Origin of the sequence: Paenibacillus segetis (genome assembly GCF_014639155.1) — a bacterium.
GTDB classification, from domain to species: Bacteria; Bacillota; Bacilli; order Paenibacillales; family Paenibacillaceae; genus Fontibacillus; species Fontibacillus segetis.
Genome location: NZ_BMFT01000002.1, coordinates 230686 through 346028, shown reverse-complemented (window position 1 = coordinate 346028; position 115343 = coordinate 230686). Strand labels below are relative to the sequence as shown.

98 protein-coding genes and 2 riboswitches (2 of these 100 only partly in view) are annotated in these 115343 nt (G+C 42.5%); of the genes, 32 read left to right on the top strand and 66 right to left on the bottom strand.

The genetic code is table 11. The annotated features are described in order from the left end of the window. The 19 genes from IEW05_RS17730 to IEW05_RS17640 all read right to left on the bottom strand — a co-directional run. Positions 1–156 carry the beginning of an ABC transporter permease gene (locus tag IEW05_RS17730; RefSeq protein ID WP_188541184.1) on the bottom strand. It extends 735 nt beyond the left edge of the window, so 156 of the gene's 891 nt are visible here — the first part of the coding sequence; its start codon is at positions 154–156; its stop codon lies beyond the left edge, outside the window. Positions 157–246: 90 nt separating this feature from the next. Beyond that, on the bottom strand, positions 247–1980 hold the full coding sequence (locus IEW05_RS17725) for an extracellular solute-binding protein (RefSeq protein WP_188541183.1): 1734 nt from the start codon (positions 1978–1980) through the stop codon (positions 247–249). Positions 1981–2104: 124 nt separating this feature from the next. After that, positions 2105–3445 carry a helix-turn-helix domain-containing protein gene (locus IEW05_RS17720; RefSeq protein ID WP_188541182.1) on the bottom strand — a complete coding sequence of 447 codons (1341 nt, stop codon included), beginning with the start codon at positions 3443–3445 and terminating at the stop codon, positions 2105–2107. A 1-nt stretch (position 3446) separates the two neighbouring features. Beyond that, positions 3447–5186, bottom strand: coding sequence for a sensor histidine kinase (locus tag IEW05_RS17715; protein WP_188541181.1), 1740 nt, complete (start codon positions 5184–5186; stop codon positions 3447–3449). Positions 5187–5313: 127 nt separating this feature from the next. Continuing rightward, on the bottom strand, positions 5314–6147 hold the full coding sequence (locus IEW05_RS17710) for an MBL fold metallo-hydrolase (RefSeq protein ID WP_229753542.1): 834 nt from the start codon (positions 6145–6147) through the stop codon (positions 5314–5316). 207 nt (positions 6148–6354) lie between these two features. Next, positions 6355–8376 (bottom strand): chemotaxis protein CheA, encoded by a 2022-nt coding sequence (locus IEW05_RS17705; RefSeq protein WP_188541179.1) that lies wholly within the window; start codon positions 8374–8376, stop codon positions 6355–6357. A gap of 7 nt (positions 8377–8383) precedes the next feature. Further along, positions 8384–8809, bottom strand: coding sequence for a chemotaxis protein CheW (locus IEW05_RS17700; RefSeq protein ID WP_308420440.1), 426 nt, complete (start codon positions 8807–8809; stop codon positions 8384–8386). 32 nt (positions 8810–8841) lie between these two features. Further along, on the bottom strand, positions 8842–10440 hold the full coding sequence (locus IEW05_RS17695) for a methyl-accepting chemotaxis protein (protein ID WP_188541177.1): 1599 nt from the start codon (positions 10438–10440) through the stop codon (positions 8842–8844). Between the two features lie 402 nt (positions 10441–10842). Next, positions 10843–11496 carry a response regulator transcription factor gene (locus IEW05_RS17690; protein ID WP_188541176.1) on the bottom strand — a complete coding sequence of 218 codons (654 nt, stop codon included), beginning with the start codon at positions 11494–11496 and terminating at the stop codon, positions 10843–10845. A 24-nt stretch (positions 11497–11520) separates the two neighbouring features. Beyond that, a complete protein-coding gene (locus IEW05_RS17685) occupies positions 11521–13317 on the bottom strand; it encodes a response regulator (protein WP_188541175.1) in 1797 nt (598 codons plus the stop codon). Positions 13318–13634: 317 nt separating this feature from the next. Further along, positions 13635–14447 (bottom strand): MerR family transcriptional regulator, encoded by an 813-nt coding sequence (locus tag IEW05_RS17680; RefSeq protein WP_188541174.1) that lies wholly within the window; start codon positions 14445–14447, stop codon positions 13635–13637. Between the two features lie 131 nt (positions 14448–14578). Then, a complete protein-coding gene (locus IEW05_RS17675; protein ID WP_188541173.1) occupies positions 14579–15598 on the bottom strand; it encodes an extracellular solute-binding protein in 1020 nt (339 codons plus the stop codon). Positions 15599–15708: 110 nt separating this feature from the next. Further along, positions 15709–16788 carry an ABC transporter ATP-binding protein gene (locus tag IEW05_RS17670; RefSeq protein ID WP_188541172.1) on the bottom strand — a complete coding sequence of 360 codons (1080 nt, stop codon included), beginning with the start codon at positions 16786–16788 and terminating at the stop codon, positions 15709–15711. A 24-nt stretch (positions 16789–16812) separates the two neighbouring features. After that, entirely contained in the window at positions 16813–18471 is a 1659-nt protein-coding gene (locus IEW05_RS17665; protein ID WP_188541171.1) for an ABC transporter permease, read from the bottom strand. 90 nt (positions 18472–18561) lie between these two features. Continuing rightward, positions 18562–19599 (bottom strand): ABC transporter substrate-binding protein, encoded by a 1038-nt coding sequence (locus tag IEW05_RS17660; RefSeq protein WP_188541170.1) that lies wholly within the window; start codon positions 19597–19599, stop codon positions 18562–18564. 22 nt (positions 19600–19621) lie between these two features. Continuing rightward, positions 19622–20410, bottom strand: coding sequence for a DUF3919 family protein (locus IEW05_RS17655; RefSeq protein ID WP_188541169.1), 789 nt, complete (start codon positions 20408–20410; stop codon positions 19622–19624). Between the two features lie 61 nt (positions 20411–20471). Beyond that, the gene (locus tag IEW05_RS17650; protein WP_188541168.1) at positions 20472–21887 is read right to left on the bottom strand and encodes a sensor histidine kinase; all 1416 of its coding nucleotides are present in this window, start codon (positions 21885–21887) and stop codon (positions 20472–20474) included. Between the two features lie 3 nt (positions 21888–21890). Beyond that, positions 21891–22559: a response regulator transcription factor gene (locus tag IEW05_RS17645; protein ID WP_188541167.1), complete on the bottom strand. Its 669-nt coding sequence runs from the start codon at positions 22557–22559 to the stop codon at positions 21891–21893. A 231-nt stretch (positions 22560–22790) separates the two neighbouring features. After that, entirely contained in the window at positions 22791–24938 is a 2148-nt protein-coding gene (locus tag IEW05_RS17640) for a M28 family peptidase (protein ID WP_188541166.1), read from the bottom strand. Positions 24939–25488: 550 nt separating this feature from the next. Here IEW05_RS17640 and IEW05_RS17635 point away from each other — a divergent pair. Further along, entirely contained in the window at positions 25489–26175 is a 687-nt protein-coding gene (locus tag IEW05_RS17635; protein WP_188541165.1) for a DUF559 domain-containing protein, read from the top strand. 302 nt (positions 26176–26477) lie between these two features. On the opposite strand, the gene IEW05_RS17630 is transcribed toward IEW05_RS17635, so the two are convergent. Next, a complete protein-coding gene (locus tag IEW05_RS17630) occupies positions 26478–27236 on the bottom strand; it encodes an AAC(3) family N-acetyltransferase (RefSeq protein ID WP_188541164.1) in 759 nt (252 codons plus the stop codon). Between the two features lie 187 nt (positions 27237–27423). Between IEW05_RS17630 and IEW05_RS17625 the strand changes: the two genes are divergently transcribed. Beyond that, positions 27424–27756: a heme oxygenase gene (locus IEW05_RS17625; protein WP_188541163.1), complete on the top strand. Its 333-nt coding sequence runs from the start codon at positions 27424–27426 to the stop codon at positions 27754–27756. A 73-nt stretch (positions 27757–27829) separates the two neighbouring features. Here the strand turns inward: IEW05_RS17625 and IEW05_RS17620 are convergent, their stop codons facing one another. Continuing rightward, entirely contained in the window at positions 27830–29242 is a 1413-nt protein-coding gene (locus IEW05_RS17620; RefSeq protein WP_188541478.1) for a hypothetical protein, read from the bottom strand. Between the two features lie 119 nt (positions 29243–29361). Continuing rightward, a complete protein-coding gene (locus tag IEW05_RS17615; protein ID WP_229753472.1) occupies positions 29362–30624 on the bottom strand; it encodes an acyltransferase family protein in 1263 nt (420 codons plus the stop codon). A gap of 215 nt (positions 30625–30839) precedes the next feature. On the opposite strand from IEW05_RS17615, the gene IEW05_RS17610 reads away from it, so the two are divergent. After that, positions 30840–31427: a GNAT family N-acetyltransferase gene (locus tag IEW05_RS17610; RefSeq protein ID WP_188541477.1), complete on the top strand. Its 588-nt coding sequence runs from the start codon at positions 30840–30842 to the stop codon at positions 31425–31427. Between the two features lie 51 nt (positions 31428–31478). Here IEW05_RS17610 and IEW05_RS17605 read toward each other — a convergent pair whose 3' ends face one another. Then, entirely contained in the window at positions 31479–31793 is a 315-nt protein-coding gene (locus tag IEW05_RS17605; protein WP_188541161.1) for a DMT family transporter, read from the bottom strand. Next, positions 31793–32140 (bottom strand): DMT family transporter, encoded by a 348-nt coding sequence (locus IEW05_RS17600; protein WP_188541160.1) that lies wholly within the window; start codon positions 32138–32140, stop codon positions 31793–31795. The genes IEW05_RS17605 and IEW05_RS17600 overlap by 1 nt, the downstream gene beginning before the upstream one ends. A gap of 74 nt (positions 32141–32214) precedes the next feature. After that, a riboswitch (guanidine-I (ykkC/yxkD leader) is annotated at positions 32215–32319 on the bottom strand. A 141-nt stretch (positions 32320–32460) separates the two neighbouring features. On the opposite strand from IEW05_RS17600, the gene IEW05_RS17595 reads away from it, so the two are divergent. Continuing rightward, entirely contained in the window at positions 32461–33681 is a 1221-nt protein-coding gene (locus tag IEW05_RS17595) for a GNAT family N-acetyltransferase (protein ID WP_188541159.1), read from the top strand. 8 nt (positions 33682–33689) lie between these two features. Here the strand turns inward: IEW05_RS17595 and IEW05_RS17590 are convergent, their stop codons facing one another. The 9 genes from IEW05_RS17590 to IEW05_RS17550 all read right to left on the bottom strand — a co-directional run bounded on the left by IEW05_RS17590 (position 33690) and on the right by IEW05_RS17550 (position 45761). After that, entirely contained in the window at positions 33690–34391 is a 702-nt protein-coding gene (locus tag IEW05_RS17590) for a histidine phosphatase family protein (RefSeq protein WP_188541158.1), read from the bottom strand. A 114-nt stretch (positions 34392–34505) separates the two neighbouring features. After that, complete coding sequence (locus IEW05_RS17585) at positions 34506–34862, bottom strand: nucleotide excision repair endonuclease (RefSeq protein WP_188541157.1); 357 nt, start codon at positions 34860–34862, stop codon at positions 34506–34508. Positions 34863–34960: 98 nt separating this feature from the next. Continuing rightward, on the bottom strand, positions 34961–35908 hold the full coding sequence (locus IEW05_RS17580) for an EamA family transporter (protein WP_188541156.1): 948 nt from the start codon (positions 35906–35908) through the stop codon (positions 34961–34963). Between the two features lie 89 nt (positions 35909–35997). After that, a riboswitch (purine riboswitch) is annotated at positions 35998–36109 on the bottom strand. Between the two features lie 104 nt (positions 36110–36213). Further along, a complete protein-coding gene (locus tag IEW05_RS17575) occupies positions 36214–37977 on the bottom strand; it encodes a polysaccharide deacetylase family protein (protein ID WP_188541155.1) in 1764 nt (587 codons plus the stop codon). A gap of 32 nt (positions 37978–38009) precedes the next feature. Continuing rightward, positions 38010–39878 carry a glycosyltransferase family 2 protein gene (locus tag IEW05_RS17570; RefSeq protein WP_188541154.1) on the bottom strand — a complete coding sequence of 623 codons (1869 nt, stop codon included), beginning with the start codon at positions 39876–39878 and terminating at the stop codon, positions 38010–38012. 24 nt (positions 39879–39902) lie between these two features. After that, positions 39903–41240 carry a nucleotide sugar dehydrogenase gene (locus IEW05_RS17565; protein ID WP_188541153.1) on the bottom strand — a complete coding sequence of 446 codons (1338 nt, stop codon included), beginning with the start codon at positions 41238–41240 and terminating at the stop codon, positions 39903–39905. A gap of 18 nt (positions 41241–41258) precedes the next feature. After that, a complete protein-coding gene (locus IEW05_RS17560) occupies positions 41259–42719 on the bottom strand; it encodes a polysaccharide deacetylase family protein (RefSeq protein ID WP_229753470.1) in 1461 nt (486 codons plus the stop codon). Between the two features lie 420 nt (positions 42720–43139). Beyond that, entirely contained in the window at positions 43140–44828 is a 1689-nt protein-coding gene (locus IEW05_RS17555; RefSeq protein ID WP_188541152.1) for a M20/M25/M40 family metallo-hydrolase, read from the bottom strand. A gap of 216 nt (positions 44829–45044) precedes the next feature. After that, a complete protein-coding gene (locus tag IEW05_RS17550) occupies positions 45045–45761 on the bottom strand; it encodes a hypothetical protein (RefSeq protein WP_188541151.1) in 717 nt (238 codons plus the stop codon). Between the two features lie 255 nt (positions 45762–46016). On the opposite strand from IEW05_RS17550, the gene IEW05_RS17545 reads away from it, so the two are divergent. From IEW05_RS17545 to IEW05_RS17525, 5 genes are all read left to right on the top strand, one after another. Then, on the top strand, positions 46017–46397 hold the full coding sequence (locus tag IEW05_RS17545; RefSeq protein ID WP_188541150.1) for an SET domain-containing protein: 381 nt from the start codon (positions 46017–46019) through the stop codon (positions 46395–46397). A gap of 289 nt (positions 46398–46686) precedes the next feature. After that, positions 46687–47334 carry a response regulator transcription factor gene (locus tag IEW05_RS17540; RefSeq protein ID WP_188541149.1) on the top strand — a complete coding sequence of 216 codons (648 nt, stop codon included), beginning with the start codon at positions 46687–46689 and terminating at the stop codon, positions 47332–47334. Next, the gene (locus IEW05_RS17535) at positions 47327–48715 is read left to right on the top strand and encodes a sensor histidine kinase (protein WP_188541148.1); all 1389 of its coding nucleotides are present in this window, start codon (positions 47327–47329) and stop codon (positions 48713–48715) included. The genes IEW05_RS17540 and IEW05_RS17535 overlap by 8 nt, the downstream gene beginning before the upstream one ends. 103 nt (positions 48716–48818) lie before the next feature. Next, the gene (locus tag IEW05_RS17530; protein WP_188541147.1) at positions 48819–50576 is read left to right on the top strand and encodes a sulfatase family protein; all 1758 of its coding nucleotides are present in this window, start codon (positions 48819–48821) and stop codon (positions 50574–50576) included. Positions 50577–50726: 150 nt separating this feature from the next. Continuing rightward, positions 50727–51815 (top strand): VanZ family protein, encoded by a 1089-nt coding sequence (locus IEW05_RS17525; RefSeq protein WP_188541475.1) that lies wholly within the window; start codon positions 50727–50729, stop codon positions 51813–51815. Positions 51816–51860: 45 nt separating this feature from the next. Here the strand turns inward: IEW05_RS17525 and IEW05_RS17520 are convergent, their stop codons facing one another. From IEW05_RS17520 to IEW05_RS17505, 4 genes are all read right to left on the bottom strand, one after another. Continuing rightward, complete coding sequence (locus IEW05_RS17520; protein WP_188541146.1) at positions 51861–52868, bottom strand: FecCD family ABC transporter permease; 1008 nt, start codon at positions 52866–52868, stop codon at positions 51861–51863. Next, positions 52865–53875, bottom strand: a complete 1011-nt coding sequence (locus IEW05_RS17515; RefSeq protein ID WP_188541145.1) for a FecCD family ABC transporter permease — start codon at positions 53873–53875, stop codon at positions 52865–52867. Before IEW05_RS17515 ends, IEW05_RS17520 begins: the two co-directional genes overlap by 4 nt. 91 nt (positions 53876–53966) lie before the next feature. After that, on the bottom strand, positions 53967–54911 hold the full coding sequence (locus IEW05_RS17510) for an iron-hydroxamate ABC transporter substrate-binding protein (RefSeq protein ID WP_188541144.1): 945 nt from the start codon (positions 54909–54911) through the stop codon (positions 53967–53969). Next, complete coding sequence (locus IEW05_RS17505) at positions 54862–55707, bottom strand: ABC transporter ATP-binding protein (protein WP_188541143.1); 846 nt, start codon at positions 55705–55707, stop codon at positions 54862–54864. Before IEW05_RS17505 ends, IEW05_RS17510 begins: the two co-directional genes overlap by 50 nt. Positions 55708–55892: 185 nt before the next feature. Between IEW05_RS17505 and IEW05_RS17500 the strand changes: the two genes are divergently transcribed. Next, a complete protein-coding gene (locus IEW05_RS17500) occupies positions 55893–56951 on the top strand; it encodes an NAD(P)/FAD-dependent oxidoreductase (RefSeq protein WP_188541142.1) in 1059 nt (352 codons plus the stop codon). A gap of 17 nt (positions 56952–56968) precedes the next feature. On the opposite strand, the gene IEW05_RS17495 is transcribed toward IEW05_RS17500, so the two are convergent. Further along, positions 56969–58585, bottom strand: coding sequence for a helix-turn-helix domain-containing protein (locus IEW05_RS17495; protein ID WP_188541141.1), 1617 nt, complete (start codon positions 58583–58585; stop codon positions 56969–56971). 138 nt (positions 58586–58723) lie between these two features. On the opposite strand from IEW05_RS17495, the gene IEW05_RS17490 reads away from it, so the two are divergent. Further along, positions 58724–59950, top strand: a complete 1227-nt coding sequence (locus tag IEW05_RS17490; protein ID WP_188541140.1) for an outer membrane protein assembly factor BamB family protein — start codon at positions 58724–58726, stop codon at positions 59948–59950. A 31-nt stretch (positions 59951–59981) separates the two neighbouring features. Beyond that, positions 59982–60857: an alpha/beta hydrolase gene (locus tag IEW05_RS17485; protein ID WP_188541139.1), complete on the top strand. Its 876-nt coding sequence runs from the start codon at positions 59982–59984 to the stop codon at positions 60855–60857. Between the two features lie 88 nt (positions 60858–60945). On the opposite strand, the gene IEW05_RS17480 is transcribed toward IEW05_RS17485, so the two are convergent. From IEW05_RS17480 to ytaF, 3 genes are all read right to left on the bottom strand, one after another. Further along, positions 60946–61980, bottom strand: coding sequence for a C40 family peptidase (locus tag IEW05_RS17480; protein WP_188541138.1), 1035 nt, complete (start codon positions 61978–61980; stop codon positions 60946–60948). 71 nt (positions 61981–62051) lie between these two features. After that, the gene (locus IEW05_RS17475) at positions 62052–62825 is read right to left on the bottom strand and encodes a helix-turn-helix domain-containing protein (RefSeq protein WP_188541137.1); all 774 of its coding nucleotides are present in this window, start codon (positions 62823–62825) and stop codon (positions 62052–62054) included. 445 nt (positions 62826–63270) lie between these two features. Continuing rightward, positions 63271–63912, bottom strand: coding sequence for a sporulation membrane protein YtaF (ytaF, locus tag IEW05_RS17470; RefSeq protein WP_188541136.1), 642 nt, complete (start codon positions 63910–63912; stop codon positions 63271–63273). A 143-nt stretch (positions 63913–64055) separates the two neighbouring features. Here ytaF and IEW05_RS17465 point away from each other — a divergent pair, with 143 nt between their 5' ends. Beyond that, the gene (locus tag IEW05_RS17465) at positions 64056–64706 is read left to right on the top strand and encodes a DUF1232 domain-containing protein (RefSeq protein WP_188541135.1); all 651 of its coding nucleotides are present in this window, start codon (positions 64056–64058) and stop codon (positions 64704–64706) included. On the opposite strand, the gene IEW05_RS17460 is transcribed toward IEW05_RS17465, so the two are convergent. After that, the gene (locus IEW05_RS17460) at positions 64688–65572 is read right to left on the bottom strand and encodes a LysR family transcriptional regulator (protein ID WP_188541134.1); all 885 of its coding nucleotides are present in this window, start codon (positions 65570–65572) and stop codon (positions 64688–64690) included. The two genes, IEW05_RS17465 and IEW05_RS17460, sit on opposite strands and share 19 nt — an antisense overlap. Positions 65573–65742: 170 nt before the next feature. On the opposite strand from IEW05_RS17460, the gene IEW05_RS17455 reads away from it, so the two are divergent. From IEW05_RS17455 to IEW05_RS17445, 3 genes are all read left to right on the top strand, one after another. Next, entirely contained in the window at positions 65743–66747 is a 1005-nt protein-coding gene (locus tag IEW05_RS17455; protein ID WP_188541133.1) for a DMT family transporter, read from the top strand. A 148-nt stretch (positions 66748–66895) separates the two neighbouring features. Then, a complete protein-coding gene (locus IEW05_RS17450) occupies positions 66896–68269 on the top strand; it encodes a hypothetical protein (RefSeq protein WP_188541132.1) in 1374 nt (457 codons plus the stop codon). Positions 68270–68391: 122 nt separating this feature from the next. Further along, positions 68392–69486: a PdaC/SigV domain-containing protein gene (locus IEW05_RS17445; protein WP_188541131.1), complete on the top strand. Its 1095-nt coding sequence runs from the start codon at positions 68392–68394 to the stop codon at positions 69484–69486. A gap of 111 nt (positions 69487–69597) precedes the next feature. On the opposite strand, the gene IEW05_RS17440 is transcribed toward IEW05_RS17445, so the two are convergent. Continuing rightward, on the bottom strand, positions 69598–70575 hold the full coding sequence (locus IEW05_RS17440) for a ring-cleaving dioxygenase (protein ID WP_188541130.1): 978 nt from the start codon (positions 70573–70575) through the stop codon (positions 69598–69600). A gap of 213 nt (positions 70576–70788) precedes the next feature. Between IEW05_RS17440 and IEW05_RS17435 the strand changes: the two genes are divergently transcribed. The 7 genes from IEW05_RS17435 (at position 70789) to IEW05_RS17405 (ending at position 78096) form a co-directional block, all read left to right on the top strand. Beyond that, a complete protein-coding gene (locus tag IEW05_RS17435) occupies positions 70789–71244 on the top strand; it encodes a MarR family winged helix-turn-helix transcriptional regulator (RefSeq protein WP_188541129.1) in 456 nt (151 codons plus the stop codon). A 57-nt stretch (positions 71245–71301) separates the two neighbouring features. Then, entirely contained in the window at positions 71302–72399 is a 1098-nt protein-coding gene (locus tag IEW05_RS17430) for a saccharopine dehydrogenase family protein (RefSeq protein ID WP_229753468.1), read from the top strand. Positions 72400–72472: 73 nt separating this feature from the next. Beyond that, entirely contained in the window at positions 72473–73168 is a 696-nt protein-coding gene (locus tag IEW05_RS17425) for a response regulator transcription factor (protein WP_188541128.1), read from the top strand. After that, positions 73161–74165 carry a sensor histidine kinase gene (locus tag IEW05_RS17420; RefSeq protein ID WP_188541127.1) on the top strand — a complete coding sequence of 335 codons (1005 nt, stop codon included), beginning with the start codon at positions 73161–73163 and terminating at the stop codon, positions 74163–74165. Before IEW05_RS17425 ends, IEW05_RS17420 begins: the two co-directional genes overlap by 8 nt. A gap of 105 nt (positions 74166–74270) precedes the next feature. After that, entirely contained in the window at positions 74271–75032 is a 762-nt protein-coding gene (locus IEW05_RS17415) for an ABC transporter ATP-binding protein (RefSeq protein WP_188541126.1), read from the top strand. Beyond that, a complete protein-coding gene (locus IEW05_RS17410) occupies positions 75022–76968 on the top strand; it encodes an ABC transporter permease (RefSeq protein WP_188541125.1) in 1947 nt (648 codons plus the stop codon). Before IEW05_RS17415 ends, IEW05_RS17410 begins: the two co-directional genes overlap by 11 nt. A gap of 99 nt (positions 76969–77067) precedes the next feature. Next, positions 77068–78096 (top strand): CdaR family transcriptional regulator, encoded by a 1029-nt coding sequence (locus IEW05_RS17405; RefSeq protein WP_188541124.1) that lies wholly within the window; start codon positions 77068–77070, stop codon positions 78094–78096. Positions 78097–78140: 44 nt separating this feature from the next. Here IEW05_RS17405 and IEW05_RS17400 read toward each other — a convergent pair whose 3' ends face one another. The 3 genes from IEW05_RS17400 to IEW05_RS17390 all read right to left on the bottom strand — a co-directional run bounded on the left by IEW05_RS17400 (position 78141) and on the right by IEW05_RS17390 (position 81385). After that, complete coding sequence (locus tag IEW05_RS17400) at positions 78141–79283, bottom strand: glycerate kinase family protein (protein WP_188541123.1); 1143 nt, start codon at positions 79281–79283, stop codon at positions 78141–78143. A gap of 45 nt (positions 79284–79328) precedes the next feature. Continuing rightward, complete coding sequence (locus IEW05_RS17395; protein WP_188541122.1) at positions 79329–80621, bottom strand: GntP family permease; 1293 nt, start codon at positions 80619–80621, stop codon at positions 79329–79331. 176 nt (positions 80622–80797) lie between these two features. Next, positions 80798–81385 carry an NAD(P)H-dependent oxidoreductase gene (locus tag IEW05_RS17390; protein ID WP_188541121.1) on the bottom strand — a complete coding sequence of 196 codons (588 nt, stop codon included), beginning with the start codon at positions 81383–81385 and terminating at the stop codon, positions 80798–80800. Positions 81386–81505: 120 nt separating this feature from the next. On the opposite strand from IEW05_RS17390, the gene IEW05_RS17385 reads away from it, so the two are divergent. Continuing rightward, positions 81506–81934 (top strand): MarR family winged helix-turn-helix transcriptional regulator, encoded by a 429-nt coding sequence (locus IEW05_RS17385; protein WP_188541120.1) that lies wholly within the window; start codon positions 81506–81508, stop codon positions 81932–81934. On the opposite strand, the gene IEW05_RS17380 is transcribed toward IEW05_RS17385, so the two are convergent. Further along, entirely contained in the window at positions 81931–82815 is an 885-nt protein-coding gene (locus IEW05_RS17380; protein WP_188541119.1) for a TolB family protein, read from the bottom strand. The two genes, IEW05_RS17385 and IEW05_RS17380, sit on opposite strands and share 4 nt — an antisense overlap. 26 nt (positions 82816–82841) lie before the next feature. Further along, complete coding sequence (locus tag IEW05_RS26115; protein WP_373285843.1) at positions 82842–82958, bottom strand: sensor histidine kinase; 117 nt, start codon at positions 82956–82958, stop codon at positions 82842–82844. Between the two features lie 116 nt (positions 82959–83074). Here IEW05_RS26115 and IEW05_RS17375 point away from each other — a divergent pair, with 116 nt between their 5' ends. Next, positions 83075–83530: a GNAT family N-acetyltransferase gene (locus IEW05_RS17375; protein WP_188541118.1), complete on the top strand. Its 456-nt coding sequence runs from the start codon at positions 83075–83077 to the stop codon at positions 83528–83530. Positions 83531–83638: 108 nt separating this feature from the next. On the opposite strand, the gene IEW05_RS17370 is transcribed toward IEW05_RS17375, so the two are convergent. From IEW05_RS17370 to IEW05_RS17340, 7 genes are all read right to left on the bottom strand, one after another. Continuing rightward, a complete protein-coding gene (locus IEW05_RS17370; protein ID WP_188541117.1) occupies positions 83639–86347 on the bottom strand; it encodes a hypothetical protein in 2709 nt (902 codons plus the stop codon). 134 nt (positions 86348–86481) lie between these two features. Next, positions 86482–88011: an extracellular solute-binding protein gene (locus IEW05_RS17365; RefSeq protein WP_188541116.1), complete on the bottom strand. Its 1530-nt coding sequence runs from the start codon at positions 88009–88011 to the stop codon at positions 86482–86484. 90 nt (positions 88012–88101) lie between these two features. Further along, complete coding sequence (locus tag IEW05_RS17360) at positions 88102–88986, bottom strand: carbohydrate ABC transporter permease (protein WP_188541115.1); 885 nt, start codon at positions 88984–88986, stop codon at positions 88102–88104. Positions 88987–89015: 29 nt separating this feature from the next. Further along, positions 89016–89945, bottom strand: coding sequence for an ABC transporter permease (locus tag IEW05_RS17355; protein WP_188541114.1), 930 nt, complete (start codon positions 89943–89945; stop codon positions 89016–89018). Between the two features lie 253 nt (positions 89946–90198). Then, on the bottom strand, positions 90199–92472 hold the full coding sequence (locus IEW05_RS17350) for a helix-turn-helix domain-containing protein (RefSeq protein ID WP_188541113.1): 2274 nt from the start codon (positions 92470–92472) through the stop codon (positions 90199–90201). A gap of 150 nt (positions 92473–92622) precedes the next feature. After that, positions 92623–95769 carry an alpha-mannosidase gene (locus IEW05_RS17345; protein WP_188541112.1) on the bottom strand — a complete coding sequence of 1049 codons (3147 nt, stop codon included), beginning with the start codon at positions 95767–95769 and terminating at the stop codon, positions 92623–92625. A gap of 51 nt (positions 95770–95820) precedes the next feature. Then, entirely contained in the window at positions 95821–96777 is a 957-nt protein-coding gene (locus tag IEW05_RS17340; protein ID WP_188541111.1) for an MTP-1 family protein, read from the bottom strand. Between the two features lie 225 nt (positions 96778–97002). Here IEW05_RS17340 and IEW05_RS17335 point away from each other — a divergent pair, with 225 nt between their 5' ends. Beyond that, a complete protein-coding gene (locus IEW05_RS17335) occupies positions 97003–97866 on the top strand; it encodes a helix-turn-helix domain-containing protein (protein WP_188541110.1) in 864 nt (287 codons plus the stop codon). Positions 97867–97920: 54 nt separating this feature from the next. Here IEW05_RS17335 and IEW05_RS17330 read toward each other — a convergent pair whose 3' ends face one another. After that, the gene (locus IEW05_RS17330) at positions 97921–98811 is read right to left on the bottom strand and encodes a LysR family transcriptional regulator (RefSeq protein WP_188541109.1); all 891 of its coding nucleotides are present in this window, start codon (positions 98809–98811) and stop codon (positions 97921–97923) included. 115 nt (positions 98812–98926) lie between these two features. On the opposite strand from IEW05_RS17330, the gene IEW05_RS17325 reads away from it, so the two are divergent. From IEW05_RS17325 to IEW05_RS17315, 3 genes are all read left to right on the top strand, one after another. Continuing rightward, on the top strand, positions 98927–100117 hold the full coding sequence (locus IEW05_RS17325) for a coenzyme F420-0:L-glutamate ligase (RefSeq protein ID WP_188541108.1): 1191 nt from the start codon (positions 98927–98929) through the stop codon (positions 100115–100117). Positions 100118–100291: 174 nt separating this feature from the next. After that, on the top strand, positions 100292–100603 hold the full coding sequence (locus IEW05_RS17320) for an ArsR/SmtB family transcription factor (RefSeq protein WP_188541107.1): 312 nt from the start codon (positions 100292–100294) through the stop codon (positions 100601–100603). Positions 100604–100685: 82 nt separating this feature from the next. After that, positions 100686–101861, top strand: coding sequence for an MFS transporter (locus tag IEW05_RS17315; RefSeq protein ID WP_188541106.1), 1176 nt, complete (start codon positions 100686–100688; stop codon positions 101859–101861). A 344-nt stretch (positions 101862–102205) separates the two neighbouring features. On the opposite strand, the gene IEW05_RS17310 is transcribed toward IEW05_RS17315, so the two are convergent. The 3 genes from IEW05_RS17310 to IEW05_RS17300 form a co-directional block, all read right to left on the bottom strand. Next, positions 102206–102886 carry a YdeI/OmpD-associated family protein gene (locus tag IEW05_RS17310; RefSeq protein ID WP_188541105.1) on the bottom strand — a complete coding sequence of 227 codons (681 nt, stop codon included), beginning with the start codon at positions 102884–102886 and terminating at the stop codon, positions 102206–102208. 1 nt (position 102887) lies between these two features. Continuing rightward, positions 102888–103229: a zinc ribbon domain-containing protein YjdM gene (locus tag IEW05_RS17305; RefSeq protein WP_188541104.1), complete on the bottom strand. Its 342-nt coding sequence runs from the start codon at positions 103227–103229 to the stop codon at positions 102888–102890. 98 nt (positions 103230–103327) lie between these two features. Further along, the gene (locus IEW05_RS17300) at positions 103328–103885 is read right to left on the bottom strand and encodes a DUF6199 family natural product biosynthesis protein (protein ID WP_188541103.1); all 558 of its coding nucleotides are present in this window, start codon (positions 103883–103885) and stop codon (positions 103328–103330) included. Positions 103886–104107: 222 nt separating this feature from the next. Here IEW05_RS17300 and guaC point away from each other — a divergent pair, with 222 nt between their 5' ends. The 3 genes from guaC (at position 104108) to IEW05_RS17285 (ending at position 108230) form a co-directional block, all read left to right on the top strand. After that, positions 104108–105091 carry a GMP reductase gene (guaC, locus tag IEW05_RS17295; RefSeq protein ID WP_188541102.1) on the top strand — a complete coding sequence of 328 codons (984 nt, stop codon included), beginning with the start codon at positions 104108–104110 and terminating at the stop codon, positions 105089–105091. A gap of 191 nt (positions 105092–105282) precedes the next feature. Continuing rightward, positions 105283–106104 carry a MerR family transcriptional regulator gene (locus IEW05_RS17290; RefSeq protein WP_188541101.1) on the top strand — a complete coding sequence of 274 codons (822 nt, stop codon included), beginning with the start codon at positions 105283–105285 and terminating at the stop codon, positions 106102–106104. Positions 106105–106283: 179 nt separating this feature from the next. Beyond that, entirely contained in the window at positions 106284–108230 is a 1947-nt protein-coding gene (locus tag IEW05_RS17285) for an FAD-dependent oxidoreductase (RefSeq protein WP_188541100.1), read from the top strand. A gap of 84 nt (positions 108231–108314) precedes the next feature. Here the strand turns inward: IEW05_RS17285 and IEW05_RS17280 are convergent, their stop codons facing one another. The 7 genes from IEW05_RS17280 to IEW05_RS17250 form a co-directional block, all read right to left on the bottom strand. After that, positions 108315–108848, bottom strand: coding sequence for a GNAT family N-acetyltransferase (locus IEW05_RS17280; RefSeq protein WP_188541099.1), 534 nt, complete (start codon positions 108846–108848; stop codon positions 108315–108317). Between the two features lie 32 nt (positions 108849–108880). After that, positions 108881–109900 carry a phosphotransferase enzyme family protein gene (locus tag IEW05_RS17275; protein WP_188541098.1) on the bottom strand — a complete coding sequence of 340 codons (1020 nt, stop codon included), beginning with the start codon at positions 109898–109900 and terminating at the stop codon, positions 108881–108883. A 197-nt stretch (positions 109901–110097) separates the two neighbouring features. Further along, positions 110098–111066, bottom strand: a complete 969-nt coding sequence (locus IEW05_RS17270; protein ID WP_188541097.1) for a metal-dependent hydrolase — start codon at positions 111064–111066, stop codon at positions 110098–110100. A 23-nt stretch (positions 111067–111089) separates the two neighbouring features. Beyond that, a complete protein-coding gene (locus IEW05_RS17265; protein WP_188541096.1) occupies positions 111090–112439 on the bottom strand; it encodes a UDP-glucose dehydrogenase family protein in 1350 nt (449 codons plus the stop codon). Beyond that, the gene (locus tag IEW05_RS17260; RefSeq protein ID WP_188541095.1) at positions 112436–113611 is read right to left on the bottom strand and encodes a glycosyltransferase family 4 protein; all 1176 of its coding nucleotides are present in this window, start codon (positions 113609–113611) and stop codon (positions 112436–112438) included. The genes IEW05_RS17265 and IEW05_RS17260 overlap by 4 nt, the downstream gene beginning before the upstream one ends. 179 nt (positions 113612–113790) lie before the next feature. Continuing rightward, the gene (locus IEW05_RS17255) at positions 113791–114057 is read right to left on the bottom strand and encodes a CD3324 family protein (protein WP_188541094.1); all 267 of its coding nucleotides are present in this window, start codon (positions 114055–114057) and stop codon (positions 113791–113793) included. Positions 114058–114438: 381 nt separating this feature from the next. Then, positions 114439–115343, bottom strand: the 3' portion of a protein-coding gene (locus IEW05_RS17250) for an aldo/keto reductase (RefSeq protein ID WP_188541093.1). The gene runs 70 nt beyond the window's last position; the window shows 905 of its 975 coding nt (coding positions 71–975); the start codon falls outside the window, past its right edge; its stop codon occupies positions 114439–114441.

Below are 115343 nucleotides of genomic sequence, written 5' to 3'. Positions count from 1 at the left end.
TCCGACAAAGTCGGATTTAAAGAACCCGGATAAAGGCTCAAATTGTTGAAACGCCATAACAAGACCGGCCATTGGACCGTAAGCATAGATCAAAGTAACAATAACACCCGGTATTAACATGATATGAAGCGGAAATTCTTTCTTCAGTGATTTCACAGATGACCCTCCTCACCAACTTGCTCATTTTAAAAACGGGAGGTGCGCCAGTTTACCCGACTCACCTCACCCGTTTACTGCTCCTATGAATTATTTCGTAGCTTCCGTGCTATACCATTCATTGACCTCGTCAATAATTTTATTACCGCCAAGTGCCTTCCAGCTATCAACGAATTTATCGAAATCATCAACAGAGCTGCCCATGACAATCTTGGTGAAGGACTCTTGCATCAACTTATCTAGCTGACCGCCCTTTTCCACTATCGTTGCTGTAGGAAGTCCATAGAATTCGTTGTACACAAATTGTTGATTTTCTTTTATTTGCCGTGTTAATCCCCAGCCACCGTCTTTCGCAACTCGGCTAAAGTATGAACCCCAGTTTATGCCTTTGGTAGCGTTGGATGTGTCACCTGCTAGGTATTCTGTTGTCGCTTTAAACGAATCATAAACATTCTTATAATTTGCATCTTCTACTGTAATTTCAGTCTGATTGGCATCGAGCGCTTTGTTCACTTCGGTGTAAATCGTTTCAATATCAGCAGGGTTGGCAATCCGTGGGTTAAACCAGTTGTATACATAGCCATCTGCTGCTTTGTTCTTATCCTTGTATTTCTTACTACCAACTTCGATGTAGAAATTGAGCATCTTAATCGCTGCTTCTGGGTTCTTCGCCTTTTTGTTCACGACGAAAATTTTATTACTGCGGATTTTTGGCACGAGTGATTTAGCCGGACCATCGATCCCTGGAAGTTGAAGGGCGATCCATTCTGCCTTCGGATCTTTGTCTACGCTGGAGTTAAGTGGCCAGTTTGGATACCACCATTCACCGTAGGAAATACCCACTTTACCTGCAACCAGATCTTCTACCGCTTTATTCTCATCTTTCAGTGCGAACTCTTTATCAATAATTCCATCTTTATACCACGATTGTAGCTTCCCAAGTGCAGTCTTCACTTCAGGCTGAATTAATCCTGGGATTAACTTACCATCATCACCTTTAATCCAAGCGGATTGGTTATCACCAACGGAAGGATATGCACCGAATCCGTTAAAGAAACCTCTGACATCAAATCCCCAGAAGAACAGGTTCTTTTGCAAGGCTATACCGTAAGTGTCATTCTTACCGTTCTGATCTGGGTCATTGTGCGTAAATGCTTGTGCAACTTTCTCAAGCTCATCGATCGTCTTCGGTGCCTGCAAGCCTAGATTATTCAGCCAATCTTGACGTACCCATAATATCTGTGTAGATAAGAAAGGATCTTCAAAGGCAGGGATACCTAATTGCTTACCATCCTCACTGAACGTTTTCATCGCGAATCCACCGTCGGACTCCATATAAGCCTTAAGTGCCGGAGATGCATATTGGGCATAAGCCTCTGTCAGGTCAGCGAGCATGCCTTGTTTTTTGAGTTTCTCGTAATTCTTCTGGTCAACTTCTATCACATCTGGTAGATCTCCGGATGCCATAGCAAGTGAGAATTTCTGCTCATACTGGGCAGAAGGAACTGTCCATTTGTATTTCACTTCAATGTTCATCATCTCTTTGAGATCTTTCAGGTAGGCATTTTGTTCTGGTGTAATTCCACTTGGAGTTCTTGGATCTTCCGGTGGATTAAAGGCAAGCACTTCCGTAACAGTGACAGTTTCTGGATATTTCCCTAGTGGATCTGGAGCTGTGGCAGTATTTGTGGCACTGTTCGTTGGTTCCTCTTTCGGCGTGGATGGTGCATTCGCATTTTCATTCCCTTTGCTTCCACATGCTGACAATAATGAAAGAATCATTGTTACTGCCAACATCATTTTCCACGGTCTCATTTTTTTCATTTGAACGCTTTCCCCCTTTGTATGCTGCAATTCATGTCATTAACTGTGTTTCTAGTTATTATTCTAGGGTCACGGGAATGCGCTTACAATTTCGTTTTTTTTACATCACTTTCACTTTATTTACTCATTTTGAATTTCGATATTCCTGTGGAGAAAGGCCCATCTTACGTTTAAAGAATGTCGTAAAGTAGGAGGGAGACTCAAAACCGACCCGGATTGCGATTTCATTTAATTTCAAAGTTGTATTCTCCATCAGTTGAATAGCGACTTGGAGTTTCGTCGATTGGATATACTCTAATAAATTTTGACCGGTTATCTGTTTATAATAGCGAGATAAATAAGATGGATTTAAATGCACCTCTTCGGCAATCGAGGTAAGCGATATATCTCCAGATAGATTCTCCTGTACAAAATGGTGGATTTGTTCGATGATGATCGTCTTGAAATCTTCCTGTTCGATTCCTCCAGCTTTATGCATCGTATCTTCAAGTTGACTTAGTTTCTCAAGGTCCAAGATCAGCATATGCTGCCCTAGTACAGCTCTCTTAACAATCATGGTACGCATAGCTTCAGCTTGGAGATGAATCGATTCCCAATGGTTAAGTAAATCGCCAGATATGCCGAATGATACGTTCGCTCCTAATAGCTCTTCACACTCATTCTGTACAAGCTCCAATATCCCCCTCATATAAGCAACGATCCCATGCCAATTCAAGCCTGGATCTGGATAGCCTCCACGAAAGCGATTCAGCAAACCTTCATCTGGTTGAAGCAACCAGATAAACACGCGATCATCATAACTGACTTCTTCACAGGCAATAGATGCAGGCAAGTGATCACGGAAAATGCGTCTAACAGATGGAGGAATCTTAAATTTAAAATCATCCAATCGATCCACGATGCCAACAAGAAAGAACGCAGGACGATCCAGCGCAATACCGAAATCCACATCTTTGTAACGTGGATCTTCCAGTAGAGAAGTGATGGACTCTCCGCCCAGTACCCGTTCCAGCAGCTCTCCCTTGAGAAAGGAATTAGCGATTTGATAGTGCATTTGCGCCTTTTCCAACTGGAGTCTACGCCGATTCTCTTCTTCTAGCTTGTCGACTGCCGTCTTCACCGCTTGGAAGATAGGCTCAATCCCTTCCGTTTTCAGAATGTAATTGTCCACATTTTTGCGGATCGCTTCGTATACATAATCAAATTCACTATACCCTGTAAGGAAAATCACTCGGCATAATGGCCAATAATAGAGAATTTCATCGACAAGCTGCAGGCCATTCTTCTGCGGCATGCGAATATCGCTAACCAAGATATCCAGTTTAGTTTTCTTAGCTATTTCAAGCGCTTCACTCGAGGAGTAAGCCTTCCGTATATCAAGCTCTAATTCTGAATTATCCTGGAACAGTTGAACTAGTCCATTCACAATCACAGGTTCGTCATCTACGATTAGTAATCTATACATGTTATACTTCCTCGCTCTCGTATTTAACTATAAGTTCTACCTTCAATCCCTCATACTTGCTACGGGAGACAAACAAGCCACTGCCTGGCCCGTATTTCAATTGAAGTCTGTTATTCACGTTAATTAATCCCGTCTTCTCAACTTGTTTCAGACCCATCGCGAGTTTCTTCTGCAGGTGCTCAATAGCCTCATCTTTCAGAAGCGTGCCGTTATCTTCAACCGTAATGCACACCATACCTTCCTCACATTCGGCACCAATATAGACAACCCCATGCTGGGTATCATCTTCGAACGCATGCTCAAATATGTTCTCAACGATCGGCTGAATAATCAGTCTCGGTACTAGAATCGTATTCGATAAGGAAGAAATTTCTTCATATTCGAAGGAGATACGATTTGAGAAACGAATACACTGAATCTCGCAATAATCAAGCGCATGCTGATACTCCTTAAAGAAAGGCACCTCGTCAGATCCACTTCTCGTGATGTATTGGTAGTAGCTTCCTAGCTTTTGTGATAGCTCAGCCGCACTGTCAGAATCGCCTACTTTACACATCATATAAATATTAAAGAAGCTGTTATAGAGAAAATGTGGGTTAATCTGTGACTGCAACTGCTTCAACTGTGAATGCTGCAAGGCAATTTTCTGTTCATAATTCTCCTCAATAGAGCGTTTAAGTCTGGAAGCCATGCGATTAAAGCTTTGAAATATATAGTGAAACTCATCTTTGGTCTTAGACTCAATGACTAAATCAAGATTATCCGTCTCTACCATACGAAATGTCTTAACTAATTTGGATAAGGGTCTATGAATCATTAAATTCACCGAATAAGCATAAAGTATCATCACCGCAATAGCGATAAGGAATGAGACATAGAGTAAGGTATTAAACTGATTTAATGGCCGTGTGATTTCATTCTGATTCACATACATGATCAAGGAAAGATTGAGGGAACTGATAAAGTTATGTGCAATAAAGTAACTTGTACCGTTTACCTTATTTATTTCCGGGACCTCTGAATTAAAATGCTCCTCTTTGGAGATTAACTTAAGAACTGCTGAAGATACTGTATGATCCTCTGTTGTAGATAACACATTCCCCATATCACTGCTCCCAAGAAATACTTCCGATTCTTGATATAAGGTTGCGATTTGACTTAGTGCCTCCAATAGTTTTTCTTTTGAGAGTTCAATATACGACCACAATTCTTCATTTCCCCCTGTTTCTATAAGGAAGATCGCATCACCATCCCTATAAAATGAAGGCTTCTGCTTCACGTTAAGTAACGAGGAAATTCTTTCATACTCCTCATTAGGTGTGGCCGTTACCCCCGTCTCACCAGAGATCGTCTTGCCTAGTGACTTAACATATACGCCAGCATTCACTACATAATCACTTGAGGAAATAATCCGATTTAGTAGATCTCTAGCATTATCGATAAGTTCTACCTCTTCATACTTCTCTATGCTTCCACCACGAAAACTAAGTTTCTGGACATTCTTATCTTCTTGAAGTTGTAATTGTTCATTACGGATGAAATAGATCTCTTTATCCAGTTGCTTGGAATAGAACGATGCTCCCGCTAAAGATGAATCCAAGATTGCATTTTTTGTAAACGACGTCCCCTTGTAATTCACCCAAATATTCATCGACATGAGCGGAATCAGAAAGACGATAAAGACGATAACAACTTTCTGATAGACGAACCATTTTACTTTTCCTGTAGCCAGTAGCTTCATTCCCTACCTCCATCTCTACTCAGTTCACAGAACTCTATGAAAAAAAACCCGTAAAGTAACCTTTTCTCCAAGGGAAGATTTACGGGTAATGACTATTCTCTTATTTATGGATAACACCAACATCACTTCATGTTAAGGAGACTTTCATCCCATCATAGGAAATAATAAAGCCCTCATCTGCCGTACGCTCAACTAAAGTATCGTGCAACTCCGCGCTGTAATGGGAGAAATGAGTGAGAATAAATGATGTTCTAGCGTCACAACTATTTTGCTCAAGCAATCTTTCTTTTACAATACGGCAACCGGATATCCCCATATGATAATCATATCGATCCTCTAGCCCATAGTTACAATCAAGACTAACTACGTCTAGGTGCTTACCACGGAGATAGTCAAAGGTTTCACCACTGAAGACACCGCTATCGTTGCCGTATAAGAATCTGGTATTGTTCTGCTCAAGTAGAAAGATAAAGCTACGTTCATCAGGCTTATGATGGGCTGGCAAAGCGGTTACCGTCACCTCTCCTAACGTGAAGGGAACAAAAGGCTGGATAACATGAAACTCGTAGAAGGGGTTTTCAATTGTATCGGTGCCATAATCATTGCGAATAGCTGATTTCATCGCCTGTTCGACCGCTTCATTTCCATAAATCTGCAGCCGTTTCCCGCTCTCTTGCAAATGACAATACCAATGTTCATGCCTCATCATCAGCTCCGCCGCCGCAAAATGATCTGTATGTGAATGAGTTACAATCAAATGATTAACTTTCCCTAAATCTAATTTATAGCGCAGCTTATTCATATACATGTCAGGTGAGAAATCCAGAAGTAAATCAGAATTAATAAGCGCTCCTGTACGAGCACGAATATTTTTCCCTCCAAGCTCCGTCGCTTGAATGCAACGATCACATTGGCAGAATAAGGCAGGATAACCCTCGCTTGCTCCAGTTCCTAAATACATAAGTTCCACGGTATCATCTCCCGGCATATTATGTGATAGCGCTTACCTGTATGCGTAAAATAAGAAATGTGTCGAAAGCTGACGACAAACGCTACATAACGAATAATGAGCGCAAATCCATTTTTCGTCAAGGACCTTCATTGGAAATTTCGCTCTTGATAGCACTAAGAAGTATCTCTAAATATAAAAGGGAGCCCATGGCTCCCCTTACATAACAGTTCTCCGAACAAGATGGTTAATAATCTCCGGTACCTCTAATATTAGAGCTACTTTTCCATCTCCTAATATAGTAGAACCGGCGATTCCATCAACTTTACCAATATAAGAACCTAGCGCCTTAATGACAATCTCTTGATTACCAAGCAGTTCGTCTACAGCTAAAGCCATTCTTTTTTCTGCTGATCCCACAATTACTAACTGAATATACTCTCGCCGTTGTTCACTTCTGACTATGTTGAAATTGTCATGCAGCCAGATGATCGGAATGATCTGATCACGTAGTAGAATAACGGACTGTCCTCGAACGGTGTGAATATCATGGTGGGGAATTCTCACAATCTCCGTGATGTTGTTCATCGGGATAATAAAAGTTTGATCATGTAGCTTCACTAGCAAACCAACGATAATCGCCAGCGTTAATGGAAGCTTGATCTGGAACCTCGTCCCTTGTCCCAAGGTTGTCTCTATATCAATCAAGCCGTTTAGCTTCTCGATATGGCTCCTAACGATGTCCATACCCACGCCGCGTCCAGATATATCGCTGACCTGACTAGCTGTCGAAAATCCCGGCCTAAAAATGAGATCAATCGCCTCTCGATCACTCAGCATCATCGCTTCTTCAGCAGAAATGATTCCCTTGTCTAGGGCTGACTTTACCATTTTGGCTGGATCAATCCCTGCACCATCATCTTCAACATAGATAGCGATCTGATTATCTTCATGAGCCGCTCGAATTGTAAGTGTCCCCTTGCGATTCTTACCGTTCATTTCTCTTTGCTCAGGTCGCTCGATGCCGTGGTCTGCCGCATTCCGAATCAAGTGAATGAGTGGATCTGATATTTCCTCAATTAAAGTCCGGTCTAATTCCGTGTCTTTTCCGTCTATAACCAGTTCAATATCTTTATCTAAATCACGGCTTAGATCACGAACCATGCGGGGAAAACGGTTAAACAGTTGCTCGATCGGAAGCATCCTTGCTTTCATAACACTTTCCTGTAAGTCACCTATAATACGTGTAAGATGATCCGATATTTGGCCAAGCTCATTCACCGAATCATCAGAGAATCTTCTTCTTTGTGTGCGCTCTACTTGGTGAATTCGCGTATGATCGATTACAAGCTCACCTACTAAATTCATGAGATGATCAAGCCGCTCTACGCTCACGCGAATCGTCTGTGACTTGGAGGTACCCTTCTGTACTTGTTCTTCATTTATGACTTTCTCAGGGACTTCCGTTTCTGCTTCGATTCTTCTACTAAGAGACTCTCTATCTATGGGTGGTAGGGGCTCTACCATTAAAGAGGTCACTTCGGTTAACGTGGATACGAGTTCTTCCAACCTCTGACTACTATGACTTCCTGTAAAAAGAAATTGGAATTCGTGAGCCTCATTACTTTGTTCAAAGGCCATATCTATGTCCGGAACAGAATGAAGAATCTCACCCCATGAGCTGATTCTTGAGTAAATCACATAGAACCGTGCTCCTTTTATGGTACAGTCGGCGGATAGTTGTAGTGTAATCCAATATACATTAAGCCCCTGATCCTCGGCATTCTGAACTTTTAACTCTGTTTCTAGTTTCAGTTTGGGCATTGAGATAGGTTCTGTTGCCACCGGTAATGTCCATGTTTGTGGCAGATGGCTAAAATTCTGAAGATCGCGTATCCTCTTCGATACATCTGTTATAGCTCCATCATCACGCAGAATATCTTCTTTCAATTCTCTCAAGCTATCCATCGATTTAAAAAGAAGATCAATGAGCGCAACCGTTATTCTAAGCGTCTTACTTCTTACCTGTTCCAACAGATGCTCCATCTCATGGGTTAATTGTTTCATTTCCTCATAACCCATTACTGCTGAAGACCCCTTCAAGGTATGAGCCGCCCGAAAAAGACTTTGAATAACCTGATCGGTTTCCCCTTCTTGCTCTAAGCTCAGGATAGCTCCGTCCATGATCTGTAGCTGCTCCTCTAGCTCCTCCAGAAAGACCTCTCTATATTCAGATATCACTCTTCGTTCACTCCTGTTCGCGAAGTAAGACTTCATTTAGCTTTAAGATAGCCACCATACCATTATCCGTTAGACCGATACCTACAAAATAATTCCCAGCTATACCACCTATACGCTCAGGAGGCGATTGAATATCATCGAATGTCGCAACTTTATTTACACGGTCTACGATAATTCCTACCGTATCCTCTTCATGGTGAACCACGATAATCCGCGTCGCCTTCGAATATTCTTTCTCTTCCAAATCAAACAAATTACGCAGACTAATGACGGGCACGATATTACCCCTAAGATTAATGACCCCTTTGACATAGGATCTAACATTAGGAATCTGGGTAATGTCCTGGATCTTAATAATTTCATAAATATCCTGAATCCCAATGGCATACTGCTCTTTATCAATACAAAATTCAATATATTGGACTTGCCCCATGATCTGCATAACCCCCTCCCATATCCTATCTGTTATTTAATTTTGAAAATAGAGACTGCACCGTTCAGATCCTCCGCTAGCTGTGCCAAGGATTGCGCCGTTGATGCTGTTTCTTGACTGCTTGCCGCCGCTTCTTCCGTAGCAGCGGATATGCTTTCGATCGAGGCCATTACCTCTGAAGATTGCGCGGCTTGTTCTTCACTTGCAGCGGCTATTTCCGTAACTTTATATGCCGTCTCGGTCACCATTGAGATGATACTATCAAACGCTTCACCGGTTCTTTGCGAGGCAAGCACCCCCTCTTCTACCGCTTTTACGCTTTGCTGCGTATTTTCTTGCATTCCTTTAATGATTTTCGTAATTTGCTTGGTTGCCTCGCCACTTCGCTCGGCTAGTTTCCGTACTTCATCGGCTACAACCGCAAACCCACGGCCCTGATCTCCTGCACGGGCTGCCTCAATAGCTGCATTCAAGGCAAGCAGATTCGTTTGTTCAGCAATATCATCGATAACTTCAATAATCTCACCGATTTTATTCGAATCCCCTACCAGTCGGAACATTTGCTCATTCACATGAGTCATCCCATCAATAGAGACCCGAACCACCTTACCCCCATCCTGTGCAATGCTCATCGTTCGATCGGACAGCTCTGATGCTTGTTCTGCGCCCCGAGCTACCGAATTAATGGCATGAGATAACTCCCCAAACAACTCGTTCATCGTTTGAGCTGCACTCGCTTGGCTCATACTCCCGCTTGCGATTTCTTCGGTGCTTGCAGATATTTGTTGTGAGGCCGCAGAGACCGTTTCCGCAGAGACCAATATTTCACCAACCGTTTGTCTTAGGTTAAGAACCATATCATTTACCGATTTAGCCAGTACTCCAACTTCATCTTTGGAATTAATTTCTGACGTCTCACTTAAATCACCCTGCGCTACTTTACCTACCAACTGTACTACTCGATTTAATGGTCTTGCGATAACTTGAGAGATGACATACCCTAGACCAACGCTGAGGACAAGCGCAACAAGAATGACAGCTATCGTAATTGTACGAGAGGACTTATATAGGTCACTTGCGTAAGCGCCCGAACCCTCTGCCTGCTTCATATTGACCTCAATCAAGCCTTGTAGAATGTTGGTCAAATCCGTCGTTGCCGTTTGTAGATCACTTTTACTTAAATAATCTGTGTATTCTTCATTATTTATGTTCGTATTGTTAATCTCTATTGCGTCATCCAAGCCAGTGGTATATCGTTGCCATACCGCAGAATAACCTTTCATAATTTCCAGTTCATCTGCTCTTAGGGCAGTGTTGGTGTATTTTTCAATAATAGTCTCAATTTGCTTAACGTTATCTAAAATCTTATTCTTATATTCGGTGCGCTCCGCATCTGTTTTCGCCCTTGAATTGATATCCCGAGTGTTAATTCGGTTCTGTAAAAATAGTTCATTCACTTCGCCCAGATAGGCAATAGGAGTTAGCCGGTTGTTATACATATCAACAATGGATTCATCCATTTTATTCAAATTGCTAATTCCATAAAATCCAACTCCGCACAATATAGCAGAGACAATAACAAATGCCGTAATTAGTTTGACCGTTGTCTTCATATTCGTAAACCACTTCATGTTTCAACACCCCATCCTCAATTTGTGTAATGCTTATGTAACCAAACTAGTAAATCTACGTTCTCCAATTTAGAGTCAGGACCTTACCACCCTAATGCACTAAAGCTAAATTTATGAATTCCCCCCCGTTTCTGTCAGATAGATGATTTGTGAAAGTGACATGCTCTTATGTAGTTCTGTAGCTCTATCTTCTTAGGACTTTATATCATTACAATTTTTAAGAATTAGGACCATCATAAACTGAGGGGAGACTTTGGTAACCGAAAAAAAATTGTGTGATCACGCAAAATTTATGCGACATCCCGCAACGTAAATCCACGCAGAAAAATCCCGAACACACCCAACGTGTACGGGATAGCACAATTTTTATTCGTTATTAAGCGTAAATGATGGTTAAGCTACTCATTGAATAAGGTCAGAATCTGTCAGAATCCCCAATTGCTTCGCCTTCATCACGGCTTCAATCCTTGATTTAACATTCAGCCTTTGAAATAACTTGGTAAGACAATATTCTAGTGAACGTTGACTCATCAATACATACTCTGCAATTTCTCGGTTACTCCTACCTTTGGTTATTTCTTTTAAAATGATATACTCCCGATTGCTAATCGTGGGGGTCTCTCCCTCCATACCATCTGAAATTTTAAGAGTTGTTCTCCTCAACTGTCTCACTAAGGAAGTCGGAAGAATAACTTCTCCCTTTAGAGCATAACGAATCGTCGTTATCAGCTGCTCCCTGCTCATCGTTTTGAGGATAAATCCATGTATGCCCGTTTCGATCATCAAGTTAAAGTGGTCATATATATCAAAGCCCGTGTAGATTAATATGATGGCGTCTGGGTGCATGGTTAGCACTTGTTTGGCCAATTCAATCCCATTATCATCTGCCATGTATAAATCTAATAACATAACATCAAATGTATTAGAGCTAACTAGCTCTAGGACTTCCTGCGCCGAATTTGCCAGACACACCTCCATATCTTCTTCTTGTTCGAGCATCACTCTGGTTCCTTCCATGACCGATGGATGATCGTCAGCCAACAGAATTTGAATCAAAACGCCACCACCTCTATCCGTGTATTATTCCGTATCAGACTTGGCGGGTATAGATATATAGATAGCAAGTCCATTATTCACAGAAGAAAAAAATTCTATTATCCCATCCATACTACGAACTCGTTCCCTCATACCGTATATACCCATACCTGTAAGCGACTCTTCCTTCCAATTTTGGCCCATACCAATTCCATTATCCTCATAGTCCAAACGTATTCGTTCTCCTTGACTGGATAATTGAATGTGAACCTCTGTTGCGGAAGAGTGTTTTGTAGCATTAGCTAAGAGTTCCTGTACAATACGATATAACCCAATGGTCATATTTTCGTGTAATGTATGCTTGAACTGCATTGCATTAAACCGAATACTGTAATCACTACGTAACTGTGTAAAATCAAATAAGGTCTTAAGCGAGGAAATAAGTCCTGCTTTTAATAGCATCGGTGGTCTTAGTTCATTACACGCAATCCTTATTTGATCAATAACATCCAGCAGACCTTCCGCAATTTGTCCAAGCTGCTGGTGAAGATCCTGAGGAATGTCCTGATCCGTTAAGAGTAGATCCAACTTGCGATATAATATGATCTGCTCTTGAAGTGCAGCATCATGTAAATCTTGAGAGAGACGTCTTCTCTCATTCTCAGATAAATTAAACAATAAGCGTAGAAGCCATGTTGGAGCAACCTGCCTCGGAATAGCGCGTTCTAACTCTGTCGTTATATCGCCAATTAATAAGAAGTTATCGAACAGCGTATTAACATACCGACTAGTGGTTTCCAACCAAACTTTCAAGGCTGGAGTTTTTAAAAAGTCGATTTCCTCATCAATACATAGCAAATAGCTCTTCCCTTTGACCTCACCGATCTTAAGAGAGCAACCCTTGTCATTTTCGATAACTTCACATATTTTATCGTCGTTATCCGTAGTCTCAATCAAACTGACCAATGTAACCTGCAATATGTCCTGTACTTCTTTCACAAACCGCTGTTCCAATTGACTCATCTTCATCACACCAACAAGATCACGGGAAAATTGGTCCAAGCTTCTCTGCAGACGAGAATACATGTCCTCGCTTTCCTGAATGGTTTGCTCTGTGAATATGCTATGATTCTTTTTCAATTGGGTAGGTTCCCTTAATTCACGAAAAAGTGAAATCGCAGCATTTACCCCATTATACGTAATGGTGTTAGCTATCACCTCAACATCAATCATTGACCCATCCGCACGTAATACCTTGTATTCAACACGCGGAGAAATCATATACTGCTCATAGAGACTCTTCATACGAGCCGCTGCTATTCCAGTATAATCTGGGTGAATCCAATCGAAAATAGGTCTTCCGATCAATTCGTTTAGGCTTGAAACCCCAAATAGATCAAGACCTGCAGGATTCACATATACAAATTTATAATCACTATGCAGAACAATCGCTTCCGATAACATAGCTCGGTTATTTCGATCCCTACGAAGCTGCATATAAATTCGTGCAACGACTTCCATAGGGTTATAAGGCTTGGCAATATAATCATCGGCTCCAATGGAGAAGTCCATTAGTTTCACACAATCGGTAGGTCCGGTCATTATCAGAATAATCGGTGTTTGTGAGAACATACGAATCTCTTTACATAATTCAATACCATCACGATCAGGCAGCAATGTATCAATGACAATAATATCAAATACCTGCTGTCCCACATAACAAAGTGCCTGCTCAGCAGTCCCGGCTTTAACTATGCTCTGAAATCCCTCTTTACTCAGTAAATCCTCAATACTCAATAATTCTCGATCGTCACCCACTAGTAAAATAGCTTCTGTCAGCATATCTAACTATCCTCTTCACTATATTCAAATGGAAACTCTTAGATTTAATACCTTTGAAGAAAGAAATTCGTAAATATTTATATCAAAAAAAAGATATGAGTTAAGTCACAAAATGATAAATAGTATTGTAATGATAGCACACCCATAACGAAATAGAGTAACCCACATTTTGTTATATTGGCTTTAGATCCCTTGAAATGCATTATTATGAAATAGATGCCGAATAGCATTATAGAAAACTTCACTCTATCTACGCAATAAAGCCCAGCAATGGACTAGACCACCGCTGGGCTTTACTGTTTATTCAAAATAACTTATTACTTCTTAACGGGAAAGCATACTTCTGTAACCCAGTGATCTGGATTGGGATCCATCGCAGGACTTACATGATAGATCGTGAACATTGGACCGTCAAATTCATATTGATTGTCCGTAATCCAGTTAGCTACCGAGATATTAACCTCTCTCAATAGGGCGTAACTCCCCTTTAACATAGAGGAGGCAACCGTGATTGGTGCGACCTTTTTGAACTTTACATACTCTGTATCCTTATAGTTACCCACAACAGAGAGCTGAATTTCGACATCTACATCGCTTTCTTTAAACCCCTCATCGTGAAATACCGCCAAGCTGTAACATGGATTGGCAACTTGCAGAGTGTCCCCTGCTTCCTGCTCCATCCTCGTCCATAACTGCCCTTCCTGATCATACGCAGGTATCACATCTCTAAGGCTCGCTACATATCTCTCCGGAATTTCTTTCAAGATGACCTCATAGTTCATCATTCCACAATCCTCCCCTAGTCTTTGAATCGTGTTCTGGAGGAGTGCCAGCTTTCTTTGCAGTGCCTCCTCCTCCTCTTGCATTTGAGCGTGCTGAATAACCAGGTGCTTCCGTAAACTCTCTGCATCATCATACTCCGTAAGAATCTGTCCGATCGCTGGAATTCCAAACCCTAGACCCTTCAGCACCTGTATTCTATGTGCAACGGTTAATTGCTCCGCACGATAATAACGGTACCCTGTAGAGTCATCTACATGGTCTGGAATGAGCAGGCCAAGCTCATTGTAATGTCGCAGCATTCGGATACTAATTCTCGATAGCTTTGAGAAATCTCCTATTCTAAACATAACAATCCTTTCTACCGGTAAATTTGAGCTCATCTATAGAATGAAGTATGACATAGTGAGAGAGTCAAGAGGTGCATGATAAATCACCTTCATCCGCAGAATGAAGGTGATTTATATTAAGTATATTAGCCCTAGTGTTCATTCACCTCCCGCCACTTTGCAAGCAATTCCTCCCGATGTTCAGCAGCGAGGTCGAATCGATACGACGTCAGCAATTTTTCCAGCTTAACTGAAGCTAACAAAGGATGAACCTTAATATTTGAAATTACAGGTAAAGAAAATGCCGAGTTCATGTAATCTGTTTGGGCATTCTTCGACAATACAAAGTCAACAAGCTTCTTCGCGGCAGCTTTGTTGTCTCCGCTTTTCAATATGGACACAGCTCCCACCTCCCAACCTGCCTGCGGAGGAATAGCGGAGTATATCGCGTAGCCAGAATTCGTAAATCGTAGCTGATCTCCCATAAAACTAACGACAGCAGCCACTTCCCCTACCGCAAGTCGCTGTGCGGAGCTGATTCCCGAGAAGGTGGTAGAGGAGCTTTGTAGCTTAAGCGCGTGCATAAGTGTTATGGCCTCATCCTCGCCTCGTTCCTGAGCGAGCGAGGCCAACACGGTATACCCCGTTCCAGAGGTTTCCGGATCAGGAATTTCTATTTTTCCCTTAAGCTCTGGGCGTAGCAGGTCTTCGTATCGTTCTGGTAATGGTAAAGAAGCGAGCAACGGGTCCTGCTCCCATACTTGCTTGTTCACACCAATCGCCAGCGCTCCCATATACATCCCCGTCCAATAGCCCGATTTGTCCTTGTATACTTCGGGAATCTGGTCACTCATACGCGATGAATACCGAATTAATTTCCCACTACTCTTCAATTGCTCATGAAGGTCAGCAGGACCGCCAAGGACAACATCAATCCCCGTCTTATTCATCGATAACAGATGATAACTAGCCTCTCCGCCTGACATCCGAATGACCTCGTACGGCACCCCGGTCTCCTTCTTAAATTTCTCTAATAGAATACGCGCCTCATCCTCTTGAAAAACAACGTATACTTTGAGCGGCTGATTGCTTTGCTGCCCGGGATAGAGCGATATAAGAGCAAGTACGACGGCCACCATAACCAATAAAATAATCATGCCTCTTTTTCTCAAGTTTGTACGTCTCCCCCCGTTGAATAAGTCCACAACCACTCATCCGATGTTTTAAACTACGCCAAAAAAGGAAAACGATTGTTTTCCTTTTTGGCTTCTATTCCACTACATTAATTGACCTTCTTGATGATATGGACTTTATCAGCCGTTGCATTCATGGGCACTATTCCCTCGAAGGTCTTCTGTCCAATATCATAAGCGTCGACGATCCATTCCTTACCGACTTCATCAACTAAGAAATATCGTTCTTTCTCCCCTAGAAACATGGATGATTTGATGATCCCTGTAACATTAAACTCGCCGAACTCAGGCTGATTTAAACGCAGGGATTCAGGTCTTACACTTAGTAGGACTTCTTCACCATCAACGAATTTCTCATCTGAAGCAATAGTAATCGTATCCCCGACTTGACCATAACGCACGGTCACCTTACCGCCTTCACTATGCACAACTATGGCCTCAGTAAAATTCGTCGTACCAATGAAATCTGCAACATATTGCGTGCGTGGTTCATAATAAATCTCATGTGGCGTACCGTACTGATCAATCGCACCTTTATTAAAGACGACAATTTGATCGGACATCGATAAAGCTTCTAGCTGGTCATGTGTGACGTAGATTACAGTTAAGCCTAGGTCCTGTTGGATCGTCCGTAGCTCAACACGCACCTCTTCACGTAATTTTGCATCTAAGTTACTGAGGGGCTCATCCAATAGAATAATGGGCGAGTTCATGACCAAAGCCCGAGCCATAGCTACACGTTGCTGTTGACCACCCGACATTTCATGCGGATAGCGTTCTTCAAGCCCGGTTAATTTAACCTGTGCCATAGCACCCTCAACCCGCTGCTGTACTTCCGCTTCAGGTGTTTTCTTAATATCTAGCCCATAGGCAATATTATCAAATACCGTCATATGCGGGAATAATGCATATTCCTGGAACACCATCGGTGTACCCCGCTTATATGGTGGTAGGTCATTTACAAGCTTCCCGTCAATCCATACCTCACCCTCATCAACAGAGTAGAAACCAGCGATGGATCTTAGCAATGTCGTCTTGCCGCAACCACTCGGCCCTAGAAAGGTAATGAACTTACCTCGTTCAATTTGCAGGTTAATATTCTTCAGGACGTGGTTATTACCAAATACTTTATTCACATTTTTCAAATCGAGTAGCACTTTGGAATCCATCCGTATTCACTCCCTTCTCTATCATTAGAAATCAAATATTTTGACTTTTGAGCGGAAGATCAGCTTGATTACTCCCAGCGTACCTAACGTTGCACCCATCAGCCCGACGGCCACAGCAGCTGCCCAGTAGTACGTTCCCGTTTCGGCGTAATTAAAGATCGATACAGCTGCAACAACCCATTTCGGCGTTATTAGGAAGATAATTGTACTTAAGGTATTCATATTTTTCATGAACGCATAGACAAAGTTTGCTACGACGGTTTTTTGCAACATTGGGAATACGATCGTTGTCAGCGTCTTACGGCTGTTCGCACCCAGGTTGGTTGCTGCTTCTTCAATCGATTTGTCCACTTGTTTGAAGGATGCGGTTAGACCGCGATACCCAACCGGCATCTGTTTGAGTAGCATGGCGATGACAATGAGCGCCGCAGATCCCTGCAAAACGATCGGACCCTTGCTGAAAGCGACAATAAGAGCAAGACCAACAAATGTCCCTGGAAGCGCAATTGGAAGAACCGCGCTGAAATCGAGTATTCTTTTACCCGGAAAAGGTTTGCGGACGACGATATAAGCGAGAACTAGAGCAAACGCCACCGCGAGTACGGCACTAATTAACGATAAGACTAAGCTGTTCAAGACGGCTGGACTGGATGAACTGAATACAACTTTCATAATATGATCCAGTGTGAACGTATTATCTCTACCGAAGTTTCTTGTAAAGGCAAATAGAATCGTAATCGCAAACATCGAGATAATGAACAACGAAATCAAGCTGTTAAACGTAAAGAGTAGTGCATCTGTCTTCTTGGATGTTGTGATCCGTTTCAACCCGGATACCGGTTTGCCCGTAATCGTGGAGTAGGAACCCTTAGATAGAATTTTATTCTGAACCCAGAATACAATTAGTGCGGGAATCACCAAGATAATCCCCATAACCGAAGCAAGTCCTGCCTCGTTATTAATGATTTCTCCGTAAATTTCAACAGCCAGAAGTGTATAGTTACCACCAATAAGCTTAGGATTTCCGAAATCCGCAAAGCAGTTAATGGCTACCAATAGAAATGCATTAATGACACCTGGAAGCGCAAGTTTGAACGTAATGGTACGGAACAGCTTAAAGCCTCTTGCTCCAAGATTCTGTGCTGCAATCTCCAAATTTGGAGATATCGACCGCAGCACGCCGGTTATGGTCATGTAAGCCAGAGGAAAGTAAGAAATCGTCTGAACGATCCACAAGCCCGGAAGCCCGTACAGATCAAGTTCGAAATTAAAGTTGGTATTTAACCATTGAGAGATCATACCACCACGACCGAACAAGAGTAGGAATGCCAAACCACTCATTACTGAAGGAGCTAGCAACGGGATAAAGGCAATAAATCTAAAAAACTTCTTGCCCCTGATATTGCTGTAATGAATAGCGTAAGCGTATATGAACCCGATTACGGTAGCCGTTAGCGCGGATAACGACGAACTGACCACTGTATTTAATAAAGCCTTACCGTAACGTGGCTTGCTAAAAAATGTTGCCCAATTATCGAAGCCTGATGTGAACACGACGACAATTAACGGATAGATGACAAACAAGATAAGGAAAGCAAAACTAGTTAATACAAGTACGAGTGACGATGGATCTTTGAAGAGCCTGTTGATCGACTCCCCAATGCCTTTTTTTTCTTTCATCATAGGGGGCGACTCCCACCTTTCTGCAATCTATTAAGGGGCATGAACATTTGGCCATTTAGTTATGGCTGCCATGCCCCTATAGCGGCTCTTTTATTTCAAATCCTTCAGTGCACTTTGCAGATCTTTACGTTGGGAAGCCGCTTTTAACAAATCATAAGCAGAGTTATACTTTGTTGTTTTGATATCAATACCACCATCTGGGATCGGTACAGATGCTTTGACGGACACCGCGTAAGCGGATTGTGTATACAACTGGCCTGGCTCATTTGTAAGCATATAATCCATTAACTTCTTCGCAGCTTCTGTATTTGGTCCGCCCTTCACAATGGACAAAGCGCCAACTTCAAATCCAGCGGCTTCAGGGACAACACTAACGATCGGATTGCCTTGGTATTTAATCTTCAACTGGTCGCCCAAGAAAGTCACTCCAATGGTATACTCGCCTTTGGCAGCCTTTTGAATCGGCTCAATACCGGACTTCGGTCTTTCCTTCAAGTTAGGCAACAACTGCTTGATGTAGTTCAACATCTCATCTTCACCCCATACTTGGGCTAGAGAAGCTACTGCTGTATAAGCGGTACCCGACGTTGCTGGATCGGACATACCGATCTCACCTTTGAATTTTGGATCAAGTAAGTCCTTGAAGGTCTCAGGATAAGGATCGCTACCGTACTTTTCTTTCCACCGCTCTTCGTTAACCCCGATTGCAATGGGGTTGAGATAGAATCCTGTCCAAAATCCATCCTTGTCTTTCAAACCATCAGGAATATCAGAAGCATTTGGTGAAACATAGGATTCTAGTGAACCTGCCTCTTTTAATACTTGGTGAGAGTCCGCTGGTCCACCCATGAGGAAATCTGCTTGCGGGTTTCCCATCTCGTTCTGTACACGAGATACGGCTTCACCACTTGGTAGTCGCAAAATATCATAATCAATGCCAGTCTCCGCTTTGAATTTATCTAGTATCTTACGAGCTTCTTCCTCTTGGAAGATGGAGTATACGGTGATTTTCTGTTTTTCTTTGCCACCGAATACTCCTGATTTGTACATAAAGAACCCCGCTACCAATACAACAACAATGACCGATAAAATAATGACTGAGCTACTGCTTTTTTTATTTCTCGCCATTTCTTAAACCATCCCTTCATGATCAATATGAGGCATCGTTTAATGTGAAATAGGCTCTTTGATTCGTCTCATCCAGCAGATCGTACACCACGATGTAAGCGCTATTATATCGATCCAAATGGATCCAGTGCTTCTTTGCTCTATAGTCACCCGTAAGTTGAATGACAAAATGAGCATCTGGCGGTTGTTGCAAGTCATTAAAATGGCTGAAATCAATAATACGCGTAGACGCCGTAATCTGTGAGGTTAATATCTTTCTCTCTTTTTGCGAGAGGGCTGTAAGAACACCTTCTTCAAGTGAGAACACGTCGTTTTTCTTGTTCTCCACCGCAGCTCCAATTGTTGATGTAGTTAAGATCTTATCAATGAGTGTGCTCTGCAGCTTACGAATATTAGCGCTCACATTAAGCGAATTGACCAACTCCTGACCGAACTGAAACGCATTCGTCTCAACCTGAAATGGAATATCCTCTTGATCCAGATAAGCCATTGTCCCCGTCAGCAGTAATCTTGGAACCTGCTTCCGTTCACGCTGCGTACCTGAAGTTAATAATCCTGAGAATGAAGATTTCAATTTCAGCAATTCCTTCGGATCCTCAATGGAGATGGTTCCTAGACCTGGATAGGTGATATCCACGCGCATCGGGACACCTGCAACACGATCGAGACGATCCTGCTGTGGAGGTACGATATACACCACGTCAACAGGAATGCGAAAGGTATACGCGCAAATGCCGATTAATACACTACCCACAATGACTTGTAACAAGATGAGGCGAAACCATGAAAGCCCTTTCTTATCCTCTGGCATCTACTTTAACCTCCACATATATCAGAAAAATTTTAGATTTGTATCACTTTTGTAACAGCGCTTACATGGGTTGATTTATAGGAAATTGTAGCTGGACTTCCGTCCCTTGGCCCTCTTTACTACGGATAGAGATACTCCCACCCTGAAGCTCCATAAACTGCTTACAGATAGGTAAACCCAGACCATGCGATTCATCCGAGATAATACGATCTTGCTTCTCCTCTGAAGGCAGAAATAACGTCTGTTGCTCCTGCTCAGATATCCCTTTGCCATTATCCATAATCCGAACTAATCCATAGTCTTCTTGTTCCATAAGTTCAATATGAAGTTGCGTGCATTCACTATGTTTGATGGCATTATCAATCACGTTGAACAGAACCTGCTGGGTGCGCTTTGGATCTAAATAAACGTTACAAGGTGAGATCTTCACCGTGGTTGCTATCGCTGATTTCTGAAGGGTTGGCTGAAGAATGCGTAAGCTATCCGTAATGATGGCTCCTAAATCGGCCTGTTCGAGCGTAATGCGCCAGGCTTCATCGCCCTTAAGTGACGTCTGAAGCAGATCTTCCACCATATTTAATAGACGTGTGCTCTCTTTACGAATGTAGATATTGCAGTCCTGTATATCTTCCATCCGGTTCATTCTCGCAATTAAATCCGAAAACCCGATAATGGATGTGAGTGGTGTTTTTAACTCATGGGTAATGTTGTCATAAAAAGCTTTCTGTTTGCCCTGTTCATAATGCAACATCTCGATATGATGTTGAAGAGCATCCGACATGTGGTTGAAGTCCTTTGCTAATTCACCCACTTCATCCTGACTATGGACCCCGATTTTTCTGCTGAAATCACCAACAGACACAAGCTTAAGTGCCTGCTGTAGTGCATGCAGAGGCCTCATCAAAAAGGATGAGAAAGAGTAGCTTGCAAGAAGTGAAAAGATTAAACAGCCAAGTGCTGCCCCGATGAACCACGAGCGCATCTGATGCAGCGTCTCTATATTCTCATGAAGGTCTAGCAAATAACGAAATCCCCCTACCATCTTCTCCTCATACCAGAAAGGTACCGAATATATTAAATATTGCGTCCCTTCTCCTGCTGTAATAACGGTAGTTGTCTTTCCTGTAAGCGCTGTCTTAATATCGTTGCGTTTGAGTAAATTTTCCTTATCACTGCTACTGCCGACAATGGTCTCATCTAACGCGAACAGTTGCACTTGGAAGTTACTATTGGAAGCAAGATGTGAGGCAATAAATGGGGCGTACTTACCTGAAAACAATTGATCTATGTTAATTTTCTGATCACTAACAATCTTCAACGCCTCAATACGGTGTAATGCAGAGTACTGACTTAAGGTCTGGGTATCGCGTTCGATCATGCTCTTATTGAGCGTATAATTGACGATAAAATACATCGCCGTTAGTAGCATGACAATGGTAACGGCATGCTGAATGAACATTTTATTACGCAGCCCCATACTCTATACCTCCAGCTTATAGCCTGTTCCATGAACGGTAGCGACAAGATGCTCATGGGGTTTCATTTTCTCCCGCAGGCGATTTACCATCATATCCACAGAGCGCGTATGCCCATAATAATCATATCCCCAGACTTGGTCGAGCAGATCTTCACGGGTAAATACCTTTTTAGGATTGGTACATAATAACCACATGAAATCAAACTCTTTACTTGTCATTTTGAGCTGTTGACCGGCTATTTTACAAGAACGCTCATTCTTGTCAATTTCAACAATTCCGATCCTGATGATATCGGGTGGCGAGGTTGTTACCTTCATCCGCCGCATCACAGCCTTAATGCGTTCGATTAATTCCCTAGTCTCAAAGGGCTTCGTTAGGTAATCATCTGCCCCCAGTTGAAAGCCTAGTATTTTGTCATTCATTTCATTCTTAGCGGTAAGTACAATAACTGGAATCGTCTTATACTGTTGCTGTAGTAACTGAAGTAGCTCGAATCCAGAACGGTCAGGCAACATTAGATCAAGTAATATCAGATGGGTCAGTCCGGCTTCAAGCTCAAGCAATCCCTCGGCTACAGTACCGACAGCCTTCGGCTGATATCCCTCGACCTCTAGACTTAATTTAAGCAGCATTTGGATGCTAGGATCGTCTTCAATAATTAATATATTCATACGTAACCCCCTTTTCCCTTCATGCTATTCTTCTATTAAGGACATAGAATATAACTAGTATTTTTATATTACTCTATATCATAACGGATAGTTCTATAGAAGCACATGGTACATTAATTTACATTATTTGTAGATCCCGTCACCTAGCCATAATATATGGATGCAAACAAATAAGAACCCCAGAATACCGGCACACTTTCAAGTGCCCATATCCTGGGGTTCTATTTCCGCTTACTCCGCTATGACTTGCAGCTTTCCTTCAATGGCTGTGATAGCCGCCACTTCTTGCTCTATCGTTGTTTTTAATAAACTCTTTTGGTTCTCTGCCGCTGTACGAAGTGCTCCAATTTCGGAATCCACTTTCGGGTCTTTCGCATCATATTTCTCTTGAAGGCTATTGATAACGTCATATAAATCTTCATGTCCAACAACCCTTGTATGTCCCCAGCTCAATCGATCTGCAGGTTGATCCAAGACTTGATTCGTAAAGAAATCAAAGGTTTCACGATCGAAACTGTAGGCATACCAGTTGTTGTCTACCAAGAACAGATCATTATCCAAAGCTGTTTTCACATCGCCTTTTTCAAGTGACTCTAGCGATTTGTTAATGGCTTCAAGGTTATTTTGCGCGTGCTCATGAGGGAAAATTTGCACATCCTCCCACGTTAATTTAACGAGACTTTCTTGGGCATCACGGTAAATTTCACGCAGCTTGTTATTAAACTCTTTATTCTCTTCAAGTAACTTTTTCGCTTGCTTATCATCGCCTGCAACAAGTGCAGCCTTATAGTCAGCATTGATCTTGTTAACCTTATCTGTCACTTTCTGTGCCGTAGCAATCGTGCGATCAATCGCTTCTAATAAAGGCTGGGGATCTGTGCCAGCAGCGATATCAGCATCAGAGTTGATCGTTTCCTTCATTGCTTTAAAACGTTCGGTGAAATCTAGCGGCATTACTGCCGTATTATCATAAGCCGCAACTAACATTCCGTATAGATTGTGATGGAACCGGAATGCCTTCTCGTTATAAGTTGATTCATTATCAAACTGGGAATGATAGTGCGTCTTCATGAAATCAGAATCTTGAAAATCATTACGGAGTGAAGGAATTCCACCCAATGAGTACGAGAAGTCGTCTGACCACGTACGCAAAGGAGAAACGACACTAATTCCGTCTTTATACACGCCCTCAACCGCAGGTACCCCTTTGGCAAATTCAGTTAAGAACTGATCTAATTCATACACGGATCTGATTTCATCGGCAGAGGTATGCTCAAAAGCTGGCAATTCAAAGTTGATATTTGCTACCGCTTTATCCTGCCATTCCGGACGAGCCTTGAACAGTTGATTATACGCTCCCGTTGACCAGTCGTATCTAGTATTGGAAATTCCCCATTCCTCAGCTGCCTGCGCAACGAATACAATGGTCTTCTCCGGCTGAAATCCACTGTCTATCAACCCTTTGGCAACGCCGGCCAATAAGCCAATTGCGGAGGAGTCATCTTGGAATCCATCGAAATAAGCATCATAATGCGCGCTGAGCAGAATGATGGAATCTTTATCCTTACCCGGGATTTCGCCAAAAATATTGTAGGATTTCACATCCTTCTCAACGACCGACTTCGCATCGAAGGTGACTTTCAACGTCTGTTGACCCGTCTCCTTCATCAGTGCGATCATGGCATCTGCATCTTTTCTGGAAATAGAGAACGCCGGAGCATCATCAGGCCCGCATATATCCTGGGCATTCAATGCCTCTGGATCAATCTCTCCATAGCCACCTTGTTGCGCAGCCAATACAGCTTTTGCACCTTTTAATGAAGCTTGATAAGCAGGGTAGTTAATCCACCACTCATCCCTCTGATTGATATCAATTAAGACTAACTTTCCCTTTACATCTAGGTTAGCCAGTTCTTGCTTTGTACCTTTCCCGGCATAAATAACTTCGAATGTCTCCGGGCCATCCGTTACAAAGTTAACCTGATATCCACCTAGCACTAATTCATGACTCTTATTATCTTTATCTACATAAGTTAGATCAGCTTTTTCAAACTCCCAGCCATCTACCTTAATTTCATCCTTGGTTACATTCTTTAATCCAATCTTCTTAAACTCACTGGCAAGCATCTCACCCGCAGCAAACTCTGCCTTGGAACCGCTTGGTCTGTACCCTAGTTTCTCGTTAGATTTAAAAGTCGTCAGCTTCTTCGTCAGTTCTAAAGAATAATTCGTGTCTACCTTCTCCAAATACTTTGAGGTACTCCATTGCTCCTTAGACGAAGCTTCCTCCTTAGATCCAGATCCAAACTTCGATACGAGAACATATCCTGCGATGAGTATGGCGATAATGACCACCACAAATGTAACCTTTTTTTTCAATTACTTGTCTCCTCCAATGTGTTTGTAATTTTGTCACAAATAGAAATATATCAGCATAATTCACCGATATCAATCAATATTTTCGTATATTCAGGAGAAAAGATAAGAAAATACCATGTTTTCTCTATTTTATTCTGCAATCTCTTATTTTCCTTGAAAACGCTCTCGGAGTGCCCAAGCTTTTTGTGGCGCTAGCTGTTTCAAACTCAACAACTCACTTTAACAGGAAAAACTCCCGCTAATTTGTCTGGCTACCCACTATTTTCCTTGTATAGCTGGAATTTCTCCTGTTAATTCAGCTAATTACCATTCATTTTAGTTTGAAGCTTCAAATTAGATGGAGAAATTCCAGTTAAGTTCTTACGCAGAATGATATATTCAATTTACATGGCGAAATTCCAGTTAATTTACTACATTCGAACTAGTGGCTAGTCATAAATAAGCGCATATCCTATAATAGGAACCAGAGACGAAGAACGTCCCGTTATCACTCCATGGAGTGGACGGGACGTTTTGTGTTTTTAGGCGCATATTAGGAGGGGGAGAACAAATGAGTGGGAGTTTTGTAGCTTTTGAAGAGATACATAACTCGTTTATGCAGAAACATCTAGCTAATCGAACAGGGGAGCGTCGCAGAAGACTGGAGCAAGGTCACCGCCATGCTGAATCCTTATTTCTACGTAATGTTTGGTGGCCACTTCGTGGCAATTTTCAAGATCTTCATCCTGAGTACGAAGTTCTCGACTGGCGAGGTAGGTCATACTTTGCTGACTTAGCTTGGATACCGGGATATGTGAAGCTTATTATTGAAATTAAGGGATATTCTACGCATGTAAGAGATATGGACCGTCATAAATATTGCAATGAACTGAACCGTGAGACGTTCCTCCATGCCATGGGATATAACGTCATTTCCTTCGCTTATGATGATGTGGAGCAGCAACCTGATCTGTGCATCACACTACTTCGTATGATATTAAGCAGATATCAACCAGCAACTCCCCCTATATCTCGGGCAATTCTAGCTGAGAAAGAAATCATCCGACTAGCTCTCCAGTTAGCAAGATGCATTAGGCCAAAAGATGTAGAGGATCACTTCTGCATCGACCACAAAACTGCAGTCCTTATGCTGAAGAGGTTATGCGAAAAAGGATGGCTACTGCCTTCGCCGCGTGGTAAAGGTAAGCGAATCGTCCAATACGAATTAACACACGACATCCTGCAATATCTTGATTAGCATAACTTGATTAGTCTACATATTGCCTACCTTTAAGCCTAACCTGATTAGCGGGAAATTCTCCCGTTAAATCCCTTACTACTCCTACTTTTAAATTACCTAACTGGAAATTCTCCTGTTAATTTAGCAAGAATGAAGCTCCTTTAGCAATCTGTGTTAAATTAACGGGAGTTATTCCCGTTAGAGTGACTTAACTGCCTGATTACTTTAATTAACTGGAGGATTTCCATTTAAATATGCGTAGCGTATATTGGCTGACCTATTTGAGGATCACCACCAAGCAATTGCATTCAGCTTAGAAATTAAGCTAAAGGTTCATTATCGGAAAATAAATCAGGATTCTTCCGCAGCATGTCTGACAGGATCTCCGTCATCTTTACCGTGTCACATACCCATACATTAGCATCGCCGAGTTGGCTTCTCTGGATCGCCCCTTGCTCCTCAAGCAATGATTCCACCTTCCAAAAGTGCTCCGACCAGGATAACCCATGATGCCGTCTAGATGGCACGGGTATTTCGGTACCATCACCAAGTACGGTAAATAACTCCTCATGACTATCGGTTAATCTGCCTGGAATGTCCAACCACTCCTCTATGCCATGAATAAAGGTATTCCTACGTAAGTCTACTCCTACTAATATAATAGTTGCTTGGCGATCAAGCAGCTTCCCCCAAGGTGATTCCCGGTGACATGGTGTATCACAACGTTCATTTCCTTCTACAAAGGATGCAGCATCCCGACCCAAAGCTGCTACGGAGTGAGTTGGGTGATAAGAACGTACTACTCCTGAACGCTTGCGAAATAATTCAGGCAAAATGCCTATGCACGAGGGCGAGGTTTCTACATAAAATCTAGGGTTCTCCGCGTTAATATAAGACCAAGTATGTGTGGGTAGGACAAGCAACCCATCCTGCATATACTCTGACAAGGCGTCCAGAACGGTATCCGCTCCCCCCTCGACCTCTCCAATGCTTTTGAAGGACGAATGCATAAGTAGCGTTCCCTTCTTGTCGATCTCAGCATGTTCAAGTTGCTCTATCAAACTATGTTTCGTATGCATGCGAATTCCTCCATGTTGTTTTCTCTTATGTTGTCATAGTAACACTTTTCCCCTTATAAAGGGATCGCTAAAGAGGCACAGTTTGCTTTTGATTATAAAAGGTTTAAAATTAAGAGAAAGATTCATAGTTACGCATAAGATCCGTTCCATCGATCCATATCCTATGAAGATTAAGGGGCTGTGTACAATGATCATCGTTACGAACAGAATTAAAGTTAAAAAAGGGATGGGTGCAGCCATGGCTCCCCGATTTACAGCACCAGGCCCTCTGGATTCTACGAAAGGGATCGTCAAAGTAGAGGTCTTGCTCACGCAGAACTTACCTGATTATGACGAACTAAGCGTCAATACGTATTGGGAATCACAAGAGGACTTCGCCGCTTGGAGAAATAGTGATGACTTTGCTCAAGCTCACAAACGTCCAGAACCCGGTTCTGAGGGAGCACATAAGGAATCACCTGTCTTGGGTAGTGAACTCATAACGTATGAAGTAGCGTCCACCAAAGAAATCGCAAAATAAGATAGGTCATTAAGAAAGGCTGCCATCTCTGGTAGCCTTTTATGTTGCTATATTTAGTTACTCCTAAGCAAAGCTAGACCAGAAACATAGCGACAATGGTCGTTACAATCAGGCCGAACAACACAGGTTTCAAATTGCGTCTAGCTAGCTCGAACGGACTTACACCGCAAATAGCCGCTGCTGGGATCAACGCCCATGGGATCAACGTTCCCCCACCGACCCAAATGGCAGCGATTTGCCCGAGTGCAGTTAAGGTAGCCACACTGGAATGCGTGGCAACGCCGAACAGTTGTGCGATGGACCCCGCAAGTGAGATACCTGAGAAACCGGAACCATCCAGACCCGTAATGGCTCCAGTAACGGTTGAAGTAACAGCTCCTACAGCACTATTTAGTGGAACGTTGCTGGCAAGCGCAACACCAAGGTCATTCACAATCCCGTGCGATGCCTCGGGAAGCACTTTGCCAAATAGATCAATAAATGCGGAGTCACCCAAGTAGAAGAAGGCGGCAATCGGAATAACGGGACCAAACACTTTAAATCCGAACACAAATCCATCAATCAGATACGAGGTTATCTTTTCCAAGCCTTGATTGCGATGTGCCAGCAATGTTACCGCTATTAAGATAATCACTGCCGTTCCGCCAACTAATGCTGTCGCATCCCCACCCTGTAGCTTGAGGATGAACATGGCCGCTACATCCACTGCGAACAGTAATGGAATGATAATCGCTAACCATTTTTTCACCCGGGGGTCCATCACTAAGCTGTCATCCTCATCATTACCTGAGGCCAAGGCGTCGCTTGTATTTTTAGTGGATACCAATCCATCTCTCCATGTCCCGTTCTTCATATCTCTGCGCATCATCCAAAATGCCGTAATCGTGGTTACTAACCCCATGATAATCACAAGGGGAACACTAGCCGTCATGACGCTGGTTACAGGAAGTCCGGCAGCATCTGCCGTTAATTTAGGGGCGCCTTGAATGATATAGTCACCAGACAGGGCAATCCCATGACCGAACAGATTCATCGCTACGGCTGCACCAAGTGCGGGCAAGCCGACTCGAAGTGCCACAGGCAACAACACAGCGCCAATTAGAGCAACCGCAGGTGAAGGCCAGAAGAAGAAGGAGGTCACCATCATAATAATACCGATTCCCCAAAAAGCCATCGCAGGCGTACGTAGGAAGCGTGTGAGTGGCGCCACCATCGTCTCATTAATACCCGTTCGAATCAAAACTCGACTCATCGCTACAATGATGGAAATAATCATAATCGTACCCATGAGCTCTTTGGTTGCATAAATAAATGAATTAAAAATTCCTGATATGGATCCACTAAGCGTCTCTGTTGCCAATAGGCCAAGTGCAAAAATCCCTACCACGCAAATCATGGTTGTGTCACGCCGTCGAATCAGCAGGATTAATATGAACACAATAAACGCGAGATACACCCAATGAATTGCAGTTAACTCAATTCCTATCATGATGTCTCACCCCTTCTCCCCTGTACCAAATGATGCTACAGATTATGCGGGAGCCTAGATAATGGTTCGACACCTGACAAGCTAGATACTATAAATTTGTAATGAGCTATGAGGCGTTAAGCTGTACGCGTCTCTTCCTGTAGATTCCTTGGCTTCCTAGGTTTCTCGTGATGACGTGACCAATCCATAATCGGTTTCTCCACGAAATAATAAGATGCCGTCGCCACAATATATGAGGCTACAACTACACCAAGCGAAATCCACGCCCAACGATCCAGCTGCACGACACCCATATGCTTAAAGTCCTTCGCCCAATACATACTAATTAGTGTTATGAATAAGGTGTGCCATAGGTACAGCCCAAAGGAAACCTTCGCCGTATATCGGAAAAATCTATTGTCTAAAAGGTTACCTACCCATCGGGAATAGGGGGCAGTCACTAAGAATAATGCCATCAATATCGTGAAATATGGGAAAAAGAATGGCTGATTCTGTAGGCTCCAATCAAACTCTGGAACATTACGAACTTGCCAAATGAACAGGATCGAGATGACCAAGCTACCTAGACTTAGTAGATCGAATAGACCTATTTTACGTAGATGATCTCTTCTACTCCCTGCCATTTGGAGCTTAGACACAATACCGGATGCAATGATTCCCACAGTGAAATGCCCAAAAAATCCAATCACATTATAATTGGGCATCCAATATTTTGCCCCGCCGATGAGCCCAAACTGCCAACCTCGCTGATCTTCATTTGGCGTGAACCAGTGATGTATCAGGTAGTTGCCACCCATAATGATCAGAAATACCGCGAGCCAGTATAATAATGCTAAGGTAAAAGAACGTTTTTTGCGGAAGAAGCAAAATAATCCGTACATGAACAGCGGCATCAGAATATAACTGAACACCTCAAAGCTAATCGACCAGAAGGGTCCAATCCATTCCGACGGGAAGAAAGTTACATAATGAAACCCTGCCGTGAACGTCAATCCAGTCAAGGTACGTATCCAAAAGTATTCATGAGGAAGAGCAAGTACAAATGTAAGGACAATACAAACGAAGAACGCAACATAATAACCCGGCATAATCCGCGCAGCTCTACGCATAATGTATTGTCTAATACTAGGGAATTCCCCGTCGTTTAGATATTTCCGCCAGAATGGTAACGCTAATAAAAATCCGCTTAATACAAAAAAGATACTAACGCCAACATTACCCATGAGCAGAAATGATTGCAGTTTTTGGACCCAAGTCTCTTGTTCGATCATCGCTAGTTTCTGCGTTAGATGATGACCAATGACAGCTAGACAAGCAATCGCCCGAAGCCCATCTGCTCCAATGATTCGATGCTCCTGTTGGTTAGTTGAATTACTCACTGAATACCCCTCCAAATCGATCATATTCACTTTTAAGTTCATTTTTGGGTGCAAAGGGCATTTTAGTAATTTCTTCTAGTTGATTTATAGCATATCTACCCTTTCAATGATAGAATACATTTCAACTATTTATGATGGAAATAATTCTGAATTGTTCCAATGAACACTCAGTTAGCGTCATATTAAGCCCAGGGGGGTATACCGTGCATAACAATATAAAGTCGAACGCAACAAACAACCTATTTACGATTGAGTGCCAAGATATTATTTTACGAGAATATAGAATTGAGGATTTGGACGAATTATTTGCTCTGACACAGCAACCTGAGATCATTGAGTTTTTACCTGATTGGAATGCACCCAGAGAACAACGGTTAGACTGGCTGATTAACTACGAATTAGAAGAAAATAAGAGATTCTTACAAGCGGTAGCTGATGGAGGTAACATAGAGCAACTCATTCTACGGTTAGGAATCATATCTAAGGAGACAGGTGAGTTTATTGGTTGGTGCTGCAGCGGAATAAAAGAGGAATTAGCGCCACCTAATCGAGAGCTTGTGTATGCCATATCAAGGGATCATCGAGGCAAAGGGTATACCACCCAAGCGGCTCAGGGAATCATTACGTATTTATTTGAGAACACCGATGTTGAGGTACTAAATGCTCTAGCTTTAATAAGTAATCTACCCTCGAATAGAGTCATCCAAAAGTGTAGCTTCGATTATCAGAGTATCATTGAAATTGAAGACGAGGATTATAATTACTACAAGCTTACGAAGTGTAATTGGCAGAACATAAAGTAGTGTTGTCTATCTATAGATCAATAAGAGAGAGGGGCTCTTCGCCCCTCTTTTTTACGAGACTAGCTTTAGCCCTAAGGCTGCACTTAAGACCATGGCAATAAATACAATACGCTTCCAGTCCCTCGATTCACCAAAGTAAACCATACCTAATATCGCCCCGCCCGCTGTACCAATTCCTGTCCATATCGCATAAGCTGTGCCCATCGGTAGTGTTTGCATCGCATAGGTTAGAAATAGAAAACTCGCTCCAAATCCAAGTAACAGCATAACGAATGATTGCCAATTCCGATCCTTATGCAATTTATTAATCATACTAACACCTAACATCTCACATATTCCTGCCAAGATTAACGATACCCACGCCATCAGGAATCAGCTCCTTCCTGTACTTTGTCTTTGTCATCTGTAACTAGCTTCAAACCAATTACTCCAGCTAATAGAAGTAGTATCAAAAGCACCTTCGCTACTTTAATTGGCTCTCCAAAGAAGAGGATTTCCGACAATACAGTTCCTGCCGTACCCATGCCTACAAAAATAGCGTACACCGTTCCGACCGGAAGCTTGCGACTAGCCACAATCATGAGATAAAAGCTGATGATGACCGAAATAACCGTCCCTGTCCAGGTCCAAAAATCGTAAGCGTGCTTCAAACCTATCACCCAGCTCACTTCAAAAAGGGCTGCAATATATACCTTGATCCAATCTACCTTCATTTCCGTTCACTCCTTCATTTGATGATATCGCCAGACCAGACAAAAGAAGCCTGAGAGAACACTGTAACAACAGTTTCTCCCAGGCTTTTATCCCTCCGTGACACAGCAAAGAGCTGTGAGTTTCCTCTCGGACCAGACCAAGACCTGTTGCGGCTTGCGGAACCCTAGAAAACATTTAATATGCGATTAAGTATGTTCGATTATACACGAAACTAAAAATTATGCAAGGTTACAACTTGGTTTGCTCACATCCCAATTTTATGGTTAGACTATAGATATGCTGCTTCTACTGCTTCTAATAAAAATGGAGGTTGTCACCTGTGAGTCGACGGAAATTACATGAAAGAATCAAGCTGAAGAATGTCGAAACCCAGCATGGGGAGCAATTTAATGACTTATTGCGGTATGTTTTTCAAGTAACCAATCGTGATTTACAAACTTTCGGCTGGGAAAATAGGGAGATTGAAAAATCCAAGCTGCCTGTTCTAAGGCATGCCGATGTGCTGGGGTGGTTTGATGGCGATAAACTCATCTCCCAGCTTGCTGTATACCCATTTCAAGTGAATATTTTTGGACAGATTTATGATATGGGTGGACTAACCGGGGTCGGAACCTATCCCGAATATGCCAATCTTGGGCTCATGAACAAGCTGATGCTGCATGCTTTGAGTAATATGCGTAATCGTAAACAGTCCATCTCGTACCTGTATCCTTATTCGATTCCTTATTATCGGCGCAAAGGCTGGGAGATTATTTCTGATAAAATCTCTTTTGAAGTCCCTGATACCCAGCTTCCCAAATTAAAAAATGTACCGGGCCATGTGGAACGAGTGGACATTGAACATCCCGACATCAAACATATCTATGACCAATTTGCTAAGTTGCACCACGGGGCCATGCTCCGAAATGAACTAGCTTGGGAAGAATATTTACGTTGGGATTTGGACGATATGACCGCGGCTATTTATTATAACAATGACGATTTGCCCATGGGATATTTGCTGTACTGGGTCGCCGAGGAAATATTCCATGTGAAAGAAATGGTCTATATTAATGAAGAAGCTCGAATCGGTTTATGGAACTTTATCAGTGCCCATTTCTCAATGATCACCTTGGTCAAAGGAGATATTTATAAAGATGAGCCGCTGTCATTTATTCTAGACGATGGTGATATTAAGGAAACAATCGCTCCTTATTATATGGCGCGAATCGTAGATGTCGCTTTATTCATCGAACAATACCCTTTTCAGAGTCAGGAAAAAGAATGCCAGCTCATCTTCAATCTGCATGATCCGATGTTGGAATGGAATCAAGGCACATTCACGTTGACTGTGGACAAGGCAGGCAAGGGACACCTTAAAGAGGGTGGAACCCATCCTGCTGTTATCATAGATATCCCCACACTAACGACGATGCTCATGGGCTACAAACGACCAACCTATCTGGCCCGGATCGGCCGGATGCAGTCCGATGAAGCCTCCATCCAGTTACTTGAACAACTGATTAGTCGTGAACATCCATATTTCTCAGATTACTTCTGAGGACTTACCTAAGTGTGGTTGCCAAGCAAACCACGCGGTCGGTAGCTCATACCATTCGCATAGAGATGGGAGACATCTCCCATCCCTATACATCTGGGAACGGCAAAATGCTGGCTACGTTCCTCGAATAGCACAGTCGTTACTGAACTAGGAGCCAACCAGAACACCGACCAAGCCAAGGATAAAGGAATCTGTAACAAGTGAGATAACCAAGCGAGTCCAAACCCGCCGTGGCAAACCATAGCGATCTTCTCTTGGGAAGGCTGAAGGATTCGATACAGACCTTGCTCTCTTTGAAAATGATGCCTTTGAAAAAACTCATCCGAAGCTGCTTGCAGCTCGCTGTATCTCATTCGATACTCTTCTTGCTTCAACCAGTAGTCGTTCTCATCCTCCCATTTCCGCATCCCTGATGATACCTCAGGAATCTGCTCTCCGGGATAATCCCAAATGGGAGCCTTATTCCCTTCCATCGAAATTGCCGACCACTCTAATTCTCTAGTCCATAATTCCGTATTGATGGTAAGCCCGGTCTCTTTCGCAATATAACTCGCTGTCGTTTGCGCTCTCCCCAGTGGTGAAGCATACAGCTTATCTAGACCGATCGAAGCCATGCGTTTGCCCAATGCTGCCGCTTCTTGATGTCCAAATTCCGTTAAATCATCTATCGAGTAATCAGGATCTGCATGGCGAATAAGAAACAATTGCATGTTGTCAGTTCACTCCTAAAGTTAAATATGATCTCCAAGCTTTATTATGCTCAAAAAAGCCCTAATGATAGTCATTTCTAACCGTCATTAGGGCTTCTTGCTTATCAAATATATTTACTTGTAGAACACCTTGTCCACATTGTATTTGGCCTTGAATTCATTGATGATGTACGTTTCATAAATTTCTCTATCCACGGGATCCTCAACAATACAAACTTCAATTTTCGTTACTTCATCACGATGCTGTTTCATGACCGATACGGAATCCTCAAAATGCTTCTTAATGCGCGGTCTTAATTTTCGTGCTTTACCAACGAACAATAATTCGTCCTTGTCGTTGTAAAACATAAATATTCCACCCTGTTCTCTCGTGATCAGGTGAAAATCGGTAAATCCGTAAATATGACTAAGCTCAGGATTAACCTGCTTTGTAATGGTCACATCCGGTGTTGGAATCGTTATATTGATCATTATAGCTCACTTCCTTTTTCTATCTAACTCTACATACATTATCACAAATCGTGGGGCAAGACCATACGGGATCGATCCCATCATCCTGATCGCTAATATCAGGTAGCTGCCCGCCTTACGGTACCCTTTTTCAGCTTATAAAGTTCTGGGAACATAATCCCAAGCAAAACGATAACAACTCCTGCCCACTGCAGCATACTCACGTGTTCATGCAGAACAATTGAGGATAACAGAACGGCAACCGGTAACTCGGCGGCTCCAAGAATGCCCGCCATACTTTCTCCAATATGCGGCACCCCAACTGCAAATAATACAGGGGGAATAAATGCGCCAAACAAGCCCAGTAAGAATCCGAATAATAATAATTGTCCCCATAACAAACCATTAAACAAGAAGTAAGGTGGGAACAAAATAAAGACAAGAATTAGACCACCTGTAATCATCCAAGCACTACGATAAGCAGGGTGCACCCACGATACAGCTCTGCCGCTAACTTGAATGAACAATGTATAACTCACAGCGGCGAGTAGTCCAAGCACAATACCAATCATCTGATACTCCGTACCGCCTTGCTCTATAATTCCCGCTGCCAGTATAGTTCCTCCGAACAATAATACCAAGGTAAAGAGCATGACCCCATTGGGTCTTTGGCGTTTGCTTACGGCTTGAATAAGTACACTCATCCACGTGAACTGGAATAATAAGATGATCGCCAGTGAAGCTGGGATATAGCGAAGCGATTGATAATAGAGCAGACCTGTGATAGCGGTCGGTGTTCCAGCCAACATCAACAGTAATCTGTGCTTCCAAGTCAGCTTGGGCGATATCTTACCCCCATTTGCTGATATAACGTTATCTTTCATTGCCTTACGCTGTTCACGCTGCTTTGTATACCAGGCCAATATCCAGGCCAAAATACAACCCGTTAAGAGCTGTGTACCCACCACTTCGCCTAGTTGATATCCTTCTCCGTAGGCAAGTACAACGATGGTCGATAATACGCCATAGCTAATAGCGCCAATCAAAACCGATAATAAATATTTCATATGATGGTATCCCCCTTAGTATTCTCTTTAATATCTCCTCAATTAGGTCTAAAAAACGCAAAAAATCCTAACTGCGTAATAAGGATAAATGACTCCATCCTCATTATCGTAGTTAGGAAGATAAGGCTTCCTGTAGAAACCCTCGCCCTATTCTGCTCTGCCCAGCTGCGAGGTTATACGAACAATTGCGATTTTCTTTCCACTTGTTAACCAAATGACATGTTACATGACAAGCAAGTTACTGTCAACCAATTAACAGGAGAAACATTATGGTAATAGTGAAATTATTCATCGAAATCAACTTATTAAAAGGTGTCAATTGCCCAATCGATGGAAGTAGACACTGCTTTTTGTATGTGGGATATGATCCGTTTCAGACCCGTAGGTTTACTGTTGAACAACACTGAAGATGGACCTTGAGCTTGCAGTGACTCTATTCTCAAATCATCGAACACACCATCATAGATATCATCTTTCGTGTTCTGCTCATGGAACTGTGATCCAAGAGCCACTCCACCCTTTATTACCGAGCTATCTATAATTTGTTGATTCAACAGCACTTGTTTATCAACGCTCACATCAAGCCGATCCCCTTGAACTATAATCTCTAGACTTCGAGTGTTCCTGATGTTGACTGGATATTCTTCCTCCGAAGATGAAACATCATCCGAGATCTGAGTCTGCGAATATACCGTAGCCTTATCTAGGGAAAGATCTTCCGCATTCCATTGTACCGGATCCAGCGTGTGAGTAAATAACTGTTCGACGGCAAGACCCGGTTTCTTCTGGTCCACATAAATGACGTTATTATCAAGCGTAACACGAATATATGCATCCTTCTTCTGATCATAACGAAGATAGATACTCTGCTTACCAACTACATTGCCAGTAAGCTTCGTGGTTAGCTTGATATCTTCTCCTTGATCACTGCCGTTCAAATAGATCTTCCCTTCCTCACCAGGCGGAGAGGTTAATGCAATTCGGTTATCATTAAATTCAGCGGCACCACTGAGCTCTGTCCACTTCTTTGCGTGAGTCTCATTCCCACGAATAAACTGCACATCCTGTTCACTGTCCTTCTTCATCTTCATTAGCAGATGATTTGTATACCAGTAAGGCTCTGGTTGGACACGAGTCAGATCATACAAGCTCTGCTCCCGATCATTATACATGTTACCTTCACGGTTAAAATGCATTTTGAATAAACGCTGAATATTGGCCTCGTTGGCATCCGATACTAACCGGTTCATTCCTTCATGAAGGGCATTGGCATGCATGATCATATACACATCCGGCACAAAACCCAGTGTATCCGTATAAACATCTTCCATTAGCTTGTAGTCTTCATTGATCCGGGATTCCATCTCTTGACGATTTTCCAGCGGAATCATATGCTCATCACGAATGAAATCCATTAAATAATGATTGTAATACTCCACATTCCTTTTATCACGTAACTGGTTCTCCGTCTTTGCCCCAACATAATTGCCCGCTTTATCAAAAATATTAATGTAACTCAGACGATATCCATTGGAGCCAAGCTCCCAATAACCCGTCTTCATCATCTTCAGCATATCTTTAGGTTGTAGAAATTTTCGATCACTATTCCCCATTTTATTAGCATAAGAGAGAAAGGTTGCCTTGAAATTATATTCCTCCAGAAGTGGCTGGGCAAATAAGCTAGAGTCGTTACGTCCGTCTTCAAAAGACAGAAACAAAGCTTTCTCAGGCAAAGCTTGTCCCTTCAGATAGAAGTCGATCACATCCTGTTGTGATATCGTAATATAACCTTGATCATGTAGTACTTTGAGTTGCTGATCCAATTGCTTCTTGGCCACTAGCTTCGAAGATCCCGAACGGTCTACACCAAAATAAGACAAGGCAATAAATCCGTCATGATTGGTCCACGCCGATTTATCTGGCTCCTTATAGTGCTCTACATTAACAATGACTCGAAATAAAACGATGATAAGCGTTAGCAAAATCGCAGCTTGTAGAATAGTCTTTATCATCTTCATGCGATCTTTGCGGCGATAATCCAGGGCAGAATTCCGCTTTCTTTTAACCATGTCTGCCATCCTCACTATATAAATTCATGGACTTAGAAGGGTAGTCCGATTTTTTTATTCTTCTTATTCTTGTTCTTTCTTGCTTCTTTTTTATTTCGAGCTTCAATATCCTGAGGCGTCTCCCTCGTCCCCCAAGTCGATTTCCAGAAGGTGACCCAGGCGACAGGCATTTGCCATAACAACACAAATTCATAGAAAAGACAGAATACGAATCCAAAAATCCATAATTTGCTTTTCCGTAGCAGTAGATGTGCCAAGCTCATAAGCATCGCCATCAGCAGTAACCCCATCAGGAATGTCCCTGGAAAGACATGATAGACTAGCGGAACATAGACCAAATTGTATAGGACAATGACAGGTGCAGCGATGGGCACAATCAGCCCGATATAGAAGAACAATGCCATAAAGGGTTCTTTACGCCAAATGAAGCCCCCCGCACGTAGCGATTCCCGCAGCCAGGAACGTTTCCATCTCATTTGTTGTTTGAGGAAAACCCCCATATCCGAAGGAACAATTGTCGAGCAGATCGCTAGGTCCTGATAGCCTGTACGATGCGTTTTCAATATAAAATTCGTCATGCTCCGGTCATCACCAAAGGTAGCTGGCTGTCCCAGAAACTTCTGATTCAACCAAGCCTCGGAATGCTGTTCTATCAATTCCTTCCGATAGCAGGATAGCGGTCCTGACAAGCAGGTTACACTATCAAACCATGATTCTGCAGCTTTCATGATCCGAAAAGCGATATAGTATCTAACGGTCTGAAGTTTCGTCACCGAGTTAGTATACTTATTCTCTACATCCGTGCGCCCGGCAACACCACCCATGCGGGGGTCCTGAAAAGGTTGAACGAGATGCTTAATCGCCTGAGGATCCAAAAAGCTATCAGAATCTACAAACACAACTAGATCATGCTTAGCCATCTCAACACCCTTGACCAAGGCTACCCGTTTGCCTCCGTTCTCTTCCAAGACATGCATTTTCAGACGTTCTTTAGTCAAATAACGCTCTGCTTCACGATTGATCCTATCGATGGTTTGTTGTATCTGCTCTACAGAACTGTCTGTCGAACGGTCATCTACCACGATAACCTCCAGCTTATCGACAGGATAATCCTGATTCATACAGCTTAAGATCGTGCGATGAATCCACTTCTCCTCATTGAAACAAGGAATAATAATCGATACGCCCGGAGTATAGTCGGGATTAACTGGTACATCCCGGTATAACGCCCCAAATAAATAGCGAGTGAGCAAAAAGGCTGCGGCTGTGAGGCTATATAAATAAAGGACCAAATTATATTTAAAATAGATAACGCTCTCTGCGCGCATAAGCATAATTAAGAGTACCGCTACAAACAGCAAGCCACTGGCTGTATAAACCGAATACCCCCATCTTTTCTTCTGAAAATAATCCGTCAGCGGTTGTACAAATTCGAACGCAACCATTTGTTTCTCTTGCTGCTCTACCTCGCGCTTAAATAAGCGGATGGTAACGGCATCTGTCTTGACCCTCGACTCAAAACCCTCCGGCATCGTACCCGGCGGAATATCAAATTGTAGCGACCAGGTTTCTCCTACTTGGAAGTCACCTGACTGATCCGGAAATTCAAGCAAAATGCCTGTCGAGGAGATATCTACGGCACGTGCTTTAATGCCCGTCTTTTTATGCTGGCCCCTCGCAACAATGAGTACCTCAAAATCCGCCGTATATCTCAAACTAAGCAACCGCAATTTGCCTATATATTCAGGATCTAGCTCTGCACCATTCTTGATGGCATCCTGCATTCCTCTACGATCAGTTGTTACCCGTATGTGCTCGGGATCAGGAACATTCGACAAGGTACGTCTGTCTGACTGCGGAGTAGTTAGTACCTCTTCAATCCTTTTCTTCTGCCTTCTCACAGCTGGAATTCTCCAATCTATCTATTATAGCCGCCAGTAATAATACCCCTGGCTCTCAAAGTTGGCTTTGTTATAACATCCCTTGATATCGACCAACACCTTTGGTCCACGTTTACTGTACATTTGATCAATATCTTGGAAGGTCATTTGAGTAAATGATTCATGTGGGACAGCAACAACCAGCACGTTCAAATCATGTAGATCCGATGGATCAGACAATTCAAGCCCATATTCTGAATAGACCTCCCGTTGATCAACCAAAGGATCAACCAAAGGATCCACCAAAATAGGATGAATCTCATATTCCTGAAGCTCCTCGATAATATCGATCACCTTCGAATTACGAATATCTGCACAATCCTCTTTATAAGACAAACCAAGCAATCCAATCCTCGCATGGCTTAAATCTAGCTTGAGACGAACGAATATTTTGATCATTTCCTGAGCAATATACTTACCCATTCCATCATTAATATGGCGACCAGCAAGAATAATCTTAGAATGATATCCTGTGTCCTCCGCTTTATACGTCAAATAATAGGGATCAATACCAATGCAGTGACCTCCTACAAGCCCCGGTGAAAAGTGAAGGAAGTTCCACTTGGTTCCCGCAGCCTGAAGTACCTCTTTCGTATCGATTCCCATCTGATGAAATAACATAGATAGCTCATTCATAAAGGCAATGTTAATATCTCGTTGGGCATTCTCGATCACTTTAGCTGCCTCAGCAACTTGAATACTCTCTGCACGGTATACTCCAGCTTCGATAATTAGCTCGTATACACTCGCAATCGTGTTCAGTGCATCTTCATCGATGCCAGACACGATCTTAATGATATTCTCCAGCCGATGCACCGTATCTCCCGGATTAATCCGTTCAGGTGAATACCCGACCTTGAAGTCCTCACCACAACGTAGGCCTGATTCTCTCTCTAGAATGGGAATACATACTTCCTCTGTTACCCCTGGATAAACCGTTGATTCATATACAACGATTGCACCCTTTGTCAGTTTCTTGCCGACCATTTGACTGGCATGTTTCACATATTTCAGATCCGGTACATTCCCACTTTGAACGGGCGTAGGGACCGCAATAATGAAGAATTCCACTCCATCCAGTTGCTCCATATTGGAAGTAAAGCTTACAGAGCAGCTTTGAATTTCTCCGTCTCCCACCTCATTTGTTGCATCAACGCCACTGCGATATCCACGAATCTTCTGTTCATTCACATCAAACCCAATTACGTTAATCTTTTTCGAAAAAGCAACGGCTATGGGGAGACCCACATATCCGAGGCCAATGACGGCCATAGATGCTTGCTTATTGATGATGCGATCATACAATTCTGACTGCGTGCCCATACCGTTCTACCCCGTCTTCTATGATTTTTTGCCGATTAAATCTGTCATTTTCACAAAGGTAAACCCATTACGCTCCAAGGTTTCAATTACCCTCGGTAATGCCTCAATCGTATGAATATCATCCAACATATGAAGCAGAATATTACTGCCGGTTTGGGTTTGTTGGACAATATCATTTACAATATCATCTGCCGTCATTTGCTTATCCCAATCTGTAGGATCAACGTCATAATTTACAATTGTCTTATAACCCGTTGCAGCTATAATAGCTGCCTCCGAATCACTAATGTTACCGGTTGGAGGTCTAAATAGCATTGCCGGTTTCTCCTGAATGGCCTCCGTAATCACCTGATGCGCCTTCACAACTTCCTCTTGAATCTGGGCTGCTGTTATCGTTGATAACACAGGGTGGCTATACGTATGATTACCCACATCGTGCCCAGCTTCAGCAATAGCTCTTGCTAGATTAGGATTCTTCTCTACTCCATCTGCACGCAGGAAGAAAGAAGCCTTGATCTGATATTTGTCCAAAATATCTAAGATTTTCGTTATCGTATAATCCGTACCCCAATCATCAAAGGTGAGTACGACCTGTTTTTTTGCCGTTTCTTCCTTATAAATAAGGTCATACTTCGCTTGGTTATCCGGGTTAATTCGGGCTGCATCATAGCCCGCTATTGCTTCTAAAGGCTTTCTCTCACCGCCCTGTTTCACTAGCTTATCTAGTGGAACAAACTCATAGCCTACATCAGCAGCGGCCTCGGCAAGGAGTGGGATCACCTCCACAATATGCTTGTTCTCCTCCGTATCCAGCGTAATAATTCCGCCACGGTTGATATATTTACGTACGTAATTTTTCTTCTGCTGCTCCGTTTCATTCTGCCAGTTGTGAAGAAATAGGCTATATGAAATGACAGCCTCTTGCCCATTGTGCGCCGCCGCAAGGCGAACATCATCACTGTAATCTCCCGATTTGGTTCTCACATATTTAGGAGTCACGCCCGTTTCCTTCGTGATCACCCCGTTACTGAGCTCAATTTCTCTATAAATTTGATCATAACTGAGCTTGCTCATATCAAGCCTGCTCAACGTGTTATTCTCAATCTCATGGCCACGATCCAGAATCTCTCTAGCGATATCAGGTTCTTCTGCAACTCTCATTCCCGGTAGAAAAAAGGTAGCTTGTATTTGATAAGTATCTAGTTGATCTAATATTTGTTTCATCGTGTCTGCATCGCCCATCCCATTAAAGGTTAATGCCAGCTGCCTCTTGGTGGTGTATACCATCGAAATAGCCTTGCTCATCTCACCTGTATAACGTGTAATGGGCTGATTTGCTTCATTTTTATCGTTCAGATCCTTAGTAGAATCGTCTTTTACTCCAAAATCTCCGCAGCCTGCAGCAACTATCAGTGTTAGCAGTACGATGAACATGCGAGTAAGATATTCTCTGAATATTGTCTGCTTAGCTGTTCTCATGCCTCTACTCCTTTAACAAATCCTCACAATAATCTATCTTCTAGTATATCAAGTGTATATATACTAGCCCCCTAGTAATATTACCCACGCCACGCCACCTAAGGCATATCCTAGGAATACGCTATTTTCTATTTTCATCCCAATAAAAAAGGTACCGTCAATATAAGGCGTTATGCCTATGACGGTACTTCATGCTTATGAACTTCATGCTGAATTTAAAATTAAAATGCAGTTTATTGTTTTTTCCATATTTCATTATAACTGACTGTATCATAACCTAAATCAGAATGCTACAAACCACATTCCAGCAAAACATGCATAGTCACCATTTGGAGCGCTAATTAATACAGGTTATCTGTCCCATTTTCTATCCCTTCTTCGTCCCCCGTATTACCGCTACTCTTTTAATCATCCCCTCAACTACTGGGACAAGTAACCTGAACCTGTTCCCCTGTCCCTAGGTGTGCAAACCATTGGGAAGATCAAAGATAATGCCAGTGCACTCACCGTTAACAACGGCCCTGCCATATGCAGGGTCATCATGACATACACGAGGTAGAAAATAGGTGTGATCAACACAAATCCCGGTACTGCGAATAATACAGATACCCATATCCATTCACCTTTGCGCATTTGAAGGGAGACATTTAATCCTATGAGGCTACAAATGAACGGCCAAATGAATAAATAACTTCCACCTGGTAGATAGAACGTCGTTCCTATACATAGTAAGAGCCAAAGGAATAGTGCTCCTATCCAAAGATTCTCCGCGCGAACATATCGAGAGCCCCATTTTATGAGCAAGAAGACAATGACAATCGTAAGGAACAACAAACCCAGAACATAGTAAATACTTACATCGGGATCTAAAATCATCGCTTCATATTGTTGATCCGATACGGTGGTGCGCAGTTTGTTCCATATTAGGGTAATTGCACCGAAGACCGCCCCTAAACTAACCAATGATAATAGAAATCCTCCCGCCATACCGCCAAAGCTCATCCGCCGTCGGTACATTCCATGCCATATGGTAACAACAAATAGAAGGGTGCCTGCTAGTGTGAACCATAACGCCCAAGACTCCGGATAACTAACCATATGCCAACCAACAACGTTAAAATATACCCGGTTCTCTTGCTTCACTTCATTTAAATCCAAATTCCCAAAATGGCGAGCTAAGCTCAGCATATATTCTCCGTGATGTTGCAGGCTTGATTTATCCAAATTTTCCGGAGTGTCTATCGAATCATGATAGGCATTTACCCCCATTCCAAAGGCGAAATTCAACCCATCAAGACCACCTTGTCGGAACACCGTCAAATCAGTATCATTTGGCATTAGCTTATACACATTATAAATAAGCGAATAAGCCACGGGCTGTGGCGCCGCTTTGATGAATTCGTTAACAATCCAGCCGTTCTGATCGCTTGTCTCGAACATAAATGACGGACCTTTATTCCCCCGAGATTCAAAATTAAGAACCAATCCTACATCTTTGGCCCATGGATGTTCATCCATAAAGGCCTTTGCTCCAAGCAGACCCATTTCCTCGCCATCTGTCATAAGTACTATTAGGTCATTCTTCAATTGGCCTGATACTTGGATCGCGCGCACCGACTCCAATATTGCTGCTATACCTGCACCATCATCTGCAGCTCCAGGACCTCTGGGCAAAGAATCATAATGCGCAGCAATCATAATTGCCTTACTATTATCTCTCCCTGGAATTCGTGCAATGATATTCTCAACTGTCGCTGATTGTCCGCTATTCAGTTCTGAAGTGACATAAGTTTTCTGGATTTCTGGACTTAGCCCAAGTCCTTTTAATTCTAACAAAAGATAATCACGTACCAAATCATGCGCTAATGTATCCATCGGATGTGGTTCTTTGGCGATAACCTTCAACTTTTCCATTGCGCGCAGCGCAGAAAATGAATCCAGCGGCGCATTCAAATCGGCTGGTTGAGGCGCCTTAATTTGCATAAAACCGAGAAGTATCGACCCTACAATAAGTATAGGTATGATCACCCATTTTACCCATTTAGCAAGTCCCTGCTTCGTTTGATACTTTACTTCAACTGACGTTACGGATTGATTGGAGCCCACCATTTCCCCTCCCAGTTAGGTTTAGCAAATTGGAAATATATTCCGTCATTTCATTATAGTCTATTAGTTGCTAAAAGGAAGAAGTATCTTGCGTTACCGCTAGGATAAGATGAACCATGACATAAACGGACATGACAAAGAGGGACAAGAAACCTGTCCCCTGACCCTACTGCGAACCGATTGGAAAGCCACCCAAAGTTCTAACCAGCTGGAGTCCTTCTAGCTCATTGGCTCCACGATCTGATTCATGTCATCGTACTTAATTTTCCCTCGGAAGCTTGGATCCACCGAATAGATCGTCGAGGTTCCCAACGTCCAATTGACTATATTTAACTTAGCCACTGATAATTGTGATGTATTGTCACTCCGATTGTGAGTCCAAGTCGCCATAGTAGAAAGATCGTCTGATATTTGTGCATCAATGATTTCTTCGTCTTCTATATCGCTTAGGAATAAATCCTTTATAGTATGATCTTCAGTCATTACAGCTAAATTAGCTCTGGTTTCTGCGCCGGACCCATGGGGCGTCAATTGAAACAGCATCGTTTTCCCATCAGACAAGACCTGATACAACTTTCCCCCACAATAATTGATCTCTTTTCCCGTTATTCCATCGTATAAAACATACCCTGTCACCGATGGATTCACATGACCCTCAACTAAAATCAACAGATCATTTACCCAGTAAAAAGAGTTCATCTGCCTCCCGTAATCGTTCGTGATCGGTATATCTATAGTTTGTTCCGTCTCCAAATCATACACGCCCAACACCGGTGGATTTAACATTTCTTTCGGATTCTTATAGCTGAATAAGAGATGACTCTTATCGCTCGATAATTGAGCATTCTCTTGTTCTAGGGTAGGATTATTAGTACAGCCCATCACGATTAAAAAAATCAGCAAAACGAGTAATGCCTTTATTCGACCGCTTCTCATCGTGCACCTCAATCCGTTTCAATAGCCCCAAATATTATTCTAATCATTTCGAGTGCGTGCACCCGATTCCCTCTAAATAAAAGACGAAACGGAATTTTTTTATTAGACGGCGGCATACTTCTAACGTTTCCTGTAAAAAATGAAAGAATGAATTTTATTGCTGTTTTTTCAGCGGTGGGGTAAGATGAATCTTTCCAAGCGTTCTCAAGTACTCGGGAGAACTTCATAATCTAAAGAACTCGTAGGTGACAAGTAATGATTGAGATTAAAACTTCTAAACTTAGCAATGGCGAATTCAATAGAGGCGTATTTGCGACACGGGATATAAAAAAAGGTGAACTTATCCATGAAGCACCTGTTATTCCTTATCCAAATGAGGACCATGAATTCATAGAGAAGACAATACTAGCAGATTACGTGTACCAATATGGTGCTAATCACACAGCTGTTCTTTTAGGATATGGCAGTTTGTTTAACCACTCCTATACGCCAAATGCCACATATGAGATTAACTTTGATCAACACACTTTTGACTTCTATGCCTATACAGACATCCAAGCAGGCGATGAAATTCTCATCAACTATAACGGGGATGAAGATTGCGACGATATCCTCTGGTTCATGGAAGAAGAATAAGTAAGACAGGGGGACATGTTTTTTGTCTCACCTGCTATCCCGAAGACACCGCGACAATCATGTTGCGGTGTCTTTTTGTTTTGTGGGACAAGGTGCCTGTTCCCTTGTTCCCACACCCCCTGTCCCACCCAACGTTGCTCTCTGTTCCGTTTGCCATATTGGTGTAACATATGGACCTTATGATTGTCCTCAAGGCTAGTGGTCATGAGACTGAGTTAAGAACAGCTGTAGATGGCAATTCTATTAAAGTCCATATCCATTAGGTTAAAAGGGGTTAGAAGGAGCCTGTATGAATATATTAATCGCCGATGACGAGCCCTATATGCTCAAGATATTAAATGCGTATTTTGAAAAAGAAGGCTTTACGACCTATCAGGCACATGATGGTGAAGAAGCGCTGCATATTTTCTACAATCATAAAATTGATTTAGCGGTTCTCGACTGGATGATGCCTAAAGTGAATGGGATAGAAGTCTGTACCGAGATCAAGAAACAGAGCAAGACAAAGGTGTTGTTATTAACGGCAAAAGGCGAAGCTGAGGATGAATTAATCGCATTACAATCAGGTGCGGATGAATATATGAGTAAGCCTTTTGACCCTCGGATATTGATTGTGCGGTCGAAAAAAATGCTGCAAATGGATAGTCTCATTTATATAGGTGATCTAAAAGTAGATATGACTGGGCACAAGATTTTCAGAAATGAAAAAGACGTGCAGGCCACGAATAAAGAGTTTCATTTAATGCGCTATTTTATTGAAAATAGAGGGGTTATCATCTCAAGAAAGGCTTTGCTAGATCAAGTATGGGGATTCGATTATTTTGGCGAGGAACGAACGGTCGATACGCATATCCGCAGACTAAGGGCGAAAATCGGTGATCATGTGATAAAAACACATCGAGGTATGGGTTACAGTTTGGACGAGACCCATGAATAAGTTAAACCAAAAACTAATTACGCGGATTGTACTGGTGTTTTGTGTTGTCGTTATTTTTTCTTTGGTCATGAACACTTTTTTCTTACCAAAATATCTTTTGTATCAGAAAAAGCAATCACTGGCAGCTCTAACAGGACAGATCGAGACGATGGATACGAATCAGTTACTACGAGATGTGGAAGTCCTTGAGAACGAGCATAGTGTAACCATTGTCTATACGACATTAACGAAAAATGTTGATAGCCTAAATGAGTTGATCAAAGATAGCTTGAGTAGAAAAGGGATTACGCTGAGCAAGTTCTGGATCACAGAAGAGAGTATTGCAAAGCTGAGCGAGAATAAGATCGTTCGAAAAATCTATAACCAGGAAAAGTTGAAATCGAGCTTTCTCGTTTCTTTTTTAAAGAAAGATAACAAAATCTTTGTCATTGGTGAATCGATCTCACATTCAACGGATACGCTGAGGATCGTTAATCGATTTAATATATATATTTATGTTGGAGAGTTGTTGTTATTGATCATGTTGTCCGGGCTGTTTACAAGGCGCATCGTAAAGCCATTAGCTAAAATACAGACAGCAGCTGAGGAAATCTCGAAGTTATCTTTTACTAAAGTTCAAGTTCAAACGGGGGATGAAATTGAGGTTTTAGCAAAGAGCATTAATCAAATGAGTGATAAGCTAGAACATGCGCAGCAAGAGTTAGAAGTTAAAAATGAAAACTTGCGGAATTTTATCGCTGATATATCGCATGAGCTGAAGACCCCTCTATCCTTGATCAAGGCCTACTCTGCAGGGATAAAAGATGGTATGGACGATGGTACTTATATTGATGTGATCCAGCAGCAAACCGATGATATTTCGAGGTTGGTTAGTAAGCTATTGAACCTATCCAGATTACAAACGGATCAATATGAGATGAGTACTTTTGACTTCAAGCTGTTGTTCGCGAGGACCTTACAGAAGTATCGCATTTCTACTCAGCAGCAGAACATTGAGATTTCTGTGGATGACAGCTTACTTATAAATTCACGGGTTGTGGCAGATGAACAGAAGATTGAGATGGTCCTGAACAATCTGATTTCTAATGCGGTGAAGTATACAACGAATGGACGTATTCATATTACCGTTGCCAACAAGGAAGAAGATGGCCATACTCTATTCTTCACGATTTCAAATGGAATCGAGGAACATGAGGGGCAACCGCAGGTGCAGTGGGATAACATCTGGGAGCCGTTTTACGTGTTGGAGAGTTCCCGAAATAAACAGCTCAGCGGAACGGGCCTCGGCCTGTCCATTGTCAGAGCCATTTTGCAGAAGCATGCTTCCATCTTCGGCTTTACCATCCATCATGGAGAAATAGAATTCTATTTCTCATTGTAGGGACAGGGGAATTCGTCCCCTATCCTCCCCCCTCCTAGACCCTTCTGATTTATAGCTACGCATCATAATCTAAGGTAAATACTTAACTTAGGATGTGTATGCCATGGATCATGCTTCTCCCCTTCCTCGTCAGCTGGATAAACCTAATTTTCTTGTACTCGTCGTGGATGAGGAACGGTACCCAACCCTTTATGAAAACCCGGAAATAACAGAATGGCGCAGGCATAATCTCGTGACTCACGAACTTTTGAGATCAAACTCGCTGGAATTCCACCGGCATTATATTGGAAGTTATGCATGCGCGCCTAGCCGAGCAACCATGTTCACCGGCCAATATACTTCACTTCACGGGGTCACTCAGACGAACGGAATCGCAAAGGAAACCTTTGATTCCGATATGTTTTGGCTGGATCGAAATACCGTGCCTACAATGGGCGATTATTTTCGTGCGGCCGGATACCAGACCTACTATAAAGGAAAATGGCATATCTCCTACGAGGATATTGTTATTCCCGGCACACATATGGGGATCCCTAGCTATAATCCAGTGACAGGTGTACCTGACATCGGGCAGGAACATTTATATGCTCAAGCGGACCGTTTAGATAACTTCGGTTTTAGTCAATGGATTGGTCCTGAGCCGCACGGTAAAAACCCTCGCAATTCTGGTTCCTCCGCTACGATTGGATTAAGTGGCCGAGATGAAGTTTATGCCGCAGAGGTCGTTGAACTGATCGAATCCCTGGACCGTCAGATTCAGCAAGATCAGAACAATAATACCGCTCCTTGGCTAGTGGTAGCATCCTTTGTGAACCCACATGACATTGTCTTGTATGGCGCGCTTACCGCGCGATTGCCTAATTTTAAGTTCAATGTAGGACCTGATGTACCCGAAGTCGCTCCTCCACCAACATTACACGAATCTCTGGTCACGAAACCACGCTGTCAGGCCAGCTATCGAGATATCTATCCCCGGGCCTTGCAGCCTATTATCGATCAATCTTTTTATCGTAGGCTTTACTATCAGCTACAGAAAAACGCCGATATGCAAATGCATAAGGTATTCGAAGCTCTTACTCGCTCCTCTTTTTATGACAATACAATAGTTATTTTCACATCTGATCATGGGGACCTATTGGGCGCTCACGGCAATCTTCATCAAAAATGGTACTGTGCCTATGAAGAGGTTGTGCACGTTCCTTTCCTCATTCATAATAAGCATCTTTTTCCGCAGCATCAGAATACTCACGCACTGACTAGCCATTTAGATCTTCTGCCTACCATGCTTGGCTTAGCTGGTGCAAACGTAGAAGAGATTCAGAACCATTTGCGCAACAGCTTCAGTGAAGTTCGGCCTTTTGTGGGGCAGGATCTTACGCCATTGATCTTAGAACAGGACCATGCTGCTATAGCGGATCAACCGATCTATTTTATGTCCGATGACGACGTTACCCGAGGGCAACACCAAGTCAACCCGCTTGGGGAGTCATACCCATCGGTAATTCAACCTAACCACATCGAGTCCGTGATCACGACATTAAAGCGAAATGGCAATAAAGAGCTGTGGAAATTGGCGCGTTATTTTGATAATGATCAATTCTGGAGTCAACCGGGCAAGGAAGATGTCAGGGTGCAACCTGTTGGGGACAGTTCTGATGGACAGTGCTCCCAGTGGATCGAAACAGTAAAAACACAACCTGTACAAGAAGAATATGAACTCTATAATTTATCCGATGATCCTTTAGAAACTCGTAACCTGGCATATCCCTCATTCGCCACACCGCAAACCAGAGAAATTCAACAATGGATGACGAATTTACTTGCAGAACAAAGCCAACAAAAACGTTTGTACCCTTGCTAAGGACAGAGGGACAGGTTCTTTGTCCCACTTCCTTTAAGGTGACAAGTGGGACAAGGTTCCTGTCCCAAAATGTCACTATGGTATACTAAAAATACAATATGTACATGATAGCAAATAGATTTCAAAGACTCATCATTGGCAGGTGTTATGATGCTTAACTTTTATTTATTCCCGATCTCCTATGCGTTTCTAACTTTTCCGATCGCCGCTTTATTGTTTACGTTACCGTTCTTAATCGTTCAATATCGAAAACATGGCTATATTCACAAGTATCGGGCTTTTATTCTATATCTGTTTCTTTTATATATGATGAATGCCTTCTATTTAATTATTCTCCCACTACCACCTTCAATACATAACGCACCACCTAATGTATCTTCCTACATGCAATGGATTCCGTTCCATTTTATTCAGGATATTATGCGAGAAACACAAGTTAACCCGGGTGTCCCTGCTACTTACTTACATTTGTTTAAGGAACGGGCCTTTCTGCAGGTTCTATTTAATGTTCTGATTACAGTTCCGTTTGGGGTTTTCTTGCGCTATTATTTCCGGGTCGGCTGGGTAAAATGTCTCGTCCTTACGTTTTGTTTGACTCTGTTCTTTGAAATTACGCAGGTAACTGGCATTTACGGGATCTACGATTATCCTTATCGGTTGTTCGATGTCGATGATCTGATGACGAATACGGTTGGAGGTATGGTTGGATTTATTGCCGCTGAGTGGGCATCACGCCTTCCTCTAATCCCCCGAATAGATAAGCTAGATGAACATGTGGATTTATCGAAAAAAAGAGTAACTTATACTCGTAGAGGGATCGCTCTCCTATTAGATTGGCTAATCATTCTACCTGTTCTAACGGTACTTGTAGTCTTAGGATTTCAGTATTCTTATGTCACAGTGATGATCTTGTACTTTCTAGTTATCCCATATATCACAAATGGTCGTACCTTTGGAAAATGGGTTGTGCGGATTCGGCTCAAGGGAAAAAAAGAGCGTCTGATGTTGCGTGAGCTTGTTATCAGGTATGGACTCCTCTATCTATTTGTCGGAGGACTCAATGTGCTATTAATTAGCGTGAACACCGCCTATTTTCATGGGCTTATGCTAGTTTTGTTTGCATTTATCCTGTTCGTTCTTGATCTGGTGTTTGCGATACACGTTGTACGTTGTATATTCAATCGGGATCGCCAACTCTTTTACGAGAAAAAAAGCGGAACTGGGCATGTGATCAGTTAGTGACAAGGGGACAAAAAAAGGGACAAGGTGCCTGTCCCCTTGTCCCTACTTTTTCATTAATAAGTACATAAAATATGGAGCGCCGATGATGGCGACCATGATACCCGCTGGGATTCCATCGGGTTCTACGATGTTACGCCCTATGGTGTCGGCAAATAATAGTAGCCAACCGCCAATCAGAATAGCAACCGGGATGAACATTTGATTTCGTGGTCCTACTAAGGCTTTGGCGATATGCGGAGCCATCAGTCCGACAAAGGCAATTCCCCCTGTGACGGAAACCGCAGAAGCGGCTAGTGCCACCGCAGTTAGTAGCAGTACGATACGTTCTTTTTCAATAGATACACCGACACCGATGGCGACCGGCTCACTTAGCCCTAGAAGATTCAATCGATTTGCTTTGTACAGAGCAAAAGGAATGAGAATCACTAGCCACGGAAGGATAGCCCAGATAAAAGGCCAGTCTGATCCCCAGATATTCCCCGCCAACCATTTAGCGATGAAATCCACTTTTGCACGTTCAGCTGATGAGATCAGTACAATCATGACCCCAGATAATGCCATGGAAAATCCAATCCCAATAAGCACTAATCTTACTGGCTGCAGGCCTACATTTTTGTTATACGACAACACATATATGATGCATGCAGTAAGAAGAGCACCAACAAAAGCAACCAGCGGAAGCAAATACACAAATGAGCCCGCTTTGATCGGAAAGAACAAAAAGAAAGCTGCAATAGCAACACCAGCACCAGAGTTGATACCTATAATGCCTGGATCTGCTAGATCATTTCGTGTAACGCCTTGCAAAATAGCACCCGATAGTGCAAGTGCCATCCCTGCTAATAAGGTAATAATAATCCTCGGTAATCGAACGGAAAATAGCACAAATTCCTCTTTGAATGTCCCATGACCTAGAAGGGTTGGAATCAATCGATTATAAGATAGTGATGAGTATCCTAGTCCAGTTGCAACAATGATTGAAATAACAATGAGCGCTAACAGCGTAATCACAATGATTCGTTGTTTTCTAATTAATGCGGGATGAATCATGAGAATGCTTTGCCCCCTTTACGCACGATGAACAGGAAGAAAGGTAAACCCATCATCGCAACAATAGCGGCTACAGGTGTTTCATAGGGCGAATTAATAGTACGACCTAGTGTATCTGCAAACAGCATAAATGTAGCACCCGAAATGGCAGACATCGGGATGATAAAACGATAATCGGTCCCCACGATCGCACGAATAATATGTGGGACCATGAGACCAATGAATGCCATATTCCCAACAAGCGCAACGGATGCCCCTGCGAGCAGAATGATAACGATGTATAGGATGACTTTGACTTGCGTCGTCTTTTGACCTAATCCAACAGCAACCTCTTCACTTAAACTAAGAATGGTTAGCTGTCTTGAGAGGAATAGTGCAATAAGGATGCCTAACGAGATAAACGGAACAATGATTTGTAACTGGCTCCATGAAGTTCCAATAATCCCACCTGCTGTCCACATCGAAACGTCTTTAGAGATTTTAAAATAGATGCCCACCCCTTCCGCGATAGCGTACAGAAATGCGGAGACCGCTGAACCAGCAAGTACTATACGCAGAGGAGAGAATCCCCCTTTTTTCATGGCTCCAATACCGAATACCATGACTGTTCCGAGAGCGGCTCCAATAAAACAAGCCACCATAATGCCAAGATAATTGACCGAAGGCAGTAGTGCCAGCGTGATAGCTAGTGCCGCATTAGCCCCTGCAGATAATCCAAGCAAACCAGGATCCGCAAGTGGATTCCTTGTCATTCCTTGCATGATTGCACCAGATACGGCTAAGGCAGCCCCCACAAAAATCGCCGCAATTTCACGTGGTAAACGAATTTCACGGAGGATCGATAGTTTGTCCCCTGTGGCATGAGAAGTGAGCGCTAGCCATACATCATGGATCGTGGTGTCGGCTGCTCCAAATACCATGGCAATAACAAACATGCCAACCAACGCAATGATTCCTGCAATAAATTTATATGTAAATGGGATGATACTTTGCTTTTCAGTAGTCATTCATCACTCATCTTTTCTGTTATAGAATAAAGGAAGAGGAATTCTTAGGTTAAGAATCCCTCTTAGAAATTATGTGAGCTAGAGCTCCGAATTACTTTCCAAGAAAGCTTTTGATAAAGAATTCTAGTTGGAAATCTAGTGATACGGGGTCATTAAAGTAGAACTCTTTCGCATTGACCTCGAATAAGTGATTATTTTTTACAGCTGGAATGTTCTTATAGGTATCTGTTTCTTGGAATGAATTATCCGTATCTGAGTTTTTACTAAAAATCACGTAGTCCCCAGAGTACTCCGGCAAAACTTCCAACGATAATGCATAGTAGCCATCTTTTAAAGCCATCTCTTTCACTTTATCAGGCATATTTAATTTCATTTCCTGGTACAGAATTTCTGTACCACGGCCCCAGTTATCGCCGAAAACGTAGATCTGCTTGTCGAAATTTTCAATGACTGATACCGTTGCGTCTGCACCAATCTTCGCTTTAATTTCTTCCCCTGCTGCTTGTGCACGTTTCTTGAAATCATCAATCCAGACTTGGGCTTCTTTTTCCTTATTTAAAAGCTTCCCAATCTCTAAATGCTGTGTTAGATAATCGACCTTTCCATAAGTAAACGTTACAGTTGGGGCTATCTTACTTAATTTATCAACGTTATTGATTGTCGATAGACCAATGATTAAATCAGGGTTTAATTCAATGATTTTCTCTAAACTCTCATCGGAGACTTCTACCGCATCCTTCAGCTTGTCTTCGAATCGTGGATTCATTTTTGACCATGAATCTACACCAACAAGATTAACGCCCAACGACATTACATTGCCAGCATAAGATGATAGTACGACAACTCGCTGTGGATTAGCGGGCACTTCAATTGGGCCATTCTCCGATTGGTAGGTGATGGTTCCTGATGCCGTGTTATTCTCAGTAGCAGTTGGAGCGTTATTGTCCTTATTGCCCTCTGGTTTTGCTGTATTACTACTACAAGCACTAACCACTAGCACTAACAGTAGCATAAATGGGATGAATAGCTTTTTCATGCGTATGATCTCCTTTTAATAAGTTATAGGTAATGCACATTGGTTTATTTGTTCGAGGATCCCGGCCGATTTCAGCATCGATATGGAACACCTTTTTAAGTACATCACGAGTGATAACTTCTTCACAGGTGCCAGCTTTCACGACTTCTCCATCTTTAAGAGCAACAATATAGTCTGCAAAACGAGCAGCTTGGTTCAAATCATGAAGGACCATAACAATCGTGCGCTCTTGTTCGATATTGAGTTTTTGCAACAGCTCTAGAACCTCTAGTTGGTGTGCCATATCTAAATAAGTCGTAGGTTCGTCCAGGAAAATGATCTCCGTTTCTTGAGCTAGAGCCATAGCAATCCACACACGCTGTCGTTGCCCACCGGATAATGAGTCTACAGAGCGATATTTAAAATCCTTTGTTCCTGTAACTTCAAGTGCCCAGTCAATGACCTCATAATCTCGCTTGGTTAGACGTCCGAAGCCCTTTTGATAGGGAAAACGACCATAAGATACGAGCTCACCAACAGTTAGTCCCGTTGTACTTTCGGGTGTTTGTGGGAGAATCGCCATTTTTCTTGCCAGGATCTTGGTACTTATCTTAGAGATATCTCCTCCATCAAGCACAACTTCTCCCGATTGGTGTGAGATAATCCTAGTGATCGCTTTTAATAAAGTAGATTTACCACATCCATTTGAACCGATAATCGTTGTGATTTTTTTATCTGGAATAGTCACACTTAGATTTTTTACAATTAAGCGTTCACCATAACCAATGCTCAACTCATCTGTATATAGGCGAGTCATTAGATGCCCTCCATCTGAAAAGAATAATTAAAATTTAATTGATAATGATTATCAATATCGATAAATATAGCGAAATTATTTTCTCGTGTCAACAGCCTTTTTATCTTGTAATCCAGAATTTATGCGTGTATATTTTAAATGAGAATGATAATCATTGATAACGAACTGATGAGGAGTGCTCTGAAATGGAACAGATGGACTTGTTTGATGTAACGGTGATTGGAGGGGGACCTGCAGGTCTTTACTCTTCTTTTTATAGTGGGCTAAGAGAAATGAGAACAAAGCTGATTGAGTATCAACCCCAATTAGGTGGAAAAATTCATGTGTACCCAGAAAAAATGATATGGGACGTAGGAGGGTTGTCTCCGATTACGGGGGCAAAGTTAATTGAACAGCTTGTTGAACAGGGGTTAACGTTTAACCCCGAGGTCGTATTGAATGAAAAAGTAGAGTCGATCACACGTAATGAGGACGGGATCTTTGTATTGTTAGGTTCCTCAGGGCAAAAGCATTTTTCGAAGACAGTCATTGTAGCTGTAGGCAGTGGAATATTGAATCCTCAGAAACTCGAAATTGAGGGTGCGGAGCGGTTTGAAGTATCTAATTTAAATTATACCGTGAAGTCATTTAACCATTTCAAAGACAAGTCCGTGATCATTTCAGGTGGAGGAAACTCTGCCATAGACTGGGCCAATGAATTAGAGCCTATCGCCAAAAAGGTGTATTTAACGTATAGGAAAGAGGCTTTAACGGGGCATGAATCACAAGTAACTCAATTGATGAACAGTTCGGCAGAATGCTTCTTAAATAGTTCAATCACTAAGCTCATTGCTTGTGATACGCATGAATTCATCGAGCGTGTTGAGTTAACTAATCATGTAACAGGAGAAATCTCGTATGTGGATATCGATGAAGTAATTATCAATCATGGGTATGAGCGCGATTCAACTTTGCTTAAGCAAAGTGAGGTGAACCTAACTATGGCCGAGGATCACTATATTGCGGGTAATGCGAATAGCGAATCGTCCATAGAGGGAATTTACGCCGCAGGAGATATTCTCATGCATGAAGGGAAATTAAATTTGATCGCAGGTGCCTTCCAGGATGCGGCAAATGCCGTCAATAAGGCCAAACAATTTGTCCAACCTGACGCTGACAAAATTGCCATGGTCTCATCTCATAACGAGCTATTCACAAAGCGCAATAAAGAATTAGTGAAGCAGCAAATGATCACCCCCTCGTAAGCACGAGGGGTTTGGGACTAAATCAACTGTTCCAGCCAGGATATTACACTGGCTTTATCGCGGTGGATCGGATTAATTCGATCCCAGAGGTCCCAAAAATATTCTTGGAAAGCACCCACGATCGTTCCCTCCGCTATCGTAAGCAATTCTACGTTCGTATCATTTTCATTCTTCGGCATGACACCTATCATAATGGTATGATCACCTTTGATTTCCCACTCGGCTTGATTCAGCAATTCTATCTGATTATCGCTAACCAAAGCGATTTCAAAGCCTTCATAGGTTTTCAGAAGCCATATGATATGTTTGATGTGGTGTGTTATATCCCCCGCTATCGGTCTAAAGTAAGCATTTTTGGGGTACTGCCCCGTTTTTACTGCATATTCAAAAATCCTCATAGGGTAAATATGAACTATTTTATATTTTTGAATGTCACGATAAAAAGACTTGTAGCTTGCCTCAATCCTTTTCATATGTACTTTATTCTCAGCTTCATTCGGAATGGATACCTCTACATACTTCCTCATCGTTTCAAACGGCACTGTTAAAAAACTCAAATCATGATAGCAAATCAAGTGATTCCCCGACTTCCTGTCTTTAGCTGAGTTCAGCTCAAAATATGCCTCCCGATCCAGTTTCCTCACTAAGGGCTCGACATCATAAAACATTTGCTTTGCGAATTTCTCGATTACCTGCACTGACTCAAGTTCATTTATGTATAGTGCGGCGTCAATCTCATTGTGATTGTCTGTGGCGAAGCATAATAATGCCCCTTTTCCTCTGACCAAAAATATTTCGAATGGCGGATTATATATGCCGTATTTATTGAAGTAGAATAACCCGTATGTTCCCTGATAATTAGTCCAATCCATAATTTGATGAACCAGACGAAGTGAGCGCTCAATATTTTTATTCAATTTACAAATTTGCTTCATATTCCAGCCCAAGCTCAAAGCTTCAATAATTGTATTTTGCCAATGGGTATAGATCTCCGGATAGTCATCAAAATATTCCTTCTCACTCTGAAAAGTAAGAAAGATTTCGCGATTCCCTATGAACTCTTTATCAGCTATAGCTTCCCTTATCATAGATATAGCTGCTGTTAATACCTCTTTCTTCCCCTGAATCGCTTTGGGAATTTGACTGCCCATAAAGACTGCCAATGCTTCTTGATTTGAAGGAGTAGTGCTTGTTGTGTGCCACTGTGCGTTGTCCAATAAATCCATAACATAGGTTTGACGATCGATTGGTTTATGGGTCTTTCTAGCCTCATGATCTAGAGTTAAAGAATGGATTTGTGATTGCTGCAGGATGTGAACCAATTGCTCGAAGACGGATTGATTCTCGGCGGCACTTGCTTCTGTATTACGCACATCCCCACTGCCCACGAGGTCTTGTATTCCTTTAAGAAAAACGTCCTTTGTCACCTTTTTATACTCTTTATCCAATCCCTCATTTAAGACCTCGGCAATTTGGATGATGTAATTGGAGTTCAAAGAGGGAGTTCTTTCCCCTCTAACCCACCTGCGAACATACGAAGAATCTATATTAAGCGATTTGGCTAGTCGTGCAGCCGACCACCCTCTCAGTTGCAACAGCTCGTTCAAGCAATCCCCAAACTTCGTATGTTTCATCAGCGGCCTCCCTATTATTATTTCCATTAACATACAGGTAAACATTGCCTATTGTCGAGGACAGATTTGTCCTGTCCCGTCTTCTATATATTTGTATCAGGTATACTCTATTTAAAATTTAAGGAAGGGGTCATCGATTTGCAAAAAAAGATAACGCTGATCACATGTTGTTTACTACTCATCATCAGCTTAGGAGTAGTCGGATGCTCTTCAAAATCAAGCTCGAGCTCAAATGATCTTGTCATGTTTCGGGGTGATCCGAAGCATACTGGATTGTTGGACACATCTGGCCCCACTGAGCTCCATGGGGTTAAGTGGAAATTCCCAACTGAAGGTCGCATCCGATCATCCCCTGCCTTTTACAATGATGCCGTCTACTTTGGCAGTGAGGATCAGTACTTTTATGCCGTTAATGCCGAGACAGGTACGCTCAATTGGAAGTTTGCAACCAAGGGGGTGATTATATCATCGCCTGCAATTATGAACGGGATCTTGTACTTCTTAAGCGGGGATGGTACCTTTTACGCCTTAAAAGCCCAAAGTGGGGAATTGCTATGGAGCTTTGTGACAACCGGAACAAATGAAGCTAGGGACCCTTACGATTACTGGCAGTCATCGCCGGTTGTAGACCAGAAAATCGTTTATTTTGGCGGTGGAGACGGTATTTTCTATGCCCTGGATGCAGTAAAAGGGGACGTAAAATGGAAGCAGAACCTGCATTTTCAGAATGCAGAGAACTTTAAAGATTACCCTGTCACTTTACACTCCTCACCAGTCATTGATAAAGGAATCGTCTATATTGGACTATCTGGCATCATTTATGAAATGCAAACCGAGCCAGGTAATGTCATTGCGCTGGATGCTCTGACGGGCAAGCAAATTTGGGCTTCTAATTTAATGCAGGCTGTAGACTCTTCTCCAACGGTAGATGACCAAGCCATCTATTTTGGAATGAGAAATCGTGCGTTTCAAGCATTAGATATCAAAACTGGCAAACCCCTATGGACTAACGGATCTATAAGCTATTCCCTTTCTTCACCAGCGATTCATGACGGTACGATCTTTTCTGGAAGCTCCGACCAGCATCAGCTTTTTGCACTAAACGCTTCTAGCGGGGAAACCAAATGGTCCTTTCCAACCTCTGGAGCGGTTCACTCCTCACCTGTAACGGACGGCACTACTGTCTATTGTGCATCGGGTAATAGTTATGCGGATGATCGAGGGTTCATTTATGCTATCGATGCTGAAACGGGTTCAGAAAAGTGGAAACTCGAAACAGGAGGCAACATATTCTCCTCCCCTACATTACATGATGGCGTATTATACGTTGGAAATGATGATTTTAACCTGTATGCCATATATTAAATTGTTGTTTCGAGAATGGGGACCACATAACATGATGAAATCATATGTAGTTATATTCTTATTCGTTGTCGTGATGATATCTGGCTGCGGAACCATTGTTCACAAAGATTCTTTGGTTCAGATCACTCCCTCCAAAATTGATGATATTGAAATAAGCAGTCGTGCTTTAAACAAGAATATGCGCTTTGCTGTGTACCTTCCTCCTGATTATGATGCAGATCAAAGTTACCCTGTACTATATGTATTGTATGGTTTCGGGGGCAATCGTAACTATATTTTTAATCCCATGGGGTTAGACCAGGTTGCTGACCACCTCATTCATGAGGGGAAAATAACGCCGTTGATCATTGTATCTCCCGACTACGGAAATAGCTTTGCTGTAGATACAGTACCAGGGCAAGGCGTCAAACCAAGCGCCGTAGATGAAGGGAATTATGAGGATTATATAATGGATGAGATCGTTCCTTATGTCGATACTCATTACAGCACAGAAGCTTCAAGAGCGGGCCGATATGTAGGGGGATTCTCGATGGGAGGTTACGCGGCTCTATACCTTGGGTTTACTCACAGTGATTTATTCAGCAAAGTTGGAGGACACAGCGCAGCAATTTGGGATTACACAGCACAAGATTATTTTACAGATCAACGAGATTGGCTATATCCCACTGAGGAGTTGAGAAACCTAAGGGATCCCTTCCGACTTGCCGTTAACAATAACCTAGAACATGTGCAGGTCTATCTAGACGCTGGGGAGTCTGATGGATTAGCCGTCGTGGATGAAAAGCTGTATACCTTGCTAAAAAATGAAGGTATTCCTGTAGCGTGGCATTCAAATCCCGGAGGACATTCAACTTCCTACTGGATGACACATTTTGAGGACTATTTGACCTTTTACTCGGGAAAATAACAGAGAGGAATATTCAAAAAAGAGTAGTTCCTCCCAAGGGAGGTGACTACTCTTTTTGTGGTCTTTTAGATAAAAACGAGCTACCTGATTACAACACCCTACGCGCAGTTACGAACCTTTTCTTCCACTGGCCGTCAAAAGATCCAACATGAACACCGAGTTCTTTAGAATACGTATGCAACAGCTTATTGTCTCCCGCATAGATGGCAACATGTCCGATATCGAGGCCACGTGCACTAAAGAATAATAAGTCTCCTTTACGGAGGTCGTTGAGCCCAACTTCTTGGCCTTCCTTGGCTTGGTTGTAAGAGACACGTGGTAGATCAATCGACAGCTTATTCAGAAACAAATGTCGTACAAAGGAAGAACAATCAAATGTGTCCGTCTGATCGGTTGAAGCGCCAAATTCGTAAGGTGTCCCAAGGAATTTCTCCCCATACGCAATCAACTCATCTGCTTGTCGTTCTACAAGAGATGCACTCGTATAATCACTATATTTGGGTTTGGCTGATATGTATCCAGTCTTATTGTCACGGGTGCGGACTTCCAACCAGAAAGCATCCACCTCTTGGACGATATGAACCTTCTCGCCCGCAGGTAGCATTTGTAGGCTAGTGGAGTCAGATGTTGAGTCCGGAGTGCTTCGTAGATTTACTCCTGACAGAATGGTTGTTGCATAATCAATCGCGGAGAACATTCGGACTGTCTTGGTCTTAGCGTCCCATTTCACAGTGCTTCCCAATGCTTCGCTGAAGACACGTAACGGCATCATCGTATAACCTTGTGTAATACGGCCTGGAACGATCAAGCTTATCGATTGACCATTTACATAAGCTATTGTTTCTCCAACATGGTAAGTTAGCGTCATATCGCCTTTGGTCGCTGTAACCGTTTTGGCAGCTCCATTCCATGATAGCTTGGCTCCCTGCGCCTCAAATAGTTGCCGCATGGGAACTAAAACGGTGCCATTTACAAGCAATGGCTCTGTTTCAAGTTGAAGCTGCTGATCGTTCAAATAAATAGCTGGAGCTGGAGCTTGGGGGGCCGTTTCTGCATAAGCGGGAGCAGAATATAGCAAAGTCGTTAACAATAAAAGTAGAAGTACCCCTCTTTTTTTCGTCATGTTGTCGTCACCTCGTTGTTTTATATATCTATAGTTCTGACGACAACACTCCTATTTAGTTGTGTGCCAAATTATGGATTCCATGAGGTTGAGTTAAACATGGAGACAATCCCATCTACTAGTGCTTTCCACAAATTTGGATACTCTTGATTAATTAAACTCCTAACCTGATCTCCATTTATACTATTAAATTCATTATGTTGCATGATCAAGGTCTGAGCACCCGTTGCGGATTCACCAATCGCTATATGTCCCGTTGCATACCCACCAATAGCTATATGAGAAGCGATAGCGCAACCCCCAATTGAGAACATTCCTATGGCCAAACCGCCTACGGCAAATATCCCCAAAGCAAGCCCCCCCAACGAAATGGTGCCAATCGCTAGCCCTCCTAGTGCCATAAGCAATCCAATAGCCAATGCCCCTAAGCTGATAAGACCCAAAGAGAGGACTCCGAGCGATACTACGCCGATGGAAATATTCCCTATCGCAATAATTCCCTTGGCAACATATATTCCGCGTCCCACATTTACATGAACTAATGGAACACCCAGCAATGTTCGCTTACTTTTGTACTCATAATGAAACTGAGATCCTACATTGATAACGTAACTATTATGTATATTCTGTGCTGACCCAGTGCTACCCGAGGTATCTTTTACGAGCTCATCAATACTAACGTTAAAAAGCTCACTTAATGCAATCATTTTATCCATTTCAGGATACGATTGCCCCGATTCCCATTTGGAAACGGATTGCCGTGACACACCAATAATCTCCGCTAAATTTTCTTGGGACATGCCCCTTTCTTTTCTTAACTTCTGCATTTTGTCTGCAAATTGCATGGTTATCACCTCATGCTCATCATATAATAATGACCTGTTCATGACTATCAAGTTTAGTTAGCAAACTGTCAACCAGCGGTTGCATATGCGTGGATATAGGGATTTGGGGCTCTACCCAAATTTGATATCGACAATTTTTCCGCTTTCACATTTCGATCCCTCCTCATAGTTACAAGCACAAAAAAACTTCGCCCCATAAGGGACGAAGTTACTCCGCGTTACCACCTGATTGGTGTGAATATAATACACCCTCTATGCCATCATCTAACAATGATGCTCCTAAGTAACGGTAGGAATCCGGGCCCGCCTACTTTTCCTTTTTGGGGACCTACTCTGAGGTGATTGTTTGGAGTAGTTCCTTCGTCAAGTTCTTTCTACAGCTTTCCATAGTCATAATAGGCAACCTTACACGTAAAATAAATGCATACATGCAATCAGCAGTACCTTAACCAAGCAAAGAATTGCATGCAATCCCTACGATAATGATGCCACTTAAAACCGTACTAAATTGACCCAATGTGAAAGAGCCAATACGAACACTAGCTACTTTGCGGCCTAAACCAACACCGAGCCACACGGTAATATAACTACCTATAGCCGCAGTTAATGAGATAGCGAGTGGGGATAATCCGATCAGACCTGCACCTACACCATTCGTAACTGCATTTGCGGCAAGGGCGACTCCTAAGATTGCAGCTTCGCCTAATCCAATGGCTCCTGATTGATCAGCATCTGCTGTTTCGGGATTTTGCAAAATCCCCTTTATGGAACCTGCGCCTGACCCTTCTTCAACATTCGCCTGGGGTGGTTGATGTTTTTTACGCGGAGCCGCTAATAAAATAATACGTATGCCAACAATGAACAACAAAAAAGCTCCAACCAGAACTGGAAAGATCCCCGGTAGAACTTTGGAGAGCCACTGTCCAGACATAATACCTGTCATACTTAAAAGAAAACAAATGACTGCGATCGTTACATTTGATAAAAATCCAATACGAATGCCACGAATCCCATACGATATTCCCACACCTAAATTATCCAAACTTGATGAAACGGCAAACCCTAAGATCAAAAGCCATGCTGTCATCTGGTTTCACTCCTCAATACGGTTTACTGTCATCGTATTGAGCCTGTTGAGAAAATGTGCTTGTTCTGTTCCAAAAATGTTGAGATTATTTCAACACTCGTATCCAATGAACTCAATTGCAAGCCCAAAGGAGTGAATTAAGAATGTCTGAAGAAAAGAGCGATTCAACTCTTGGTCTAACTTTAACTTCGTTATTAAGGGCGCGTTCTTTATCCATGCGTAAATTAAGTACACTTACTGGGATTGACACGGCTACCATATCGCGAATCGTCAATGGGAAACAGCGAGCAAAACCAGACCATTTAGAGCTATTTGCAGTTCACCTCGGCGTTCCAACCGTCCAACTATTCCAAGCTGCTGGTTTTGATGTCAGTATGCCACGAGTTGATCATCCCACAGATATTAACACATCGATCAATAGCATTAGAGAAATTCTCCAAGCTTCTAACTTAATCGATCATCAATTTACGGCAGAGCTTATTCAGAAAGAACTAAATAAATATGAACCCTATGTCCTTACGGAAGAAGGCAAGCGGATTATTCTTAATGAATTTTGGGTAAAAATAGCCAATGTGAATGGTACCGGCCCGTTCATTGACGAACTAAAGAAAATGTACCATCTCTACTGTGGAGATGAGATTACCTTAGAAAAACGCGCAGTCCTCGGAAGTGCGCTGCTTTATTTTGTTTCATCTACCGATATCATACCTGATTACGTATTCCCTCTAGGATACCTAGACGATGCCATCGCGGTGCAACTGGTGCTAGATCGTCTTCAGCGTGATGAAGAATAAAGCGAATGCTCATACCCCGTACGCGACACAATCTCATCAATGAAACATTGCAGCGTGCTTGTTAACAGGGAGTCTTTGCGCCGGATAAAAATCGTCGTAATCTCACGATAAGGGTCAGGTACATCATGAACGAACACCGTGCCAACCGCGGCCAGATTTCTAACGGAGGATTCGGGCAAGATCGTTATTCCGATCCCGGCAGCCACACTACCTATAATCGTCCCAAATGTACCAAACTCCATGATCTGCTTCGGGATGAGTCCCTCCACCTTCATCCAGCTTTCCAATCTCCCGCGATAACCACAGCCTTTATTGTATAGCAATAGAGGTCTCGTCGTGATATCCTCCATCGAAAAAGTCGGTCCCTTCGTAACAAGTACAAGCTTCTCTTGAATGACCTCCACCTGTTCAATTAAGGGATGCCTAATGGGACCTGTCACAAACGCTCCATCTAACTTCATATCAACGACCTTTTGTAGCAAAAGATCAGTTACCCCAGCTTTTAATGAGAGCTCGACATTGGGGTATTTACTATGATACGAGGATAAAATATCAGGCAGCGCAACCACGGTCTCCACGATCCCTACCTTAAGAATCCCGGAGGGGTTAGATTTATCTTGAAATGAACGTTTCATTTCCTCCATCTTCGATAAAATCTCCCGCGATTGTTCCAATAGCCGTTTTCCTTCTGTATTTAAAACCATCCCACGCTTGTGGCGATGAAATAATGGTGTCTGGAGTTCTTTCTCAAGCAGCTTAATTCTTGCTGTCACATTCGACTGAACATAGTTGAGCTCGAGTGCTGCTTTGCTGATGCTTCCATGTGCCGCAACGGTCTGAAAGATTCTCAAATCATTAAATTCCAAAATGCCCCTCCTCTCCGCTACACTTTCAAAGTGTATACGTCACTTATCTAATATCATTATAAATGATATCAAATGTTATTTATAATCATTTTACTACAACTCATCTCCGCTCTATGATTATTTATACATAAAAATTCGGCAGATTGTGCTAAGGAGAGAGACAATACACCATGCTAAAGAAAAAGATAATCCTAGGGTCCTTACTTTGCCTTATCGCAAGTATGTCATGGGGAGCCATGTTTCCTGTTGCCCATATTGCTTTACAGCAAATTGATCCGTTTTATTTCTCGTTTATTCGCTATTTAATCGTTGGTATCATTCTCAGTGTGCTATTGTGGTTGAAAGAGGGAAGAGCGGCATTTCGCTTGGAAGGTCGAGGGAAATCCTTGTTACTCTTTGGTACGATGGCATTCACAGTCTATAATATGTCCGTCTTCCTAGGACAACAGCTCATGGGCGAGTCAGGCACCATTGCCGCTTCCATTATGGAAGTGCTCATGCCGATGATAACCATCATGGTTCTGTGGATCACCACAAAAAAAGCCCCCAAAACATACATGCTACCGAGTGTAGCTATCGCGCTTGTGGGTGCATTACTTGTGATCACCAAAGGACAGTTGACCTTTTTCGTGATGGCTGGGCAACATCTTGTTCCTTTGCTGCTGATTTTTATGGGTGTTGTTGGTTGGGTCATCTATTCTATGGGTGGAGATCGCTTCAAGGATTGGTCAACTCTTCGTTATTCTACGCTAACCTGTTTGCTAGGCAGTGCAGTCAACTTGGTCATCGTTACCCTTGCTTCAAGCTTTCAAATACTTCCGGTTCCAACGATGGATACGATTCTCTCCATAAAATATGAAATGGCCTTCATGATCTTACTGCCAGGGCTAGTTGCTTTGCTAAGTTGGAATCTCGGAATCAAGTTATTATCCTCACTCAATGGAATATTGTTTATCAATTTTGTTCCCATTACCACATTTGTGATTATGGCCTTCCAAGGCTACCATATCAGCAATTATGAAATATTCGGGACGCTGCTTATCATCTTCGCACTCATTCGAAACAATGCGTATCAGCGAAAAGAATCGCGCAGCAAACCCCTTACCCCCAAAGCTTTTACTGTTGCACATGATCCTAAAGGTGAAATGATTAAGACGGTGTCTCAAAATCCATAAAACAGGCAGGTTAAGGTTGTAAATACCTTGACCTGCTTTTTTTATGCCACTATCACTTTTCTAAGTGGAAAATTATTGATTTACACCAAATTACATACAGTCTATTATATTCCCATATGAGCACTGCATCTCATTATCGGAGGTACCGATGAAAAAGCATGACAAGATATTATCTATTATTTTTCTACTGATTATGATAGTGGTAGCTGTTTTCTGGGTAATATCAACTAATACTTGGACTAAAATGGGGACGATTTCCGCCATCGTCTGTTTCGTGTTATTTGTATTATTGGTACTACGCTCGATACCTACTTTAACGGCATACATTCTATCGAATAAACCGGATGAAGTAATGAACAGAAATAGGGTAGGTAACCGTAAGCAGGCTTGGTTTTATATTATAGTCTGGGTGTTGGTGAGCCGCATCCTCCTCCTGATCATAGCCTATGCCATGCTAATTATTAAGAACGGTTATTCAGGTGGGCTTTTTGAAAAATTAATGGAAACATGGCACATTTCGGGGATAGATGCTGCAAGTTATTTAGGTATCGCGGAGAACGGGTATGTGACTACGGGTGATGCTAAGTACCACATCGTGTTCTTTCCCTTTTTTCCTGATCTCATAAGAGTAGCTTGGTATTTCACTCAGAATTATTTAGCTGCGGGATTTATCGTATCAAATGTCTGTGCGTTGGTAGCTGCTTTGTTCGCTTATGAGCTTGCTATGCTAGACATGCGCCAAAGAGATGCCATGCGAGTTGTAAAGTATATCTTCATATTCCCTGCAGCATTCTTCTTTCTCATTCCGATGACGGAGTCACTATTCCTGGCGCTTTCGCTGATGTGTATTTATTTCGTAAGGCAAAAGCAATGGTTATTGGGTTGCTTCTGTGGTGCACTCGCGGCATATACGCGTTCTCCAGGAATTTTATTAGCTGTCCCGATTGCTATCGAATTCACGCGGGATTTAGTCCAGAGCTACAGGTTAATCGATAAACGAGCATGGGCACTTAAATTCATCAGTGCTGTAGCCTGCCTCGCCATCATACCTCTCGGGCTGCTTACTTACTTCTATATCAACTACTCCGTTACCGGAAACCCATTTCAGTTCAGTATCTATCAGAAAGAGCATTGGTCTCAGGATTTTTACCTTTTCTTCGATACCGCGAGATACCAGATGGAATATGCCGTTAATAAGTTTCTCGCAGGAGAAAGTTCCTCTTTTCTTGGCCTATGGCTTCCGAATTTAATCTGTATATTTTCCGTTCTAATCATCATGCTGAAAGGGGCAAAACAGCTACGACCCTCGTATACAGCTTACTTTATCGTATATTTTGCATTTGTAGTGGGGGCGACATGGCTCATGTCAGCGCCTCGTTACTTTAGCGTTGCATTTCCACTAGCCTTCGCGACCGTGCTGCTTACGAAAGACAAGTCGAAGGATGTTGCCTTTACTATTTTATCGATCGTGGGCAGTGTCTTGTATCTCGCCGTGTTCGTAATAGGTTACCCTGTGTACTAATGCAACAATGCTGTAACCACGGTTGTAAACAAATTTATTTTTGACCTGATTATAATGGTAGGAGTAGAAAAAAACACATCAAATGACAAACATAAGCAATGTTTGAAAGGAGCGATTTAGTGATGAAAAAAGGAATGAAATGGAGTGCAGCACTCTTGGCTGCTGGAGTATTGGTTGGAGGTTCGGGACTAACGGGCGGGATACCGGCAAATGCGGCTTCTGCAACCAAACCTGTTATCAAACAGGGCGTAGAGCCAGCTGTTGTACTTAAATATAATGGAACAACGTTAACTGGGCAGGGGAAAATCTTGAATGGAAATACGATGATCCCATTAACGGTGCTGCGGGATTCTCTGGGCCTTAAAGTAACTTATAATCCAGCGACCAAAATTTATAGTTTAGGGACGGATTTCACGAAGCTGAACATCGAAAATTCAGACTACGGCATCAACACGTACCTGAACGGGTACTACCTTTACAGCAAGACCAATGAATATGAAGTGAAAAATGTGAACGGACACCTTTATGTACCTTTTAAACTGCTGAATGATTATATGGGTTATCAAGGTGTGTTCAATCCATCGCTCAAATCGCTAGATCTCAGCAAACGGGTGATGAATAACATTAACATCTCTTCTGAAACATTGGATAAGAGCAATCAGAATGCGACCATCATGATTCAATATCCGAAGATTAGTGGACTACCAGATGAAGTTCAGCAAACGATGAATGCCATGTTCAAACAAAAGGCAGAAGATTTCGCTGCAGCGAGTGTAGAACAAGCTAGCAAAAGAGATGGTTCGATTGAGCAAAAGTATGATTTTTCGCAAAATTTTATTGTCACTTTTAACCGTGAAAATGTGCTGAGTATTGTCATTGATCAAAGTAGCTACACAGGTGGGGCTCATGGTAGCACCCTTCGCGAAGGGATTACTTTCTCGCTCAAAGACGGTAAGCAGTTGGGACTTGACGACTTACTGAAGAGCGCACCCAACTACAAGCAAACGCTGGATAAAAAACTGAAGGAGCTAACGAAGAAGGAAGCCTTCGACGATGTATCGGCAGGACTAAATGAGAATCCGAACTTCTATGTTAGAGAAGGAGGCATTGCCATCTTCTATCAACAATATGAGATCGCACCTTATGCCGCCGGAATCCCTACGTACACTTTTAATTTTAATGAATTACTGCCTAAGGGTGTAAATCCTTTTAAATGATCTAATAAGATACAAAAAGAACGCCGGCAAGCCGATCATGGCTTGGGCGTTCTTTTTTCGTGAAGGAGAAACATCGGCAATGAACTGGGACAAGGAACCTGCCCCCTGTCTTTACTCCTTAATGAGCTCCTTAGTGCTACGGACGGTGTCGATGGGGCGCACTATTCCTTCGATATATTCGCGTTTTGGCTCTAGGAATGGTGGTAGCGATAGTTTCTCTCCTAGTGTCTCGTAAGGTTCGTCTCCCATGAAGCCTGGGCCATCTGTGGCAAATTCGAAGAGAATTTGTGGAGCAACTCTAGCGTACAGTGACTCGAAAAAGTGGCGATTCACATAGCCAGATGTATTGAAACCGAATTGATCCAAACGTTGGATCCATTCTTCTAGTACGGATCGATCCTCAACGCGGAAAGCCGTATGGTGAACAGTACCGTATCCCTGCTGTGCTCTTGGTAAGAAAGTATTATGCTCAACAATGACCCTCGCACCGTTTCCGCCTTCACCAACCTCAAATAAATGTTGTGAGCCTTCTTTAGCGATTTCTTTGAACAAGAGGACCTTCTCCATCACTTCTTTGAAATTGTCGAAATTGGAGACCCTAACAAAGATTGGTCCTAATCCAGTGATTGCATACTCTAATGGGATGGGTCCATTCTGCCAAGGTGTGCCTGAAGCTATCCCCTGATTGCGTTCATCTGATATCAATTGATATTGCTGGTCATCGAAATCAACGAAGCCAAGTACCTTTGTACCAAACAGCTCTTTAATTCCGCTATGCTTCACAGCCAGACGATCGAAACGCTTCACCCAATAATCTAATGCTGCGTCACTTGGTACCCGGAAGGATGATTTGTAAATCTCATCTGTACCGTGTGTTCCCTTGCGAATGCCAGGGAAATCGAAGAATGTCATGTCGGTCCCGGCATTACCTTTATCATCGGCAAAGAACAAGTGATAGGTCTGAATATCGTCTTGGTTTACTGTCTTCTTAACTAGACGCATCCCTAAAGTGTAAGTAAAAAATTCATAGTTCTTCTCAGCGCTACTTGTAATAGCTGTTACGTGGTGTATCCCTTTTAATCCATTCATTATAATTCCTCCATCTCTATTTGAGGCTTCTTAAGCAATTACGCTTAATATAAGCGACTACAGTTTTAATCATGCACGACGACAACAATTAACTTTATATTAAGTATCTTTATATTAAGATAATACAATAGCGACTGTCTTTTGTCAAACTTGAAACTGATCCTTTCTTAAATTTGTTTGACAATAAATAAGTTTAGAAACTATACTATTGTCATGAAGAAGACAAATATAACTCAATCAAACAACAACAATACGGGAAGCCGTAATCTAGGTCGCATGATTATGCAGCTTCGGCGGCTTGAGCGTAAGCCTCACACCTTTGGGAGCGCTGGTCCCTTAACTCCAAGCGAAATCCACACCATTGAAGCTGTCGGTTCCGAGGGAACCGTGCTTATGAGCGAACTCGCCGGACGTCTGGGCATCACAAAAGGCGCAGTCACACAGCTTATTACCCGGTTAGAGGCAAAAGAACTCGTCGAACGTTCACCCCATCCAACCGATTCAAGGGTTACCTTAATTTCACTTACTGAAAAAGGAAAGGAAGCTAACGCAGCTCACGAAGAGGTCCATCACCAATTCTACGACCAACTGCGTACACAATTAACTGAACAAGAAATAGAAATATTCGAGAAATGTATAGCGAAATTAAACTCCTTTTTGGAGAAGTAATTTTTTTTGGATAATTGGTTTAGTAACTATACTATATAGATGAAGGATATGAGCGAAATGAATGAAATGAATATGCAAGAACATATCGTTGTGATTGGTGGTTATGGTCATGTGGGACAAAAGATCTGCCGAGAACTAAGCGAACTATATCCCGGCAAGGTGTTTGCTGCGGGTAGAAACCTTGAGCGTGCTGAGAAATTCAGTAGTTCTACGGACGGGAAGGTCCAGCCATTACAACTCAACATAAGCAACCACATCGATCCCACTGTCCTGAATAGCGTCAAATTGATCGTCATGTGTCTAGATCAGACGGATACCAGCTTTGTTTCGATTTGTCTTGATAAAGGAATTCATTACGTGGACATTTCGGCTAATATCTCATTTCTGTCTCAGGTAGAACAATTGCATTCGGTAGCCATGAGCCATCATTCAACGGTCGTGTTGAGTGTGGGGCTTGCTCCGGGAATGACAAACCTGATGGCTCTCCACGCTAAGCGTCAGATGGATCAGACGGAGGCCATCGATATATCCATTATGCTTGGCTTAGGTGATCAGCATGGCAAAGCTTCCATCGAATGGACCATCGATAACTTGGGTACACAATATGATGTGAATAAGAATGGATATAAAGTGAGGGTCTCAAGTTTCAAGGATGGTAGAACAACCGATTTCGGAACTGGGTTGGGACGAAAGAAAGCATACCGTTTCAACTTTTCAGATCAACATGTGCTTCCACGTACGCTGAATGTACCTTCCATCTCTACTCGCCTCTGTTTTGATTCGAAGCCAATAACCGGGTTATTAGCTTGGCTTAGAGCATCAGGCATATTTCGTTTATTGAAATACACGCCGATTCGAAATGCCTTCGTTCAAGCGTTCAGTAAAATGTCATTTGGAACTGCAAAGTTTGCTGTAAAAATCGATGCAGAAGGCATCCAGCACCAAGAGAAGATGAAGGTAGAATGTTTTTTACAAGGAGAAAATGAAGCTGAGATTACTGCAAAGGTCGCTTCTGCCGTAGCCAATCACGTCTATCAGGGCCCTCTCCGTCATGGCGTATATCATATCGATCAAATGTTTGATTTAGAGAACCTGATCACACCCTTGTATCCGCCAATCTCTATAGAGACCAAGATTAACGGCAAGAGAATTTAGCCCTCTATAGCTTGCCACATCGTTTTATTATACAATTCCTGTAGAAGTCGAAACTAAAAAAGTGGTGAACTCCTTGTTTAAGCTCTTGTTGATTGAAGATGATACAACCTTATTTCATGAGATCAAAGATAGATTGTCGCAGTGGTCCTACGATGTGTATGGGATCACTGATTTCAATAAAGTGATGGAGCAATTTACAGACATCCGTCCTGATTTAGTCATCATTGATATTCAATTACCCAAATTCGATGGCTTTCATTGGTGTAGGATGATTCGGTCCCATTCCAACGTTCCGATTATCTTCTTATCTTCCCGCGATCATCCAACGGATATCGTAATGTCCATGCAGCTCGGAGCCGATGATTTCATTCAGAAGCCCTTTCATTTTGATGTGCTCATAGCTAAAGTTCAGGCGACGCTCAGACGGGTCTACAATTACAATACGGACAAAGTGGAGCTCAAAACGTGGTGTGGGGCAACGATAGATTATGAGAAAAATACGGTTACTCATCCTAACGGGACGATTGTACTGACAAAGAATGAAGTCTTTATTTTGAAGCTACTTATCGAGAAGAAGAACAGGATCGTAACCCGTGAGGAACTAATCAATAGCTTATGGGATGATAAACGTTTTATTAGCGATAATACCTTAACAGTTAATGTGAATCGTTTGCGAAAAAGATTGGACGAGCTTGGCCTAGGCGTCTTTATTGAGACGAAAGTAGGACAAGGTTATATGGCTACGGAAGAGGCAAATAACTATGCTTAGAAAATTTATCAGCGAACGATTTAGTTGGATCATCCTATTTATATTCCTGCAGCTATTAAATATCTTTGTTGTCTTTATTGACCCAGAAATCCCGCTTAAGCCTCTTCTTTATCTTGCCTTTTTGTCGACGATCCTATTTATAGGCTTTGTCATCATTCGTTATCATAAAGAAACGAGATTCTACAAGGGACTAGAGGAGCGGAATAACGATCTGGATGTATCGAATTTACCCAGTGTGGAGAGTCCTTTTGAACAGATTGTTGAAGATAGCATACTTAGCCAAGCCGAATTTCTGAAACAAGCCGCCTCGCAAAGTCTACTGGCTCTAGAGGAAGAGAAGGATGACTTATTAGCGTGGATTCACGAAGTCAAAACACCGTTAACAGCTATGCATCTGATGATCGAGCGTTTAGATAACGAAACGATGAAAACTCAGCTAACCTATGAATGGTTGCGAATTCATCACTTGCTTGACCAACAACTCCATCAACGGCGCATCCCGTTTATTGAGAATGATCTATATATGGAACAGATCGATTTAGAAGATATTATTTTCAATGAAATTAAAACCTTACAGTCCTGGTGTATTCAAAAAGGAATCGGCTTCGATATTGAATTAGAGTCACCGGAAGTGCTCAGCGATCGGAAATGGCTGGCCTTTATTATGAGACAGCTCTTAACCAACGCTGTAAAATACAGTGAATCATCCGATATCACAATTAAAAGTTACCTACACGGTGATCAAGTCATCGTCGAAGTGAACGATCTCGGACGTGGCATCGATCCCAAGGATCTATCACGTATATTCGATAAAGGTTTCACATCCACAACGATTCGGCAAGATAATGCGGCAACAGGCATGGGGCTATATTTAGCTAAAAAAGCAGCACAGTCATTATTAATCCAAATAAGTGTAGAATCAATACTTGGAGCAGGATCGACCTTTACCTTGACCTTTCCCAGACGAAACGAGTTCATTAACATCACAAGCATGTGACAACAATGTCACATGCTTGTGCTATTTGTTCGCTCAATCGCACGATTAGAACGACCAAGGCTTTTATACTTAGTTTATTGAGATAAGACAAGGGAGTGCTACGAGATGGTTATTTTAGAAGCAAATAAAATCCATAAAAGCTATGGCAATAAGTTTAATAAACAAGAAGTATTAAGCGGCCTGGATATTGTCATCGAAGAAGGTGAGTTCGTTAGTATTATGGGTGCATCCGGCTCCGGGAAAACGACATTGCTCAATGTCCTCTCCTCGATTGATAAGATTAGTAACGGGACAATCACCATCCAAGGAACAGAAATATCTAAGATGAAGGAAAAAGAGCTAGCTGAATTCCGCAAGAATCATCTAGGTTTTGTGTTTCAGGACTACAACTTATTAGATACGCTAACCGTGAAGGAAAATATCCTATTACCCTTATCCATTACAAAGATACCGAAAAAAGAAGCGAACCTCAAATTTGTAGAACTAGCGACCGAGCTGGGCATTTATGATGTAAAGGATAAGTACCCCAATCAAATTTCCGGGGGTCAAAAGCAACGCACCTCTGCGGCACGAGCTTTTATCCATGAACCAAGCATTATTTTTGCGGATGAGCCAACGGGGGCACTTGATTCTAAATCAGCCTCGGATTTGCTAAACAAACTGAGCGAATTAAACCTGAAGCGAAAAGCGACTATTGTTATGGTCACGCATGATCCTGTGGCAGCTAGTTATTGCAGCAGAGTTATCTTTATAAAGGATGGACGAATTTATACGCAATTAAATAAAGGCGAAGAAACAAGACAAACCTTCTTTAAAGACATCATGAAAACACAAGGGGTATTAGGCGGGGTGCAGAATGAGCATTAATCAACTCATCTTTCGCAATTTGAAGAAGAATCTGAAAAATTATTATCTATATGTGTTCGCCTTAATCTTCAGTTCTGCCCTTTATTTCGCCTTCGTTACGTTGCAATATGACCCCTCCATGGATCCAGCCAAAGGGTCAGTTAAAGGAGCTGCATCCATAAAGGCGGCATCCATCTTGCTTGTCGCTATCGTTGCTATCTTTATTTTTTATGCCAATACGATCTTCATCAAACGGCGAAGCAAGGAGATCGGACTATTTCAATTGATAGGAATGACCAAGGACAAGATATTTCGCATCCTTTCTGTTGAGAATTTCTTCCTGTATTTCGGATCATTGTTTCTGGGAATCTTTGCAGGATTCTCTGTATCCAAATTAATCATTATGATCTTGTTTAAAATTACGGGTGTGGAGGGGATCGCAACACTTCGGTTGTCTACCAACGCACTGATCCAAACTCTGATTGTATTCTGCGCAATCTATCTCTTTATCATGTCGTTGAATTATGTATTTATAAAAAGACAAAGCATTCTATCCTTATTTGCCGTGAAGTCCAGTACGGAAGCCAAGATAAAAAAAGTTTCAATTCTTGAGATGATCATCGGGATAGCTGGCATCGGCTTCATTCTATTGGGCTATTACATTTCTTCTAAGTTATTTAGTGGAGACTTCGTAACCATGTTTGAACTTTTGATAGCTATGATCGTCATTCTGACTTCAGTGATCATTGGGACTTATCTCTTCTATAAAGGGTCTGTTAGCTTTATATTTCATATCATTCGGAAGAAGAAAAATGGATACTTAAATATTAACGAGGTCTTATCCCTCTCCTCCATTATGTTTCGAATGAAATCAAATGCCGTATTACTTACCATTATTACAACTGTATCTGCACTAGCGATTGGCTTGTTATCCTTGAGCTATATCTCCTACTATTCAGCAGAGAAAAGTGCTGAGGACTATGTGCCAGCAGACTTTTCGATTACAAATATCGAAGATGCGGGACGATTTAAAGATGCTTTACTCGCAAAAGGAATAAAGTACTCCGAGAATATCATTGATGTCATCCAAGCAAATGTGAATGTAGAGAACATACTTGATATGAATATGGAAGGTATGCTCATTGATCCGCGTGTCATGACCCTGGCTGTGATAAGTGACAAGTCGACCCAAGATATTCAATTGTCACCGGACGAAACCCTGTTTACGGGTTATAGTGATATCATGCAGAAATTTATGCACTTGAACGACTCGGGTCCCATTGAATTGATGGGTCAACAAGAAGTTATTCCACAACAATATATAGGGATGGAGAAAGATACTATCGTGTCGGGGTATTTTCGAAATGGCGGTATGCCCACTGCAATAGTAGATGAAACCGTATTTCAACGCTTGAAAGATGATTTGGATCCCTCTATTCAGAAGAAAACATCAATATATATCGGGATCAACATATTGGATCAGGATCAAATAAAAGCAGCCAATGATATTTATAAGGAAATCGGCTTTGGTGATATGAGATCCTATGACTCAAGGCTTGAGATGAGCAACTATCAGAAACAAAACATGGGACTCATGATGTTTGTCGTTGGTTTCTTAGGGCTAACGTTCCTGATTACATCGGGATGTATTCTTTACTTCAAACAAATGGATGAAAGTGAAGATGAACGATCAAGTTATACGATTTTACGAAAACTTGGCTTCACACAGGGAGATTTGATAAAGGGTATTCAAGTAAAGCAAGTCTTCAATTTCGGGATTCCATTAGTCGTCGGGCTTTGCCATAGTTATTTTGCCGTCCAATCGGGCTGGTTCTTCTTTGGCTCAGAACTTTGGACTCCGATGATTCTAGTTATGGTACTATATACAGCACTTTACTCCATTTTCGGTGTGTTATCCGTTTTGCATTATAAGAAGGTCATTAAGGAAGCTCTTTAAACATTATGCTTTGAACCTCCTTCGGGTAAAATAATAAAAACGGACTCTGCCAAACAGGAGTACGTTAGCCACTTTCGATAAAATAAGGGGGCCCTTCCGTTGTACCACTTATCACCAAGTCAGGCACAAGAAATCGTCGATAAAATGATGAAAGACATTCCATATAACATCAACATCATGAATGAGCAAGGCATCATTATAGGTAGCGGTAACTTGAAAAGGGTTGGAACGGTGCATCAAGGCGCTGTAGAAGCTCTGTCCACGGGGAAGCTAGTTGAAGTTTGGACAGATGGGAAATCTGCAAAGAAGGGTACAAATGAGCCCATTGTCATTGATCATAAACGGGTTGGGGTTATTGGTATTACCGGAGATCCAGACGAAGTACGACCCTTTTGCAACATTGTCAAAACCGTGGTGACCCTCCTGATCGAACAAGGAGCGGCATTAAAAAGTTTAGAACATGAAGCAAATCGCAAAAAAGCATTTCTAGAGCTCCTTCTGAGTCACCGCGGTGCCTATTCGCAAAGATTTAGAAGAGAAGCGCAACAATACAACATCGATTTGATGTTAAAAACCGTGGTCCTATGTATCAGAAACCTAAAAAAAGAGCAGGAAAAGTCCAAGTTATACCTGCTCTTTCCCTCCTTCTTATTGGATGAGGACACACATCTTCTGATCGTGCAAAATAATGACGATTTAGATAAACTAATCAAGCATCTTACCGAAAATCATAAAGATGTACTGATCAGTAAAGGAAAATCTGAAGCCAATATCGCGGATAGCTATTACCAGGCAAAAAGTGCGCTGAATGTTGCTCATGCACTCAAACTTCCCACTCAGGTCGTGTCTTACGAAGAGGTCAATTTTCTAGTCAAACTCAGCCATACGAATCTAACAGGAAACCATAATGCAGTTAGTAAATTAGAAGATACCCTAGACGGTATGGAGACATTACGGAGCTTTATTAATCATAATTGCAGCGTCTCGTTAACTGCTGCCGAATTAAACATTCATCGTAATACGTTGCAATATCGCTTGAAACGAATTCATTCGCTAACAGGCAAAGATCCAAGAAATGTACTAGATCTATTTGAATTAATCTTTGGTTTACTATCCCTATATAAATAAAAAAAACGGTCAAGAAGGGAAACCTTCAAGACCGTTGTCTTATTTTATAAGCTTAGTTTAATGAGTCTTGCAATGTTTCTGCAGGTGCTTTCCACATTTTGCGAGCCTTCCGCGAGCACCGTTTCAAGCTCATCCACGCCGGGTAGGATGCCAAATATCGCATCAAACCCTTCCTCATAGAGGGCTTCAATTCCTTCGCCTAAACAACCTGCTACTGCAATCACCTTTTTGTCGTTCTCTTTGGCAGCCTTAGCTACACCATACGGCGTTTTGCCGAATTTAGTTTGAAAATCAATCCGTCCCTCACCTGTAAAGCAATAATCCGCATCCGCCAATTTCTGCTTAAGATCGGTATACTCGATTACAATTTCGATGCCCTTCTGCAGCGTTGCTTGTGTGAAGATCAGTAAGCCAGCTCCTAATCCACCAGCAGCACCTGCACCTGGAATGTCACGTACATCTTTGTGAAGCTGCTCTTTCACAATATCCGCATAATGAGCTAGATTCTTATCCAGTTGAAGAACCATCTCAGGAGTAGCTCCTTTTTGCGGTCCAAACACGTGGGAAGCTCCCTTTTCTCCGCAAAGTGGATTCGTCACATCACAAGCCACGATCATTTGAACATCCGCAAGTCTTGGATCTAATGCTGAAATATCAATCTTTGCCAGCTTGTCCAGACTGCCTCCGCCACGTGGAAGGTGATGACCGTCTTTATCAAGGAATGCGGCGCCAAGTGCCTCAGCCATCCCTGCTCCGCCATCATTTGTGGCGCTGCCGCCAATCCCAATGATGATCTTCTTTATCCCTTTATCTAGACATTCGCGAATGAGTTCACCTGTTCCATAAGTTGTCGTAATCAGTGGGTTCTTCGTATCCTTCGTGACGAAATGAATTCCGCTTGCCGATGCCATTTCAATAGCTGCTGTCACTCCGTCGCCTAGAATCCCATACTTTGCATGAACGGGTTGTCCAAGGGGTCCCATTACTTCTTTATCATAGAGTTGACCGCCCGTAGCGTCGACTAAGGATTGTACCGTTCCTTCACCACCATCCGCCATGGGAACATGAATATAATTGGCGGTTGGAAATACGCTGCTTATTCCCTTCTCCATCGCTATACAAACTTCTTTCGCTGTCATACTCTCTTTAAAAGAATCCGGTGCCAATACAAATGTTAGTTCCTTCATGATTGCTCCCCCCAAATTTATGATTAATGTGAGTTCAAAAGTCTATTAAATAAAGAATCCGTATATTAAAGTGGCTACGATCGTCATCGTCGCGCCGACAATGGCTTCATATGGGATAAGTCCCATCCGTTGCTTGATACTCATATTCATACTGCCTGCCGTAACGTGGAAGTAGTTACCCTGTGGCAAGGAGTCGATAACGGTTGCCCCTGTATGAACCATCACTGCTGCTGCAAGTGGAGCCGTACCCATATTTAAGATCGCTTCACCGAAGGATCCTGTGGCAAGAATAACACCGGTAGAAGTTGAAGCCGTTGCTGCTGCCATCAATATACCAGAGATTGGAGCTAAGAAGGTTCCCGAAATACCTGTTGCATTAATAATGTTTACGACTTGAGCGGAGAGGTCCGATGCCGAGATTAAGCCGGCTATACCCCCTGCACCAATTAATATCAATACCGTAGGGGTCATTTTGTTCAACCCTGACGTTGTATATTGCAGAATTTTGTTACCTTGTTTCATAGCCAACATACCGATGACCCCAGCAATCGGAAGAATAAACATGGCATCGACTTTGAAGCTCGAGAGTGCATCAATACCAAGCAATGAACCGACAGGATTGATCATCAATAGTACAACTGCGATAAGAGGAGCAACGATGGCTCTTTTTAGAGGTGGATATTTGCTTGTGTCAACTGCACTATTCATTGCCTCTTCATCGGTTACCTTCACACCTTTGTGTTTAAGAAGTGAAGCGATAATAACCGTTACGATAAGTCCACAGATCGCTGGAATAAATCCTGCTATCATCACGTTACTTAAATCGAGGTCAAAACCCCGTGCAGCTGCAATGGTATTTGGGTTCGGTGAAATGATATTCCCCGCTTTCCCCCCACCTGATAAGGCAAGTAATAGGGCGATCTTGGAAATCCCCATTTTGTTACCTACAGACAAAGCAATTGGTGCTACGATCAATACCGCAACAGGAATGAATACGCCCACTGCTGTAATAATCATAGTGGCTAAGGCTAAGGCTAGAATCGCTTTGCCCTCTCCGAACTTCTTAACAATAGCTTGTGCAATGGTCTCTGCTGCACCCGAGTCCATCATCACCCCAGCAAGTACGCCTGCAGCCAATACACGTAACACCGTACCCATTACACTTTGTGTACCGCTTACAAGAAGACTAACGGTTTGTTCTAGATTAGCTCCGCCGATCAAAGCCCCGACGATGGCCCCTAAGAATAAAGCATATACAGGATTAAGCTTTTTCAAGATTAAAATAATCACTATGGCTAGTCCAACTAAAGCCCCAATCCAACTGATTGTAAAATCCATCTTGTTGTCCCCCCTATGCGAGTTATGAATCCGCTTTCAATACTGTAATTATAGAAGGAATTTCGGCTGAATAATATTGAAGAAAGGACGATATTTATTGTTCAAATGCACAAATAAAGGCGGATGCAATTACCAGCTCGGTATCGCTCCACCTGTCTTATACGGGTATTACACTTTTAATGCGCCACGGTCTGGAAATAACGATAGATCTTGTTCAACTTCTCCTTATGTTTCCCCTTCGGGCTCTCCATCATCCCAAATTCAAAGAACTTCACTTTTTTGATCCCTACATAATTAAGCAAAGCTTTACGCATGAGTACTTTATGGGCATTATTTAGCCATAACAACGGGTAATTCGTTGGGCCCTTCATTACAGAAATACATATCGCTGACTTCCCTTTCAGAAGTCCCTCCGGTAACATTTTTCCCGTATCCTTATAGGCAAATCCCGACGCAAACATCTGATCTATATATCCCATTAACATAGCCGGAGGCCGTCCCCACCAAATCGGATATACAAAGACAATTTTATCAGCCCACAACAACTGTTCCCTGTACCTAGCAAAGTCTGGGTCACGATGCATATCTCTTCTACGCTTGTTGTCATTGAACACTAAGACGGGATTGAATCCTTCCTCGTATAAGTCCAACACCCTAACATCCTCTATTGCAGTATTCTCCGTACTACCACGAATGACTTCCTGCAAAAATGCATAACTTAAGCTCTGATGATTCGGATGTGTATATATAATTAATACTTTCATAAAAAAGCCCCCTTTACTTATCATTTGATAAGCAAATGGTAGCACACCTCTAATTTAGTTGTCAAATGATAATTGTATTGTGATAATTACTTTGTTATCGTGTCAATTGAGGTGATTCCTATGGACAAGAACGAAATGTTCCAGAAATTCGTGACCTTTACGGCTGCTGTTCATCAAATTACGAATGAGATAACCAAAGGGGTAAAAGCCGAAGCGGTTACACCTGTTCAATATAAAATTCTTGAGTATATCGCAGTCAGTCAACCTGTGACGCTCAGTGAAATCAGTGAATGTATGCTAATGTCCATGCCTAACACAAGCCGGGAGTTGAAAAAGCTAAGCGAGCGACAATTATGCGAGAAAGTGACGGATGAGGAAGACCGACGCAAACAATATATAAGGCTTTCCGAAAAAGGGGAAGTAATGATGAATGAGATATTTGGGCTCATTCAGTCGCGGTTTGAAGAACGAATCCAGCATGTCTCTGAAGAAGAATTAAAGGAAATCGAAACGGCGCTCGATCTCCTTCAGCGTAAAGTGTTCTATTAATCCTTCAGTCGATAGCTGACAAAAGCTAACTGTTTACTGTCAGGTGACCAAGAATTCACGTTAAGTGTACCTTGCCCACCAAATAACTGAACTAACGTTCGGAACTCGCCACCTTTACTAGACATTGCACGAATTTCAACATGTTTATTAGCAGGGTGATCGCCAGGGGCGACATCGCCTTTTTGATAGGAGATATAAGCTACCGTCTCACCATCGGGAGACACATGCGGGAACCAGTTATTGCTCTCGTCAAAAGTCATCTGCCCCTGCTCGCTACCATCGGCGTTCATCCGCCACACCTGCATGAGCCCCGTACGAACAGAATTGAACCAAATATGTCTACCGTCTGGGGAGTATTCCGGACCGTCATCTAGACCAGGAGTATTCGTCAGTTGTGATTCAACACCGCCAGCCGCTGGAATGGTGTAAATATCATACTGACCGTTCCGCTCGGCACAATAAGCTAGTGTACTACCGTCAGGCGACCAACCGTGAAGATAGCTAGGTGCTATAGGAGTAATCAAGCTCGGGTTACCGCCTTCTAAGGGGAGAACATAAATCCGCGACAAACCGTCCTCTAGCGTATGGTGACTCACCGCGACATGAGAATTATCGGGAGACAACACATGATCGTTATTACAGTGATTAGCATAACCGGAGTCAATCACCGTGCTTTTCTTCGTAGCGATATCAAAAGAAACTATTCGGCCAAGACTATTGTAAATCAACCTTTTGCCATCACGGGTCCAGTTTGGAGCTTCAATTAAGGAATCAAACTGGGCTAATTCCGTACGCTCCCCTGTCTCTACATCTACTATTTCAAGCAAGCTGATTACGTTTCGATCTTCGGCACCTTGATTTTCTTCCTTTAACGTATTCACTAGTCATTTCCCCTCCTAGATCAATCCTACATTTTCTTAGCCATCTCAAGACATATCTTTGTTCCTACGTTCACTTCACTTTCGATCGTTATCCCATAAGACTCACCATAATAAAGCTTAATTCGTTCATGAACATTTTTCAAACCATATCCCGAACCATTACATACAAAACATAGAATTCACTTCTATAATTAACCAATAAGTCGTTTATAATTGAATACATAACTCGCCATTTAGCGAGAAGAAGCGGGAGGTAAACATGCAGATTCATTTGAAAGATATTGATAACGACAACTGGATTGAGTGTATTTTCTTAACTACGAATAAAGAGGGCCAACACTTCATTAATGAGGAATTTGTTGCTTCGAATGCCGTATCTATTGCCCAATCCAAAATTGAAAACGGTTGGATTACGAAAGCAATATATGATGAAGATCAGATGATTGGATTTACGATGTATGGTTTTTCTTACGAGGATCATTGTTATGATATATGCAGAATGATGATAGACCATAAGTTTCAAGGACAAGGTTATGGTAAAGCTGCTCTAGGAAAAGTGATTGAAGAAATGAAGAAAATTGAGGATTGCACGGAAATCTTCTTATCCTTCGAACCAGAGAATCAAATTGGAAAAAGACTCTATGAAAGCTTTAACTTTCAAGATACAGGTAAGATTGTGGATGGTGAATTGCTGTATAGCTTGAAATTAAAGTAGCAGACAACCAAGTGGGGTAAAAGTTTGTTGTTCAGAAAGATTACATCAGCAAAAAGACCCGATCAGCTTCTATAACAAGCTAATCGGGTCTTACTTATATTCTACTGATTATTCAACAACGACACTTACTGTATAATGATTTCCCGCTGTTTGGGTCTTCATGATCCTTAAGATGTGCGTAGTTTCATCAAAGATATAATCGGTATCAGGGATTAAGGAGATTCCATTTAGCTTCACATCCGACAAATCAGATACACCTGTATATACATCCAATTCCTCAAACGGATTATCGAAGCTCATGTTGAGCGTATTAGCACCGGCATCCCAATGGATATCTGTGAGGTTAATATCCTGATAGGAATGTCTGGCGTCGGTTCCAATTAAGATCGGATACACCCCGCCATAACTCTCTTCCAATTGGTTAAATACGATCTGCCCCCAGGCTTGGGATTCACCCATACCTGCATAACCTAGTTCATTTCTTATCACAAGCGCGTCGTTCGTATCCCATTGTGGAAGTTGTAAGAAGTAACTAAGCGCACGTAGTGCCTTTGGACTCTGTTTGTCGCTGTATCCCAAATAGGTTTTGGTTGTGTAGTAGCCTTTATTATTTACTGAGTTAATATCCAACAAATGTGACTCATAATTGGCTGCTTTGGCATCGTTCATTCCTTTAAACTCTCTAATACCATAAATCACATTGCCTAGTGCGTCATTATCATTGGCAAATAGTCCACTAGCTGCATCAGGTAGCTTATCATACACATATTGAGCCAACTCTGCATAAGTTAGTCCGTCTATTGTCGTTGTGCTATCTACATCTGCCATGATGGATAATCCATACAGCAGAGGCCCCATCTCACCAAAATATAACGATCCATTGGATTTATCATCATATGAAGACCAATTATGATCGCTGTAATTCCTCAGATTCTGATAAAAAATAGCGATAGCATCATTCAAGACTTCCCGTGTACTGGCGTCTGATGGGTGGCTGCTGCACCAAGATGCTAATCCCATAACAGGATATCCATAGTTCATCAGCCTACCGAATAAGTAATTATCATAGGTTGTAGAGTTATATTCCGTTGGTTCATAGTTATCTGCGGTTCCTCCCAGCATATGAGAACCAAATCTTACTTTTTCAAGATAATCGCTCCATGTTGTACCTTGTTCAAGCGTACCGCTGTATTTGAAATAGGAGCTACCATTTGACTGCAATATGCCCTCAAATCGACTAGGGTTGTTCTTTGCCAGATCTTCCCCTCTAACGAATCCCTGTCCATTATCATAGAGTAACCATGCATCGCTATCCCATTGTTTGACGGAACCAAAAAATGTAGGTTCTCCAATCCCATCATCATTCAGCGCTTTCACGATCAAGCGTGGGTTGGTAACCGAGCCATTGGTTGGCGTAAGGGAGGCCTCAATCTCGGCAACTCCACCATGTATTGAAACTTTGAAATACACATGGACGTTGTTCTCATCTTTAGTGAACTCAATGACCATTGTGTTAGTATCATGATCAAATGTAACCGATCTTGTCGTTGGGTCCGTGACTTCTATAGGAGTCAGCCCATCATAGCCATAGGCAAACCGGAGTGCTCCGAGCGGATCTGATCCGTAGGTGCTTTCCATAAATGTTATTCGAGGTACAGTCAGATCGCCTGTTACCAGGTATAAGCCATTATCAAACTTTAATTGCGGATCGACAAAGACACTTTGACCTTGGCCGTACTTGAAATCTGCCCACCTATGGGTAGGTAATCCTCTAGGCATACTTTCTTTCATAAAATCAACCAAGTTTTGTGTAGTACTTAGTGCATAGGTTTCAGGCAATGTCTTTAGACTGAATAGTGTCTCTGCAGAATCCGTGCTCCATCTCATGCTACTCTCAATATAGCCTCTAGTTTCTGTGTTTCTATAATCGCCTAATTGCGGATCGTAATAGATTCGTTGTCCTCTCTCTTGCGGTTTAACCAAATAGCTAGATACATTCCTAACATCGACTTGATCTGATCTAGCGATGGTGTCCCCATTTGCATCGACAACATCAACAATATAAACATATGTCTTCTCATCTTCAATGGAACTCACGTAAGACAGCGTATCCTCGTTTGTAATGGTGGCATCCAAATAATAAGGATGCATCTGCGGCAGGTATTGGAAATTCTTGTTCCAATCGCCTCCCGTGTAATATCTCAAATCCGGATATGTCTTAGGAAATTTGTAAATTTTGTACGATCCAAACTGATTTCCTACGTATTTATCCCAGTTAAGCGTTACTTGATTTGATACGGGATTACCAGCAGACAGGGCAAAGCCTGGATAAGGGACAACATTAATATCAAACCATAAGCCCAGATCAGATAAGAAGGTTCCATCTGCTTTTACAGGTCGTAAATAGACTCTATTTGTCCCGATCTCTTCCTGCCCCGTAAGGCTGAAGCCAAATCTTCCCGTCCCGCCGGGCTGAATCCCAGAATAGTTAGGTGCAGCCGGCCTACTAAATGAAAGCCAATTATTATATCCCGTAAAAATGGAACTTGTCTCATAGGAATAACTGCTGTCGGTATTCGCTAGTACTACCTCATGGGTGGGCCAGCCGAATAGCCATGTTTCACTTCCGGTATTCTTAAGATCAACCCAAAAGTTGCCCGTCTCACCTGGATGTACAGTAATAGATGATGAACTCTCCCCTACATATTGCGCGCTGAAACTCGCATAGGCGGAAGCCCCCGTTACGAAGGTAGATAATATTAAGACGCTCAGTGAGCTTATAAAAAGAATCCTCCAGTGTTTTCTTCCTTTTTTCACGTCAGCATATCCTCCATTATTCGATGTCATCAGCATGGTCTCTCTTCCTAGGAGAGAGAAGCTCCTTATTCATCCAGATAATCAAATGAATAGAAGCTTCTCTATCGGCTATACTCTTAATTTCTATCTATTAATTACTTACTGCTAGCCAAGAAAGCGTCGACTTGTTTCTGGAACTCTTCTATAACCTTATCCAGACCTGCCTTCTTAAGCTCTGCGCTGTATTGAGAAACGGCCTTCTCCGGCTCTAATACGCCTGATGAAATCCCATATTTGTATTTGTTCTCAATCGCACTAAGGGCAGCTAGCTCAGTCTTAACCGGTGTCTGATCAAAATTGAAGCTCATGATCGGGCTAAGTAACTTCGTATCTTTATCAAAATCCTGCAGTTGTTGCATGAAATCTGGAGCATCCGATGCTTTTGGTTTCAGGAAGTTCGGATTTTGCCACATCCACTCCGGTGGAGCGTATCCAATCGTAGATGGATCTACTCCTTCAGGAGCAATAATGGCACCGTCTTTGATATCAAAGTGTGTACCCTTCAAACCGTTTGTCATCATATCGTAGTTATCTTCACTTTGCTGAATCCAGTTAAGGAACATGACCGCTCTATCGATGTTCTTCGATGTTGCTGCAACACTTTGGAAGTTCCAGGTAGTCGTAGGCATATACGGCTCATCTGTAAGTAGAATCTTCACAAACTCAACTTGTGCACCTTCTACGGCAATATTACGGAAGTAGTTGTTATATTCATACACATCTCCCCCGCCGATAGCTGCTTTACCGGAATTAAAATCCGCTCGGATGTCACGGCCAACCATAACGTCCTTATCGATATATCCTTTTTCATATAATGAGCGCAGGAATTTAGCATCCTCTAACGTACCCGGAAGGTCGTATTTAGCTTCTGCTTTCATCGTCTTGTAATCGAATACAATACCATCGGAGCTGGTGCTCTGTAACACTTCGCCCTTATGATAAGCAGCAGGTGGTTCATTAAATACGATCATTTCAGGATTATTGGTCTTCACCGCTTCAGCATAAGCTAATAGATCATCCATCGTTTTGATCTCAGGTAAGCCATATTTTTCGCGTAAATCCTTACGAATGGTTGCCGTATAGTAACCTTTAGTTGTACCTAATGCACCTGCTGGCACACCGTATTTCTGACCATTAATCGTAACTGGTGGCCAGTATTTATTATCCAGTGCAGCTGTAATGGCCTGACCGTATTTAGACAATGGTTCATCTAACGGAGCAAGCGAGTTCGATTTGGCGAAAGTACCTAGAAGCCCAGGGTCAGTCCACATAATATCGACCTGATCGCCTGTTGCTAGCATGATCGGCAACTTCTGGTAATAGTCACCCCACGGGATGTATTGATACTTCAATTTTACATTGATACCGTCTGCAGCTAATTTCTCCTCTAAAGCTGCTGTTACCGTATCCTGATCCGGTTGTGGATCCCCTGGATAAACGATGTTCAGCGTAACCACTGGCAACGACTCTGTACCTTTATTTGTGTTACTTTCCTGAGTTGATGCATGATCTGTTGCAGCTCCCTTGTCGTTGCCACCCGTGTTGGATGAGCAAGCGCCCAGCGAAATTACAAGCATGATGCTTGCTAGGAAGACCCCCAACGTTTTACTAAATGATTTTCGCATACCTTGACCTCCTGTGTATTTGTATAAAAAGTGCTATCTATACGAACCCATTTCGGATTGTATACAAATGGAACATAAATCAAGCTTCTATTATCCTTTTACGCTTCCAATCGTCAGTCCTTTAACAAAATAGCGTTGCAGGAACGGATACAGCAAGATGATTGGACCAATCGTTAGAACCGTCGTCGCCATCTTCACCCCCTCCTTGGGGATGGATGCAGCAGCGATCGATGAATTTGCAGCACCGGACGCCGCATAAGATATATTGGAAGTAATAGCACGGATGAGCAATTGTAGTGGATAAAGATCCCTTTCGCTAATTAGCATGAGTGCAAGCCACCAGTCATTCCAGTAGCTGATCGCATAGAATAGACAGATCGTAGCCAGCCCAGGTAACGCCAGTGGTAGCGCAATTCGAAATAACAAGTGAATGTCATTAGCGCCATCGATTTTGGCGGCTTCAAAGATAGAGTTATCAATGCCGGAAATGAAGCTTCGCAGTACAAGAAGATTGAACGCGTTAATTGCATAAGGCAGGATTAAGGCTAACAAATTATCATGCAGGTGCAAATACTTCGAAGTTACGATATACCAAGGAACAAGCCCACCATTAAACAGCATGGTGAAATATACAATGAACGAGATCGGCACGGACATCTTCCATTCCTTTCGCGACAAGGCGAATGCCATCATTGTTGTAATCAGCATACTGAATAGGGTTCCGACAACCGTAACGACAAGTGTAACCTGGTAAGCACCAAGAATGGCAGAACCTCTTCCTAGCACGTACTTATAAGCGGCCCATGTGACTTCATGCGGAAATATATCGAAACCGTTGGCACGAATGTATTGCTCATCGGTCAGCGATGTAGAAATAATGGTCATGAATGGGATGATGGCTACGATCGCAAATAAGATCATATAAACGTAGGCGAATCCGGCAATAAATTTATCACTGGCCGTTTTAGTCTTCATCTGTTATTACTCCTTTCAGGATTTATCATTTAGAATAGGGCTGAATCCTTGTCATACTTTCTCACTACAGCATTGGCCGCAAAGACAAGAAGGAAGCCAATTACGGATTGCAGCAGACCGATGGCAGAGGACATCCCAACATCATTCAAGGTCCGAAGTGCCCGGAATACATAAGTATCAATGACATCAGTCGTCGAGAATAGTAGGCTGTTATCCCCAACCAAACCATAAATCATACCGAAGTCACCATAAAAGATTCGTCCGATAGCTAGTAGAAGCAAGATAATAATCGTCTTGGAAATGCCCGGAATGGTAATGTGCCAAATCTTTCTGAACTTACTCGCTCCATCAAGTGAGGCCGATTCATACTGTTCTTGATCGATCCCTGTGATGGCAGCAAGATAAATAATGCTGTTAAATCCGACCGATTTCCAGGAGTACAGCAGCACTAGTATGACCGGCCAAAACTCAGCGCGGTTGTACCAACTAACCCCTTCCATCCCAAGACCTTTTAACCATCCGTTTAAGATACCGAAATCTGTATTGAGAAAGTTGTAAGCAAATACGGCGACGATAATCCACGAAATAAAGTTAGGAAGTATAATCAGAGATTGAGAGATTTTCTTAAACCAAGTTAAGCGAATTTCATTAATCAATACGGCCGTGATGACAGCTAATGCGGTACCTATTCCTATAAATAAGATATTTAGAAATAAGGTATTGAAGATAACCTTCAAGACTGAAGCCGTATCCACAGTCAGAAATCTAAAGTTATCCAATCCGTTAAACGGGCTTCCGAAAATGCCCAAATCCATGCGGTACTCTTTGAATGCAACAATAATGCCCGCCATAGGTAAGTAACTAAATAGTAGGAAATAGGCCAATCCGGGTAAAACTAACAAATACAAAAATTTGTTTTTAACCAAATCGCTAAATAGTACATGTACGGCTCTCCTCATATGAACACCTCGTTTTTTTCTGTATCGATTCTCTTGCATCTCGGCCTAAAATATAGCGCTTTCAAGATAAACCAACAAGTTTAAAAACTAAATATTCCTTTCAATACTGTAGGTCACACCCTTCAAAAAACCATATATGACGCGGATCTTTGAATTTCAAACCATCCTGATTGTATAGAAGACCCTGATATCCCCATTTCCTCATAAAATGTCCAGCAAAAAGAAAAAGCGCTCCTAAGGGAACGCCTCCGTGTTAATGTCTTTTCCGATATTCGGTTGGTGCTAAGCCGGTATTTTTCTTGTACCAGGTTACAAAATAGGATGAATTCAGGAAGCCAACCTTCTCTCCGATTTCTTTGACCGTAAGCTTCGAGTCCTTCAGATATTCATTAGCCTTGCGAATCCGCAGCTCCGTAACATATTCCAGAAACAGACGGTTAAATAATTCTTTGAACAACCTGCCAAAATAAATACCATTGTAATGGAACCGTTCAGCGACCATTTCAATAGATAAATCAGGATTGCCGTATTGCTCCTCAAGAAAAGCGGCAATATCATCGGCCAAATCTGACTTCAGATGCTTTTTGTTCTCTTTTGTTCGCTGAATAGTCTCCTGTATATATTGAACAAACCAATCCGCGATACTTTGCAAAGACTCCATCCGCTGGAGGGTGCCTAGCGTTTCAATAAAAGTAGCCGATGTAGTAGTCAGAGAAGAATCGGCAGAAGTCGCCGTAACCACAGAAAATAACAAATGGTGCACGGACAAACGAATCATATTGTATGGAGCGAGCTTCAGGGCCTCAAAAATATCCGCTACAGCGGCTCCGACTTTTTCCTCTTTGCCTACTTTAACCACTTCAAGAAGTGCCTTTTGTTTGGAATAAGGATATTCAAAATCGCTGTTAAGTTGTGGCATCATATCTTCATAGAAAATAATGCTCCCATCACCATGAACAAGTCTATAAAGGGAAGCTTCTTTCGCACTTAAATAGGAATCGCTGATCTCCTGACCTCCATGAGCAGCACATCCTATACCGATCGTTATCGTCACCCCGTACGTATGAGCAACCTCCTGCTGAAGTTCATGCATAACATCCTTAACTGAGTCTGGAACTGCGTTTCCATCGCCGCCATTAAATATCAGGATGATTTCATTTTCCACTTTCACAATTTCACAGGGGATGCGCGAGCGCATGAATTGATCCGTAAAGCTATACAAGACGGTACTAATCGTATAATCAATCTCTTCTTTTCGCTCTGCTAATTCACGAATGTTATCTTGCTTCAGAACAGCCACATATAAAGTTGTACTTTCAATCAGATCCACATTCAACTTATATTGCTTGGTATCATCTGACTCCGGAATCCGCACGCCATGCAGCAGCTCTTTGAAATATTCTGCCTTGATCGAGACGCGTGACCTTTGGCTAGAAGCTTCCAGCTGTTCAAATTGAGACGTGATATTGGAATAAAATCGGTTCAATATCTCCATTTCGCTAAGCTTCTCGGTCGGTAGATCACCTTTATCGGATTGAAAGCTGAGTGCTTTCCGCGCAAGCTTGGATAGGGGTGAAGATAACATGCCACTAAGCACAGCAGATACACCTAATGCTAGAACAAGTAGCAGTAAACAGATCAGAAACGCCGTATGCCTAATATCAGAAATCTGCGCCGTAGCCGTTTCGTATGGAATTATAGAAACAAAGTACCATCCGAGTTGCTCTGAATAGGCTGAGGACACTAGTGTCTTTGACTCATCTATCGTATCTGTAAAGCTCTCATTTGTGCTGGATTCCATAATCCTTTGCACGTAGTGTCGCTCGGAAATATCATCAAGAAACCCACTTTTATCTGAACCGAAGACCACATGCCCCTCCTGGTCCAGAATCATGAGATTATCGCTCTGATGATTAACAAAGCTATCCATTTTCAGATTGACGATAATGGCACTGGTAATCTCGTTGTTATCCGGGTTTTTGTCGTAATAAAAGGTAGTGTACACATTCTGCTCAGTCCCTGTTGGACCATTTACTAGTAGTTTCCGAGGAACCGCACGGCCCAAACTCTGGACGGTAGCATCCCTCAACCATTCAATTGTTGCAGCCTCAGCGTTTGCTTTATCACGATCAGTTCCAATAAGAGTTTTATTTTGCCCGTTATATAACGTGATGGAGTAGATATTTTTATTGGTTATTAGAAGATCATTTATTTTTCTTAAGGAAGCGTGATTGATAAAGTAATCACTCACAGCATCCCCACTGTTAATGGACCTTATGATGTCATTATCCAATGATAATTGCAGCGTAATTAGTCTTGCTTGATTCATAATAAACTCGAACATATTCGAGCTTTGTTCCAGTCTTTGTTGTGAAATTTGATTGATCTGTTCTGTCGAACCCTTAGAAAAGGCTTGATATAGTAGTGTTGTGATGGATAGGGAAACGGCCACAAGCAACACAACGAAAGAAAAGAAAAATCTAGCAAACCATGATTTCAAATGAATCCTTTCTCTTATGCGTCTCATCTCTGTCCCCCTATGTTGTCATCCTATACAAATGATATAAAACGCTTTCATATTTGATTAACGATATTAATAATACCATAGCAGAAAAGGGCTGTCTCCCTGTCATTCAAATGATGTAGGACAGCCCCATGTGTATATAAATAATCTAACTTAACAACTTAATTTAACGAGAAATGTCTTGATTTCATAAGGTTTCAGAAGGAATTGGAGCTCCGGTCCACACTGTTTCTCTGCTACCTCACGTTCCATTAGATCGCATTCCTGCCATGATATAACCCCGTAATCACTAGTAAGCCCTACTTCGCTACGCTTACCTGTGAACTCATGTATCCGAAGGATGATGGCATCTGCATCTTCTGCCTTTTTCACCGCGTCCACCATCACATTGTCATGATCATTCATGAAACGGAATAGAGACTTGCCTGCCGTAGGCGATGCACCCTGAACATAATGAAGCGGATTATTCAGTTCCCATGCCTCGCGAACAGTCCCGGCTTCTACCCAATCGCCCGAATGGGGAAAAATTGAGTAAGTAAATTCATGCTCCCCTTGGTCAGCGAGAGGATCAGGATAGATGGCCGATTTAAGCAACGATAATCGCATGACGTTGTCCTTAATGTCGTAGCCGTATTTGCAATCATTCATCAAACTAACCCCATAACCCCGTTCAGAAAGATCAGCCCATTGATGACCGACCGTCTCGAATCGGGCATAATCCCAGCTCGTATTCCAATGCGTTGGTCGTTTAACATTACCGAACTGAATATCATACGTAGCCTCGGTGGAGCGAACAGCTACTGGGAAAGCGACCTTCAGCAGCTGTTGCCGTTCCTGCCAATCGACCTTGGTCGCAAAATCGATTCTGCGGCTATCCGCATACACCGTAAGATCCTGCACGATCACGGAGCTCATATAAGACCAGGTAAACCGTGCTGTAGCGACAAGCGGACCATTTGCTATCCATTCGAGTGATTGAAGCTGGATAATTTCGGTCATTTTCTCTTGATAATAAAGATCGATGTCCCATGCGTCGAACATTTTCGGTTTATCTTCAAAGACTTGCAGCACATTACCCCGCTCGCCTTCAGCCAACACCTCACGTGAGGCCGCTTTATCATAAATGGAGATCAGTTGACCCGCTCCATTCCATTTGATCTCGTAATGAGGGGTAGACAAGCCCCAGTCCTGAAGCTGGAAGCTACTGCTCTCGTTCTGGGACTGCGCATCCCCGTGGAACTTGATACTCTGACTCCCAAGTGCAGGGATACCTTCAACTCGCACCCGCCACTCCCCATTCATTTGTTGAGAGGTCAGTTCCTTGCCTCCCTCATCCATCCATACTCCGTTAATCCATTTCAGACTGTCCGTGGCAATCGTAACCAGATCGCTACGCTCAAAGGATGCACTATTATAGACCGTAATGACATTCGGATCGTTCACACCGGAGATCAGTCCGGCAGCCGCCAATGTTAAAGCATCCGTTCCATATTGATGAGCTTCAGCATATTCAATGCGGGAGTCGGCGTACACTTCCTGGATCGATGAACCCGGGATAATGTCATGGAATTGATTACGGAGGATGATGCTCCAACCTTCAGTCAAGCTGTCAGAAGGATAAGAACCCCATCCCCCAGTAACCGCTGCATTCAGCACATGCATCCATTCCACCTCCCGGTACAACAGCTCTAGCTTCCGATTCATCCGCTTGTTGTAGGCTTGGCTCGTGTACGTGCCCCGGTGAAATTCCAAATATAACTCCCCGTCCCACGTATGTACGTACTGGTCAGTATCCGCCACTGTTGCTTGAAGCCGCTCGAAGTAATCATCTGCACGACCTGTAACAGCGGAAGGAATTCCCGGCATTTCTTCCAATCTCCGGCGCATCTCCAGCATATCGCGATTGACTCCACCGCCTCCATCTCCGTATCCGTAAGACAGTAATAATTCTTGATTCAAGCCTTTATCCCGATAAGTATCCCATATTCCTTGCACTGCGAACGGTTCTGTCGTGCCATTGTAGGTATAATACCAAGCTTTCGAACCCGACTCCTCCGGTGTCGTAATGAAATGCGTCAGTATTTCCGAGCCGTCGATCCCTCTCCACTGGAACGTGTCATGTGGCATCCGGTTATATTGACTCCAACTGATCTTAGTCGTCATGAAGGTGTCGATCCCGGACTTTCGCAATATTTGTGGAAGGGCCCAGCTATAGCCGAATACATCTGGCAGCCAGAGGTATTTGCATTCTACGCCAAACTCATCTCGAAAAAATCGAGTTCCGTACAGAATTTGCCGAACTAGAGATTCCCCACTCGTCAAGTTACAATCCGCTTCAAGCCACATCGCACCCCCGGCTTCCCAGCGTCCTTCCGCAACCCGCTTTTTGATCTGTTCGTAGATCTCCGGATAGTCGGATTTAATATAGGCATAGAGCTGTGGCTGAGTTTGTAGAAAAGTATATTCTGGGTACAGCTCCATCAAGCGAAGTACCGTCGAGAAAGAGCGTGCAGCTTTTTCCCGCGTATGCGACAATCGCCATAACCAAGCCACATCGATATGCGTATGTCCGATACAACGAACGATTACCGGATGGTTATGCTTAAGCCGCTGTAATTGGCTCTTCAATTCAGCATCTGCTTCATAGACAGACTGATAGAACACCTCCGAGCCTGGTCTTGACCAATCCAAAATTTGAAATGAACGATCAAGAGCCTTTAATAAATCATGGTATTCCGGTCGATCTGCTGCCAACACCTTTACACTATCCAGAACAGCTTTACCTGTATAATACAAATTGTCTACACGTTCATCTAGGTAGGCTAATGCAGCCTGCTTGAACTCATGTTCCTGCTCAATGGGCTTGCCACCACCTTCTAGTCCCGACCACAATCGGAAGCATAGTTCGACTTCGGTACCCACCAGTTCCTGAGGCAAGAATACTTCTTTATGATTGGAATCGACACCTTGATAAGGCTTACCGTTTAAGAAAAATAGCGATTCGAACCCACCATTGTTGCCCGGTCCCGACTTGCCGAAATCAAATAGTCCGCAAATTTTCCGGCCTTGCCATTCCTGCGGAACAAGGACTTTCCTGCGAAGCCAAACGTATAAATCTCTTCCCTTCCAGCGGTCGCCTCTCCCTACCTGTTTCTCCGCCGTTACATCTGAAGGATACGCCCCGATCTCATGCTCAGCATCCACTGTATGGGACCATTCCTCAAGCTCCATCATTCCCCGGTATCGATAGGTCTCTAGCTCCTGAATGCGCTGCCCCAGTTTATCCAATGTCCAAAACATGCTGTCATCTCCTTTGTGTCCTTATAATAAAAGACTGTCTGAATTGCACAATTACTTCGAAATGATAGCTCCGTGACCTTCAAACGGATAATTAATCACGATTCTGCCAGCTTCCGTATCACCAATTCCGCTATACAGATCACACTTTCCGTCCTCGCGCATGACTATGCCCGAAGTAAAGGCACAATCAGTCAGATCCGGTTTTTTGGCTGGACCATCCGGGTAGCAGGTGCGCGTTCCGATGATTTTCTGATCAAGAGCAACATGATGGGTCACGTCCAGTACAAATGAGAAATTCATATAGACCTGCATCAACTGACCATTTTCCGAAGTAGTCTTGTAGCAAATATGACCAATGACGCCAATATTCCCACTTTCCAGATAATAGGCTTGATTACAACCGCCCCACTCATTTTGATCAAATAGATCGGGGATATAGGGCGCATTCTCGACGACCTCCATCGTCAATTCGTCCAGGCTATTAATCACGGTGAAGCCAATCATGGATTCGCTCCCAAATTTCTTACGCACTTCCTCGCCCCGAGGCCGAGAGAACACACCGATTCGTCCCTCATTCATCTCGACCAATCGTATATCCTTCATATACTCTGGTCCCGTTGTGAAATAATACAAATCATCAATTTCTGTTCCCTTGTAAAAATAACCGAAATATGTATCCACGTTATGCTGCTGATAGCGTACATGCGTCCCGCCCATGACTAGCGAATCGCCGATCAAGCTAATATACGGGTCCTCCAACTGATAGACCATCGAACCCCGAACCAATGTCCATTCATCCTGTCCCGTTTTCTCAAACAAACGTACCCATGAACGTGCCCATTCGCTCCGTCTTTCCACACGGCCGAAAATATAGTCCTTTCCCTTCCACTCGAAAGGTATTGAAATGTTATAAACATCGAAACCTTCTACACCGTGAAAGCTAAGCTTAGCACTCTCATAAATGGACTTATTTAACTCAAACTGTTCTCTCCGCTGAAGCAAATTCACTTGAAATCATCTCCCGGTTTGTCGTGGTTATTGCCGATTATTCTATCACGACGTGGTAGAGGAATCTTACTTATATTTAGCTAATGACTACGCTATTTTTGCATTCATAACAAAAAATAATATTCAATCATCAATTATTTCAGATAAATCAGCATTTCATCACTCTATATCATCTTCAGATAAATTATGTTATTTTGATGTAAGAAAGGGGCTGGGAAGGAAGTAATGGAGATCCATACACTTAGAGCAGAGGTCGGAATCGATGCCGAAGCAGAAGGCCACTATAGGGACATAACGGGGATAGGAAATACATCAGGGCCTCATGACCATGATTTTTTTGAATTTTTTATTATTGTAGAAGGTGCTGCTTATCATTGTATTAATGGTAAAAGAGAACTGCTCAGTGAGGGCTCACTTGTGTTTATGCGACCACAGGATATCCATTATTATGAACAGTTGCCTGGCATCGATTGCCGATTGATTAACCTGTCATTTTACGAGAAGACGCTGATGGATTTGCTTGCGTATCTCGGTGCTGGATTTCCGAAGGAATCGTTCCTGGGCTCGGCTTTTCCTATTACGATACAACTCTCCCACCAAGAGAAGCTGCTGCTTCAGCGGCGCATGGAAAAGCTCTATCGGATTCCACAGCATGAGAAGCAATGGTACCGAACCGAGCTTCGCGCGCTCTTGGCGGAAGTATACTGTCATTACTTAATGCACTCCGTTGTCTTGGAGCCTCATGAGAAACCGGAATGGTTCCTTAATCTGTGCAAAGAAATGAAAAAACCGGAACACTTCATCGAAGGTGTCCCGGCTATGATTTCGATATCTGGAAAATCTCACGCCCATTTATGCCGCACATTCAAAGAATGGGAGCATCAAACGCCGCTGCAATATTTGAACCGCATCAAGCTTCAATACGCTGAGAATTTATTACTGCACTCGGATCGGGGGATACTGGATATCGCGCTAGAGGCAGGCTTCGGTAATTTAGGACATTTTTATAAATCCTTCAAAGCCCTATTTGGGAGAACACCACAAGCCCACCGCAAAATGCATTATGCAAGACTCACACCATTGGTGTGAGTCTCGGGTCTTCGTTATTCTTAAGATGTCTCCCATTCACTACTACATCATATTTTAGTTCATTTTATTTTCAATAATCTCCATAAATTTTGTTGAAGCTAAGGATAAAGGTACACTTTTCAAGAAGCAGACTCCGATATTTCGTTTGGGTATTTCCTCTGTAAGTTGCACTTCGTATAGTAGCCCTTTTTTTATATACTCCAGGGCAAATTCCTTAGTCACACTGGCGACCCCTAGATTGATCTTAGCAAACTCTAATAAAAGATCATGTGAACCCAGTTCAAATTCTGGTGAAATCTTGATTCCCTTCGATGACAAATAATCCTCAACATATCTGCGGGAATTCGAGTTCTTCTCGAGGAAAATTAAGGGCTGTCGAACCACTTCATCAAGACTTACGGGATTAGATAAAAGCTCCTTATACTTCGGTCCACAGACAAAAATATCATGGATTTCCATACATGGTCTTAGTTCTAATGCAGAATCATCAAGTGGAAAATTACAAAGCGCAATGTCGACCTCTCCGGATTTCAAGATCGAACAGAGCTCTAATGTTGTACCGTTAACGATCTTAAACTTTATATTGGGATATTTATTATGAAAGGCTTCCAAATACGGAAGTAAGAAATATCTAGAAATCGTATCTCCTACCCCTATTTTCAACTCGCCTACCGTTAAGTTCTTGAATTCTAATATTTTTTCTTCGCCAATATCAATTAAATTAATGGCCGAGTTGACATATTCAAAGAGTAGTTTGCCTTCATTCGTTAAAGACACTCCCTTAGGTGTTCTAGTAAATAGACGGATGTCCAATTCCCGCTCTAATTGCATAATCGCCTGGCTTACCGCCGGCTGTGTCATATAAAGATCCTTTGCCGCTTTGGAGAAGCTTTGACTCTTCCCTACCATGCAAAATATTTTATATAAATCTAATTTACTTACCATATAATCACCCCTTATACCTCATATTCGATATATTAATTTTACTTATATCACTCAAGTTATGTATAGTACAAGGAGATACTTCATTCATATTTTTAGCATTTAAGGAGCGATTGTATTGGAAAGAGTAGTTGGAACTGTTGTTAGAGGCCTTCGTTGTCCCATCATCAATCAAGGTGACAACATCGAGGAAATCGTTGTAGATAGTGTATTAAAAGCTGCTGAAGTCGAAGGATTCCAAATTCAAGATAACGATATCGTTACCGTAACCGAGTCCATCGTCGCTCGCGCTCAAGGTAACTACGCTACGATCGACCATATTGCCCAAGACGTTCAAGCTAAATTTGGAGATTCAACCGTGGGTGTTATCTTCCCGATCCTAAGCCGTAATCGGTTTGCCATTTGTCTCCGCGGTATCGCTAAAGGCGCTAAAAAAATCGTCTTGATGCTTAGCTATCCATCGGATGAAGTGGGTAACCACTTAGTGGACCTCGACATGTTAGATGAAAAGGGAATTAATCCTTGGACCGATGTTCTAACCGAAGAACAATTCCGTCAGCATTTCGGATACAACAAACACACGTTTACGGGTGTTGATTATATTGATTATTATAAATCTCTGGTTGAAGAATACGGCGTTGAATGTGAAGTGATCTTCTCTAACAATCCAAAGACCATTCTGGATTACACTAAAAATGTTCTGACTTGCGATATCCATACCAGATTCAGAACGAAGAAAATTCTAAAGGCCAACGGTGGAGAAAAGATCTATAGCCTGGATAATATTTTGTCCGAATCCATTGATGGCAGCGGATGTAATGAAGCTTATGGTCTGCTCGGATCCAATAAATCCACAGAAAACAGTGTGAAACTGTTCCCGCGTAATTGCCAACCTATCGTTGATAAAATCCAGCATGTACTCAAAGAAAAAACGGGCAAACTGGTTGAAGTGATGATTTATGGAGATGGCGCGTTCAAAGATCCTGTGGGTAAAATTTGGGAGCTTGCAGATCCCGTTGTATCGCCAGCTTACACAGCCGGACTTGATGGTACACCAAATGAAGTTAAGTTGAAATATCTTGCTGACAATAACTTTGCTGATCTAAGAGGCGAAGAGCTGAAACAAGCTATAACTCAATATATCAACAACAAAAACGCTGACCTTACTGGAGCGATGGAAGCACAAGGTACTACACCTCGTAAACTTACCGATCTCATCGGTTCCCTATCTGACTTAACTTCCGGTAGTGGAGATAAAGGTACACCTATTATCTTCATCCAAGGTTATTTCGATAACTATACAAAATAAGAACAACCGTCCGGAACAACACCGGACGGTCTTTTTGTGTGCAAACCCATACTTTGTGGCATAAGGAAGGCGAGTATACGTTCCAGCCGCTGGCGAGTTCGTGTTCCTCCTACCATGTAGAATAACCCCATCTTTTACATTTACAAATCTATAAAAATAGATATAATGATCTGTATGGAACCTTTATTGATTTATAAAGCTTTGTCTAACGAGACGCGTAGTCAAATTATGATATGGTTAAAAAATCCAGATGAATTCTTTGATGAACAGCCTTATCTACAACAAGGCCTCAATTTTCGTATTGGTATATGTGTGGGAGATATTCAGGCTAAAGCCGGACTTGCACAATCGGTTATTTCGAGTTATTTGTTGACTATGCAAAAGGCTGGTTTGCTCGAATCCGAACGGATTGGAAAGTGGACGTACTATCGTCGGAACGAAAAGACAATACAGGAATTTTCCGAGTATATCCAAAAGAAACTATAAACGAGAGGAGAAAGGCCTTTTTTTTCATCAATCATATCTACAATTCTATATATATGAATATTAATGGAGGTTTATATTTTAAATGAAAAAGGATAACCCTTTGCTTATTCTTATTTTGGCTTTAGGCGTATTTGGCATCATTACAACGGAAATGGGGATTATAGGTGTTCTACCCCAGGTCACTCAAAGATTTAATATATCGGCTTCACAGGCCGGTTGGCTTGTAAGTATATTTGCTTTAGTCGTTGCGATTTCAGGTCCATTCCTGACATTACTCGCTTCCGGTATTAATCGTAAAGTTATTCTATTAACCGCTGTGCTTATTTTTGCGATTTCAAATATCGTTTATGCTTATACAACCATGTTCGATGTGATGTTGATTTTCCGTATTATCCCTGCTATTTTTCATCCCGTCTTCTTTTCGGTTGCCCTTGTGACCGCAGCCAAACTTGTCCCTCCGGAAAAGAGCACCAAAGCGGTCACAAAGGTTTTCGCCGGAATAACGGTCGGGTTTGCTTTTGGCGTCCCTTTGACTTCTTATCTCGCGGACAAGATTTCATTAGAAGTCGCTTTCCTGTTTGGAGCTGTTGTAAGTATAATTGCCTTTGTAGGGATCCTAGCTTGGCTTCCTTCCATGCCTGTTAAGGAAAAAATGTCTTATGGTAAGCAGCTTGGTATATTACGCAAACCTCAATTGTGGTTAAATATCGTGACCATTATTTTTATCTTTGCAGCTATGTTTTCTGTGTACAGCTACTTTGCTGAATATCTTGGACAAGTAACACATATGAACGGGTCATGGATTAGTATCATGTTGATGGCCTTTGGTATTATCATGATCTTGGGGAATTTTTTATTTGGGGAGTTTTTGCATAAAAGCATGACAAAGACCGTCATCATGTTTCCTCTGCTATATGCGGTAACTTACTTATTCGTTTATTATCTAGGTTCTTACTTCATTCCAATGGTTGTTATCGTATTTATTTGGGGGGCCGTGCATTCCGGAGGCCTTATTGTCAGTCAAGCATGGTTAACAACTGAAACGAAAGAAGCTCCTGAGTTCGGCAACAGCTTGTTTATCTCATTTTCCAATCTTGGCATTACTATAGGGACCTCTATCGGGGGTTGGTTTATTTCACAATTGGGAATACATCAACTCATCTGGAGCGGAATTATGTTTGCACTGCTTGCATTCTTATTGATTATGATAAAAACAAAAACTTCCAAATCGAACGTAGTAGAGGTAAACGTACGTTAAACTAACAGCAATGATAGTTCAATAAAACGTGGCAGTCTAGAGCATTGAATTTCATGTTCAAGGCTGCCACTGTGTTGTTATTAGGGAGTAGCCTATCTCCTCCTATGTCAGCACTTGATAATAAAGAACTCACCATCATTAAATAATTGCATGGTTCTTTATGTTAAATAGCGTAGTGCTCTGGCGCTATAAAAATGACTGCCTGACACCATTCAAAGTTCTAGTTCCACTTCAATCAAAAGGACATACTAATCCCCTTGATAGCTGGCACGCGTTTTACCCAGCCCGATAACTAGTTCCTTGGAACGGTACGGAAAGACATCCACTTTATTGTAATGCTTATATCAAGCTTGATCTTTACGATATAACTCACGACTCTTATAACCCGCCTGAAGAATCATTTTCATTTCCTCGCGACGTTTGGCTATAGTCTCCTCCTGTTTTGCACTATAAATATACCGTGCCCAATCTTTACGATACCCCGGGGTTAGCGATTGATAAAGGGTAAGCAACTCAGGCGTATCATTCAAGTCCTGTTCCACATTTGGAATGAAGGCAACATAGTCATCAACACGTTGGCTGGGTCTGGCAATAGCCTTGTTCTTGCTTTTCTTACTCTTAGCATCCTCTTTCAACCCAACAATCGTAAAGATATCATCGAGTCCAACCATTCGGGCGAATTTGATAGGGCTTGTCCCGATATATCCATCGTCGTCACTGCCAAGTCCATCTAACAATTCATCACGATGAATAAAGGTTGGGTAGACCTTATTCCCCTTTTTAGGATACGCGGCAAAAAGATATCCATTCGTCTTTAGAAGCTGATGTTCAATCACACGGTCAACAAGTTCCTTCAAGGACTCCATATCAAGCACAAAAGCAAAAATGAGATCGTAAGCACTGTCCTTTAGCGTCGTGTCATAACCCGTTAACTCCGGTAAATAATCCGACCCAGCTGGAGCATTCAATACAGCCACATGATCATATTTATGTAAATTCAGCTTTTCTACGATTGACTTGGCCATGTTATATCTTTTTAACAAATTCAGATTTTAATTTCATTGCACCAAAACCATCGATCTTGCAATCGATATCATGATCTCCATCAACCAAGCGGATATTTTTTACCTTTGTACCGATTTTCAGGACGGACGAACTTCCTTTTACTTTGAGGTCTTTGATAATGGTTACAGAATCACCATCGCTTAAGACATTCCCATTTGCGTCCTTAATCACCTTTTGATCTTCACTGTCCCCGGATTCTGATGCTAAAGTCCACTCATGGGCACATTCTGGACAGATCAATAAGCTGCCATCTTCGTACGTATATTCTGAATTACATTTAGGACAATTAGGCAAATTAGACATGTTGTTACATTCTCCATTCGTTTAATTATTGCTTACAGCACCCTTATATACTGGCATAATCTGCTCTCGTTGACAAACCTATCGCTAAGTAGCATAGGTTAATAATTGTTCGTAATATGAGTTCGAATCCAACTTTCGAGACTATCGCTCTGTATCCTGTAGGCATTCTCCGTCTCATTAGGATGAAGCTCAATACCGCCGGAATTCCCAAATAGGACCAAGTCGACTTGATATCCGTCTACAAATGAAATAGTGCCTGAGCCAGAAGACCCCCAAATATTACCAGGATCGAAGGGTTCCAATTGCGCCTCATGGATTAAATCGGTAACTTCCATCCTTTCCTCCGAAGTCAGAATGGTTTGATCAACTAGACCAAATTTGATCTCTGATACCTCTCCTGCCTCAATTCGTTGCTGGAATTGTTTCTCCCATTTAGCATCTGAGCCACCTGTAAACATAGAGGCGCAACTAGATATAAGTATGATCAGTCCAACAATCGAGGCAATCACGCCAACGACCCGATTCATAGCGAGTGCCGCCTCGCTTGGCTCGGCATCTTTTATTTTCCAACCAACAGATAAATACCAAGCTGTATTCGGTGATGCGGCAGATATGATTCCGATGATAAGCAGAATAAACCCGAAAAATCCATTCATAGCAAGTCCCCCTTGATTGTTAAGGATACCATTCATACGCAATATGGAAGGATAAAGTTTCCTTTAATGCTGTAGTCCTTAACAATTAAACAGGAAATACCTGGTATTCGTAGCCTAATTGTGCAAAAATTTTGACTTACGGTTCAAAATGTTGTACATTACAGTTTGGACGAACAATTTCAGAATCAAAAACTATAACGTTCGTGTTTAGGGGTGTATTTAATGGAAAATGTATTTGATTATGAAGATATCCAATTAATTCCCGCAAAATGTATTGTGGATAGCCGTTCTGAGTGTGATACCTCTGTATCCCTAGGTGGACATACTTTTAAGTTACCCGTGGTACCTGCAAATATGCAAACGATTATCGACGAGAAGGTCGCAATTTACTTAGCCAAAAATGGTTATTTCTATATCATGCATCGTTTCGAACCAGAAAAGCGTGTATCTTTCATTCAAGATATGCACGCTAGAGGATTAATCGCATCCATCAGTGTTGGAGTTAAAGAAGAAGAGTATGCCTTTGTACAGCAATTAGCTGACGAGAAGTTAATACCGGAATTCATCACGATCGATATTGCACATGGTCATTCCAATGCGGTGATTAAGATGATTCAGCATATCAAACAACATTTGCCTCAGAGCTTTGTTATTGCAGGAAATGTAGGAACTCCAGAAGCAGTGCGAGATTTGGAGAATGCGGGTGCCGATGCTACGAAAGTAGGAATTGGACCGGGGAAAGTATGTATTACGAAGATCAAAACGGGCTTCGGAACAGGTGGCTGGCAATTAGCCGCACTACGTCTTTGTGCCAAAGCGGCAAGTAAACCTATCATTGCGGATGGTGGCATTCGTACGCATGGTGACATCGCGAAATCCATCCGATTTGGTGCTTCCATGGTGATGATCGGCTCCTTGTTTGCGGGACATGAAGAATCTCCAGGCGCAACCATCGAGAAAGATGGTAAGCTCTACAAGGAATACTTCGGCTCCGCGTCGGAGTTCCAAAAAGGCGAGAAGAAAAATGTAGAAGGCAAAAAAATGATCGTCGAGCATAAAGGTTCCTTAGTGGATACATTGATCGAAATGGAGCAAGACCTGCAATCTTCAATTTCTTATGCTGGCGGTAATAAATTAGATGCTATCCGCAAAGTAGATTATGTAATCGTTAAAAATTCGATTTTTAACGGAGACAAGGTTTATTAAGCCTTAAAATTGTATAATTATTAGAACCACTCCTAACGGAGTGGTTTTTTCTTTCTACAATATTACCAATCGTAGAAAGTGGGGTTTTCTAACATAGATGATTGTGAAAAAATTCGCAAACTTGTGTTGGCAGTTATATTAAGATTAACTATAGAACCTCATGCTTACTACTAGGAAAAGGGGTGGTAGAATTGATCAGAGCTACTGGAGCACAATATTCCATCGGAGAATTTGCTGCCATTACAGGTGTATCGACAGATACCCTAAGGCTATATGAGAAGCAAGATATTATTACTCCAACCAAAAACTGCAACAACAATTACCGTTATTATACGGATCTAGACGCTCGCAATGTGCTGATGAGCCGATGGTATCGCAGTATGAACATTCCTCTCTATCAAGTGTCTACACTGATGAATGGAGGCACCTCTAATCAAGTGATCGATCGTATTTCAGCATCGAAACTGCATTTGGAAGAACAAATTCGCAAATACACGATGCTGCTGGCTAAGATGAATGAAATTCATGAGGAACTTCAGAGTATAGAAAGTCGGCTTTGCCAATGCCAGTTGAAACAAATACCTGGTAGATATCGAATCAAGCAGACAGATCAGAACTACTTGTTAAGGGAACGAGACTTACGCGATCCGGTTAATGAATGGATGGATTTGCTGCCCTACACTTTCTTTTCTTTTCGAATTGAACATCGAGATGTAATGACTGACACCGCATTTAGGCATAGTTGGGGAGTTTGCCTAACCGAAGAGGATGCCCTTAAACTGCAAGCAGAAATACCTGATGAGGTTGAATATTTCCCTCCTGCTCTTTGCCTATCGTCCGTTATCTATACTTCACCGCAAGCTCCATTTTCTATGAAGTCATTTGCTTTCATGCTGGATGAGATAGCAAGTAGAGGTCTCCAGATTACCGGCGATATTACAGGAAAAATATTGCTAAGTGAGCACGTAGAAATGAACTCATCCACTTACCTGGAAGTGAATATTCCAATTTAAATATTCCTTACAAATCTACCTTAACCTCAAGGTTGTATCGGAACCTTTCGATAACCTTGAGGTATTATATATTTTCTTCCATTGACCTTGGTGCCGCACCAAGGTTTAAGATTTTCGTATTGATTGTGAAATTTATTACAATCTATTTCTTAATATAAACTGTAGGGGGTAGCTACAAGATGCGTAAATCACATTTTTTCAGAACAATGACGATATGGTTGTGCTTAATCATGACAGTCTCATTGCTTGGTGGATGTGCTGGTAATTCTAATCAGAAAAAGAATGACTCACAGGATAACCAGGCAGGAATGACTTTTAAGCCTGGAACCTATACCGCTGAGTCCAAAGGTAAAGAAGGACCTATTAAGGTAGAAGTAACCTTTAGTGAATCAGAACTTACGGACATCAAAATCATCAGTGCCTCAGAAACTGCGGGAATTGGTGACAAAGCCATTGAAACACTTAAGGAACAAATCATAACTGGGCAGACATTAGCTGTAGATGCCATAAGCGGTGCCTCAGAAACAAGCGAAGGCTTGTTGCTTGCAGTTGAAGATGCTGTGAAGCAAGCAGGTGGAGATGTAACAGCATTCAAGTCCAACCCGGTATCTAAAGCGGGTGGCGGTAAAACAGAACAAATGGCAGCAGATGTTGTTGTCGTTGGTGCCGGCGCATCCGGGGTCTCGGCAGCCGTGTCGGCAGCAGACAAAGGGGCTACGGTGATTATTATCGAAAAAACGGCAACGATTGGTGGAGCAAGCAACCTTTCATGGGCCGGTAAATTCTATAACTCTTCAGCCGCTGTTAATGATGGATTAAAAGTTAACGTGGAGAACGAAATTGCCAATTGGATTGTAAATAATCACTGGCGCGTGGATGCAGCAGCGATCCGCCAGTACGTAACCAAATCGGGAGAAACCTACGACTGGTTAGCGGAAAAAGGTTATCAAACCTCATTTCTAAACTTCTTCGGAGAGCAGCTACATGTACTGCCTGCCTACGACAGCCGCCAAGATATATTAAGAAAGATGCTAGCCGAATCCGTTGAGGCAAATGGCGGCCACGTCATTACAGAAACAACGGCGAAGAAGCTCATCACAGGTTCAAATGGTGAAGTGACTGGAGTAGTTGCAGAGAAAGCAGATGGAACCACACTCGAAATCTCAGCTAAAAGTGTCGTTATGGCCACAGGTGGTTATGCCGCCAATAAGGAAATGGTCAAGGAAGCCTTTGGATTCGAGGGTATTAACGGTGGACTCGGTCAAAATATTGGTGAAGGACTACAAATGGCTTGGGAGGCTGGCGCCAAGATCCCAGATAACTTTGGTGGTCAAATGTTACATCAGACTCTCGCTAGAGCCACTAGCAAGCTTAAGGAACAATATACATCTTTCGAAGCTAGCTATCCGTTAATGTTGAGTTATCTGCCAAACTTTATGAACGTCGGCCCTTCCGGTGCAAGATTTAGAGATGAAGCAGCCACACTTGAGTCTGTTGCAGCTGCGAATACAAGTGCATTTAATGGTCCTTACCATATGGTCATTGTATCTCAATCCCAGCTTGATGCTTTGACAGCACAAGGGATGAATGGTGTGCAGGCTCCTAAATTACCAGGTATGCCACCTGAATTCTATGCGGACTTCCAAGATCAGTTCAAGCTCGAAACCCCTTGGGCAAATGCTCAGCAGGTATTTGATGATATGGTCAAGAATGGTGATGGCTATAAAGGAGATACCATTGAAGAGTTAGCTGCGAATGCGGGCATGGATGTTACCGTATTTACAGAAGCATTCAACAATTATCAAAAAGCAATTAAGACCGGTGTTGACACTGAATTCGGGAAAACGAAGGAATATTTGCAGTCTATGGGAGAAAGCGGACCCTACTATGCAATTATTGCTGAGATTAACAACTTAGGTTCAGTTGGTGGTCTATTGGTAAATACGAAGTTTCAAGTGCTTAATAACAGCCGTGTACCCGTTACAGGACTGTATGCCGTTGGCTTAGAGTCAGAGGGTGTACTGTTTAATGACACGTATGTCGGCAACGGAGTTGGTATTGGATATTCCTTTACCTCTGGACGTCTAGGTGGAGAGAACGCTGCATCCAATGCATTGGCTAAATAAGAATACAAAAAAAGGAGTGAAGAACGTTCTTCACTCCTTTTTTTCTTTGGATGCGCCCATGCGACCTAATGCTCTGGACTAGGGTTAGGCATTACAAAATCTGAATATCAACTTGTCACCATCGAAGGTTGGCCCTAACACTTCCTCATAATCACCTTTTGTATAATTAGATACGGTCTTACGCCAAAATTTTTGACCAATCACATTCTTGGCCGCTGGATTCGTAAATAACTCCCACTTGCCTCTGAACTTCTCGAATATTTCCGTAGCGACATATTGTGCAATCCCATTACCTCTAAATGGCTGTAAAAGGAAAAATTCATTTACGAAATAATTAACGCCCAGCGAACAGTGCGGTGGTGTAGCAATAAACACGAAACCAGCTGGCGTATCATCTACTAGAATTAAATAGGGATATAGACAGTTTGGCTTCTCCCACCAAATATTCTGGACATCATATTGATCTTGCAATGTTGCGTAATCCTGGCTATCCTCATATATTCCATGACGATTCGGAGTGTTTCCATAGTGTCCGGATAGGTCATGAAGATACAGGGGGTACATATTTTTTATTATATATGCTTCTTCTTTAGTGGTTAATCTAACTTCAATTTTCATATTGAACAGCTCCCTTTTCCTTACTAGCTGATCTATGCATTATTCACAGGTTTAATCACTTCGAATAGAAATGAATGACCCCTTAGATATTCTCTTATGTATGCCCCAGCATATGGCTGTTCTTCAATTAAACTGGCGGTTTCTCTCGGATCGGGAGCATGATGGCAGTAATTCTCGATCATGAACATGATGAAGAAACATTCCAGATGTCTAACATAGTTAGGTTCAAGCTCCCGCACACTTTCATAGCCTTGGATAAACATCCCACGTTGCGCTGGAGAAAGCTCTAGTAACAAACCCGCCATATCGTAGAGATAATAACCGTAACCACATCTTCCAAAGTCTATCGGATACGGTTGTTCATTATTAAATACAATGTTCCCCGTATGTAAATCAGCATGGATGAGTCCATAGTTCTGGTTGCTGCGCTCCATTCCAGTAAGTTCTGAACATATTTTCTCTGCTGCAGCTTGGTATGACTTCCATTCTTCGTCCGATAGAAAACGTGAGTGGTAAGGTTCTAATTTCGTAAATTCGCGACTAAAACTTTCAGATCCCCATTCAGGACGAACAAAATCAGAAGATGGAACAAAACTCGCTGCCGCATCATGCAGTCTTCCCATCATAACACCCACATTATAAGCACAGCTGTCTGTAAGCTTCCCGCTTGCATGCTCCCCCTCTACCCAACGCATCATCGTGACATAAGGACGCATATACCCTTCCTCTGTTGTAATCTCCAATACATAAGAACCATCACAGCTTGCCAGCGCTTCGGGTACATTTAACTCACTCGATTTGTTCAAAGCTTGAAGAAAGACAAGTTCGGATCTGATTTCCTCTTTGCTACACCGTGCCGAGTGAATACGAAGCAAATAACTTTCCGCTGTACTTGTTTCAATTTTATAGGTGATCGTGTCGGATAGTTGGATAAATTGGATACGTTCCCACTCCAGGTCATACTGTTGTAATGCCGATAGAGCAACTTTTCTCGCTCGACCAAGCAAAGAACGTCTATTATCATCGGTATCATATTGAAAAAATTCAAGCATCTGCTGCTCCCCCCTTGTACATGTAATTATAAAAGTGGCAGCACGCAAAGCATATATAATAAACTTTTTAAAATGTATTTTGCACAAAAAAGGAAAAGGCCACATCAGAATTATCATCCCATGTGACCTTGTCAGTCTACTTTTTAACATAAACAATCTTCCTAATACTATCGAAGGAAAGATAAAATTGACCTGAATTAGGAAAATGGAGGTTCCCACAGTTTCTTTTTCCATCCTAAGGAGTTTCCGGTCACCTGCAAATGGTCATCCAAGGTTATATCTATACCGAAAGGTAATTTTTCACCGTGCCGAAAACGGACATCCCGCATTTCTACCTTGTAACCGTTCTGAATCTTTTGACATGAAATGTGCACACGATGCGCAAAAGCAAGAAAGCTGCGGACGCCATCACTGCCCATGACCGCTTGAACGGCATCGTTCTGCTCACCCTTTTGGAATATCGTTTCTTCTACTAGAAGGGTGCCGCGGATCGAACCGGCAATATAAGTTTGATCGGTTTCATGAACGTATCCCCATTTGTGAGGCAACCACTGGGGAACTAAGAAGGAATACCCTTCAACTCCATAACGCCTTTGAACAACATGCAGCATCAAACGATGAATTACAATGCGGTATCCGATAAAGAGGAAAGTTAGAACGAATAAAAGAGGGAATACAACCTGTGCTGTCATGACGCCAAACAGCCATAACAACAAAGCCACTAAATGAAGTCCGAAAATGACCGGGTCAAATATGGGGAGAGTATCACCATGACACCATTTCCTCGAGAGCGGCCGGAAACATTGAACGCCATACGCATTGAAGAAATCTAGGAACACATGAAGCATGACACCAGCCAATGTCCAGAGGAACAGCAGAAGCATATAATCCCAGGCATGAAAAAGATATGAAAGCAACGGGGTAAGTAAAACTGGCCAACCCACTAGCATCGGCAATGAATGGCTGAATCCCCGATGATGCAATAGGTATGACTCATATCCGCGTATCCGAATGACGGAATCGAAATCGGGAGCATTCGAGCCGACGATAGTCGCCGCAAATAATCCATACACAATTGGCGAATGGTTTCCGATGGCAGGATCGGATAAAGCCATTGCCAGTCCGCCTAAAGTGACACCAAGAAGAAGATGGCTTGCGGTATCCATATCAATCACCTCATCACAGAAATTTAGGTCATTATCGTCATTTCAGCTCTATTGTTAATGGGACAATCCGGTGTTATGGATGGACGGCCCATGGACATATAGTGTAGGCCATATCGTTCACAGTTTACAGCCATCTCCGCAGTGTCTAGCATATTTCTAGCATCTAGAACGTACGACGATCTCATCACCTGCCTCAATCTGCCCCAGTCCAAGTGGCGGAACTGATCCCAATCCGTTACAATCACCACGCAATCACTCCCGGTTGCTGCCGCATACATATCCACGGTAAGATCAACCTGCAGTTCTGGCAAGCATGTGACAACCGGGTCATATACCATGATACGCGCCCCTACTTCTTGCAACATCGAACAAATCCTGAGCGCGGGTGACTCACGTATATCATCGGTATTCGGCTTAAAGGTCAATCCGTATACCGTAACCGTCTTATCCTCCAAAGATCCGAGTGCGGTTTCTAGCTTTTGGATGATAATCTGGATACGCTGCCTATTAATTGATTCGGTTGCCTTCAGCAATTCCATGTCCAAATGCTCTCGCGATGCTAACGCGATTAACGCGTGAAGGTCCTTGGGGAAGCAAGAGCCGCCATATCCAGCCCCGGCGCTCAGAAACTCGGAACCGATCCGGCGGTCAAGGCCCATCCCTTCCACAACGGCATCTATCGAAACCCCAAGTGCATCACATAAATCAGACATCATATTGGCGTAAGATATTTTCATGGCTAAAAAGGCGTTGGAAGCACATTTAATCAACTCTGCTTCACTTAGTCCACACCTTATCTTAGGCGATTTAATTGGTGCATAGATTTCTTCCAGTCGATTATACGCTTCCGGGCTGGAAGCCCCGAAAACCAATCGATCCGGAGCAAGAAAATCCCGGACAGCAGAACCTTGCCGCAAAAACTCGGGATTATGTGCAACAGCAATTCGAGACGAAAAGGGGAGTCGTTTGCGCAGATAAGACTCAATTTGTTCGCATGTTCCAGAGGGCACTGTACTTTTGATAATTAAGAGTCCATTATCAGGTAACATGGGTGCAATCGAATGTACGGCTGACCATAGGGCGGATAGATCCGCTTCGCCGGATTCTGATGAAGGGGTGCCGATTGTCAAAAAGACAGCGTCACTGCCAGAAACTGCTGCAGAAGCATCTGTTGAGTAATCCAGCATTCCCTTAAGTTCCGCATCACGGATCATGTCCTCAAGCCCCGGTTCCCAAATCGGCATACCACCGGATTGTAGCAGCATGATTTTATCTTTATCTACATCTATGCATACCACTTGGTGTCCAAGATGAGCCAAGGATGCCCCGGTGACCAACCCGACATATCCCGTTCCAATGACTGCAATTTTCAAGCGGACTCACCTTCTCCCTGAATACGTCCACTTCCAACTACCTCCGATGGTTGCTCTGCTTTTGCAATCTGCTGACAGCGAGTGTAAATCGACTCCATTGCTTTTTCCCAAGTGCGGGATTGCGCATGTTCCCTCGCCTCCATACGAAACAGTTGCCATTTGTCAGGTGCGTCGAACCAGTCGACCAGAGCCGCAAGAAAGCTCTCAACATTTCCCGCTTGAGCGTGTAAGCCGGTTTTTCCATGCTGGACAATCTCGGTCACGCCTCCTCTGTCGGCTACTACAGCAGGCAGACCGGAAGCCGCTGCCTCCAGCACGACGTTACCGAAGGTTTCCGTGGAGGAGGGAAATACAAATAAATCGGAGGTTGCATACAATACGGCAAGTTCTTCCCCGCTCCGGTAGCCGGTAAAGGTGACATTCTGCGGAGCTTCTCTGCGGCCTAGTTCCATCATCGGACCATCACCAACGACAAGCCAATGCACTTGACCACGAATGCGGTCCGGTAACCGATGCATCAATTGAAGCAAGACATCCAGGTCCTTCTCAGGCGCCAGTCGACCGACGAATAGCAGCAGATATCGCTCCTTGATCCCATAAAGTTCGCGAACACAGTCGGAACGCTTACTGGGCGTGAACCTGTCACAGTCAACCCCTCTCGACCATAGTTCAAGATCACTCAATCCCTTGGATTGCAATAGATTAATTGTCTCATGCGAAGGAGCAAATATAGCGCGGCAGTTTCGGTGAAACCATTTCATATATGACCAGTACCAGGAATGTGCGAACGGAAACCAATAAGACTCGAGATACTGGTCGAAATGAGTATGATACGAGGCAACTATGGGGACATGAAGCTTTTGAGCGGCATACAAACCGGCAAGACCTACATTAAATGGGGTGGCAATATGAACAATATCGGGTTTGAACTGAGTAAGTTCATGACGTATACGCAGCAAGTTTGGAATAACGAATCGATATTCTGGATAAGCCCAAAAGGGGATACTGGCAAGCCGGCACACTAGATCCTCATAGACAGGCTCCGGTTCCGTGGGTACGAACAACTTGCATTCAACCCCCTGAATGGAAAGGTAGTCAGTCCAACGCTTCAAGGTAAGTGCGACGCCATTGACCTGGGGGACAAACGTGTCTGAAAAAACAGCAATTCTCATCAACTCACTCCCTTTTTCAGATCTCTCCCCAAAGTAGCACGCCATCATCATCGCAAGTTTATCACAATGTAATATTTTGAATATTCTTACTTTCGTTCTGAACGGGATCGCCTTTGATCAGTAATGCCCCATTACAAAAAGGCCACATCAGAATTTCGTCCAATGTGACCTTGCATCGTCTACTTTTTAACATAAACAATCTTCTTAATACTATCGAAGGAAAGACAAAATTGACCTGAAAGTTGATCAATCGTCATCCCGGCGGCAAACTTCTCGCGGATCTCATGGTTTCTATGATTCAGATAGCTCCTGCCGCCTGAATTTTCGCCCCATTTCTTACGTGATTCTTCACGTTTAGGGATATACACGAGGCCACCATGAACGTATTTCTGTATTTCCTGTAGTAGCTCTTCTGGAAAAATAAGATCAGCATTTACATATTTCATAAGCCCTCTACTCCTTAAAAATAATTGAAGTTTTTTAAGGTAGCAAAGTCTATTTTACAAACAACGATCATCCTACAAATGTGTGTTCAAAAAGCAAAACCTACGTGAGCACCTGAAATGTTTCCATAGGAAACATACTACGTAAGCATATGCCGGACCCGGCTCAATTCAAGATTCGATGTCGAACTTACATCTTGATATGCTTCGTGATCAATAGATGGCTTTTTGAACAACCTCTAAAAGGAAGGCGGTAACTTTATTTCTTCGCTCTATACAAACAACCGCCGTTGTTCATAGTGTAGACCTTGCATAGAGCTTATCTTAAACTTTGCCATAATGGCCCTCCCCGCTATAAGTGAAATGACTGAATTCTAAATCAAGTTAGGTTAGACGGTAAACAGCGAATGGCTCACTATAGCGAAATGAATCGCTTATTTCATCCAACTGTTTCGTTACTTCGGAATTGAGATGTATATCAACACTCTCTAGATTAGCCTCTAATTGTTCGACACGTGTAGCACCCACGATCACTGTCGAGACAGCAGGACGATCCATAAGCCAGGCAATCGAAATCCCACTAGGCGTATAGCCATGCTCTGCCGCTAGCTTACTTACATTTTTCCCTAGTGCTATCGTTCTCTCATTGATAAATCTGTTAAAGCTTGGGTCAGTAACCGCTCTTGAACTTGGAGGTGCTTGGTCTATTGAAGTATATTTTCCACTTAGAATACCACCTGCTAGCGGGAAATAGGGAATAATGCCTACACCCTGATCTAAGCAAAATGGAACTAGCTCCGCTTCAGGCGTTCGATCTGCGAGAGAATAACTGACTTGAGTAGAAGCATATGGCACATACCCTTTGCGTTCGCTAATCCCCAGTGCCTTCATTAACTCCCATGCCGCATAATTAGATGCCCCAATATAACGAACCTTACCTGAACTAACCATATCATCCAAGGTACGCAATGTTTCTTCCAGCGGAGTATACGGGTCAAAGGTATGAATTTGATACAAGTCTATATATTCTGTCTTTAGGCGTCTAAGACTGTTGTCTAGCTCCTGTTGCAAATGATAGCGCGAAGAACCTCGCTCATTTGGACCATTGCCCTTCACTAAACCTGCCTTTGTCGCTAATACAACTTGATCTCGTCTTCCGTCCAAAGCTTGTCCAATAATTCTCTCCGACTCGGAGCCCGCATAAATATTAGCCGTATCTATAAAGTTAATCCCGTGATCCAAGGCATAATGTATGATCTTTGTAGATGTGTCCTGATCAGCCCGTTTGC

Excerpts from the sequence above, each read along its gene's own strand:
- IEW05_RS17725 (WP_188541183.1), bottom strand. The coding sequence starts at position 1,980 with ATGAAAAAAATGAGACCGTGGAAAATGATGTTGGCAGTAACAATGATT.
- IEW05_RS17720 (WP_188541182.1), bottom strand. The coding sequence starts at position 3,445 with ATGTATAGATTACTAATCGTAGATGACGAACCTGTGATTGTGAATGGA.
- IEW05_RS17715 (WP_188541181.1), bottom strand. The coding sequence starts at position 5,186 with ATGAAGCTACTGGCTACAGGAAAAGTAAAATGGTTCGTCTATCAGAAA.
- IEW05_RS17710 (WP_229753542.1), bottom strand. The coding sequence starts at position 6,147 with ATGTATTTAGGAACTGGAGCAAGCGAGGGTTATCCTGCCTTATTCTGC.
- IEW05_RS17700 (WP_308420440.1), bottom strand. The coding sequence starts at position 8,809 with ATGGGGCAAGTCCAATATATTGAATTTTGTATTGATAAAGAGCAGTAT.
- IEW05_RS17695 (WP_188541177.1), bottom strand. The coding sequence starts at position 10,440 with ATGAAGTGGTTTACGAATATGAAGACAACGGTCAAACTAATTACGGCA.
- IEW05_RS17685 (WP_188541175.1), bottom strand. The coding sequence starts at position 13,317 with ATGCTGACAGAAGCTATTTTACTAGTGGGTGACGATCGAGAATTATTG.
- IEW05_RS17680 (WP_188541174.1), bottom strand. The coding sequence starts at position 14,447 with ATGTTTAGAATAGGAGATTTCTCAAAGCTATCGAGAATTAGTATCCGA.
- IEW05_RS17670 (WP_188541172.1), bottom strand. The coding sequence starts at position 16,788 with ATGGATTCCAAAGTGCTACTCGATTTGAAAAATGTGAATAAAGTATTT.
- IEW05_RS17665 (WP_188541171.1), bottom strand. The coding sequence starts at position 18,471 with ATGATGAAAGAAAAAAAAGGCATTGGGGAGTCGATCAACAGGCTCTTC.
- IEW05_RS17660 (WP_188541170.1), bottom strand. The coding sequence starts at position 19,599 with ATGGCGAGAAATAAAAAAAGCAGTAGCTCAGTCATTATTTTATCGGTC.
- IEW05_RS17655 (WP_188541169.1), bottom strand. The coding sequence starts at position 20,410 with ATGCCAGAGGATAAGAAAGGGCTTTCATGGTTTCGCCTCATCTTGTTA.
- IEW05_RS17650 (WP_188541168.1), bottom strand. The coding sequence starts at position 21,887 with ATGGGGCTGCGTAATAAAATGTTCATTCAGCATGCCGTTACCATTGTC.
- IEW05_RS17645 (WP_188541167.1), bottom strand. The coding sequence starts at position 22,559 with ATGAATATATTAATTATTGAAGACGATCCTAGCATCCAAATGCTGCTT.
- IEW05_RS17635 (WP_188541165.1), top strand. The coding sequence starts at position 25,489 with ATGAGTGGGAGTTTTGTAGCTTTTGAAGAGATACATAACTCGTTTATG.
- IEW05_RS17630 (WP_188541164.1), bottom strand. The coding sequence starts at position 27,236 with ATGCATACGAAACATAGTTTGATAGAGCAACTTGAACATGCTGAGATC.
- IEW05_RS17625 (WP_188541163.1), top strand. The coding sequence starts at position 27,424 with ATGATCATCGTTACGAACAGAATTAAAGTTAAAAAAGGGATGGGTGCA.
- IEW05_RS17605 (WP_188541161.1), bottom strand. The coding sequence starts at position 31,793 with ATGGCGTGGGTATCGTTAATCTTGGCAGGAATATGTGAGATGTTAGGT.
- IEW05_RS17600 (WP_188541160.1), bottom strand. The coding sequence starts at position 32,140 with ATGAAGGTAGATTGGATCAAGGTATATATTGCAGCCCTTTTTGAAGTG.
- IEW05_RS17590 (WP_188541158.1), bottom strand. The coding sequence starts at position 34,391 with ATGCAATTGTTTCTTATTCGCCATGCAGATCCTGATTACTCGATAGAT.
- IEW05_RS17585 (WP_188541157.1), bottom strand. The coding sequence starts at position 34,862 with ATGATCAATATAACGATTCCAACACCGGATGTGACCATTACAAAGCAG.
- IEW05_RS17580 (WP_188541156.1), bottom strand. The coding sequence starts at position 35,908 with ATGAAATATTTATTATCGGTTTTGATTGGCGCTATTAGCTATGGCGTA.
- IEW05_RS17575 (WP_188541155.1), bottom strand. The coding sequence starts at position 37,977 with ATGGTTAAAAGAAAGCGGAATTCTGCCCTGGATTATCGCCGCAAAGAT.
- IEW05_RS17565 (WP_188541153.1), bottom strand. The coding sequence starts at position 41,240 with ATGGGCACGCAGTCAGAATTGTATGATCGCATCATCAATAAGCAAGCA.
- IEW05_RS17560 (WP_229753470.1), bottom strand. The coding sequence starts at position 42,719 with ATGAGAACAGCTAAGCAGACAATATTCAGAGAATATCTTACTCGCATG.
- IEW05_RS17555 (WP_188541152.1), bottom strand. The coding sequence starts at position 44,828 with ATGGTGGGCTCCAATCAATCCGTAACGTCAGTTGAAGTAAAGTATCAA.
- IEW05_RS17550 (WP_188541151.1), bottom strand. The coding sequence starts at position 45,761 with ATGAGAAGCGGTCGAATAAAGGCATTACTCGTTTTGCTGATTTTTTTA.
- IEW05_RS17545 (WP_188541150.1), top strand. The coding sequence starts at position 46,017 with ATGATTGAGATTAAAACTTCTAAACTTAGCAATGGCGAATTCAATAGA.
- IEW05_RS17540 (WP_188541149.1), top strand. The coding sequence starts at position 46,687 with ATGAATATATTAATCGCCGATGACGAGCCCTATATGCTCAAGATATTA.
- IEW05_RS17535 (WP_188541148.1), top strand. The coding sequence starts at position 47,327 with ATGAATAAGTTAAACCAAAAACTAATTACGCGGATTGTACTGGTGTTT.
- IEW05_RS17530 (WP_188541147.1), top strand. The coding sequence starts at position 48,819 with ATGGATCATGCTTCTCCCCTTCCTCGTCAGCTGGATAAACCTAATTTT.
- IEW05_RS17525 (WP_188541475.1), top strand. The coding sequence starts at position 50,727 with ATGCTTAACTTTTATTTATTCCCGATCTCCTATGCGTTTCTAACTTTT.
- IEW05_RS17520 (WP_188541146.1), bottom strand. The coding sequence starts at position 52,868 with ATGATTCATCCCGCATTAATTAGAAAACAACGAATCATTGTGATTACG.
- IEW05_RS17515 (WP_188541145.1), bottom strand. The coding sequence starts at position 53,875 with ATGACTACTGAAAAGCAAAGTATCATCCCATTTACATATAAATTTATT.
- IEW05_RS17510 (WP_188541144.1), bottom strand. The coding sequence starts at position 54,911 with ATGAAAAAGCTATTCATCCCATTTATGCTACTGTTAGTGCTAGTGGTT.
- IEW05_RS17505 (WP_188541143.1), bottom strand. The coding sequence starts at position 55,707 with ATGACTCGCCTATATACAGATGAGTTGAGCATTGGTTATGGTGAACGC.
- IEW05_RS17500 (WP_188541142.1), top strand. The coding sequence starts at position 55,893 with ATGGAACAGATGGACTTGTTTGATGTAACGGTGATTGGAGGGGGACCT.
- IEW05_RS17495 (WP_188541141.1), bottom strand. The coding sequence starts at position 58,585 with ATGAAACATACGAAGTTTGGGGATTGCTTGAACGAGCTGTTGCAACTG.
- IEW05_RS17485 (WP_188541139.1), top strand. The coding sequence starts at position 59,982 with ATGATGAAATCATATGTAGTTATATTCTTATTCGTTGTCGTGATGATA.
- IEW05_RS17480 (WP_188541138.1), bottom strand. The coding sequence starts at position 61,980 with ATGACGAAAAAAAGAGGGGTACTTCTACTTTTATTGTTAACGACTTTG.
- IEW05_RS17475 (WP_188541137.1), bottom strand. The coding sequence starts at position 62,825 with ATGCAATTTGCAGACAAAATGCAGAAGTTAAGAAAAGAAAGGGGCATG.
- ytaF (WP_188541136.1), bottom strand. The coding sequence starts at position 63,912 with ATGACAGCATGGCTTTTGATCTTAGGGTTTGCCGTTTCATCAAGTTTG.
- IEW05_RS17465 (WP_188541135.1), top strand. The coding sequence starts at position 64,056 with ATGTCTGAAGAAAAGAGCGATTCAACTCTTGGTCTAACTTTAACTTCG.
- IEW05_RS17455 (WP_188541133.1), top strand. The coding sequence starts at position 65,743 with ATGCTAAAGAAAAAGATAATCCTAGGGTCCTTACTTTGCCTTATCGCA.
- IEW05_RS17450 (WP_188541132.1), top strand. The coding sequence starts at position 66,896 with ATGAAAAAGCATGACAAGATATTATCTATTATTTTTCTACTGATTATG.
- IEW05_RS17445 (WP_188541131.1), top strand. The coding sequence starts at position 68,392 with ATGAAAAAAGGAATGAAATGGAGTGCAGCACTCTTGGCTGCTGGAGTA.
- IEW05_RS17440 (WP_188541130.1), bottom strand. The coding sequence starts at position 70,575 with ATGAATGGATTAAAAGGGATACACCACGTAACAGCTATTACAAGTAGC.
- IEW05_RS17435 (WP_188541129.1), top strand. The coding sequence starts at position 70,789 with ATGAAGAAGACAAATATAACTCAATCAAACAACAACAATACGGGAAGC.
- IEW05_RS17430 (WP_229753468.1), top strand. The coding sequence starts at position 71,302 with ATGAATGAAATGAATATGCAAGAACATATCGTTGTGATTGGTGGTTAT.
- IEW05_RS17420 (WP_188541127.1), top strand. The coding sequence starts at position 73,161 with ATGCTTAGAAAATTTATCAGCGAACGATTTAGTTGGATCATCCTATTT.
- IEW05_RS17415 (WP_188541126.1), top strand. The coding sequence starts at position 74,271 with ATGGTTATTTTAGAAGCAAATAAAATCCATAAAAGCTATGGCAATAAG.
- IEW05_RS17410 (WP_188541125.1), top strand. The coding sequence starts at position 75,022 with ATGAGCATTAATCAACTCATCTTTCGCAATTTGAAGAAGAATCTGAAA.
- IEW05_RS17400 (WP_188541123.1), bottom strand. The coding sequence starts at position 79,283 with ATGAAGGAACTAACATTTGTATTGGCACCGGATTCTTTTAAAGAGAGT.
- IEW05_RS17395 (WP_188541122.1), bottom strand. The coding sequence starts at position 80,621 with ATGGATTTTACAATCAGTTGGATTGGGGCTTTAGTTGGACTAGCCATA.
- IEW05_RS17390 (WP_188541121.1), bottom strand. The coding sequence starts at position 81,385 with ATGAAAGTATTAATTATATATACACATCCGAATCATCAGAGCTTAAGT.
- IEW05_RS17385 (WP_188541120.1), top strand. The coding sequence starts at position 81,506 with ATGGACAAGAACGAAATGTTCCAGAAATTCGTGACCTTTACGGCTGCT.
- IEW05_RS17375 (WP_188541118.1), top strand. The coding sequence starts at position 83,075 with ATGCAGATTCATTTGAAAGATATTGATAACGACAACTGGATTGAGTGT.
- IEW05_RS17365 (WP_188541116.1), bottom strand. The coding sequence starts at position 88,011 with ATGCGAAAATCATTTAGTAAAACGTTGGGGGTCTTCCTAGCAAGCATC.
- IEW05_RS17360 (WP_188541115.1), bottom strand. The coding sequence starts at position 88,986 with ATGAAGACTAAAACGGCCAGTGATAAATTTATTGCCGGATTCGCCTAC.
- IEW05_RS17355 (WP_188541114.1), bottom strand. The coding sequence starts at position 89,945 with ATGAGGAGAGCCGTACATGTACTATTTAGCGATTTGGTTAAAAACAAA.
- IEW05_RS17350 (WP_188541113.1), bottom strand. The coding sequence starts at position 92,472 with ATGAGACGCATAAGAGAAAGGATTCATTTGAAATCATGGTTTGCTAGA.
- IEW05_RS17345 (WP_188541112.1), bottom strand. The coding sequence starts at position 95,769 with ATGTTTTGGACATTGGATAAACTGGGGCAGCGCATTCAGGAGCTAGAG.
- IEW05_RS17335 (WP_188541110.1), top strand. The coding sequence starts at position 97,003 with ATGGAGATCCATACACTTAGAGCAGAGGTCGGAATCGATGCCGAAGCA.
- IEW05_RS17330 (WP_188541109.1), bottom strand. The coding sequence starts at position 98,811 with ATGGTAAGTAAATTAGATTTATATAAAATATTTTGCATGGTAGGGAAG.
- IEW05_RS17320 (WP_188541107.1), top strand. The coding sequence starts at position 100,292 with ATGGAACCTTTATTGATTTATAAAGCTTTGTCTAACGAGACGCGTAGT.
- IEW05_RS17315 (WP_188541106.1), top strand. The coding sequence starts at position 100,686 with ATGAAAAAGGATAACCCTTTGCTTATTCTTATTTTGGCTTTAGGCGTA.
- IEW05_RS17310 (WP_188541105.1), bottom strand. The coding sequence starts at position 102,886 with ATGGCCAAGTCAATCGTAGAAAAGCTGAATTTACATAAATATGATCAT.
- IEW05_RS17305 (WP_188541104.1), bottom strand. The coding sequence starts at position 103,229 with ATGTCTAATTTGCCTAATTGTCCTAAATGTAATTCAGAATATACGTAC.
- IEW05_RS17300 (WP_188541103.1), bottom strand. The coding sequence starts at position 103,885 with ATGAATGGATTTTTCGGGTTTATTCTGCTTATCATCGGAATCATATCT.
- guaC (WP_188541102.1), top strand. The coding sequence starts at position 104,108 with ATGGAAAATGTATTTGATTATGAAGATATCCAATTAATTCCCGCAAAA.
- IEW05_RS17285 (WP_188541100.1), top strand. The coding sequence starts at position 106,284 with ATGCGTAAATCACATTTTTTCAGAACAATGACGATATGGTTGTGCTTA.
- IEW05_RS17280 (WP_188541099.1), bottom strand. The coding sequence starts at position 108,848 with ATGAAAATTGAAGTTAGATTAACCACTAAAGAAGAAGCATATATAATA.
- IEW05_RS17275 (WP_188541098.1), bottom strand. The coding sequence starts at position 109,900 with ATGCTTGAATTTTTTCAATATGATACCGATGATAATAGACGTTCTTTG.
- IEW05_RS17270 (WP_188541097.1), bottom strand. The coding sequence starts at position 111,066 with ATGGATACCGCAAGCCATCTTCTTCTTGGTGTCACTTTAGGCGGACTG.
- IEW05_RS17260 (WP_188541095.1), bottom strand. The coding sequence starts at position 113,611 with ATGAGAATTGCTGTTTTTTCAGACACGTTTGTCCCCCAGGTCAATGGC.
- IEW05_RS17255 (WP_188541094.1), bottom strand. The coding sequence starts at position 114,057 with ATGAAATATGTAAATGCTGATCTTATTTTTCCAGAAGAGCTACTACAG.